The following is a 114,519-nucleotide window of genomic DNA, read 5'->3' as shown; positions in this document are numbered from 1 at the left end:
CACCCAGCGCCTGTCCCGCCTGGTCGGCCCGTCCAAGGCCAAGGACCTCATCTTCACCGGCCGCCACGTCAAGGCGGAGGAGGCGCTCACCATCGGCCTGGTGGACCGCGTCGTACCCGCCGCCGAGGTGTACGAGCAGGCGCACGCCTGGGCCGCGCGCCTCGCGCAGGGCCCGGCTATCGCACTGCGCGCCGCCAAGGAGTCCATCGACGCGGGCCTGCAGACCGACATCGACACCGGCCTGGCCATCGAACGCACCTGGTTCGCGGCGCTGTTCGCCACCGAGGACCGCGAGCGGGGGATGCGGAGCTTCGTCGAGGAGGGCCCGGGCAAGGCCAAGTTCGTCTGAACTCGGCCCCGAATGCGTTCCGTTGAACGTACGTCAGTGCCGGGGTCCCTCGAAGGAGCGGATTATGGAAGGCTTAACAGAGCCTTAAGCGCAGACCCCTCGAAACCGTAAATGATCATGCATAAGCGGGAAGTCATCGCAGGTCACAGCGGATTCGCAGCCACTTAACTGCCACTGGCATATGTCAATCGATCCCCCCGGAATGGTTGGTTCCGGGGGGCTTATTCCGCCGGAACGGCCCCGGAAAGCGTTCTGGGCGGCCATGATGGGGGGCATGGCGGGGCTGGAGGGTGACGAACGGCCGCGGCGGCAGGGCAGTGCGACCGCGGCCCGCTGGTCGCCGGCGGTAGAGGACGAACACGCGCTGAAAGCGCTCGAGTTGTTCGGTAATCCGACGGACGCGGAGGTGCCGCTGCCGTCGCGCCCGGAGTCCGCCGCGATCGCGCGCCGCCTCGCCCAGGTCGTCGTCCTGCGTCACTGGGGGCTCTCCCCGAAGCTCACCGAGGACGTCGTCCTGCTCGTCTCGGAACTCGTCGGGAACGCCGTGCGGCACACCGGCGCCCGCGTCTTCGGCCTCCGCATGCAGCGGCGACGGGGCTGGATCCGCGTCGAGGTCCGCGACCCCTCGCGCGGCCTGCCCTGTCTGCTGCCCGTGCACGAGATGGACCTGAGCGGTCGCGGCCTCTTCCTCGTCGACAAGCTCTCCGACCGGTGGGGCGTGGATCTGCTGCCGCGCGGCAAGACGACATGGTTCGAGATGCGGGCCGCCGACCGCTGACAGCTGATACGCGAAAGCCCCCGGCGGCCGTGGTCGGCGTGATGGGGGCCTTCGTGAAGGGCCGTGGATGTTTGGGGTGTGATCCACGGCCGCTGATGACGACCTGAGCCCGGGTCAATGGGGGTCGTGTCTCCGACTATGGCAGACAGGCGCCGGTGAGCCAAAAGCCCCTACCGCCTCTTAGGCGGGCAAATCGTGACAGTTTAGAGGTGAATCCTTGGTGAGATGGGACACCTGCCTGGTAAACGCTGGTTAAGCGGACGCTGTGACAGGCGATACGCAAGGACTGGGGGAGCGCGGCCGGGCAGTGGAACCCCGACCCGTAACACCCCAAAGCTGCCAATCAGCATCTTTTCCCCGCTTTCCCCATTAAATGGTCGCGTGATCGAGACCGACCGCCGCAGTGTCCTGCGCGCGGGCACCCGCCTTGCCGCCGCGGGCGCGCTCACCGCCGGGGCGCTCGCCGGGTGCGCCGCGCCCGCAGCCGACACCTCCCGCCCGGCCCGCCCCGCCCCGGCCGCCGCCCCCGCACCCCGCCGCTTCCCCGGCCTGCCCGCCCAGCTCACCCACGGCCCCCGCACCCGCCCCGAGGTGGCCCTCACCTTCCACGGTCAGGGCGACCCCGCCACCGCGAAGGCGCTGCTCGGCCAGGCGGAGCAGGCCGGTGCCAAGGTCACCGTGCTCGCCGTCGGCAGCTGGCTCGACGCCCACCCGGGCCTGGCCCGCCGCATCCTCGACGGCGGCCACGACCTGGGCAACCACACCCTCCGCCACCTCGACATCAACGACATGTCCGAGGCCGACGCCTACGCCGAGATCACCGGCTGCGCGGAGCGCCTGCGCCGCCTCACCGGCTCCATCGGCACCTGGTTCCGCCCCTCGCGCGCCCGCACGGCGACCCCCCTCGTCGAACGCCTCGCCCGCCGCGCGGGCTACCCGCACGTCCTCTCGTACGACGTCGACTCCCTCGACTTCACGTCGCCGGGCGCCCCGGCGGTCACCCGTGCGATCGCCGGGGAGGTCCGCGCGGGATCCGTCGTGAGCCTGCACTTCGGGTACGCGGACACGGTCGCCGCGCTGCCCGCCGTCCTGAAAGAACTGGAACGCCGCGGCCTGCGCGCGGTCACGACCACGGAGCTGCTGACCTGATGCCCCACAAGAAACTGAACCTGACCAAGCGCACCGCGGCCGTGCTCGCCGCCGGCGCGGTGTTGGCCGCCCTCGCGGGCTGCGGCAGCGACAAGCGGTCGGACGAAGCCATCGGCACCGACGGCGTCCGCAAGCCCGCGAAGCCCAAGGCCGCCCCCGGGCTGCCCGGCATGCCGCCGGTCCTCGACCCCAAGGACGCCTACGCCGCCGACCGGCCGAACGCCCTCCAGCCCGTCGCCAAGAAGTTCCTGGACCGCGTCTACGTCCCGAACACCGAGTCCAATACGGTGTCGGTCATCGACCCCAAGAAGTACGAGGTCATCGAGACCATCGAGGTCGGCAACCAGCCGCAGCACGTCGTCCCCTCCTGGGACATGAAGACGCTGTGGGTCAACAACGACCTCGGCGACACCCTCACCGCCATCGACCCGGTGACGGGCAAGACGGGCCGCACGGTCGAGGTCTCGGACCCCTACAACCTCTATTTCACGCCGAACGGCAAGCACGCCGTCGTCATGGCCTCCATGGACCGCGAACTCGTCTTCCGCGACCCCGAGACCATGAAGCGCGTCAAGACCGTCCCCGTCACCTGCGCCGGCGTCAACCACGCCGACTTCTCCATGGACGGCCGCTACTTCATCGTGTCCTGCGAGTTCTCCGGCGAACTCCTCAAGGTCGACACGGAGAAGATGAAGATCGTCGGCCAGCAGAAGATCCCCTTCAAGGGCGCCATGCCGCAGGACGTGAAGATGTCCCCCGACGGCAAGACCTTCTACATCGCCGACATGATGGCGCACGGCATGTGGGTCCTCGACGGCAAGAAGTTCACGACACCGAAGCTGCTGCGCACCGGCAAGGGCTGCCACGGTCTGTACGTCAGCCGCGACTCCAAGGAGATGTACATCTCCAACCGGGGCGAGGGCACGGTCTCCGTCTTCGACTTCCCGAAGAACAGGCTCACCAAGAAGTGGAAGCTCCCGGACGGCGGCAGCCCCGACATGGGCGGCGTCTCCGCGGACGGCAACACCCTCTGGCTGTCCGGGCGTTACGACTCCGAGGTGTACGCCATCGACACCCGCACCGGGGTCCAGGTGGCCCGCATCCCGGTCGGCGACGGCCCGCACGGACTCGCGGTCTACCCGCAGCCCGGCCGCTATTCGCTCGGGCACACCGGCATCTTCCGTTGAACAATTGAAGGTTGACGGTTGGCCGTAGCTGACAACGGGCACCAAACGGGCAGTTCAGAAACCCGCCTTCCCCCCACTTGGAGGCGCCCGTGATCCATGGCATCGATGTCAGCTCGCACCAGACGACCTTCGATACGGACGGCCTCTCCTTCGTCATCATAAAGGCGACAGAGGGCCGTTCGTACGTCAACCCGAGGCTCTCCGCCCAGACGAAGCGCGCCCGCGACGCCGGCTGCGTGGTCGGCTACTACCACTTCCTGTGGCCGGGGAACATCACGGCCCAGGCGGAGCACTTCGTGAGCAAGGCCCCTGAGCAGGCAGGGGAGTTGCTGGCGGCGGACTGGGAGTGGACGAGCGACCGCACACGTGCGACCAACGGGGAGAAGGACCGCTTCATCCGCGAGGTGAAGCGGCTCCGCCCGCACCACCGGGTGCTTCTCTACTGCAACCGCGACTTCTGGCTGAACCACGACTCCACGTCCTACGCGGGCGACGGCCTGTGGATCGCCGACTATGTCAGGGCGGGCAAGCCCCGTATCCAGGCGAAGTGGAAGTTCCACCAGTACACGTCGTCGCCGATAGACAAGAACGTGGCCGCCTTCGACACCGAGGACGAGCTGCGCGAGTGGGCCACGCCCCAGTAGGGGCGGGCCACGACTCCCGAACAGAGGCAGGCCCTAGGCGCGCCAGTCCGCCCCGCGCTCCGGCGACGCCGCGTCCAGGGCCTTGCGGATCTCGTCCACGCCACCCGTGTTGCCGTACACGGGAGTTCCGGGCTGCTGGCGCCACGACTCGTCCTGGCCGCCGTTGTCGACGGTGTCGAAGCCGAGTTCGTCGATGAGGTCGCGTACGACCCTCTTGGCGGCCTCGTCGTCGCCGGACACCGGCAGCGCGACCCGGCCGGGCGCGCCCTTCGGCAGGGGCTTGTCGAGGATGTCCTGGGCGTACGTGCCGTTGAACGCCTTGATGACGGGGTGGCCGATCTGCCGCTCCGTCCAGCGGCTCTCGGTGAGGCCGTCCTCGATCTCGGCGATCTTCCCGTCGCGCTGCTGCGGGTAGTAGTTGCCGGTGTCGATGACGGCCACGTTCTCGGCCGCGCCGTCGAGGAAGCCGGCGGGCAGGCCGGGCACGGCCTTCAGCGGGATCGTCACGACGACGACCTCCGCGCCGAGCGCGGCCTCCTCGACGGCGACGGGCTTCGCCCCGGTCTCGTCGGCGAGGGCGGTCAGGGTGTGCGGGCCGCGGGAGTTCGCGACGGAGACGTCGTGGCCGAGGGCGGTGAGGCGGCGGGTGAGGTTGCCGCCGATGTTGCCCGCGCCGATGATGCCGATCTTCATGATTGCGCCTTCCGGAGATCCACTGTCGTAGCGGAGGTAACCTCCGGATAGGCCGGGGTATTCCGCCCGCGGCCACGACTTCCCGACCGCGCCCCCCGCTGCTACCTGCCGAGCGCCCGGAGCACGTCCTGGGTCTGCTTCTCGACGACGGGGACGAGGCCGGCGACGACGTCGGCCCCGTCGTTGGTCACGTCGCCCACCGGGACGGGGGAGGCCGGGTTGGACTCCTGTGCCTGGGCGGCGCCGGAGAAGGACAGGGCGGCGCCGGTGAGGGCGACCGCGGCGAGTACGCGCTTGGTGTTGGTCATGGCCTGCCAACGATCTCCGTGGTCGCGGGTCACGCAGGCGGATCACTTTCCGTAAGCACGCAGGAAGACGTCCACGGCGGGGTCCGCCACGGTGTCCGGGGCGGCGGCGGGGCGGTACTCCAGGGGGCCGGTGATCAGGGAGAGGAAGTGCTCGGCGGCGAGCTCGGGGTCGCAGCTGCCCAGGCGGCCGTCGAGGACCAGGCGGGCCAGGCGGTCGGCGAGGGCCGAGCGCACCCGCAGGGCCGTGCGCTCGCGGACACCCGCCGCCAGGACGGGGAACTGCGCCGGCTGCGCGCAGGCCAACTGCCGTACGGCGACGGCCTCTTGGGCGCCGAACTCCCGCAGCAGGCCGCGGGCCACGGCCGTGAGTGCGGCACGCGGATCGGCGTCTGCGTCGGTGGCGGGATCGCGCAGTTGCTCGACGACGGCGAGGCCGCGCGCGCCGATCCGGTCGGCGGCGGCCTCGACGGCCTCTCGGTAGAGGCTCTCCTTGTCGTGCAGATGGTTGTAGACGGTCGGCTTGGCCACGCCGGCCTCCTGCGCGATCTCCTTCACGCACGCCTGTGCGTATCCACGCCGCGCGAACACCGTGAACGCGCCGTCCAGGATCGCCTGCCGCCGCTCGGTCGCCCCACGAGCCGTACGCCTGCTCCCAGTTGACACTTCTGAACCCATGGGTTCAGTGTAGCTGTTGAACTAGTCAGGACAGATTCTTGAACCAGTTGGTTCATTTCGTGCGAAGGGATGGGTGCCGGCGTGATCGTTCACATGCTGCGTTTTGCGTTCAAGGAGACCGCGACCGAGGAGGAGCGCGAGCAGGTGCTCGCGGTGATACGGCGGACCGCTTCTGTCGAGTCGGTGTCGTTCTCGACGGTGGGTCAGATACTCAGTGACGCCGACGGCTTCACCCATGCCTGCTGCGTCGGCATCGCCGACCTGCCGGCCCTGCGGCGGTACATGCACGATCCGGTCCACCTGGCAGGCGACCCGCTGATCATGCCCTACCTGGCCAGGATCGCCATCGGTCCGGACCTGTCCGACGACATGACGTCCACGCTGGCCAGGGACATCCTCGCCCTGCACGAGGAGAAGGTCGCGCTCCACCCGGAGTGGGCCGCCGAACTCGGACCCCTGCTCACGTCGGCGTGACGTGATTCGGCGGACGGACTAGTGGGCGTGCAGCAGGTCGAGTGTCGACTGGAGTTCCTGCTGCGTCACCAGGGCCGCCGTGTCCGCGTCCCCCGACTCCACCGCGCGGACGAGCGCCGTGTGCGCGGCCTCTCCGTGGTTCTGCTCCTCGGCTCGTACGTCGGTGAGTTCGAGCAGGTCGATCAGGCCCTGGCGGAGTGCGGGGGTGAACTCCGCGAAGAGGTCGGTCAGGACGGGGTTGTGCGCCGCCGCCACGACCGCCGCGTGCAGGGCGATGTCGGCGTCCACGAACTCCGGGTCGGCCGCGGCGGCCGACGCCCTGCGGGCCGCGAGCGCGGCCTCCATCGCCGCGATGTCCTCGTCGGTGCGGCGCAGCGCCGCGAGCCGGGCCGCCTGCACCTCCACCAGCATCCGCACCTCGTACAGGTCTGTGACCGTCGCCCGCCGCAGCCGGGTGGACCAGTCCGCGGCCGGTTCCGTCGCGATCACGAAGACTCCGGCGCCCTGGCGCGGCTGCACGAGGCCGGCGCCGGCCAGGGCGCGCAGGGCCTCGCGGAGGGTGGAGCGGCCCACGCCGAGCTCCTTCGCGAGGGTCGTCTCGCCGGGGAGCCTGGTGCCGACGGGCCAGGCGCCGCCGGTGATCTGTGCGCGCAGCCGGGCGGCGGCCTGCTCCACGAGGGGGCTGGGGCGTACGGAGTCGAGCGGCATGGGGGTGACGAAGGCCTTTCTGCGGGCCGGGAGGCCGGGACAGGTACTTGTCTACCGAGTACTTGTCTGAGGAGTACTTGTCTGAGGAGCTGAGGTGTGGCTAGTGTAGCGCCGTGATCTTCTGCGGGCTCCTTCTTCTCGGCTGCCGCGGCGGGGCCTGAAGCGACCGGCACCCCGCCGCGGGGTGCCGTGCTGCCGGTCTTCCCACGACCGAGCTCAGGAGCAGACTCCGTGACCACTCCCTCGTACGGCATGCATCCCACGTACGACTGGAATCCGCAGCGGCCCAGTCCCATGCCGCACCACCGCTACCGGCCCCACCAGCGGCGCGTCGACGTCCCCGCCCTGGAGCGGAGCTGGCCGAGTGCCCGGATCGAGCGGGCGCCGCTGTGGGTGCCCGTCGACCTGCGGGACGGGAACCAGGCGCTCGCCGAGCCCATGGACACCGACCGCAAGCGGCGCTTCTTCGATCTGCTGGTGTCGATGGGGTTCAAGGAGATCGAGGTCGGCTATCCGTCGGCCAGCAGAACGGACTTCGAGTTCGTCCGGCACCTCGCGGAGCTGAGCGCGCGCGGCGGTGGCGAGCTGCCCGACGACGTGACCGTCGTCGTCTTCACGCCCGCAAGGCCCGAGCTGATCGACCGCACCTTCGAGTCCATCGAGGGGCTGCCGCGTGCCGTCGTGCATCTGTACATCCCCACCTCGCCCGTCTGGCGCGACGTCGTCCTCGGGCGGTCGCGGGACGAGGTGTACGGCGTCGTGAAGGAGGCCGCCGCGCACATGGCGCGGCTCGCCGACGCGCGGCCGCACGCCGACATCCGCTTCCAGTTCGCGCCGGAGACCTTCAACCTCACCGAGCCCGATTTCGTGCTCGAGGTCTGCGACGGCCTCACCGAGCTGTGGGACGCGAGCCCCGACCGGCCCGTCACGCACAACCTGCCGGCGACCGTGGAGATCGCCACGCCGAACGTGTACGCCGACCAGATCGAGTACATGCACCGGCACCTGGCGCGCCGCGACTCCGTCATCCTCTCCGTCCACCCGCACAACGACCGCGGCACCGGCGTCGCCTGCGCCGAGCTCGCCGTCCTCGCCGGGGCCCAGCGCGTCGAGGGCTGCCTCTTCGGCAACGGGGAGCGGACCGGCAACGTCGACCTGGTCACCCTCGCCCTGAACCTCTACGCCCAGGGCGTCGACCCCATGGTCGACTTCTCCGACATCGACGCCGTCCGCGAGGTCGTCGAGCACTGCAACCGGCTGCCCGTGCACCCCCGCCATCCCTACGCGGGCGACCTCGTGCACACCGCGTTCTCCGGCACCCACCAGGACGCCATCAGCAAGGGGTTCGCCGAACACGCCCGGCGGGCGGCCGAGTTGGGCGTCCCGGAGAGCGAGGCGCCGTGGGACGTCCCGTATCTGCCCATCGATCCCGCCGACATCGGCCGCACCTACGAGGCCGTCATCCGCGTCAACTCCCAGTCGGGGAAGGGCGGCATGGCGTACCTGCTGCAGACCCGGCACGGCCTCGACCTGCCGCAGGCCATGCGGCCCGACTTCTCGCGCGTCGTGCAGGAGGCCACCGACGACAGCGGGCAGGAGGCGACGGCGAAGGAGCTGTACGAGCTGTTCCGCGCGACCTATGTCGCGCCGGGGCTCGACGGCGATGTGGTGCTGAGCTCGTGGACCACCGACCGGGCGCCGGACGGCGCGCACCGGTTCGTCTGCACGCTCCAGGTGGGGGAGCGGGCCGGTGACTTCGAGGGCGCGGGCAACGGACCGCTGTCCGCCTTCGTCGACGCGCTGGCCGCCGCCGGGATCACCGTCGGCATCCTCGACTACGCCGAGCACGCCGTCACGGAGGGCGGGGGCAGCGAGGCCGTCGCGTATGTGCGGTGCCGGGTCGGGGGCGTCGAGTGCTGGGGCGCGGGCCTGGACACGTCGGTCCTGACCGCTTCCGTGCAGGCCGTGCTCGCGGCCGTGAACCGGGCGGGGGCGGCGGGGTGACCGCACCGGTTCCTGTCCTGTGCGCGGACCACGTCACCGTGGTCCGCGACGGGCGGCCCATCCTCGACGAGGTCGGCCTGACCGTCCGTCCCGGGGAGCACTGGGCGCTGCTCGGTCCGAACGGAGCGGGCAAGTCGACCCTGCTCGGCCTCTGCGGCGCAGTCACCCACCCCACGCACGGCACGGTCGAGGTGCTCGGCCGCCGCCTCGGCAGCGTCGACCTGCGCGAGCTGCGGGCGTACGTCGGGCATGTGAACCCGCGCCATCCGCTGCGCTCGCCGCTGCCGGTGCGCGACGTCGTCCTGACCGGGCTCACCAACAGCGTCGAGCCCGTGCCCCGCCGGCACCCCACACCGGAGCAGGAGGAACGGGCCGACCACCTGATCGAGCTGCTGGGTCTCGCCCACCGTGCGGACGCGCGCTGGCCCACGCTGTCCCAGGGGGAGCGCGGTCGCACGCTGATCGCGCGCTCCATGATGCCGAGGCCCCGCCTCGTCCTGCTCGACGAGCCGGCCACGGGCCTCGACCTCGCCGGGCGCGAGCGCCTCCTCGACAGCCTGGACACGCTGCGGGAGGCTCACCCGGAACTCGCCACCGTGCTGGTCACGCACCACCTGGAGGAGCTGCCCGCCGGGACGACGCACGCGCTGCTCCTCCGCGACGGACGCGTGCTCGCCTCCGGCGCCGTCGACGACGTCCTCACGAGCGACCAGGTCGGCAAGTGCTTCGACCATCCGGTGCGGCTGGAGCGCACGGACGGGCGGTGGAGCGTGCGCACGCGCCGCTGAGGACGCGAGGCGCGAGGACGCGAGGACGTGGGAGGGGCCCGGCGCACTGGTGTGCCGCCGGGCCCCTCTCCTGCCTGCTTCTTCCGGCTCGACTACTTGTTCAGGCTCGCCCAGAACTCGTCGAACGAGAGACGCTTGTCCGCGTTGGTGTCCTTCGTGCCGATCACGGCCTCGGCCACCGTCTCGGTCACGTAGAAGTCGCCCATCTTGGCCATGGCGCTCTTCCACTCGGCCGCCGTTATGAAGCCGTCGCCGTCCGCGTCGAACTGCTCGAACGTCTTGCGCGCTTCCTCGATGTCCGCCACCGGATCCACCCCTTCTTGGTGCACTACTGACGGGGGTCAGGGTAACGGCCGCCCCGGGACCGGATGACGCCACCGGGGGCTCGGCCGTGCCCTCGCGGGAGCGGAGGCGCTGTTCTTCGCGGGGTGAGGTGCCGTCGTTCTCGAAATGAGACCTTTGATCGTTTCTTGTTCACGAACTGAGATCCGGGTCCGCGTCCTGCGCGGGACGGGTGAGGTAGAACGTCACCGAGGGGGCCGTGTGTCCCCGTGAGGGGGACGTGGTGGAGAAGTTCGTGGGCAGGGCCCCTGACCTGGGCCGCCTCGAAGCGCTTCTGGAGAGCGAGGGGGCGGTCGTCGATGTCGTGGGGGAGCCGGGGATCGGCAAGAGCAGGCTGCTGATCGAGTTCGCGGCGCGGGCCCGCGCCCGGGGCGTGACCGTGCTGCGCGGGCGGGCGTCGGAGCGGACGCGGACTCGCCCGCTGCGGCCGTTCACCGATGCCTTCGCCGAGCTCGACCCGCGCGCCCGGCGGGCGTTCCCCTCGCTGGCGGCGCTGCCCGCGGCCGTCCGGGGCGACGAGCCCCTCGACGCGGACGGCGGGGACCTCTTCGGCCTGTGCCGGGCCACCGCCGATGCCCTCGGCGCACTGACCGGACCCGGGCTCGTCGTCGTCCTCGACGACATGCACTGGGCGGACGAGGCGTCCATCGAACTCCTCGACCATCTCGTACGCCACCCCGTCCGCGCCCCCTTCCTGCTCGCCGTCGCCCGGCGCGAACGGCAGTCGCCCGCCGCGCTCGGCGCCGCGCTCTCCCATGGGCTCGACACCGGCGCCGTGCTGCGGACCGCCCTCGGCCCGCTCGTCAAGCGCGAGTTGACCGAGGGACTCACCGCCACGTCCGGTCTGCCGCGCGAGCGGGTCCAGGAGATGTACGCGGCGAGCGAAGGCAACCCCCTGTACTTCCTCGCCCTCCTCCAAGGGCGCCCCGCCCCCCTGCCGCTCGACGAACTGGCCGCGCTGACCCCGCTCGAACATGCCGTCGCCGAAGCCGTCGCGGTGCTCGGCGAGCACGCGGCCACGGACCTCATCGGCGCCGTCGCAGGCGTCGACCGGACCGAACTCATAGCGTCTCTCGGTCAGTTGTTACGACGTGACCTGATCAGGCCGCACTCCGACGGATGCCGCCTCGTGTTCCGCCACCCGCTCCTGCGGGACCGGATGCGTGAGGCCGTCGACCCCTGGCGGCGCCACGAGCTGCACCGCGCGGCCGCCGCCGAGCTCACCCGGGTCGGCGCACCCCTCGACGCCCGCGCCCACCACATCGAACAGTCCCTGACCGGCTGGGACCCCGAGGCGGCCGCGGTCCTGACGGAGGCCGCGGGGAAGGTGGCCGCCACCGCCCCCGCCGTCTGCGCACGGCTCCTCGGAGCCGTCCTGCGCGTGCTGCCTGATGACATCGAACACCTCGACATGCGCCGGGAGTTGACGCTCCGGAGCGCGACCGCGCTCGGCATGACCGGCGCGGTGAAGGAGAGCAGGGACCTGCTGCACCGGCTGGTCGGCATGTGCGGCCCGGACCCTTCGGCCGGAGACCCGCTGCGTACGACCGCGACGATTGACACGCGGCGCACGTCCGAGGCCACGGACACGCGGCGCACGTCCGAGGCCACGGACACGCGGCGCGTGTCCGAAGCCACGGACGCGCTGCGCACGGCCGCCGTCGTGCAGTGCGCCTTCATGGAGCGCCACCTGGGGCGGTACGCGGCGGCGGGCGCGCTCCTCCGGCGCGAACTCGACCGGCGCCCCGGACCCCCGCCGGCCCAGCGCACCGGCCTCGTCGTCGAGTGGGGCAACAGCGCCCTGTTCGCCACCCGCTACCCCGAAGTGCGCGACGAGCTCACGAGGACCCTCGCCGACGCCCGGGCCCGCGGCGACGAACTCGGCGCCGCCGAGGCCCTGACGGTCGCCGCGCTCGGGGAGGTGTACGAGGGCGACACCGCGACGGCCCGCCGCCACGCCGCCGAGGCCGCCGCGCTCACCGACGTGACCACCGACGCCGACCTCGCGGGGCGGTGCGAGTCGCTGGTGCGTCTCGCGTGGAGCGAGGTGTTCCTCGACGACTGCGCCGCCGCGCTGCGCCACGCGGAACGCGGCGTCGACATCGCCCGGCGCACCGGGCTCCCCTTCGCGCTGGCGCAGCTGCTGCTCTGCGGCGCGTACGTCCGCTGCACGGCGGGCCGGGTGGCCGAGGCGCTGGAGTGGGCCGACGAGTCCGTGGCGGTCGCACGGGCCCTCGGCGGCGCCGAACTCCTCGGCTTCGGCCGCGCCCTGCGCGCCATGATCCTCATGCAGACGCGCCCGGCGGGCGACCCGGAGGTGCTGGCCGCGGCCGAGGAGGCGGCCGCCACGGCGGGCACGGTGGACGGCTGGTCGTCGACGCTGTCGCGGTGCCTGCTCGCGTACGCCGCACTGGGCGCGGGCGACCCGTACCGCGTACGGGACGTCCTGCTGGACGCGGGCGGCGGCCGTGACCTGCCCCGCGTACAGCCGTCCATCCGCCCCGCCTTCCTCGAACTGCTCGTCACTTCGGCTCTGGACACGGGAGACGTCGCCGACGCGGAGCGCTGGGCGGAACGCGCGCTCCAGGAGGCGGACCGCCTCGACCTGCCCGTCCAGCGGGGCGCCGCGCTGCGGAGCGCGGGCCTTGTCGCGGCCCGGCGCGGCGAACAGGACGCGGCGGCCCGGGCGTTCACCGAGGCGGCGCGGGAGAGCGCGCGGGCCGGGGCGGCGCTGGCCGAGGCGCGGAGCCTGCTACTCGGCGCCCCCTTCGTGGCGGCGGCGGGCGAAGGCGCCCGGGCCGCGGCGATGGCACGTCGCGGGCGGCGCATTGCGGAGGAGGGCGGCGCGCTTCTGCTCCTGGATGCGGAGGGGCCCGCGGGCCGGCGGCCCGTTTGTGTCCGTCCCGCCTGCGCGCGGGTCACCGGCACGTCGGGCGCACCCCAGCCGCCGAAGAACTCACCGTCACCGGAGGCGCCCCAGGCGCTGAAGACGTCACAGTCGCCGAAAACGCCCCAGTCGCCGTCGGCCCGCCCGTCGCACCCCGCACCACACCCCGCGCCGTCCGAGCCGTTCGCGGCCCTGACGCCGCGCGAGCGGGAGATCTCCGCGCTGGTCGCCGAGGGGCTCACCAACCAGGCCGTCGCCGCCAGGCTCTGCCTCAGCACGCGCACCGTCGAGAGCCACGTCGGCCGCATCTACCGCAAGACGGGCGTGGCCTCACGGGCGGCCCTGGCCTCCCTGGTGGCGCGCGGCTCCGGCGGCCGCGCTCAGTTCTCGCGCGGGTAGGGGACCGGGCCGCCGCCCGCACCGGCGAGCAGGTCGCACTCCTCGGCGAGGGACGCCAGCGTGCCGTCGGGGTCGGGGCGTTCGCGTACGGCGGCGCCCACGCGCCCTGCGCGGTCCGCCGCCGCTTCGTGTCTGCCGAGCACGAACTCAAGGCGGGCGGCGAGGAGTTCGGTGAGGTGCAGGTCGGCAAGGCCGGGCCCGCCGCAGGCACGCAGCGCCTCGATCGCCTGTTCCGCGTGGCCGAGGGCCGTTTCGAAGGCGCGTACGTTGGCGGCGTACCGTTCGGGAGTTCCCCGGTCGGCGAGCGGCGGGCCGTCCGCGTGCTCCAGGGCCAGGCGGCCCAACTGGGCGTAGGTGCGCCCGAGTTCGACGAACAGCTCGGTGCGCTCCGGGTCCTGTTCCGCCCGCTCCGCGCAGTGCCGGTTGGTCTCCAGGGCCTCGGTCATGACGGCCTCGGCCGCGGTGGGGCCCTGGGCGGCCAGCGTCTCCCAGGCGCGGGCCCGTATCGCGCGCACCAGGGCGCCGTGCTCACCGAGGGAACGCCACAGCTCCTCGGCGCGCCGGTAGGCCCGCCCGGCCTCCGCGGGCAGACCGGCCCGGCCCAGCGCCTGTGCGGCCTGCTGGGCCAGGGACGCCTCGTGGTATCCGTCGGACCCTTCCCGCGCGGAGTCGGCGGCGAGCGTGAACTGCTCGCCGGCCAGGCGGTGTTCGCCGGTGCCGAGATAGCTGAGGGCGAGCCAGGTGTGGGCCTGTGTACGGTCGTGCGGGGCGTGATCGTCGTGACTGTCGTCGAGGTCGGGCACCACCGCTTCCAGGACGGCCGCCGCCTCCTCGTGGCGGCCCGCCTCGCAGTAGAGCCCGCCGAGCCGCAGCCGGGCCTGGGCGCCGATGCGGGTGCTCTCGCCGGCCAGGTCGGCGAAGTGCGCGGCGTCGATCAGGAGGCGTTCCGCCTGAGCGCCGAGTCCGGCTCCGTCGTCGGGGTGCGGCAGGTTCTGCGCGAGGGTGAGGCAGAGGCGGGCCCGGTCGCGCGGGGCCAGGTGACCGGAGTGCGGAGGCTCGGCAAGAGCGCTCTCAGAACCCGCGAGCGGAAGCCCGCTCGGGGAGTCCTTCGGCCCCAGCGGCAGAGGGGTGTCGAGCAGGGGGCGGGCCGCCATACGCGCCCGGACACGCTCGGAGACCGCTGTGGTGCCGTTGCGCCGGTCGAAGCGGCCCGCGAGGTCCAGGGCCGCGTCCCGGGCGTGGTCGAGGAGGGACGCCGCCGTCCACGCGCCGCCGAGCGGCCCGGGCACGGGCCGGTCGCCCTGGCCGAGCTCCACCAGGCGGCGCAGCAACAGGGCGGCGCCCACCAGCCACTCCACTTGGGCCGCGGGGTTGTCCGTCTCCGCCCAGCGCCGGCTCTGCTCGGTGAGGATGCGCAGGCCGTGCGGTTCGTTGCCGGTGAGAGCGCAGAACTCCACGTGCAGGGCGACGACGGGGCCGGACGTCTCGTCGGAGCGCACCATCCGGTAGCCGCGCAGATGGTGGGCGCGTGCCTGGTCCGTGCGGCCGACGCGCACCAGGGGGAGCAGCGACCTGGCGAGGGTCTCGTGCGGCTCGCGGTGGCAGCTGTGTGTGCCGCGCAGGACGGGCTCCCAGCACTCCAGAGCCGCACGGTCGTCGCCGCGGTCCAGCTGCCGGAGGCCCTCAGTGGCGTACTCGCAGGCGAGGCAGTCGGCCATGGCGTCGCGTGCGGCCGCGGTCCATGCCGCGTACGCGCGGCTGGCACGCGCCGTGTCGCCCAAGTCCCGGGCGAGCCTGAACTCGGCGCCATGCACGGGCCTTTCGGAGTAGCCGGCGGCGCGGTAGCGGTGCCGCATCCGGTCCAGCCACTCCTCGACCTCGGCGAGCGGCACGTCGGGCCGCTGCCGTGCGTCGGTCACCACCCACTTGAACATCCAATGCAGCCGGCGGACGTCGTCGTCGCCGAAGTCCGCCGGGTCCTCGTCGTACATGCGCAGCAGCCGCGTGAACGGCGCGGCCGTCCTGGCACACGCGCCGCCGAAGCTGTACGAGTGGACGAGCAGCGACAGCGCCGCCACGAGCAGCGGCCGGTCGCCGGTGGCTTCCGCTTCCTCGACGAGCGCCTCGGCGCGGGCGTCGCGCGCCCTGCCGTACGGCTCGGTGTCGAGCCGGCGGATGTCGGCCAGGATCTCGCGGCGGGGGCGGGCGGGTGCCGGGCCTCCCCGAGAGACGGAGCGGTTCCTGGTCGCGTCCAGCGGGCCCATGTGTGTTCCTAGGTCGGGGTGCGGTTCGGCGGAAGGGCGAAAGCGGCGTGGCGGCCCGGGGCCGGTGCCGACGCCGGTGCTTCATGGATACGCGTACATCGTGACCGAGCCTGCCAAAACACCCCGGCCCCCGGCATCCGTAGAACTACGCAATCCGCTACGCAAACCACCGCACGAGCCCCGCTCGACCCGCCACCCACACCCCCCGCCACCCGCCGCCCGAACCCCGCGCGTGAGTCGCCGTACCGACCGGGCAAGCTGGTGGGAGCCGATTTGGGGAGTATCCCGTTGCACCGCGCCGACCTGCACCGACGCCAGTCCGTCCGCCTCGCCCTCGCGGTTCTTGCTGCGGTCTCGCTCGCCGGGTGTACGGCGGCGGGCGGGGCGAGTGGTGACAAGCCCGGCGGCGACGAGCCTGGCGGCCGGGCCGGGCTTGAGCGGTTCTATGCGCAGGAGCTGAAGTGGAAGGCGTGCGGTGAGCTTCGCTGTGCGCGGCTCACCGTTCCCATGGACTACGCGCGGCCGGGGAACGGCAAGACGTTCGTCCTGCCGGTGGCCAAGGCGGCGACCGCCGAGCCGGACCGGCGCGTCGGCTCGCTCGTCTACAACCCCGGCGGTCCTGGCGCCTCCGGCGTGAGCGACATGAAGGCGGACGGCAGCGACTCCTTCAGCACCGGGGTGCGGGCCCGCTTCGACATCGTCTCCTTCGACCCGAGGGGCGTCGGGGGCAGCGATCCCGCGGTGAAGTGCGCGGCCACGGACGAAATGGATGACGAAGCCGAGGAGGACCACCCTGAGCCGGTTGCCCCGCGCAGCGGCTCCGAACGGGCCCGGGTCCTCGCGGGCGCCGACGAGCAGGCCGCCGCGTGCGCGAAGGGCAGCCGCGGCATCCTGCCCCGCGTCGGCACCGCGGACGCGGCCCGCGACCTCGACGTCCTGCGGGCCGCCCTGGGCGACCGGAAACTGACCTACCTCGGCTGGTCGTACGGCACGAGCCTCGGCACGTCGTACGCCGAACAGTTCCCGGACCGCGTGCGCGCCCTCGCGCTCGACGGCGCCGTGGACCCGGCGCTGGACTGGCGGCAGCGCGCGCTCAGCCAGGGGAAGGGGTTCCGCAGGGCCGTCGACGACTACGCCGAGTACTGCGCCGACATCGTGGGCGACAGCTGCCCCGGCTCGACACCGGAGGAGATAAGGGAGCTGATCGACGGGCTGTACGAGCGGGCGGCACGCGAGCCGTTGCCGGTCACCGACGAGGACGCGTACGAAGTGGACGCCAGGACGCTGCTCGATGTCGTCACGGCCGCGATGTACAGCCCGGAGGACGACTGGGAGGGCCTGTCGGACGCACTGAGCGCGGCAGGGGAAGGGGACGCGACCGCGCTCGCCGAGCTGGCCGAGGCCGAGGAGCCGGCCACCGGGAGCCACCGTGCGCGGGGCCCGGAGAACGACGACGAGGCCATCGTCGCCGTCAGCTGCCTCGACGTGCCGCACCCGCACACCCCCGGCCCCTACTGGAGCGCCCTCGACGCCGCCGAGAAGGCCGCGGGCATCTACGGCACGTCCAGCGTCGTCGACGAACTCACCTGCAAGGACTGGCCCGCGGGCACCCAGCGCCCCCACCGCGTCGACGCCGACGGCGTCCCCCCGGTCCTGGTGGTCGGCACGACGGGCGACCCCGCCACGCCGTACGAGGAGGCCGAGAGCCTCGCCGGACAGTTCCCCGGCGGCATGCTCCTGACGTACGAGGGCGTGGGCCACACCGCGTACGGCCGCAGCAACTCCTGCGTCACGGACGCCGTCGACGCCTACCTCATCGACCTCGAACCGGTCCGCCCGGGCACCACCTGCTGACCGCCGCCGACCCGCGTACGCAGTCCACCGTGCGCCGGCCCATCGAGGCGATGGGCCGCGCGGCACCGCGTCAGCACTCGATGATGTTGACCGCCAGACCGCCCCGCGCCGTCTCCTTGTACTTGACGCTCATGTCGGCGCCCGTCTCCTTCATGGTCTTGATGACCTTGTCGAGGGAGACCTTGTGGGAGCCGTCTCCGCGCATCGCCATCTTCGCGGCGGTGACGGCCTTGACCGCCGCCATGCCGTTGCGCTCGATGCACGGGATCTGGACGAGGCCGCCGACCGGGTCGCAGGTCAGGCCGAGGTTGTGCTCCATGCCGATCTCGGCCGCGTTCTCGACCTTCTCCGGGGAGCCGCCGAGGACCTCGGCGAGCGCGCCCGCCGCCATCGAGCAGGCGGAGCCGACCTCGCCCTGGCAGCCGACCTCGGCGCCGGAGATCGAGGCGTTCTCCTTGAAGAGCATGCCGATCGCGCCCGCGGCGAGCAGGAAGCGGACCACGCCGTCCTCGTCCGCCCCCGGGATGAAGTTCATGTAGTAGTGCAGGACGGCAGGGATGATGCCCGCGGCGCCGTTGGTGGGGGCGGTGACCACGCGGCCGCCCGCGGCGTTCTCCTCGTTCACCGCCATCGCGTAGAGCGTGATCCACTCCATGGCGCGGGCCTGCGGGTCGCCCTCGGCACGCAGCTGACGGGCGGAGTTCGCGGCCCGGCGGCGGACCTTGAGGCCGCCCGGCAGGATGCCCTCGCGGGACATGCCGCGGGAGACGCAGGCCTGCATGACGCGCCAGATGTCGAGGAGCCCCTCGCGGATCTCCTCCTCCGTGCGCCAGGCCTTCTCGTTCTCCAGCATCATCGCGGAGATGGACAGGCCGGTCTCCTCGGCGAGCCGGAGCAGCTCGTCACCGGTGCGGAAGGGGTACTTCAGGACGGTGTCGTCCGGCACGATCGGGTTCTCGCCCTCGGCGCCCTCTTGATTGAGCACGGTCTCGTCGACGACGAAGCCGCCGCCCACCGAGTAGTACGTCTTCTCCAGGACGAGGGCGCCCTCACGGTCGTACGCGAAGATCGTCATGCCGTTGGCGTGGTACGGCAGCGCCTTGCGGCGGTGCAGGATCAGGTCGTCGTCGAAGGCGAAGTCGATCTCGTGCATGCCGAGCAGGTTGAGGCGGCCGCTGCTCTTGATCTTCTCCACGCGGTCGTCGGCCGTCTCCACGTCCACCGTGCGGGGCGACTCGCCCTCCAGGCCGAGCAGGACGGCCTTGGGCGTGCCGTGCCCGTGGCCGGTGGCGCCGAGCGAGCCGTACAGCTCCGCCCGTATCGCGGTGGTGTGGGCCATCAGGCCCTCGTTCTTGAGGCGGCTCGCGAACATGCGGGCGGCGCGCATCGGACCGACCGTGTGGGAGCTGGACGGGCCGATGCCGATCGAGAACAGGTCGAAGACCGAGATGGCCACGAGAACTCCAAAGGGTGGTTGGTAGACGCCGTTGTCTGCCGGGGTGGTGCAGAGAGCGGGGCGTGCGCCGGGCATGAGCCGGGGCACCGCACTCACTGTGTTCACTTCCAGTGTGCGCGGTGCCCCGTCGTTTCGTACGAAGGAAAGCGTACGAAAATGCTACAGGTTGGGGTACAGCGGGTGCTTGTCGGCCAGAGCGGTCACCCGGGCCTTGAGGGCCTCCGCGTCGAAGCCCGGCTTGAGGGCCTCGGCGATGATGTCGGCGACCTCGCGGAAGTCGTCCTCCTGGAAGCCGCGCGTGGCGAGCGCCGGGGTGCCGATCCGCAGGCCCGAGGTGACCATCGGGGGCCGCGGGTCGTTCGGGATCGCGTTGCGGTTGACCGTGATGCCGACCGCGTGGAGGCGGTCCTCGGCCTGCTGGCCATCCAGCTCGCTGTTGCGCAGGTCGACGAGGACCAGGTGCACGTCAGTGCCGCCGGACAGGACGGAGACGCCGTACTCGGTGACGTCGTCCTGGACCAGGCGCTCGGCCAGGATGCGGGCGCCGTCCAGGGTGCGCTGCTGGCGCTCCTTGAACTCCTCCGAGGCGGCGACCTTGAAGGAGACCGCCTTGGCGGCGATCACGTGCTCAAGGGGGCCGCCCTGGAAGCCGGGGAAGACCGCGGAGTTCAGCTTCTTCGCGAAGTCCTTGCTGCGGGCCAGGATGATGCCGCCGCGCGGGCCGCCGAGCGTCTTGTGCGTGGTGGAGGTCACCACGTCCGCGTACGGCACCGGGTTCGGGTGCAGACCGGCGGCGACGAGCCCGGCGAAGTGCGCCATGTCGACCCACAGCTTCGCGCCGACCTCGTCGGCGATCCGGCGGAACTCGGCGAAGTCCAGGTGGCGCGGGTAGGCCGACCAGCCCGCGATGATCACCTTCGGGTTGTTCTCCTTGGCCAGCCGCTCGACCTCGGCCATGTCGACCAGACCGGCCTCGTCGACGTGGTAGGGGACCACGTTGAATTGCTTGCCGGAGAAGTTCAGGCGCATGCCGTGGGTGAGGTGGCCGCCGTGCGCCAGGTCGAGGCCGAGGATCGTGTCGCCGGGCTGGGCGATCGCGAAGAGGGCTGCCTGGTTCGCGGAGGCGCCGGAGTGCGGCTGGACGTTGGCGTACTCGGCGCCGAACAGCTCCTTGAGCCGGTCGATCGCGATCTGCTCGGTCACGTCCACGTGCTCACAGCCGCCGTAGTAGCGGCGGCCGGGGTAGCCCTCGGCGTACTTGTTGGTGAGGACGGTGCCCTGGGCCTCCATGACGGCGACCGGAGCGAAGTTCTCCGAGGCGATCATTTCCAGGGTGGACTGCTGGCGGTGGAGCTCGGCGTCGACGGCGGCGGCGACGTCCGGGTCCAGCTCGTGGAGAGGGGTGTTCAGAAGCGACATCACACGATCCCTATCGGTATGGGTCAGCCGGCGGTGAAGGCGGTGTACTCATCGGCGGAGAGCAGGTCGTCCGGCTCGTCCGTGATGCGCACCTTGAACAGCCAACCGCCCTCGAAGGGGGCGGAGTTGACCAGCGAGGGGTCGTCGACGACGTCCTGGTTGGCGGCGACGACCTCGCCGTTGACCGGGGAGTAGAGGTCGCTGACCGACTTGGTCGACTCCAGCTCGCCGCAGGACTCGCCCGCGATCAGTGTGTCGCCGACCGCGGGGAGCTGGGCGAAGACGACGTCACCGAGCGCGTTGGCCGCGTGCTCCGTGATGCCGACCGTCGCCACGCCGTCCTCGGTGGCCGACAGCCACTCGTGCTCCTTGCTGTAACGCAGCTGCTGGGGGTTGCTCATGAGTCGAATTCTCCTGTACGCGGGTGGGTGCTGCGGAACGGGGACGATGTGCGGGGGGTCACTTCTGGCGCTTGTAGAACGGCAGGGCGACGACCTCGTAGGGCTCATGCGTACCGCGGATGTCGACGCCGACACCCTGCGTGCCCGGGGCCGCGTGCTCGGCGTCGACGTACGCCATCGCGATCGGCTTGCCCAGCGTCGGGGACGGGGCGCCGGAGGTGACCTCGCCGATGACCTTGCTGTCGGCGACCACGGAGAAGCCCGCGCGCGGGACCCGGCGGCCCTCGGCGACCAGACCGACCAGCTTGCGCGGCGGGGCGGTCTCGGCGCGCTCGGCGGCCGCGGTCAGGGCCGCGCGGCCCACGAAGGAGTCCGACTGCGACGTCTTCTCGAACTTGACCACCCGGCCGAGCCCGGCGTCGAACGGCGTCAGCCCGGCGGTCAGCTCGTGCCCGTACAGCGGCATGCCCGCCTCCAGGCGCAGCGTGTCGCGGCAGGAGAGACCGGCAGGGACCATGCCGACGGGCGTGCCCGCCTCCATGAGCGCGTTCCACAGCTGCTCGGCGTCAGCGGGGGAGACGAAGAGCTCGAAGCCGTCCTCGCCGGTGTAGCCCGTGCGGGCGATCAGCGCGGAGACGCCCGCGACGGTGCCGGGCAGGCCCGCGTAGTACTTCAGGTTGTCCAGGTCCGCATCCGTGACTGACTTCAGGATGCCGGGGGACTCGGGACCCTGGACGGCGAGGAGGGCGTACGCCTCGCGGTCGTCGCGGACCTCGGCGTCGAAGCCGTCGGCGCGGGCGGTCAGCGCGTCGAGCACGGTCTGCGCGTTCGAGGCGTTGGCGACGACCATGTACTCGGGGGCCTCGGCCTCGCCGAGGCGGTAGACGATCAGGTCGTCCAGGATGCCGCCGTCCTCGGCGACGATCATCGTGTAGCGGGCGCGGCCGACACCGATGGAGCCGATGTTGCCGACCAGCGCGAAGTTCAGGAAGTCCACGGCCTCGGGGCCGGTGACGGTGATCTCGCCCATGTGGGAGAGGTCGAAGAGACCGGCCTTGGTGCGCACGGCGTTGTGCTCGTCGCGCTCGCTGGCGTACCGCAGCGGCATGTCCCAGCCTGCGAAATCGGTCATGGTCGCGCCGAGCGACCGATGGACGGCATCGAGGGCGGTCAGACGGGGGGCAGTGCTCATGAAGGGAACTCCCAGGGCATGACGGGCGAGGTCGATCCTCCCCATCTGTCATCGGAACCTGAGAGGTTCGCCGAGCGTGTCCCGATATGTGAGACGCCCGGCTTGCACCTTGGGTGGGGCCACCGGGGCGGCCCGCTTTTCAGATGTGCCTCGCCCGCGCGGTACGGGGCCTGAGAGATTCAAGGGAGGGACTTGCTCCTTCGGCGCCCCGGGCACGCGTGCGTGCTGGCTCCGGGAACTCTCCCGCGCGGATTCAAACGGCCGGTATGGAGTTGGCGGGCACATCATTGCACGCGACCCTGTCCACGGGGAGCCGTGACCGGACACGGATCGTGTCACCCCGGAATGCTCTTGTGCCGCATTACCTTCTCTTTACACTTGCTGGGGAAAGCAGTACGTGACCGCTACGGGGAGGCCGATCACGGTGCGCAGCAGGACCAGTGTCTTTGCCACTACCACGGGAGTGGCGCTGCCCAAGCAGGCCGCCACCCCTGCCGCGGAGAGCTGCGGCCCGCTCCCCGTGGCCGTCGTCCGGGACCTGCGGCAGCGGGCCGGCCACAGCCCCCGCCGCCTCACCTTCGGCGCGGGCGACCTCGTCGTCGTCTCCGGCCTGCCCGGTGGCGGAAAGTCGACGCTGATGCGGCAGGCCGCCACGGGCCCGCGCATCGACTCCCAGGACACCCGCGACCGCTGGGCCCGCCGCATGCCCCGCCTGCTGCCGTACGCGGTCTACCGCCCCCTGGTCCGCCTCGCGCACTACGCCGGACTGCGCCGCACCCTGCGTACCGGCGTCGGCGTCGTCGTGCACGACTGCGGGACCCAGGCCTGGGTGCGCCGCTGGCTCGCCCGCGAGGCCGCCCGCCGCGGCTCCGCCCTGCACCTGCTGCTGCTCGACGTCCCGGTGGACACGGCGCTCCAGGGCCAGCGCGAGCGCGGCAGAGGCGTCTCGAGGTACGCGTTCACGCGGCACCGCAGGACGGTCGGCCGCCTCGTCGGCGCCACCGAGCGCGGCGACCTGCCGCGCGGCTGCCACTCCGCGGTGCTGCTCGACCGGGCGGCGGCGCAGGCGCTGCGGACGATCGCCTTCGACCGGTGAGGCCACCGGCGCTAGGGTTCGAGCCGCAGGCAGAGCGGTCGCGAGCAGGGGTTGGACAGATGGACTTTCCGGCGCAGGCACATGCCCATCCGTACGGCGGATGGCCGGTCAATGAACTGGAGGAGGTCCTCGCCGCCTCCCTCGGCGCCGACGCGTCGGCGGGCGGCAGGATCGTCGAGGTGCTCGGCCGCAGCCAGATCTGGATCCCGCTGCCGAACGGCGGGGGCCCCGACAGCGGCACCCTGGACCTGCCGACCCTGGAGATCGACGGCCAGGCGTACGTCCCCGTCTTCAGCTCCGAACAGCAGTTCCGGCAGGCCCTGGGTGACGCGGCCGACCGGATGGGCCGCACCGTGGCCCCCGCCGTGGAGTTCGCCCGCGGCCTGCCCCCGCAGCTGGGCATCGCGCTGAACCCGGACGGCACCGTCGGCGTCCCGCTGCCGCCGCCCGCCGTCGCCGAGCTCAGCCGGGCCGGCCGCACCCCGCTGGACGGGCCCGCCACCGGCGGCCGGGTGCGGCTCTACGAACCGGACTGGCAGCACGATCCGGTGGACTTCCTCGCCGCCGCGAGCCAGGAGTTCGAGGCGGCCGGCGTGGTGCTCACCGCCCGCCGCTGCCTGGCCGACGTCGAGACGGACGACCCGGTCCTCTTCGTCGGCGTCGAGCTGTCCACCTGGGACGGCAACGCCCGCGAGCTCCCCATGGAGGCCCTCGGCCGCGCCCTCGGCCGGGTACCGGCCCCGTGGCCGGTGAACCTCGTGCTGCTCGACGTGGCACAGGACCCGGTGGGCGACTGGCTGCGTGCGCAGGTGCGGCCGTTCTACCACCGGATCGCCGCTTAAGCTGGTTGCATTCTCTGGGTCTTCCCGGCTCTTCCTGGGGGCCACCGAGTTCGTCACGAAGGAGCGGTTACGGGTGAGTGCGTCGGGCACGGCCGGGCAGTTGGAGCAGTTGCTGCGCCAGGTGACGCCGGGGCGTTACGACGCGTACGAGGCACTGCTGCGCGCCCTCGCCGCCGACCGGGTGTGGATGCTGCTCTGGCACGGTCAGGCCGGCTCCCCCGACGCCCAGTACGGGAACATGGAGGTCGACGGGATCGGCTACGCCCCCTGTGTGACCTCCGCCCAGGAGCTCTCCGCCAGTGGCTGGAACCGCAGCTATGAAGTGGTGCGCGGCACCGACATCGCCCGCACCCTCTACCCCGACCACTACGGCCTCTGGCTCAACCCGCACGCGCCCGGCGGCGGCGTCGGCATCCCCTGGCTGGACCTGCGCCGCATCGCCACCGGTCTCGACCTGCTGCCCGCCGGGCCGCTCCGGCTCACCGAGCCGAGCATCGAAATCCCCCAGTTCTACGCTTTGTTGACGCAGAACGCGCACCGCACCCCCGCGGTGCGCTCGCTGCGCCGGGCCTGGGTGCAGCCCGCGCTGGGCGCGCCTTATCTGGCCATCGGCCTCGATGTGTACGACACGTCGCCGCCGTCGGTCGACGCGGTGCGGGCGATGATGCAGCAGTCCATCCCCGCCGTCCCCGAGGGCCTGCCCGTCTCGACGGTCGCGATGTCCGACGACTACGACCCGGTCGCGATGTGGCTGCGTGGCAACGCCCGTCCGTTCTACGACCGCGAGGCGCAGGCGGCCCCGGCCCAGGCCGGCGGTTACGGCTACCCCGCGCAGTACTGAGCGGCGCGAACCGGCCACCGAGCGGCGACTGAGCGGCCACCGAGCAGCCACGACCGGTGCGATGTCCGTTCTGGTGTCGGTGGGGCCCTATGGGCTCCCGTGGTGCCTTGCACCCCAACTGCCCCGTGTTCGCCCCTCGTTCACCCGCGTCCGGATAACGGAACACCCCGATCAGCATCACGGTTGCGCATCCTTTCCCCGTCAAGTCTGGTAACAGATCGCGACGTGGATGAAGACTCCCGCTCCAGGGGCCTTCGCCCCCTGTGTACGACGGACTGATCACGTCGCTACAGCGGCAAGTGCGGGCCGGTCACCACCGGTTGAGAGGGGTCCCTGCCACGATGACGGCACCATTGCATGACACACCTGCGGACGCGGACCCGACCGAGGACGTCGCCCCCGCAGTTGATGCAGGGGTGAAAAAGGTCGAGGGTCGGTCCCTCAAGCAGATCGCCTGGAACCGCCTGAAGCGGGACAAGGTCGCCCTGGCCGGCGGCATCACGGTGCTGTTCCTGGTGCTGGTCGCCGTCTTCGCGCCCCTGATCGTGAGCCTGCTGGGCCATCCGCCCAACGACTTCCACCAGGAGGAGCTCGACGAGCTGACCAACCTCCCCAAGGGCGCGCTCGGCGGTGTCAGCGGCGACTTCCTCTTCGGTGTCGAGCCCAACAAGGGCCGCGACATCTTCAGCCGGATCGTCTACGGAGCACGCATCTCGCTGCTCGTGGCCTTCCTGGCGGCCGTGGTCGCCGTCGCCCTCGGCACGCTCTTCGGCATCATCGCCGGCTACTTCGGCGGCTGGGTCGACGCCCTCATCAGCCGCGTGATGGACGTGCTGCTCTCGTTCCCGCAGCTGCTCTTCATCATCTCGCTGGTCTCGGTCCTGCCGGACGACCTGCTCGGTCTCACCGGCAGCGGGGTGCGGGTCGGCATCCTCGTGCTGGTCATCGGCTTCTTCGGCTGGCCCTACGTCGGCCGGATCGTGCGCGGTCAGACGCTCTCGCTCCGTGAGCGCGAGTACGTGGAGGCGGCCCGCAGCCTCGGCGGCGGGCGGCGCCACATCCTGTTCCGCGAGCTGCTGCCCAACCTGGTCGCCCCCATCACCGTCTACGCGACGCTGATGATCCCGACCAACATCCTCACGGAGGCGGCCCTGAGCTTCCTCGGCGCCGGTGTGAAGCCGCCGACGGCCTCCTGGGGCGGCATGCTGCGGGACGCGCTCGAGACGTACGAGCACGACCCGATGTTCATGGTCTTCCCGGGCGTCACGATCTTCATCACCGTGCTGGCCTTCAACCTCTTCGGCGACGGGCTGCGGGACGCGCTCGACCCGAAGGGGACGCGCTAGAAGCGCCCAACCTGCTTGCCCCTGCCGCATGTCAGGTGGCTCTCACCATGGTTCTCCGGCAGCACATGGCCAGGGACCGCGAATCTCGGAGGTTACGAGAAAATGCCCACAGTTTCCTCGAAACGACGGCTCACCAGCGGTGCGGCCCTCGTCGTCGCGGCGCTGGTGACCACCACGGCGTGCGGCGGCGGTGACGGTGGCGACGGCGACTCGAAGGGTGCCGGCTACAACGCCGCGCTCGACAAGGTCGCCAACCCGTCCAAGAAGAAGGGGGGGACGCTGAAGATGGTCGGCAAGCAGGACCTCGACTCGGCCGACCCCCAGCGCGCCTACTACGGCATGTCCTGGGACTTCATGCGCTTCTACACCCGGCAGCTGGTGTCCTACGACACCAAGCCGGGCAAGGCGGGCACGAAGCTGGTCCCGGACCTCGCCACCTCCACCGCGAAGATCTCGGACGACGGCAAGACCTACACGTACAAGCTGCGTGACGGGGTCACCTGGGAGGACGGCTCCAAGCTGACCTCCAAGGACGTCAAGTACGGCATCGAGCGCTCCTGGGCGACGGACACCATCACCGGTGGCCCGGGGTACATCCGGCACGCGCTGGACCCCGACAAGAAGTACAAGGGCCCCTACAAGGACAAGGGCGGTCTGAAGGCGATCGAGACGCCCGACGACCAGACCATCGTCTTCAAGCTCCCCAAGCGCAACGGTGACTTCGAGCAGTTCCTCGCCATGCCCACCGGTTCGCCGGTGAAGGAGGCCAAGGACACCAAGGCGAAGTACACCGCGCGTCCGTTCTCCTCGGGCCCGTACAAGTTCGATACGTACAAGTCCGGCAAGAAGATCGTCCTGGTCCGCAACAAGGCCTGGAAGAAGTCCTCGGACCCGATCCGCGCCGCGCTGCCCGACAAGATCGACGTGACGATCTCCGCCAACCTGGAGGAGAACGACAAGAAGCTGATGGAGGGCGACTACGACGTCGACCTCAACGGCACGGGCATGACCCAGTCGGGCCGCGTCTCAGCCGTCTCGGACCACCGCGACAACGTCGACAACATGCACACGTCCTTCGTGCGCTACGTCGCCCTGATCCACACGGCCGAGCCCTTCAACAACGTCCACTGCCGCAAGGCCGTCTTCTACGGCACGGACTTCGCGAGCCTGCAGCAGACCCGCGGCGGCAAGGTCGCGGCCGGTGACATCGCCAACAGCACGTTCCCCAAGGCGATCCCCGGTCACAGCGACTACGACCCGTACGGCGTCCTCGCGCGCAAGGGCAAGCCGGACGCGGCCAAGGCCAAGGACGAGCTGAAGAAGTGCGGCAAGCCGAGCGGCTTCAAGGCCAAGCTGACCGCCCGCAACAACAACCCGGGTGAGGTCGACGCCGCCGAGGCGCTCCAGGCCCAGCTGAAGAAGGTCGGCATCGACGTCAGCGTCGAGTCCCTCGACGGCGCCGACTCCGCCAGCATCACCGGCTCGCCCTCCGTCGTGAAGAAGCGCGGCTACAGCATGCAGATGAGCGGCTGGGGCCCGGACTTCCCGTCCGGCCAGGGCTACGCGCAGCCGCTGTTCGACAGCCGTTTCCTGATCGACAACGGCAACTACAACGAGTCGCAGATCAAGGACAAGAAGATCGACGCGCTCTTCGACAAGGCGATCGCGGAGACCGACCCGGCCAAGGCCGGTGAGATCTACAAGCAGCTCGACAAGCGCATCCTCGACAACGCGGACTGGATGCCCTTCCTCTACGAGAAGAACATCACCTGGCGCGGGTCGCGGCTGACCAACGCCTACATGTCCGACGCCTACAACGGCCGGTACGACTACGTCTCGCTCGGCGTCGTCAAGTAACAGGCGCCGCATGACCAGTAGTTGACCGTCCCACCGCCGCCGAATCCCGCCAGTCCGAAGGGCAGGTGATGGCCCCGGGCGGTGGCCGGGGCCCCTCACGAGGGGGTCCCGGCCACCGCCGGGCCGCGCACAGTGCTTGCTTATCTCATCCGGCGCCTGATCGCCGTCATCATCATGGTGCTGGTCGTACTGCTCGCGACCTTCACCATCTTCTTCATGCTGCCCAAGTGGGCGGGACAGGACATCGCCGTCCTCTTCGCCGGCAAGGCGTCGGGTGCCGAGCAGCTCGAAGGCATCCGCGTCAAACTGGGCCTCAACGATCCCTTGCTGGTCCAGTTCTGGGACTTCATCAAGGGCATCCCGATGGGCCGCGACTACGTCAACGGCAGTGACGTCACGCACTGCCCGGCCCCCTGCTTCGGCTACTCCTTCCGCACCGAGGCGCCGGTGTGGGAGACCCTCAAGGACGCCCTGCCCGTCACCGGCGCGCTCGCCGCGGGCGCCTGTGTCCTGTGGCTGGCCGGCGGCGTCATCACCGGCGTGATCTCCGCGCTGCGCCGGGGCACCATCTGGGACCGCGCCGCCATGACCACCGCGCTCGCCGGTGTCTCCCTGCCCGTCTTCTTCACCGGCATGATCGCGATGGGCATCTTCGTCCACGAACTCGGCTGGGTGAAGATCGCGGACAGCCTCAGCACCGACGACTCGATCGACGTCTGGCTCCAGACGATGATCCTGCCGTGGATCGTGCTCGCCTTCCTCAACGCCGCGATGTACGCCCGCCTCACCCGCGCCACGATGCTCGAAGTGCTCGGCGAGGACTACATCCGCACCGCCCGCGCCAAGGGCCTCGGTGAACCCACCGTCATCCGCAAGCACGCCCTGCGCTCCGCGATGACCCCGATCCTCACCGTCTTCGGACTCGACCTCGGCGTCCTGATGGGCGGCGCGGTGCTCACCGAGTCCACGTTCAACCTGCCGGGGCTCGGCCTCGAAGCGGTCAAGGCCATCAGCAGCAAGGACCTGCCCGTCATCCTGGGCGTCACCCTGTGCGCGGCGCTCGCGATCGCCGTGGCCAACCTCGTCGTCGACCTTCTGTACGCCGTCATCGACCCGCGAGTGAGGCTGGGATGACCGAACTGTCCAAGAGCGGAGCCGCGGTGGGTGAGCCCGTCACCGGCTCGCCCGCTCCCTCCGCCTTCCTCGAGGTGCGCGACCTCAAGGTGCACTTCCCGACCGACGACGGCCTCGTCAGGTCCGTCGACGGGCTCAGCTTCCAGCTGGAGAAGGGCAAGACCCTCGGCATCGTGGGCGAGTCCGGCTCCGGCAAGTCGGTCACCTCGCTGGGCATCCTCGGCCTGCACACCGCCGGCCAGTACGGCGCCCGCAAGGCCCGGATCTCCGGCGAGATCTGGCTGGACGGCAAGGAGCTGCTGTCGGCCCCGCCGGACGAGGTGCGCAAGCTGCGCGGCCGCGAGATGGCGATGATCTTCCAGGACCCGCTCTCCGCGCTGCACCCGTACTACTCCATCGGCAAGCAGATCACCGAGGCGTACCGGGTCCACAACGACGTCGACAAGAAGGCCGCCCGCAAGCGGGCGATCGAGATGCTCGACCGGGTCGGGATCCCGCAGCCGGACAAGCGCGTCGACTCCTACCCGCACGAGTTCTCCGGCGGCATGCGCCAGCGCGCGATGATCGCGATGGCGCTGGTCAACAACCCCGAGCTGCTCATCGCCGACGAGCCGACGACCGCCCTCGACGTGACCGTCCAGGCGCAGATCCTCGACCTCATCCGGGATCTGCAGAAGGAGTTCGGCTCCGCCGTCATCATGATCACGCACGACCTGGGCGTGGTCGCCGAGATGGCGGACGAGCTCCTGGTCATGTACGGCGGCCGGTGCGTCGAGCGCGGCACCGCCGAGAAGGTCTTCTACGAACCCCAGCACCCCTACACCTGGGGCCTGCTGGGCTCGATGCCCCGCATCGACCGCGAGCAGACCGAGCGGCTCATCCCAGTCAAGGGCTCCCCGCCCAGCCTGATCAACCTGCCGGGCGGCTGCGCCTTCAACCCGCGCTGCCCCTACGCGGACATCCCCAAGGATCAGATCACCCGCCGTGAGCGCCCCGAACTGCGCGAGGTGGCCGCCGGACACTACTCCGCCTGCCACATGTCGCAGGACGAGCGCACCCGGATCTGGACCGAAGAGATTGCGCCGAAGCTGTGAACGATGACGCGAAGAGCCAGGACGCGAAGGGCCAGGAGATGACGATCCCGGCGCAGACCCCGGCGCAGACGAAGGGCTCGACCGAGCCGCTGCTCAAGGTCGACGGCCTGGTGAAGCACTTCCCGATCAAGAAGGGGCTGCTCCAGCGCCAGGTGGCGGCGGTGCAGGCGGTCGACGGTCTCTCCTTCGACGTACGCCCCGGTGAAACGCTCGGCGTGGTCGGCGAGTCCGGCTGCGGCAAGTCGACGATGGGCCGGCTGATCACCCGGCTCCTCGAACCGTCCGGCGGCCGCGTCGAGTTCGAGGGCACGGACATCACGCATCTGAACACCGCGCGGATGCGTCCGCTCCGCCGCGACGTCCAGATGATCTTCCAGGACCCTTACTCGTCGCTGAACCCGCGGCACACCATCGGCACGATCGTCGGCGCGCCCTTCAAGCTCCAGGGCGTCAAGCCCGAGGGCGGCGTGAAGAAGACCGTGCAGGAGATGCTGGAGCGCGTCGGGCTCAGCCCGGAGCACTACAACCGCTATCCGCACGAGTTCTCCGGCGGCCAGCGCCAGCGCATCGGCATCGCGCGGGCCCTCGCCCTGCGGCCCAAGCTGGTCGTGGCGGACGAGCCGGTCTCCGCCCTGGACGTCTCCATCCAGGCCCAGGTGGTCAACCTCCTGGACGACCTCCAGGAAGAGCTCGGCCTCACGTACGTGATCATCGCGCACGACCTGTCGGTCATCCGGCACGTCTCGGACCGCATCGCGGTGATGTACCTCGGCAAGATCGTGGAGCTGGCGGACCGCAACGACCTCTACTCCACGCCGATGCACCCGTACACGAAGGCGCTGCTCTCCGCGGTGCCGGTGCCCGACCCCAAGCGGCGCGGCGTCAAGAGCGAGCGGATCCTGCTCCGCGGCGACGTCCCCTCGCCGATCGACCCGCCGAGCGGCTGCCGCTTCCACACGCGGTGCTGGAAGGCGACGGAGATCTGCAAGACGAAGGAGCCGCCGCTGACCGCGCTCGCCACCGGGCACCAGGTGGCGTGCCACCACCCGGAGAACGCGGCGGACCAGGCGCCGCAGGACACCGTGCTCCTCTCGGCGGCCAAGGAGGCCATCGAGGTGGTCTCGGTGGCGACCAAGGCGGAAGAGACGGCGGCGGCCGAGAAGGCTCCAGAGGAGCCCTCGAAGTAGTGGCCACGGGAGGGAGGGCGTGCGACTGATCGCGCGCCCTCCCTCCCTTGTGTGTCACTCCGTGACGGTCCAGCGCCCCACTTCCCGGTACGCGGAGTCGTAGACGCTCTCGCCGTCGCCCGGCGTCAGGGCGTAGTGGCCGAGGTTGCCGCCCCAGTACCGCAGGATCCGGCCCAGCTCCTCGGCGGCCCTGCCGTCGAACGCGGTCTCACCCATGTCGATCTCCAACTGGAATCTCATGGGTTCAACCCTGTCATTGAACTCCTTTGTGAGACTTTCCCGGACAAGGTCTGTGGGTGGCCATGGCTGCCGGCCCGACAACCCTCAAACCTGGGGGAAGGCGGTGGGGAGGCCGCTCGGGCCACGGGTAAGAATGGCGCGTGCTCCAGGATCTGTTCACGCCCTCCGTCCAGCACGCGCTCGACATCGTGGGGATCTTCGTCTTCGCGATCTCCGGCGCGCTGCTCGCCGTGCGCAAGAACTTCGACGTCTTCGGCATCGCCGTGCTCGCCGAGGTCACCGCGCTGGGCGGAGGTCTCTTCCGGGATCTGGTCATCGGGGCGGTCCCGCCGGCCGCCTTCACCGACCTCGGCTACTTCATCACCCCCCTCTTCGCGGCCGCGCTGGTCTTCTTCCTGCACCCCGAGGTCGAGCGCACCCAGCTCGCGGTGAACGTCTTCGACGCGGCGGGCCTCGGCCTGTTCTGCGTGGCGGGCACGACCAAGGCGTACGACTACGGCCTCGGGCTCACCGCGTCGGCGACCCTCGGCCTGATGACCGCGGTGGGCGGCGGCGTGCTCCGCGACATCGTCGCCAACGAAGTGCCCTCGCTGGTCCGCTGGGACCGCGACCTGTACGCGGTCCCCGCGATCGTGGGCGCCACGATGGTCGCCCTGTGCATCCACTTCGAGCAGCTGACGGGGTTCACCAGCGGCCTCGCCGCCGTCACGGCGTTCACGCTGCGGCTGCTCGCGATCCGCTACCACTGGAGGGCACCGCGCGCCTGGAACCGCCGCTCGACCGCGGTGGAGGCGGAGGTACGGGAGACGCCGTGAAGCGCCGTGAGGCGCCGTGAGGCTGTCGGGTGCCCGAGGCTGTGGAGCGTCCGGGAAAAGCTACCGCTCAGTAATTAGATGTTGTACGTTGCTGCCATGGCAACGGCAGCATCAATTCCCGCAGCGGTGCCCGCGCGCATCGGCGACAGCGAGTTCGACCGCGACACGGCGGTCACCCGCCGGGAGCCCGGCGTCTACGACACGGAGCTCTCCGCGGGCTGGACGATCATCAGTGCCGTCAACGGCGGCTATCTCCTCGCCGTCATCGGCCGCGCGCTCGCGGACGCCCTGCCGCACGCCGATCCCTTCACGATCTCGGCGCACTACCTCACCGCGTCCAGCCCCGGCCCCGCCGTGATCCGCACGGACGTGGTGCGCGGCGGCCGGTCCCTCTCCACCGGTCAGGCCTCGCTCTTCCAGTACGACGAGGAGGGGCGCGAGGTCGAACGGATCCGCGTGCTCGCCTCGTACGGCGACCTGGACGCGCTCCCCGACGACGTCCGCACGACGGCGGAGCCGCCCGCCATTCCGCCGCTCGACCAGTGCTTCGGCGCGCAGGACGCACCCGACCACCGGCCCGTGCCCGGCAGTTCGGCCATCGCCGACCGCCTCTTCCTCAAGCTCGACCCGGCCACCCTCGGCTGGGCGCTCGGTCAGCCGTCCGGCAAGGGCGAGATGCGGGCCTGGTTCGGGCTCGCGGACGGCCGCGACGCGGACCCGCTCTCGCTGCTGCTCGCCGTCGACGCGCTGCCGCCGACCGCTTTCGAGATGGGCCTCACCGGCTGGGTGCCGACCGTGGAGCTGACGGTCCACGTCCGCCACCGCCCGGCCCCGGGCCCGCTGCGCGTCTCGATCACCACGCGGAACCTCGCGGGCGGCTTCCTGGAGGAGGACGCCGAGGTCTGGGACAGCGAGGACCGCCTGGTGGCCCAGTCGCGGCAGCTGGCGCGGGCGCGGCTCAGCAAGTAGTCAGGCCTGGCGGAGGAAGCCGATCAGCTCTCCGGTGAGCTCGGCGGGCGCGTCCTCCTGGACTAGGTGCCCCGCGCCCTCGATGAGGCGCAGCTCGGCGCCGGCGACGAGCTGCGCGAGCTCCTCGCCCTTGGCCGCGGGGATCCAGGTGTCCTGGGCACCCCAGCAGATCAGGACGGGCAGCCGCAGCTCGCCGTACCGGCCCTGGATCTCGTCGGTGAACCGCTGGTCGTTCTGCTCGATCTGCCGGTAGAAGGCGGCCTGCCCCTCGGTCGTGCACCAGGGCGCCACGAGCCGCTCGAGCACGGCCGGATGCAGTCCGCGCCGGCTGGCCGAGCCGACGTACTCGCGGACCAGGGCCCGGTGCAGCTCGGGTGGCAGCTGGCTGAACACGTCGGCGTTCGCGCCAAGGAGCCGGTACGTGGGGGAGCCCCAGGGGGCGAGCGCCACCGGGTCGACGAGGGCGAGCCGTTCGTAGCGGACGCCGTGCAGCAGGTGTGCGCGCAGCGCGACGCACCCGCCGAAGTCGTGTGCCACGACGGCGGGCCGGTCCAGGCCCCAGTGGTCGAGGAGTTCGGCGAAGACCCGGCCCTGCGCGGCGAGCGACACGTCCTGCCCGTCCCGCATCTCCGAGGCGCCGTACCCGGGCAGGTCCCACACGTACACGCGGTGGCCGCCGGCCAGCGCGCGGGCGACGCCACGCCACACGTACGACGAGAAGGGCGTGCCGTGGACGAGGACGACGGGCGGGGCGCCGGCGGGGCCGAGGGCCGCCCAGCGGACGGCGCCGGTGGAGCTGTCGAAGGTCTGGTCGAGGACCCAGTCGGGGGCCGGGAGGTCACGGTCCGAGGCAGCTGACATGACCGTAAGGCTAGTTGCTCCTTACACGTCGTGCCAGTGCCTGCGGCCGAGGCCCACCAGGCGCAGCTGCCTGCGGGCGACGTCCGCCACCCGGGTCTCCGCCGCCGTCCCCGGCCCCGCGTCCAGGAACGCGGACGCGGTCATCACCATGTGGTCGACGTACATTCCGGCCAGCATCAGCAGATCGTCCTCGGTCCACCCCGCCGTCGGCTCCTCCCGGGCGAACTGCTGCGCCACTTCCTTGGCGAACAGGGCGAGTTGGGCGCCGATCGCGTCCCGCACCGCCCGCACGCCGCCGTGCCGCTCGCGGGCGATGAAGCGGACGTGCGCGGGGTGCGTGTGGACGTATCCCGCTATCAACTCGACCGTGCCCGCGATGCGTTCCTCGCCGTCGCCGGTCGCCGCCAGCATCGCGGTCAGCGTGGTGTGCAGACTGCCGAGCGCCTCCTCGACCAGCGCCACGCCGAGGTCGGCGGTGTCGCGGAAGTGCCGGTAGAAGGCGGTGGGGGCGACGCCCACGGCGCGGGTGACCTCGCGCAGGCCCAGGCTGCTGAGGCTCTGCTCGTCCAACAGCTGGAGCGCCGCGTCGAGGAGTGCCTGCCGGGTCTTCTGCTTCTGGGCCTGCCGGACGCCGAGGGTGTGACTCATGCCATGCAGTTAACAACTGTTCTCCGAGTTTTGAAAGCCGGAGACGGAGTAACTCTCTAAGTCAGTGAACAACTGTAACCACAAGCGTTCACCGAACGAGAGAGGGATCTCCGTGCTCTTCATCGTCGCCGCCCTGATGCTGCTGGGTGTCGCCATGGGTTCCGTGGCGCACGCCCCGCTTCCGGTCACCCTCGTCGCCGCCGCCGTCATCGGCGTGTGGCTCGCGGTCTTCGCCCTGCGCGAGCGCCACGCGCGCCACCGCTGAGCCCGCCTCTCCGTACGACACCTCCGTCTGTCAGGTCCGTCTGTCAGGTCCATCTGTCAGGAGTCGCACCATGGAAAGCACCGCAACCCGCACTCGCACCCGTTCGGAGAGCACGACTCCGACCCCTCCCGAGAGCGCGGCCCCGGCCCGCACCGAGGAGCCCCGCCCCGTCGGACGGCGGGACACCGATGGCATGGCCGTCGCCTCCTTCGTCCTCGGCCTGCTCGGACTGCTCGTCCTGAACCTCTTCCTCGGACCCATCGCGATCGTCCTCGCGAGCATCGCCCTGTGGCGCGGCACCGCCCGCAGGGGCCGCGCGCTGCTCGGCCTCGGGCTGGGTGTGGCCGACCTCGTCGTGCTCGCCGCGCTCGTCGCGGCGGACGACACCGTGTCCTGGGGTCTCGCAGGCTGATACCGCCGGGGCGGAGGGCGGCGCACGGCTCGTAGAATCGTGCCCACCATGGCCTACCTCGACCACGCAGCGACCACTCCGATGCTCCCGGAGGCGATCGCGGCGATGACCGCGCAGATCGCCGTCACCGGCAACGCCTCCTCGCTGCACGCGGCGGGGCGCCGAGCGCGACGCACCGTCGAGGAGGCCCGCGAGACGCTCGCCGAGTCACTCGGCGCCCGGCCCAGCGAGACCGTCTTCACCTCCGGCGGCACCGAGGCCGACAACCTCGCCGTGAAGGGCCTGTACTGGGCCCGCCGCGACGCGGAACCGGCCCGCACCCGCGTCCTGTCCAGCCCCGTCGAGCACCACGCCGTCCTCGACGCCGTGCACTGGCTCGGCGAGCACGAGGGCGCCACCGTCGAGTACCTCCCCGTCGACCGGCACGGCCGCGTGCACCCCGACGCGCTGCGCGAAGCCATCGAGCGCAACCCCGACGACGTCGCCCTGGCCACCGTCATGTGGGCCAACAACGAGATCGGCACCGTCCAGCCGATCCGCGAACTGGCCGACGTCGCCCACGAGTTCGACATCCCGCTGCACGCCGACGCCGTCCAGGCCTACGGCCAGCTCCCCCTCGACTTCGCCGCCTCCGGCCTCGCCGCGATGACTGTGTCCAGCCACAAGATCGGCGGGCCCTACGGCATCGGCGCGCTGCTGCTCGGCCGTGAGTACACCCCCGTGCCCGTCCTGCACGGCGGCGGTCAGGAGCGGCATGTGCGCTCCGGGACGCTGGACGTGCCCGCCATCGCCGCGTTCGCCGTCGCGGGCGAGCGCGCGGCGGCCCACCGCGAGCGGTTCGCCGCCGAGATCGGCGCGCTCCGCGACGACCTGGTGGCCGCGGTCCGCTCGGCGGTCCCCGAGGCGATCCTCGGCGGCGACCCGGCCCCCGGCGGCCGGCTGCCCGCCAACGCGCACTTCACCTTCCCCGGCTGCGAGGGCGACTCCCTCCTGCTGCTCCTGGACGCGCAGGGCATCGAGTGCTCCACCGGCTCCGCGTGCACGGCGGGCATCGCGCAGCCCAGCCACGTCCTGCTCGCCACCGGCACGGACCCCGACCTGGCCCGCGGCACCCTCCGCTTCTCACTCGGCCATACGTCCACGAAGGCGGACGTCGACGCGGTGGCGGCGGCGATCGGCCCGGCGGTGGAGCGGGCGCGGACGGCGGGCCTCAGCTAGGGCTTCTTCTCTGCCTTCGGTCTCTCCGGTCTGTCCCGCTCCACCCGCACCAGGCGCAGATACCGGTCCCAGTCCCAGTGCGGCCCCGGGTCCGTGTGGTCCGTGCCCGGCACCTCCACGTGGCCCATGATGTGCTCGCGGTCCACCGGGATGTCGTACCGCCGGCAGATCCCGGCGGTGAGCCGTGCCGAAGCCGCGTACATCGCGTCCGTGAACGAGGACTTCTTGTCGACGAAGCCCTCGTGCTCGATGCCGATGCTCCGCTCGTTGTAGCTCTTGTTGCCCGCGTGGAACGCCACGTCCAGCTCGCGGATCATCTGCGCGATGTGCCCGTCCTTGCGCACCACGTAGTGCGCGGCGGCGCCGTGGCCCGGGTCCTTGAAGACCCGCAGCGCCGTCTGGTACCCGCCTTGGACGACGTGGATGATGACGCGGTCGATCTCGTAGTCGTCGGGGCGGTCCGCGCGGCGCCAGTTGTAGTCCGAGGCGGCTATCCACTGGGCGCCCGGGGCGTCGACCTCGCCCTCCTTGCGCTTCTTGACCACGCCGGGCAGCCGCCACCACAGCCGCCCGAGCTCGTCCCCGGCGAGCACGGCGGTGCCGACGGCCGCCGCGGCGCCGCCGATCAGCAGAGTGCGCCGGTCGATGCCCCGGCGCCCCGGCTTCTCCTGCTCTGCATCCCCCATATGATCGTCAACGCTTACTCACGGGCATCCGGTTCCCGCGGCCCCGTACCCTATGAGGGCTATGACTTTGACCGAGACCCCGCAGCCTCAAGCCTCCCAGCGTTCCCAGCGTCCCCTCCGCGTCCTGGCCGCCATGTCCGGAGGAGTGGACTCCGCCGTCGCCGCCGCCCGCGCCGCCGAAGCGGGGCACGACGTGACCGGAGTGCACCTCGCGCTCTCGGCGAACCCCCAGTCGTTCCGCACGGGCGCGCGGGGCTGCTGCACCATCGAGGACTCGCGCGACGCCCGCCGCGCCGCGGACGTCATCGGCATCCCGTTCTACGTGTGGGACCTCGCCGAGCGGTTCCGCGAGGACGTGGTCGAGGACTTCATCGCGGAGTACGAGGCGGGCCGCACCCCGAACCCGTGCCTGCGCTGCAACGAAAAGATCAAGTTCGCCGCGCTCCTCGACAAGGCCCTCGCCCTCGGCTTCGACGCGGTCGTCACCGGCCACTACGCCAAGGTGATCGTCCGCGAGGACGGCACGCGCGAGCTGCACCGGGCCTCGGACATGGCCAAGGACCAGAGTTACGTCCTCGGTGTCCTGGACGACAAGCAGCTCGCCCACGCGATGTTCCCCCTGGGCGACACGGTCACCACCAAGGAAGAGATCCGCGCGGAGGCCGAGGAGCGCGGTCTGGCCGTCGCCAAGAAGCCCGACAGCCACGACATCTGCTTCATCGCCGACGGCGACACCCAGGGCTTCCTCGCCTCCCGCCTCGGCAAGGCGGAGGGCGACATCGTGGACGAGTCCGGTGAGGTCCTCGGCACCCACGAAGGGGCGTTCGGCTACACCATCGGCCAGCGCAAGGGCCTGCGCATCGGCACCCCCGCCCCCGACGGCAAGCCGCGCTACGTCCTGGACATCTCCCCGGTGAACAACACGGTGACGGTCGGCCCGGCCGCCGCCCTGGACGTCACGGCCCTGACGGCCATCAAGCCCCGCTGGTGCGGCGTGGCCCCCACCGGCCCCGGCACCTACACGGCGCAGCTGCGGGCCCACGGAGACGAGGCCCCCGTCACCGCGGAACTGGTGGAAGGGGAGCTTCGCGTCTCCTTCGACGAGCCTGTCCGCGGCGTCGCCCCCGGCCAGGCCGTCGTGCTCTACGACGGCACACGCGTGGTCGGCTCGGCGACGATCGCGACGACGGAGCGGGCGACGGCGGCAGCCTGAGCGGTTCGCCGCCGCCTGCTCTCGTGGCCTGACCGACCCGGGTTCTAGGCCGCCGTGAACACCGCGCTGGTGAGCGGGGCTCGGTAGGTCCATCCCAGCGACCCGTACAGCGCGCGTCCCTCCGGAGTGCCCGCGAGGACGGCCGTGCGGGCACCCTGTGCCGCGGCCGCGTGCTGGAGGGTGCGCATCACCAGGCCGCCCAGGCCCCTGCGCCGGTGTGCGGGGGCGGTCTCGACCTGGTCGACGACCGCGGTCGCCCCGGTCGGCGCGATCTGGCCGCGAGCCGCGAGGGCGCCGTCGGGCGCGGTGACCAGCACCCGGATGACCCCGCCGCGGGGCCAGACGCGCAGCCGGTATCCAGCGGGCACCGGCGCGGGCTCCGGGGCGTCCGGCGTCAGCGGCAGCGACATCAGGCACCCCGGCTCCGGGTCGATCCGCCAACGAGGGCCCAGCCACGCGCGTACCACCTCCGGGTCCGCGAAGGCCTTGAACCAGACGCCGGCCCCGGTCACCTGGTCGGCCACCTTCCGGACGGTGGTCTCGTCGACCTCGTCGCCCACCGCCCCGAGGACGTGCCGGGTGACGTGGTCGAGATGGCCCACGTCGATGGTCCAGCCCCACGGCTCGGCGAGCGGCGGCGCGGCCCCGCGCGACACCACCCAGCCCTGCACCCAGGCCTGCACGAGGTCGTTCATGCCATCCCCCTGTAATAACCAGAAGTCGGAAGAGACTATTACAGAGCCGACATTATGCGGCATGTGACAGGGAGTGGGAGCCGTAATCGCTCAGAGCGAACGGCCGGGGAATCGTGTGCGGAGGCCTGACCTCTGGCGACCGTGCGCCCGGCTGTCCGGCCGGGACTGGCCCCGGGCGAGCCGCCGTCATAGTCTGCCCTAGCGGATCGTCCGCAATGGTTCGAATACGACGGGGCCACCTCCCCGTCCCCCAGGAGGTCGAGGGTGCTCCTCCGTTTTCGGGTGGCCAATCACCGCTCGATTCGTGATGAGTGCGAGCTGTCGTTGATCGGTGCGGAACCGGGCGACGGCATGGCGCGCGCCACGGGGCTGCGCGACCGGGACCGAGAGGTGTCCGTCCTTCCCGTGGTCGGAGTCTTCGGCGCCAACGCCTCCGGAAAGTCGAACCTGCTCCGGGCTCTCTTCGATATGCGTGACGCCGTACGCACGTCGTTCGCGGAGTGGGCAACGAAGCCCGGAGTGCCACGTCAGCCGTTCAAGCTGGACCAGGCCGCCGCGGAGGAGACGACTCTCTACGAGGTCGACCTGATGCTGGGCGTGAACCCGGTCCGCTTTACCTACGGCTTCGAGCTCTCGGACGACAGGGTGGAGGCCGAGTGGCTGCACGCCTACCCCGAGGGCGAGCGAGTCGTCTGGTTCGACCGCGAGGCCGACCGCCCCGAGGATGAGGGCGGGGAGTTCCTCTTCCCCGGCGTCGACTCCGGCATCGGCTTCCAGGGGCAGCGGGACACACTCGTCCCCGTCACGCGCCCCAACGCGCTGTTCCTCTCCACGGGCGCCACGCTGAACGACCCGCAGCTCGCCGCCGTGCACCGGTGGTTCCTCGACAACCTGTGGCTCATGACTCCCGGCAAGGACGTAAAGGCTCGTAGCGCGTGGACCCAACGCCTGCTGGCCAACCCGAAGCGCGGCAAGAACTACCGCGACTGGCTCGTCGAACTGCTGGCTATCGCCGATCTGGGCATCAGTGGCATCGATGTCGACCGCAAGACCGGCGAGATCGCCCTGCGCCATCGCAGGTCGGACGGCAGTGACATTGCCCTCGACTTCGTCGGTGAAGAGTCGCTCGGCACACATTCGTGGTTCGCGTTTCTGGGCCCGATGCTCGCGGTCCTGGACGCCGGGACAGTGCTCTTGGTGGACGAACTCGACTCCAGCCTTCACCCGACGCTCGCCGCAGAGGTCGTACGTCTGTTCCAGGACCCCAAGTCCAACCCGCGCAATGCGCAGCTGCTCTTCACCACGCACGACGCGACATTGCTCGGCAGTGCGGTTCTCGACCGCCCGCTCGCCCGTGAGCAAGTGTGGATCACGTCGAAGAAGACCTCCGGCGAGACCGAGCTGTATCCGCTCGCGGCGGCCGGACCGGGCCAGGACGAGGACTTGGAACGCGGATATCTGCGCGGCCGGTACGGCGGATCGCCACGGGTCAGCGTGGGCGAGATCGCCCGCGCGCTGTCATGGCGGGAGAAGGAACGGGAACGCGAGCGGGAGGCGAAGGCGTCAGCGTGAGCAGTGGGGGCGGGCAGCAGCAGACGTCGGGCGGTCACGGGCCGGGGACGGTGCCGAAGAAGCGTAAGAGGCGCAGTGGAAGCGGGGAAGCAGCGCGCCCGCTCGCACCGGTCCAGGTCGCCGAGACCAAGAAGGAGAGAGTTCTCTACGTCGGCTGTGAGGGCGAGTCGACCGAGCCCGACTACCTGGACTACCTGGTCAAGCGGTTCGGGAACGGGGAGCGTACGGGGCAGCCTTTCCGGATCGTTCCGGTGTGCAAGACGAACGGCTACCTGCCCGAGCAGGTGGTGGAAGCCGTACGGGAGCATGCCGCCACGGATGAGACCTGGGCCCTGTTCGACCGGGACGAGCACACGGGGATCGTGCAGGCCGTGGAGGATGCCGCAGCCGACGCCACGGAGATCTGTTTCTCCCACCCGTCCTTCGACCTGTGGCTGCTTCTGCACTTCCAGGCGTACGGCGGACGGCAGAGCGGCAAGAGCGGTGACATCGTCGACAAGCTCCGGAAGGCCGATCCGGCCTTCAAGCGGTTCGACAAGAGGAACGACAAGAGCATTCAGGGGCTCCGCCGGAAGGCTCTGGAGGGCAAGGTCAAGGATGCCATCGCGCACGCCAAGGGGCTCGTCTCCGGGTGCGAGCACGGGGGCTGCAAGGCGAGCCAGCACAAAGCCGCCCCGGTCGACCGCATGAGCCCCGAGAACCCCGACCACCTGCCCCAGTCTCCTCGCAAGTGGGCGGCCCGCTCCGGCCACGCCCTGGACTGCAAGGTCTTGGACCGGGACCCGTCCACCGACGTGTGGCGGCTCCTGGTCAGTTTGGGTATCGAGGCGGACGACGGCTGACGCGACTCGTCGAAAGTAAACGCTTCGGGCGGTTTACGCCGGACGCCGCAAGGCGTCTACGCTGCCATGGCAGCACCCCACTCACTCCCCACGAAGGACCGGCGCGTGGCCCGAATCACCCTTCCTCAGCTGGAGCGGCATCTCTTCGCCGCCGCTGACATCCTGCGCGGACGCATGGAGCCCTCCGACTACCGGGACTACATCTTCGGGATGCTGTTCCTGAAGCGGGCGTCGGACGAGTTCCAGCCCGAATGGGAGCGCGTCTACCAGCAGCGACTGGCGGAGACGGGCAGCGAGACGAAGGCCTTGCAGAGGGCGGACAACCCCGACTTCTACCGCCGTGTCTTCTACGTTCCGCCGCGTGCCCGCTGGTGGACCGGGCCGCACGTGCTCGACCCCGAGCACCCGGAGCAGACCGTTCCGGGTATCGAGGCGCTCACCGCGGAGACGCTGGGCCCGGACGGCAAACCGATGAAGGTGGGGGAGTACCTGGACAAGGCGCTGGTCGCCCTCCAGGAGGGCAACAGCAGACTCTCCGGCGTCGCCTCGCACATCGAGTTCAACGCGATGGCCGGCAACAGGTCGGTCTTCACTCCCAGTGAACTCCTCTCTCTGATCCGCCACTTCAGCCTCTACCGGCTCCGCAATGAGGACTTCGAGTTCCCCGACATGCTGGGCGCGGCGTACGAGTATCTGCTCGGCCGGTTCGCGGACAGTGCCGGACAGAGCGGTGGTGAGTTCTACACTCCGCGTTCCGTCGTGCGCATGCTGGTGCGGTTGCTGGACCCCCAGCCGCAGGAGAGCGTCTACGACCCGTGTATGGGCTCCGGCGGCATGCTCATCGCGGCGCGCGAGTACGTCGAGGAGCACGGCGGAGACCCCGACCTGCTCGGTATCAACGGCCAGGACCGCAACCCCGCGTCTTGGTCGATGGCGAGCATGAACATGGTGCTGCACGGCATCCGCAAGTTCGACCTCCAGCACGGCGACACCCTCACCGAGCCACTGCACCTCGACGCGAACAGACGCCTGCGCACCTTCACCAAAGTCCTCTCCAATCCACCGTTCTCCCAGCCGTACGACCAGGTGGCGGTGGCCAAGGCCGACGAGGACCACGGCACCCGTATGAAGTGGGGCTGGGCGCCCGAGAAGGGCAAGAAGGCAGACCTGATGTTCGTCCAGCACATGGTGTCCGTGCTGGAGGAGAAGGGCATGGTCGCTGTCGTCATGCCGCACGGCGTGCTCTTCCGGGGCGGCAAGGAGAAGGAGATCCGGGAGGAGCTGCTGCGCGACGACTGCGTGGAGGCGGTGATCGGTCTCGGCCCGAACCTCTTCTACGGAGTCGGCATCCCGGCCTGTGTCCTCATCCTGCGCCGCCCGCACCGCAAGGACGCCGAGCGGCGCAAGAAGGTCCTCTTCATCAATGCCGACCGTGACTTCACGGTGGGGCGCAACCAGAACGAGCTGGGCCCGGAACACGTCGAGAAGATCGTTACGCTGTTCCACGAGGCCGAGGTGCGGGACCGCCCGGGGTACTCTCGGTGGGTCGAGGTCAAGGAGCTCCTCGCAGAGGGCGCGAACCTCAACATCCGCCGTTGGGTGGACAATTCGCCGCCCGCCGAGCCGCAGGACGTACGGGCGCACCTGTACGGCGGCGTGCCGGTCACGGAAGTGGAGGCGCGGGCTGAGCTGTTCGACGCGTACGGGGTCGACGCGTCGACGCTGTTCGCCACGAGGGACGGGGACCCGGACTACTACGACTTCCTGCCCGAGAGCCCCGAGATCACGGTCGCCCGGATCGCGGAGCAGGCAGCCACGAAGGAGGCGTCGCTGCGGGCGGCGTATGAGGAGTGGTGGAAGTCGGGTTCGGAGCTCTTCGGAAAGCTGGCTGAGGACGGCCGTCTGATGGATCTCCGGGCAGGGCTTCTGGCGGGTTTCACCAAGGCGATCGACGGCGTGGGCGTACTGGACGAGTACCGCACGGCGGGCATCGTCGCCGACTGGTGGACGCATGCTCGTTACGACATGAAGGCGCTGGCTGCGGGGGGCTTCGCGCGGGTGCTCGAGGGCTGGGTCGACTCCACGGAGGCGATCGTGAGGCCGGCGGAGGGCGCGGTCAGCAGTACGGGTACCGGGGGTGCTGCCCGGAAGGCGAAGCTGACGGTGACGGCAGCCGACCGGCGCCGCGCGATGGACCAGCCGGTCGTACGTCACCTCGTCCCCGACTTCCTCAAGCAGTACGCGGTCGTGGAGGCGGAGGTCGCGGCGGCCGACGCGGCGTTCAAGGAGGCGGCGGACGCGGTGACCGCGGCGAAGCCGGCGGAGGGGGACGGTGAGGAGGAGGCTTCCGCTGCGGAGGAAGCGGCGGTGTCCGTCGAGCCGGTCGCGCCCGAGGAACTCGCCCGCCTGGAAGCCGAGTTGGTGCGCTGCCGGAAGGCCCGGACGGCCGCCACGAAGAAGCGCAAGGCACTGGACGACCGTTTCCTGACCGAGCTGACGGCCTCGGCGGATGTTGTCCTCGCGGACGAGGCAAGGACCCAGGAGGTCGTCTTGGCGGTGCTGGACGAAAGCCTGTCGGGACGGCTCGACGCGGCGGTCGCGGTGGGGCGGCGGGAGCTGGTGGCGGTATTCCGCCGGTGGGCCGAGAAGTACGCGGTGTCGCTGAGCGAGCTGGAGGGGGAGAGTGACTCGGCTCAGGGGGAGCTGCGGGGTTGGTTGGAGGAGTTGGGTTATGGGCGGTGACGGCAAGACCGTGGCCGGTGGCGAGGTCACTCTGGGTTCTCTTCTGACGCGCATAGAGGCGGGGAAGAGCCCTTCTGCCGAGGACACACCTGCCGGTGAGGGCGAGTGGGGGGTGCTGAAGGTCAGTGCAGTGCAGGAAGGCCGTTTCGCATCGCAGGAGAACAAAGTCATCCGCGATGCGGCACTGATTCACCCCCGCTACGAGGTCAGGCATGGCGACTTGCTCATGACGCGAGCGAACACGGAGGAGTTGGTAGGGCTGGCCTGTGTAGCCGAGAATCCGCCTCCCCGGCTGTTGCTCAGCGACAAAACGCTCCGGCTCCATGCGGATGAGTCGGTCGCCGATCCCAGGTTTCTGCAGCTCGCCTTGGCGCAACCGTCTCTTCGGCAGCGCGTCAAGGCCCTGGCCACCGGTACGAGCGCTGGGATGAAAAATATCGGGCAGGAGCAGATCCGACAGCTCACAGTGCCTGGTGTGCCGCTGGACGAACAGCGCCGGATCGTCGCCGCGCATGCTGCGTTCGAGCGGCGGATTGCAGCATTGGCAGGTGTGCTGGACAAGCTGCGTGCTGCTCGTAAGGGTTTGCTGGACGCGCTGATTGCGGGCCCCGGAGTTGCCTTGGGGAAAGTGCTTGCCGAGAAGCCGAAGAATGGGTACTCGCCTTCAGAGGTGCCTGAGTGGACTGGGCTCTATGCACTTGGTCTTGGCTGCCTCACCACCGGCGGGTTCGCGCCCAGGCAGTTGAAGCGTGTCCCGAACACTGCTCTGGGAAGGCGATACCTGCTTGAGGGTGGAGATTTGCTGATGAGCCGGGCCAATACTCGGGAACTCGTTGGCCTCGCCGGGCGGTACCGAGACATCGGACACCCGTGCATCTACCCCGACCTCATGATGCGGTTGCGGCCGGACGAGACGCAATGCCTGACTGCCTATCTTGAACTTGCTCTCCAAACCGGACCCGTACGCAGTGCGGTGCAGGGTGCTGCACGTGGCACCAGCGAGAGCATGGTGAAGATCAGCTCTACGGTGGTCGAAGCTCTGCGAGTTCCCCTACCCGATGTGAGGCGGCAGGGTGAGATTGTCGCGGCGGTCGCTTCGGTAGACCGGAGGATCGAGCGACAGTCTGCAGTGATTGCCAAACTGCGTACTACTCAGCAAGCAGCGGTCGAAGGCTTGCTCAGCGGTCACTCGAAGGCGTCCGCTGCCTGAGCGGTCCCGCCTTCACGTCCCGTATCAGAGCCCCCAGCGCAGCCCGGCCCGTTGTCAGTACGTTGGCCGGGCTTTCGCTTTCGCGTAGTACCACTGAGCCGACGCCTGTGACAGCGATCTCGACGCAGTTGTTGCCCCCGCCACCGCAGAAGGAAGAACGCTGCCAGTTACTCTCGGCCATGTTTCGGTTCCCCTCATGGTTTGCGTGCGATGGAACGAATGAGCTCCAGTGAATGGTCCGGAGACAATGCTGACTGTTCCATCAGGTCCAGTAGGGAACGATAGTTCGCCAATGGGATCGGGGCATCTACGAAGTGTGCGCCCAGTGCCGTATCCAACTGCACAGTGTCCAACTGAGGCAGAGGCCCCTCCGCGTACAGGACCGACTGTCCAGCTCCGTGAAACGCTCCAGCGCTGAACGGGATGATCAGCAGCGTCACGTTGTCACGTTCGGCCGCTTCGGCGAGGTGCTCCAGCTGCTTGCGGGCTACGTCACGACCGCCGAACTCCAGGCGCAAGGCAGCTTCATGGATGATGCCAACGTACGGAGTTGCGTGGTCTCCCATGAGGATCTCCTGGCGCCGAAGCCGGTGAGCAACTCGAAGCTCGACGTCGAGCCGCGACAGTTTGGGAACCGTCAGCTCGAAGATGGCACGTGCGTGTTCCTCTGTCTGGAACAGACCAGGTAGGTGCACCGTTTGGGCTGTACGGATCCGCGTGGCGTAGTGCTCCACCTCTGAGACCTCCAAGTGGCCTTCAGGGAGCTTGCCCCGGTACTCGTCCCACCAGTGGCTGGTCCGACGTGGGCCCGTCAGCGCCGCCAGTGCGTCGACCAGAGCGGGGTCGGGACATCTGTAGTGGCAGGCCAGTTGACGCACCCGCTCCTCACTGAGACCGGTCCTGCACGCTTCGATGTTGGAGACCATCGTCCGGTCCACGCCCAGAAGTGAGGCGGCCTCCTGTACGGAAATGCCTGCTTGTTCGCGCATGCGGCGCATTTCGGTGGCCAGGCGGCGGTGGCGGCCTGTCGGGGCGTTTCGTTGAGCCATGAGTCCTCTCTCGTACGCGCGAACAGTCTGGCAGTGCGGGTGAGGAGCGTCTAGTGAGCCAATCAATCGTGCACTCGTTAGTGGAAGTTGGCTCACATGTGATGCGCGACTGCTCTACGGTGTGAGCCAACCCACCGTTCGGCCCCGCGCCCAGCGGAAGCGCACCGACGCGAGCGTCGGCAGGCACACCGCGCAACCACGAGGCCCGACCGTGGCTGACATTCACGTCCACGCGCTCCAGAGCGCCCTCGCACCAACGGAGGTGTCACGTGAGTTCGCCCCGCAATATCCGTGTCGACGGACCACGCTCGGAACCCACTCCACCCCTCATCCAGGCCCACGACACCCACCCCATCCCCCTCCCCTTCACCGCCCCCTGGACCTACGAGCTGCACTTCCCCTGCGACCCCCGCAGCCCCGGAATCGCCCGCCTCACCGTCCGCGCGGTCCTCACCGCCCACCACCTCACTGAACTGGCCGACCGTGCCGAGCTGTTGACCACAGAGCTTGCGACTAACCACGTTCAGCACACGAAGGGCCCGGCCTCCGTACGCCTCCACTGGCTCTGCCCCGTGCTGCGCGTCAGCGTGTGGGACATGAGCCCCGACCTGCCACCACTCGCCCCGCCCCCACACGTGAGCGTTCACGCGGACAGCGGCCGGGGCCTGGTGATCCTCGACACCGTGGCCGACCGGTGGGGTGGATGCGCGATAGGGGAGGGGCAGTACGGGCCCGGCGGCAAGACCATGTGGGTCGAGCTGACTCTCCACCAAGCTCCACCACCCCTTATCGCGGCTTGATCAAAGGCCGAAACACCTCTGGCCGACTCCCTGCCCGGACGTAGGGTTGCCCGTACACCCCAGGGCGGCACTGGGGAGCGCGGTGAGGCAGGGAGTTCAGGGGTGGGCGGGCGGCAGGGGCAAGCGGAAACCGAGTACGCCAACTCGGAGTACGCGGGGCCGGAGTACACGAAGACCGAAAAGCCGCTGATCGAGCACCTCGTCCGGCTCGGGTGGGAGCACCTCCAGGGCGCGCCGCCCGGTCAGCCCGTCCGGAGCCCTCAGCCCTCCGGGCGGACCACGTACACCCAAGTCGTCTACGAGGAGCGCTTCCGCGATGCCATCGCGAGGATCAACCCCGGTTCCGGCGCGGGCGGCACCTGGCTGACTCCGGCCCAGCTCGACCGGCTCCTCGCCCTCGTGCTCGGCACCGCTCCGGGCCAGGGGCCGGCCGGGCGGGGCGTGGCCGCCAACCTGGAGGTGACCAAGCTCCTGCGCGATGGCGTCAACGCCCGCAACCTGCCCGGCTGGAAGAAGGGCGACCCCGAGCACGTACAGCTCGTCGACTGGGACGGGGAGAACGGCGGGCGTAACGACTTCCTCGCGGTGAGCCAGTTCCGTGTGGACCGTAAGGAAACCGGCCACGTCACCCCGGACCTCGTCCTGTTCGTCAACGGACTGCCCTGGGTCGTCATCGAGTGCAAGGCCCCGCTCACCTCCGGAAGCGACAGCCGGGCGGCGTTGGATGACGCCGTGGGACAGGTGTGCCGCTATGCGAGCCTCGAATCGCTCGCCCCCGTGGCCGAGTTCACCCGCTTCGCGCAGGTCCTCGTCGGCACCGACCGTACGTATGCCGAACTGGGCACGGTCACCTCAAGTCCCGAGTACTTCACTCCGTGGCGCACGACCGAACCCGCGTCCGTCGAGGGCTGCGACACGGACATGGCCGTCCTCGCCACCGGAGTGCTCACGCCGGGCCATCTCCTCACCCTCGTACGGAACTTCACCACTGAGCGCGGACAGGGCAGCCGTACGATCAAGGTAATCGGTCGTTACCAGCAGTTCCGGGCAGTGCACAGGCTGGCGCGCTCCCTGCGAAAGCGTAAAGCGGCGATAGCGGCCCAGCGCGACGCCGACCAGCGGGGCGGCGTCATCTGGCACACCCAAGGCTCCGGCAAGAGCCTCACCATGGCGTTCCTCGTACGCCACCTCAGAAGCAGCCCCGAGCTCCGGGGACACAAGGTCGTCGTCGTCACCGACCGCATCGACCTGGAGAAGCAGATCCTGGAGTCCATGGCAGCGGCCGAGGAAACCGTGCACCGGGCCGAAGGGGTCACGGACGCCCGCGCGCACCTCGCCGTGCGTGTGCCGGACGTCGTCCTGGTGATGCTCCAGAAGGCCCAGCGCGACGACACCGCCTACGACGGCCGCGAGGAGAGCCTCGGGACGGCGGACGGCGCCGAGAAGACCCATGTCCAGGTCCGGCCGGCGAATCTAAGTTCGGACATCGTCGTCCTCGTCGACGAGGCGCACCGCGGCCAGGACAGCTGGCTGCACGCCCGGCTGCGTGCCCTGCTGCCGAACGCGGTCCTCGTCGGTTTCACCGGCACCCCCATCATCAGCGACGCCCGGAAGAAGACCGAGGAGATCTTCGGCCCGCTCGTCGACACGTACACCCTGCGTGACGCCGAACAGGACGGGTCTGTTGTCCCGGTCCGCTACGAGGCGTACGACGTGCCCCTCGAAGTGGTGGAGAAGGCCGCTCTGGACGCCGAGTTCGACGCGCGGGTGCCCGCTGACCCGCAGCAGCGTGAGCGTGTTCTGCGGAAGTTCGCGCGACGCAAGGAGGTCCTCGAAGCCCCTTCCGTGATCGCGGACAAGGCCGACTACATGCTGCGGCACTGGGCGGTCAACGCTCTGCCGGACCGCTTCGGCGCCCAGTTGGTTGCGGTGTCCCGTCGCGCGGCCGTCCGCTACCACGGCGCGCTGTTCGCCGCCCGGAACCGACTGCTCGCGGAGCTCGACGGGCTCGACCCCGCCCTGCGCTCGGATCCGCTGGCGGCTGTCGGTGCCGACGCCGAGACGCGCAAACTCCTGGCGATGCTGCCGCACCGTGACGTACTCGCCTCCATCAGCGCCGCCGTGGTCATCCACGGCGACCGGCAGAAGGACTGCAAGGAGTGGCGGGACTGGACACTGAAGTCGCGGCAGGACGCGCACATCAAGCGCTTCAAAGAAGGACTCGGTGATCCGCTCGCCGCCGCCGTCGACCCCTCCTGGATCGTCGATCCGCACGGCATGCCCGGGCAGGGGCTGTACTCACCCGCGACACCAGTGAGTGACGTATGGCAGGCGGAGGAAGAGGAAGAGGGGGCGGTCCGCGAGGAGGAGCGCGACGACCGGGAGAACGCCGAGCCACTGGCCTTCCTCGTTGTTCAGTCGATGCTGCTCACCGGCTTCGACGCGCCTGTCGAACAGGTCCTCTACCTGGACTGTGCGCTCTCCGGAGTCGGACTCCTGCAAGCCGTGGCCCGCACCAACCGGCCCTACCCCCGCAAGAGGTGGGGCACGGTCGTCGACTTCATCGGCATCGGCCCTGAGCTGGCCCGGTCCCTGCACGCGTACGAGCAACACCACCTGCGTGAGGTGTACGGCTACCAGAACGTGTCCGTCGATCACCTCAGCCGCGACTTCGCAGGCGACCAGCCCACCGGTGACGGGCTGCTCCTCCAGGCGGACGCCGCCGCCGACCGGCTCCTGGAAGACCTGCACGGCTCCGTCGCCCGGTTCCTCGAAGGGCGGAATCTCGCGGTGTACGACGCCCACGGCGTCATCTCCCTGGCCGACGAGGCGCGCCGTGAAACACTGCTCGAAGCGCTTGCCGACCCGCTCGCGCGTGGTGAGTTCGACGAACGGGTCCGGGACTTCCTCACCGCCCTCGGCGCCGTCCTGCCGAGGCCCTACGCCCTCACCTATGAGCAGCTGGCCGGTCACCTCGGCGAGGTGCAGTACCTGGCGCGCCAGGCCTATCTGGACGGCCGCGACGAGTTCAGCCCGCGACGGTACGGGGCGAAGGTGCGCAGACTCATCGCCGACCACATCCGGGTCACCGGTGTCGAGCTGCGGATCCCGCCCGTGGAACTGACCGCACCCGACTTCATGGAACGGGTGGACGCCAACCCCGACGCACGGGCCCGGACCCGCTACCTGGTCAGCCGACTGCGTACGCACATCACGGCGAAGATCGGTACGGACAGGGCCCGCTACGAACGCTTCAGCGCCCGCCTGGAGGAGATCATCCAGCGGATGCACCAGGACTTCGAACAGGCCGCCGCCGACCTGGCGCGGCTCGTAGGCGACGTCAGTGAGGACGCGGAGGACTCAGGACCGCGCCTCGACCCGCTGACCGAAGGGCCGGTGTACCGAGCGCTGGTCAGGGAACTGGAGCGGGCCGAGGCGACCTTCGTGCCCCCGGAACTCGACCTTCACACTGCGGCGCGCCTCATCACCGTGGACATAGCCGCCCTGGTGAGGCAGCCGCACTTCCCGGCTCAGGCCGAGGCGCGGATCGACGTGCGCAAAGAGTTGCGCTTCAAGGTCGCCGACCGCCTGCACGTGGAATGGGAGGAGACCGCGGACATGGCGGCGGGACTTCTGGAACTCGCTGTTGAGCGCCACGGAGATTTCCTCCGCCATGGGACACGGCCACCTCGACAGTGAGGACGACGGCGGGCTGCCGGACCTCTGTCGGTGGCGGATGGTACGAATGCTGAGTGAACCAAACCGTCCAGACCGCCCTCGCTTCCATCCCTCTGCCGGGGGAGTGGACGTGGCAGGTCGTCGTGCGGCCTCGCCGCCGGACGCTGGGGATCGAGATCCAGGAAGACGGTGACGTGCTCTTCGCGGTGCCGCAGGACGCAGATCCGCACGCTGTCGCGGAGGCTGTGCGTTCCAGGCTGCCCCGCCTTGCCGACGAGGTCGCGAGGCGCACGCGCAGTGGAGGCGAGCCGGTCAAGGAGTTGGTCGGCGGAGCGAGCTTCGCGTACCTCGGACGCCGCCACCGGCTGAAGGTGGTGCCCGCCGGTCCGGGCAGGCGGGTGCGGCTGCATCAGGGCTGGCTGGAGCTGCCGGACAGCGGGTCACCAGGGCACCGCGCGCGGCTGATCGCCGAGTGGTACGCCGCGCGAGGCACCCGGTGGGTGGTGACCCGCACGGCGCCACTGGCGGAGCGGACGGGAGTCACCCCCCGGGATGTGACCGTTCAAGATCTCGGCGGACGCTGGGGAGCCTGTGAGCCGGACGGTTCCATCGCCCTGCACTGGGCGGTCATGCAGTTGCCGCCGGACCTTGTGGATCTGGTCCTCGTACATGAGCTGACCCACCTGAAGGTCCCGGCGCACGGCGCGGCCTTCCGGCACAGGATGCGAAGGGTGCTCGGTGATCTGGAGGACCTGGAGCGCCGCTTCGCAGAAGCAGAGGGCAATCTGTGGCGAGGGGCTGTCTGACCGCACCCCGGCTGGAACGTGAAAGCGGGTCACCGCCAGGCGGGGCGCATCGAGCGGACATTCCGAATCAGGCGACGCGGAGGACGATCTTGCCCTGGGTGCGGCCCTGTTCGCCGCGCGCGTGGGCCTTTGCCGCCTCCTCCAGAGGGATGACCGTGTCGATCTCCACGCGGAGCTTCCCCTCGTCGACCAGGCGGGAGATCTCCAGCAGGCCGAGGCGGTCCGGCTCGACGATGGTCCAGCCCGTGTGCACGCCGAGCTCCGCGGCCCGCGCCGGGTCGGGGAGGCCGCCCGGGTCGGGCAGCGTGACCAGGTGGCCGCCGGGGCGGATGATCTCCAGGGAGCGTGCCCCGTACGCGCCGCCCACGCCGTCGAGGACCACGTCCACGTCGCTCACCGCCTCGGTGAAGTCAACGCGCGTGTAGTCGACGACCTCGTCCGCGCCGAGGCCGCGCAGGAAGTCGTGCTTCTCCTCGCGCGCGGTGCCGATCACGTACGCGCCGTGCGCCTTGGCGATCTGCACGGCGAGGTGGCCCACGCCGCCGGCGGCCGCGTGGATCAGCACCCGCTGCCCGGCGCGCAGCCCGGCCGTCTCGATCAGGCCCTGCCAGGCGGTGAGCGCGGCGAGGGGCAGCGCGGCCGCCTCTATGTGGCTGATCCCGGTGGGCTTGGGCGCGAAGCGCCGGGCGGGGGCCGCCACGAACTCGGCGTACGCACCGGTCTGTTCGGGGAAGCGGGGCATGCCGAAGACCTCGTCGCCGGGCTGGTAGAGGGTCACTCCGGGGCCCACTTCCTCGACGACGCCCGACACGTCGTAGCCGAGGATCGGGGTGTCGCCCCAGGTGCCGAAGGCGCCCTCCGCGCGGGTCTTCCAGTCGACGGGGTTGACGCCCGCCGCGTGCACCCGGACCAGGATCTCGGTCAGGCCAGGATCGGGGCGGTCGACCTCCACGGGGACGAGGTTCTCGGGGGCGCCCCAGGCGCGGGGGCTGACGGCACGCATCTTCATGGTCTTCCGCTTTCGTCAGGAATTTCCTCAGGAACGGCTTGCGGGACCAAGCGTGCGGCGGTGCGCCCGAGAGCAGTGCTGGCAGTTTGGTCATCATGTGACAGGATTCGGCCATGGAGTGCAGTGGAGCAAGTGGCGCAAAGGGTGCACATCGCGTGGCCGTCCTCGCCCTGGACGGCGTGTACGCCTTCGAGCTGGGCATTCCGTCCCGGCTCTTCGGCAGCGCGCAGGACGAGCGCCGCGAGCCGCTCTACGACGTCGTGGTCTGCACGGTGGACGGGCGCCCCGTGCGCACGGACTCCGGGTTCACAGTGGCCGCCGAACACGGTCCCGAGGCCCTGGCGGACGCGGACACCGTGGTGATCCCGCCGACCCGCCGCTTCGGCAGGGGCATGGCGGGCGGCGAGCTGCCGGAGGGCGTGGCCGCCGCCCTGGAGCGGATCAGGCCCGGCACCCGGATCGTGTCCTTCTGCAACGCCTCGTACGTCCTCGCCGCCACCGGCGTCCTCGACGGGCGCCCCGCGACGACGCACTGGCACGTCGCCGACGACTTCCAGCGGTCCTTCCCCAGGATCAAGGTCGACGCGGACGTGCTCTTCGTGGACGACGGCGACGTGCTGACCGCGGCGGGCGTCGCGGCCGGCATCGACCTCTGCCTGCACGTGATCCGCCGCGACCACGGCGCCGCCGTCGCCAACCACGTCGCCCGCGTCTGCGTCGTACCGCCCTGGCGCGACGGCGGGCAGGCGCAGTACATCGAGCGGCCCGTCCCGGAGCCCACGCTCGCCACGACGGCCGCCACGCGCGCGTGGGCCCTCGAAAGGCTCGACGAGCCCCTCTCCCTGGGCGAGCTCGCCGCCCACGCGCGCATGAGCCTGCGGACGTTCACGCGCCGCTTCCAGGAGGAGACCGGTATGCCGCCGGGCCGCTGGCTGACCGCCCAGCGCATCGAACTCGCCCGGCAGCTCCTGGAGTCCAGCGACCTGCCCGTGGACGTCGTGGCCCACCGGGCGGGGTTCGGCACCGGCAACTCGCTGCGCCAGCACATGCGTTCCGTGCTCGGTGTTTCCCCGGCCGCCTACCGGCGGACGTTCACGGCTGCTTCGTGACCTCTGCTTCGTAGAAGCAGAAGTGGTCCTTGATCTGCGTCACGGCCGGCTTCGGCTCCGGGTACGCCCACACCGTGTCCGGCGCGCCCGGCAGCGACCAGTAGGCGGCCGTGCCCTTGAACGGGCAGTACGTGTGGGTCTCCGACGGAGTCAGCAGGTCCGTGCGCACGTCCTCCGGGGGGAGGTAGTGGCGTACGGGGTAGCCCGTCTCGTGCAGCAGCAGGGGGCGGCGGCTCTCCGCCACGACCTGCCCGTCACTCACCACGCGCACGTGGTCCGTGCCCTGCTCGACGGTGATCCGGTGTCCGTTGGTCACGACGTGCCTCCTCGACGGATGCTCTGCGGATGCCTTAAGGAACGGAACGTACCGTGGGCGCATGAACATCTGCGTCTTCCTCTCCGCCGCCGATCTCGACGACCGCTACACCCGGCCGGCCCGTGAATTCGCCGAACTGCTCGGCAAGGGCGGCCACACGCTGGTGTGGGGCGGCTCCGAGAGCGGCCTCATGAAGGTCGTGGCTGACGGCGTGCACGAGGCGGGCGGACGGCTCGTCGGCGTCTCCGTGGACTTCCTCGCCGCCAAGGCCAGGCAGGTCGTCGAGCCGCACGAGATGGTGATCGCGCGCGACCTCGCCGAGCGCAAGGCGCTCCTCCTGGAGAAGGCCGACGCGGTCGTGATCATGGTGGGCGGCACCGGCACGCTCGACGAGGCCACCGAGATCCTGGAGCTGAAGAAGCACGGCAAGCACACCAAGCCGGTGGTCCTGCTGAACTCCGCGGGGTTCTACGACGGCCTCAAGGAGCAGTTCCGCCGCATGGAGGACGAGGGTTTCCTGCCCCTTCCGCTGACCGACCTGGTCTTCTTCGCGGAGGAGCCCGTCGGTGCCCTGGCCTACCTGGAGGAATCCTTCGGCACCCGGTGATGCGAGCATGGCGGGTATGGCTACACATGTGATCACCGGGGCGGGCTCCGGCATCGGCGCGGCCGTCGCCCGCCGCCTCCACGCACGCGGCGACGACCTCGTCCTGCACGCGCGCGACGCGGGCCGCGCCAAGGAGCTCGCCGCCGAGTTCCCCGGCGCGAGCACGCTCGTCGGAGACCTCTCCGACCCCGACAAGCTGTCCTGGGCCTTCGGCCACCAGTCGCTGCCCTCCCGGGTCGACTCCCTGCTGCACATCGCGGGCGTCGTCGACCTCGGCCCGGTCGGCGAGCTCACCCCCAAGGCGTGGCGCCACCAGCTCAACGTCAACCTCATCGCCCCCGCCGAACTGACCCGCCACCTCCTGCCCCAGCTCCGGGTCGCGCAGGGACACGTGGTCTTCGTCAACTCGGGCGCCGGCCTCAACGCCCACGCCGACTGGTCCGCGTACGCGGCGTCCAAGCACGGCCTGAAGGCGCTGGCCGACTCGCTGCGCCAGGAGGAGCACGGCAACGGCGTGCGCGTCACCTCCGTCTACCCCGGCCGCACGGCGAGCGCCATGCAGGTCAAGGTCCACCAGCAGGAGGGCAAGGAGTACGACCCGTCGCGCTTCATCGACCCCGAGTCGGTCGCCACGACGATCGTCATGGCCCTGGACCTGCCGCGCGACGCGGAGGTCAACGACCTGACGGTGCGGCCGGGACGATGAGCGAGACCTTCACCTGGGGCCCCGCCACCGGCATCGGGTCGATGCCCGGCGGGGACGCCCGCGAGGCCGCGAAGACCGTGACCGGCAGCTTCGACGGGCCCGAACAGGGCATCCCGCACCTTCCCGAGCTGCCCGCGCGCGGACCCGGCGCCGACATGATCGGCCGCACCGCCGGGCTCCTCGTCGACCTGTACGCGCGCGTGGAGCCCAGCGGCTGGCGCGTCGGCGACCGTCCGGGCCGGGACACCCGGCGCGCGAGGGCCTGGCTCGGCGAGGACCTCGACGCCCTGGAGGAGTTCACCCAGGGGTACGAGGGCCCGCTGAAGGTCCAGGCCGTCGGCCCCTGGACGCTCGCCGCCGCCCTGGAGCTCAGGAACGGCGAGGCCGCGCTCTCCGACCCCGGCGCCTGCCGCGACCTCGCCGGCTCCCTCGCCGAAGGCCTGCGCGAACACCTCGCGGACGTGCGCCGCAGGGTGCCCGGCGCCCAGGTGGTCCTCCAGCTCGACGAGCCCTCGCTCATCGCCGTGCTGCGCGGGCAGGTCAAGACCGCGAGCGAGTACCGCACGCACCGCGCCGTGGACCGGCAGGTCGTCGAGAGCACCCTGCGGGACGTCCTCGCCGTCCGGGGCGAGGGCGCCGCGGTCGTCCACTCCTGCGCGCCCGACGTGCCCTTCGCGCTGCTTCGCCGCGCCGGGGCCGACGCGATTTCGTTCGATTTCTCGTTGCTCACCGAGCGTGACGACGAGGCGATCGGTGAGGCGGTCGAGGGCGGCACGAAGCTCTTCGCCGGTGTGGTGCCGGGTGTGGACGGCCGATTGTCAGACCCTGCCGGTAGCGTCATGGGTGTCAGGACGTTCTGGCGCAGGCTGGGGCTGAATCCGGGATCGCTCGCGGAGTCGGTCGTGGTCACTCCGTCGTGCGGTCTCGCGGGCTCTTCTCCCGCGTACGCACGCGAGGTGCTCAGCCATTGCGTCAAAGCGGCGCGATCGCTCGCGGACAACCCTGAGTAATTGGGTATGACGTAACGGGAGGACGAAACGGTGGCTGTCGAACAGCAAGGCTCTGTGCCCGCCGAGGCACGGGATCAGCATGCCCAGCTGGCCGAACAGATCGAGGAGCACCGCTTCCGGTACTACGTGAAGGACCAACCGGTCGTCAGCGACGCCGAGTTCGACAAGCTCCTGCGTTCTCTCGAAGCCCTGGAAGAGGAGTATCCGGAGCTCAGGACCCCGGACTCGCCCACCCAGAAGGTCTCCGGTTCGTACGAGACGGAGTTCACCGCGGTAGAGCACCGCGAGCGCATGCTCTCCCTGGACAACGCCTTCGACGACGAGGAGCTGGCCACCTGGGCCGACCGCGTCGCCAAGGAGGTCGGCTCCCCGGACCACCACTTCCTGTGCGAGCTGAAGATCGACGGCCTCGCCGTCAACCTCACGTACGAGCACGGCAAGCTGACCCGCGCCGCCACCAGGGGCGACGGCCGCACCGGCGAGGACATCACACCGAACGTCCGCACGATCGCCGACATCCCCCAGCGCCTCAAGGGCGACCGAGTCCCCGCCCTGGTGGAGATCCGCGGCGAGGTCTTCTTCCCCATGGAGAAGTTCGAGGAGCTGAACGCCCGCCTGGTCGAGGCGGGCGACAAGCCCTTCGCCAACCCGCGCAACGCGGCGGCGGGTTCGCTGCGCCAGAAGGACCCGCGCGTCACCGCCACCCGCCCGCTGCACATGGTGGTGCACGGCATCGGCGCCCGCGAGGGCTTCGACATCGACTGCCTCAGCCACGCCTATGAACTGCTCAAGGAGTGGGGCCTGCCCACCGCCAAGCACAACAAGGTGGTGGACGGCCTCGACGGCGTCCGGGACTTCATCGCGTACTTCGGAGAGCACCGCCACTCCGTGGAGCACGAGATCGACGGCGTCGTCGTCAAGCTCGACGAGATCCCGCTCCAGGGCCGCCTCGGCTCCACCTCACGCGCCCCGCGCTGGGCCATCGCCTGGAAGTACGCGCCGGAGGAGGTCAACACCAAGCTCATCAACATCCGCGTCGGCGTCGGCCGCACCGGCCGCGTCACGCCGTACGCCCAGGTGGAGCCCGTCACCGTCGCGGGCTCCGAGGTCGAGTTCGCCACCCTGCACAACCAGGACGTGGTGAAGAAGAAGGGCGTCTTCATCGGCGACACCGTCGTGATCCGCAAGGCCGGAGACGTCATTCCGGAGATCCTCGGCCCCGTCGTGGACCTGCGGGACGGCAGCGAGCGGGAGTTCGTGATGCCCGCCGAGTGCCCCGAGTGCGGCACGGCGCTGCGGCCCATGAAGGAGGGCGACATCGACCTCCGCTGCCCCAACGCCCAGTCGTGCCCCGCCCAGTTGCGCGAGCGCCTCTTCTACCTGGCGGGCCGCAAGAGCCTGGACATCGAGAACTTCGGATATGTGGCCGCCGCCGCCCTCACCCGGCCCCTGGAGCCTGCCGAACCGCCGATCCTCGACGAGGGCGACATCTTCGACCTGAAGGTCGAGGAGCTGCTGCCCATCAAGTCGTACGTCCTCGACCAGGACTCCGGCCTGCCCAAGCGCGACCCCAAGACGGGTGAGGAGAAGGTCGTCACCTTCTTCGCCAACCAGAAGGGCGAGGCGAAGAAGAACACCCTCGCCATGCTGGAGAACATCGCGGCGGCCAAGGAGCGCCCGCTCGCCCGCGTCCTCACCGGCCTCTCGATCCGGCACGTGGGACCGGTGGCCGCCGAGGCGCTGGCCCGCGAGTTCCGCTCCATCGACCGCATCGAACAGGCCACCGAGGAGGAGCTGGCCACGACGGAGGGCGTCGGCCCGACCATCGCGGCCTCCCTCAAACAGTGGTTCGCCGAGGAGTGGCACCGGGAGATCCTGCGCAAGTGGCGGGCCGCCGGTGTGCGCATGGAGGAGGAGTCCAGCGGCGAGGACGAGGGACCGCGCCCGCTCGAAGGCCTCACCGTGGTCGTCACCGGGACCCTCGAGCACCACACCCGGGATGGCGCGAAAGAGGCGCTGCAGAGCCGGGGAGCAAAGGTGACCGGTTCCGTTTCGAAGAAGACCTCCTTCGTCGTCGTCGGCGACAACCCCGGCTCGAAGTACGACAAGGCCATGCAGGTGAAGGTTCCGGTTCTCAACGAGGAAGGCTTCGCTGTGCTGCTCGAACAAGGACCGGACGCGGCGCGGGAAGTCGCGCTTCCGACCGAGGAGTAGCGGTTGAAGGCCACCCGTTCGGCGCATACCAGAGGCATACGGGTGGCCGGGTCGCATTCGGGCAACCGTAGCCGACCGCTGCCCGTGGAAGCCTTCTGCGGCCTACTGTTGAGGTGTGCGCCTGCCGTGCCCCGCTGCGAACGGGGTATCACCTGCTCATCAAGAGCTCGGAAGGGGGCATCCCCTGTTCGGCAAGGGTCCGGGAGGGCTGCGTCTCCCTGCTCGTGCGGAGCATGGGGACGGTTGTTCGGGCGCGGCCGACTCGTGGGCCGAGTCCGCGTGGCGTGGGCACCGCCGGCTGTGAGAGGGACGGGAATGGAACCGACCGAGAGCGCCGCCCCGGACTCACGGCTGCGCGCGCGCCTGTGGCGCGCGCCGGGAGCCTGGTTGCGGGGCCGCCGGGCAGTGCCGGCCACCGACCCGGGAGCCGCGGTCGGCGCGGCCGCCCGCTCCGGATCCGCAGCGCTGAGCACCGCGGTGGAACCACGCGAACGGGCCTGGACCGCCGCACCCGACCGCACCGAGACCACCGTCACCTGCACGGCCGACCCGGCCGCTCAGGAGTGCCGCGAGGCCTGGCCCCTGCTGCCCGTCCTGGTCGTCGCCGCGGCCGCCGTGTTCCTCGGCACCGGCTTCTTCCAGGCCGTCACGGGCCGGCACGCGCTGTTCCCCACCGGCGCGGCCGGCTGGTCCCTCGCCGTCCTCACCGGCCTCATCGTCGCCCACCTCGTCGCCCTCGGCCGCGACCGCTGGTGGGGCGGCACCGGATCCGGCGGCGCGCTCACCGTCGCCGTCCTCCTGCTCTACGGCTGGCTGCCCGCCGGCATGGTCAGCATCACCGTCGTCGTCCTGGTCGGCGTCGCCCGCAGACACCGCTGGCGGCAGGGCCTGCTGCACGGCGCGGTCGACATCCTCGGCATCGGCGCGGGCGCGCTCGCCCTGGCCGCCTTCGGCACGGCGCCGAGCGCCGAATCCCCCTGGCTGCCCGACACCTGGGACCTGTACACCGCACCCCAGGTGGCCCTGGTCGCCGTCGCGTACCTCGTCGTCACCCGTGTCCTGCTCTGGTACGTCCACGCGCCCCGCACCGGCGCCCTGCCCACCGTCACCCGCACCGCCCTCGTCAGGCAGGGCCTCCTCAGCGTCGCGCTGCTCGGCATCGCCCCGCTGATCTGCGTGGTGGCGATCTCCCTGCCCATCCTGCTGCCCCTCTTCGCCATCCCGCTGGTCGCGCTCGACTCCACCCTCTGGATCGCCCGCGCCCGGGCGGAGGAGCAGCTGCGCGACCCGCTCACCGGACTGCCCAACCGGCAGTGGCTGCTCGAACGGACCTGGACGGCCCTCGACGACGCCGAGCGGCTCGGCGCACGGGCCGCGTTAATGCTGATCGACATGGACCGCTTCCGGTCGGTCAACGACACCCTCGGTCACCTCGCCGGTGACCGGCTGCTGCTCCAGATAGCGGACAGGCTGCGGCTCGCGCTGCCGCGCGGCGCGGAGGCCGCACGGCTCGGCGGCGACGAGTTCGCCGTCCTGCTGCCGGTCGCCGACTCCACGACCTCGGCCACGCGCGTGGCGCGCCAGCTGGTCGCCGCGCTCGGCTCGCCCCTCGACCTGGACGGCCTGACCCTCGTCCTGGAGGCCAGCGCCGGCCTCGCCGTCTTCCCCGACCACGCGCTCGACGCGGAGGGCCTGCTGCGCCGCGCCGACGTCGCGATGTACCAGGCGAAGCGCGACCGCACCGGCGTCGAGGTGTACGAGTCCAAGCGGGACTCCAACACCCCGGACCGCCTCGGCCTGTTGGGCGACCTGCGCCGCGCGCTCGACGCGGGCGACGTCGAACTGCACTATCAGCCGAAGGTCCGCTTCGACGGCAAGGTCGCGGGCCTGGAGGCGCTGGTCCGATGGGTGCACCCCGAGCGCGGCCGGGTGCCGCCCGACGAGTTCATCGCCATCGCCGAGTCGTCCGGCCTCATGCCGCACCTGACGGAGTACGTCCTGGAGACGGCGCTCGGCCAGGTCGCGAAGTGGCAGGCCATGGGCCTCAAAGTCCCCGTCGCGGTGAACGTGTCGCCGCGCGACGTCCACACCCCCGGCTTCGCGGGCGCGGTCGCGGCGCGCCTCGCCCGGCACGGGGTCCCGCCGGGCGCGCTCCAGCTGGAGATAACCGAGCACGTCCTCCTGGAGGACCCGCAGCGCGCCGCGGACACCCTGGCCGGACTCACCGGCCACGGCGTCAAGATGTCCCTCGACGACTTCGGCACGGGGTACTCCTCGCTGGTCCACCTGCGCCGCCTCCCGGTGAGCGAACTGAAGATCGACCGCTCCTTCGTGGCCCGCCTCGCCATCGACAACGAAGACGCGGAGATCGTCCGCTGCACCGTGGACCTCGCCCACTCGCTCGGCCTGCTCGTCGTCGCGGAGGGCGTCGAGGACGACGAGACGTGGGAGCGGCTGCGGGACCTCGGGTGCGACGCGGTCCAGGGCTGGCTCGTCGCCGCGGCGATGCCCGCGGAGGAGGCGACGGCGTGGCTCCGCGCGCGCGGCTCCCGCGGCTGGCGCCGCCCGGCGGACGTCGCCGCGGAGGCGGCCTCCGCGGCGGAACAGTCCTCGGGGCACGTGGTCCAGTAGCCGCCGGGGAGCGGTGCGGAGGAAACCGTTTAACGGGCACCCCGGAGCGACCCATAGGATTGGGGCCACAACCCGCACACTCACCCCTGAGGACCGCCGCATGCCTGGCATCACGCGCGAGGAGGTCGCCCACCTCGCCCGCCTTGCACGTCTGGAGCTGAAGGCCGAGGAGCTCGACCACTTCGCCGGACAGCTCGACGACATCATCGGCGCGGTCGCCCGCGTCTCCGAGGTCGCCGACCAAGACGTACCGCCGACCTCGCACCCGCTGCCGCTGACGAACGTCATGCGCGCGGACGAGGTCCGTCCGTCGCTCACCACCGAGCAGGCGCTCTCTGGCGCCCCGGCCCAGGAGCAGCAGCGTTTCAAGGTGCCGCAGATCCTGGGGGAGGACTGAAGATCATGACGGACATCATCAAGCTCACCGCCGCCGAGATCGCGTCGAGGATCGCCTCCGGCGAGCTCACCGCGGTCGAGGTCACCGAGGCCCACCTGGCCCGCATCGAAGCCGTCGACGAGAAGGTGAACGCCTTCCTGCACGTCGACCGCGAGGGCGCTCTCGCGCAGGCCCGCGCCGTCGACGAGAAGCGCGCCAGGGGCGAGCAGCTCGGCCCGCTGGCCGGCGTCCCGATCGCGCTCAAGGACATCTTCACCACCGAGGGCGTGCCGACCACGGTCGGCTCGAAGATCCTCGAAGGCTGGATCCCGCCGTACGACGCGACCGTCACCAAGCGCCTGAAGGCCGCCGACGTCGTCATCCTCGGCAAGACCAACATGGACGAGTTCGCCATGGGGTCCTCCACCGAGAACAGCGCGTACGGCCCCACCGGCAACCCCTGGGACCTCACCCGCATCCCCGGTGGCTCCGGCGGCGGCTCCTCCGCGGCCCTCGCCGCGTACGAGAGCCCGCTCGCCATGGGCACCGACACCGGCGGTTCGATCCGCCAGCCCGCGGCCGTCACCGGCACGGTCGGCGTCAAGCCGACCTACGGCGGCGTCTCCCGCTACGGCATGGTCGCCTTCAGCTCCAGCCTCGACCAGGGCGGCCCCTGCGCCCGCACCGTCCTCGACGCCGCCCTGCTGCACGAGGTCATCGCCGGGCACGACGAGCTCGACTCGACGTCCATCGACGCCCCGGTCCCGCCGGTCGTCGAGGCCGCGCGCAACGGCTCCGTCCAGGGCATGCGGGTCGGCGTCGTCAAGCAGTTCCGCGGCGAGGGCTACCAGGCCGGTGTCGTCCAGCGCTTCGACGAGTCCGTCGAGCTGCTGAAGGAGCTCGGTGCCGAGATCGTCGAGCTGGACTGCCCGACGTTCGACCTGGCGCTCTCCGCGTACTACCTGATCGCGCCCTCCGAGTGCTCCTCGAACCTCGCCCGCTTCGACGCCATGCGCTACGGCCTGCGCGTCGGCGACGACGGCACGAAGTCCGCCGAGGACGTCACCGCGCTGACCCGCGAGGCCGGCTTCGGCGACGAGGTCAAGCGCCGCATCATCCTCGGTACGTACGCGCTCAGCTCCGGCTACTACGACGCGTACTACGGCAGCGCCCAGAAGGTCCGCACGCTCATCACCCGCGAGTTCGAGGCGGCCTTCGAGCAGGTCGACGTGATCGTCTCGCCGACGACGCCGACCACCGCCTTCCCGATCGGCGAGCGCGCCGACGACCCGATGGCGATGTACCTCGCGGACCTGTGCACCATCCCGACCAACCTGGCGGGCAACGCCGCCATGTCGCTGCCCTGCGGCCTCGCGCCGGAGGACGGCCTGCCCGTCGGACTGCAGATCATCGCCCCCGCCATGAAGGACGACCGGCTGTACAAGGTCGGTGCTGCCGTCGAGGCCGCCTTCGTGGAAAAGTGGGGACACCCGCTGCTTGAGGAGGCACCGTCGCTGTGAGTGCACTGAACAAGGCCAAGGGCTTCAAGAAGTCCAAGACCGGCACGTACCTGTCGATCGGCACCACCGCCTTCGGCGCGGTGAGCGTGATCAAGCAGGCCAAGAAGGCCCGCTACGACCACGACACGCTCCGCCTCGTGGACGCGATCGTCTCCGCTGCCGCCATCGCCACCGGCGTCGCCCTGCTCGTGCGCGAGCTGAAGCGCCTCGGCGACGACGACGTCCTGCTGGGCTGAGAGGGAAAGTTTCACCGTGACTGTCACTTCTGACCTGGTGTCGTACGAGGAAGCCCTCGCGACGTACGACCCCGTCATGGGCCTCGAGGTCCATGTCGAGCTCGGCACCAAGACCAAGATGTTCTGCGGCTGCTCGACCGCGCTCAAGCAGGACGCGAACAGCCAGACCTGCCCCACCTGTCTCGGCCTGCCCGGCGCGCTGCCGGTCGTCAACGAGATCGGTGTCGAGTCCGCCATCAAGATCGGTCTCGCGCTGAACTGCGAGATCGCCGAGTGGTGCCGCTTCGCCCGGAAGAACTACTTCTATCCGGACATGCCGAAGAACTTCCAGACCTCGCAGTACGACGAGCCGATCGCCTTCAACGGCTATCTGGACGTCCAGCTGGAGGACGGGGAGATCTTCCGCGTGGAGATCGAGCGCGCCCACATGGAGGAGGACACCGGCAAGTCCACGCACGTCGGTGGCGCGACGGGCCGTATCCACGGCGCCTCGCACTCCCTCCTGGACTACAACCGCGCCGGCATCCCGCTCATCGAGATCGTCACCAAGCCGATCGAGGGCGCCGGTGAGCGCGCTCCCGAGGTCGCCAAGGCGTACGTCGCCGAGCTGCGCGAGCTCATCAAGGCGCTCGGCGTCTCCGAGGCCCGCATGGACAAGGGCCAGATGCGCTGCGACGTGAACCTCTCGCTGCGCCCCCACGGGCAGCAGGAGTTCGGCACCCGCAGCGAGACGAAGAACGTCAACTCGCTGCGGTCCGTGGAGCGCGCGGCGCGCTTCGAGATCCAGCGGCACGCGGCGGTCCTGAGCTCCGGCGGCACCATCGTGCAGGAGACCCGTCACTTCCACGAGGACGACGGCTCCACCACCTCCGGCCGCATCAAGGACAACGCCGAGGACTACCGGTACTTCCCGGAGCCCGACCTCGTCCCCGTCGCCCCGTCCCGCGAGTGGGTCGAGAAGCTGCGGGCCGGTCTGCCCGAGATGCCGCGCGTGCGCCGCAACCGGCTCCGCGAGGAGTGGGGCATCACCGAGCACGACATGCAGTCGATCCTCAACGCGGGCGCGGTCGAGCCGATCGTCGCCACCATCGAGGCGGGCGCCGACGCGGCGTCGGCCCGCAAGTGGTGGATGGGCGAACTGGCCCGCAACGCCAACGAATCGGGTGTGGCTCTCGAAGAGCTCCCCATCACTCCGGCGCACGTCGCCCGGGTGACCGCGCTCGTCGCCGCCGGTGACCTGAACGACAAGCTGGCCCGCCAGGTCATCGAGGGTGTCCTGAAGGGCGAGGGCACCCCGGACGAGGTCGTCGAGAAGCGTGGCCTGAAGGTCGTCTCGGACGAGGGCGCGCTGACGGCCGCCGTCGACGAGGCCATCGCCGGCAACCCCGGTGTCGCGGACAAGATCCGCGGCGGCAAGGTCGCGGCTGCCGGTGCGCTGGTCGGCGCGGTCATGAAGGCCACCCGTGGCCAGGCCGACGCGGCCCGCGTCAAGGAGCTCATCCTGGAGAAGCTGGGCGTCAGCGAGGGCTGAGGTTCTCTCCGTTCTGCCGGGTGAGGGCGGCGCTCCCGTCGGGGGCGCCGCCCTCAGTCGTACCCGGAGGTATCGGGAACGACCCCGGAGACATCGGGGACGGCCCCGGAGGTATCGGGAACGGCTCGAAGAACATGTGCTCCAGCGGGTCCTGGTCCTTGCGCAGACCGTGGAAGCCGGCGCTGCCGGGGCCGCCGCGCAGCCAGTTCAGCAGCGTCTCCGTGAAGTTCCCCGCCAGGGGCGGGCCCTGGTCCGAGTGGCGGGGGTTGACGGCGACGCGCCACTTGTCGGGCTCGCCCTCGGTGCACCAGCCGATCACGTCCCCGTCGACGGTCGAGGCGCACGGCAGGAAGCCGCCCGGCTCGGGCCATGCGGGCATCGGGTAGTACTGGGGGTGCGCCGCGCGCAGGCTGCCGTACCCCTCCAGCAGCTCCTCGATGTCCGCCACGAGTCCGAAGCGCCCGGTCAGGTCGAGGGGAGCGGACATGTCGAGCCACCAGCTCCAGTTCCCCGCGCCGTACGCCTCCGTGAGTGCCACGAAGTCGGCGGGCAGCCGGGTGCCGAGGCGGTCGAAGACCTGCTCCCAACTCCCCGTCCCCAGACGGGGCGTCAGCGGCGGTGGTATCAGCGCGGTGATCGCCGCCAGGCCCTCGCCCCCGGTGAGCGCGGCGTGCTGGCGGGCGTCGGCATAGGTGCCCCGGGGCGGCGGGGTCCAGGGCGCGGCTCCGGCGAGCGGCGCCCATGTGCGCAGGACCGCGCCGGGGCGCACGACCGCGGCGGTGCGGACGGCCGCCTCCAGCAGGTCGAGCAGCGGGACGTCGCACGCCACCCAGGGCTCTCCCACGCCGACCGCGACGGACGTGGTCAGGCGCACCACGGGCCATGCGTCCGGGTCCTTCGACACCGAGGTGTCCCAGAAGAGGTGGTCGCCGTCCGACGTGGTGCCGAAGGCGAGCAGGCCGCCCTCGTCGGGCAGGAAGCGCCGCTTCTCCCGGGTGAACATGCGCGGTCTGATCGCGGAGTGCCGGTGGGTCTCGACCACCCACGCCCCGTACTCGAACCGGCCGTCGGCGCTGACGCACGGGGTATGCAGGCGGATGGCCCCGGCGCCCTCACCGACCTCCACCGGGCCGAACGCCGACACCAGCGACTTGTAGTCCCCCGGGAGCGGGACTTCGAGCCAGGCCTCCACCGCGGCCCAGTCGACGGCGGGCACGGTGGCGGGCGGCGGCCCGGCCCGGTCCGTGAAGGCGGCGATGCGCTCGGTGAGATCCATGAGTCCGAGGATGACACCGGCCACTGACAACGCCGTCCGCCATGGACCCCCGGGGTGAACACTTGGACGTTCACGCCGACTTCGTCCCGCGGTCTTCACAAGGAAACCGGACGTCACTAGCGTCCCCGCCGAACAGGTCAATGGATCAGCAGAGAACCATTGAATGTTGGCCAGGACTACTGGGAGGTCCCACGTGACTCCGGAGATTTCGCGCAGACGCCTGATGGCGATCGGCGGCGGCGCGCTCGGCGCCGCCACCGTCGGCTCCTTCCTGCCGCCTTCGCTGCAGGAGGCGCTCGCGCAGGAGCCGCCGAGGGACGGCGGTCTCGACAAGATCGAGCACGTGGTGATCCTCATGCAGGAGAACCGGTCCTTCGACCACTACTTCGGATCCCTGCGGGGCGTCCGCGGCTTCGGTGACCGCAACGCCATCCGGCTGCCCGGCGGCAAGACGGTGTTCGAGCAGCCCGGCGCCCTGCGCACGATCCTGCCCTTCCCCGTCCGCCAGGCCGCGGAGACGCAGAAGAAGGACCTCCAATACATCGGCGACCTGGACCACTCCTGGAGCGGCGGCGCCAAGGCCTGGCACGACGGCTGGATGGACGGCTGGATCACCGCCAAGACGGCGGCCACGATGGCGTACTACACGCGCGAGGACATCCCGCTGCACTACGAACTCGCCGACACCTTCACCGTCTGCGACGCCTACCACTCGTCCATCCACACCTCCACCAGCCCCAACCGCAACCACCTGTGGAGCGGCAAGACGGGCTACGAGGCGAACGGCAAGCGGGCCGTCGGCAACGACGCCTACGCCGAGGGAACGCACCCCGGCTACGGCTGGGGGACGTACGCCGAGCGCCTGGAGAAGGCCGGCGTGAGCTGGCGGACGTACACCGAGTGGGAGAACTTCACCGACAACCAGATCGAGTTCTTCACCACCTTCAAGGCGATCGCCCGCAAGGCCCTGGCCGCTGCGGGCACCGGCCTGACCTACATGGAGGCCTTCTACGCCAAGGTGCGCGACACCAAGGACGAGGCGGAGCGCGCGAGGCTCCTCGCCGCCCTGGACAAGGGCGTCGCCACCCTCACCAAGAGCGAGCGGTCGCTGTTCGAGCGCGGTCTGCGGCGCGTGCCGACCGGCAAGCTCGCCGAGGAGTTCGCGAAGGACGTCGCGGACGGCAAGCTCGCGAAAGTCACCTATCTGGTGCCTTCCGCGGTGGACTCCGAGCACCCCAGCGTCTCCTCGCCCATCCACAGCGCGACCATCGTCTACAAGGTGCTCGACGCCCTCGCCTCCCACCCCGAGGTCTGGCGGCGCACCGCCGTGTTCATCAACTACGACGAGAACGACGGCTTCTTCGACCACGTCCCGCCGCCCGTGCCCGGCGGTGACTCCGCCGAGGAGAAGGAAGAGCGCTGGGACGGGAAGCCGACCGGTCTCGGCGCGCGCGTGCCCATGCTCGTGATCTCGCCGTGGACCGTCGGCGGATACGTCTGCTCCGAAGTCTTCGACCACACCTCCGTCGTGCGCTTCCTGGAGAAGTGGACCGGCGTGCGGGAACCCAACATCAGCGCCTGGCGCCGCAAGGTCACCGGCGACCTCACCGGCGCCTTCGACTTCCGGCGCGGCCACCGCAGGCCCGACATCGACCGGCCCGGCGCCATCCCCGCGTTCAGCGGCCGCTGGGCGCCCCAGCCGCCCCTGAAGCAGTCGATGCCGGTCCAGGAGCCCGGCACCCGCCGCGCCCGCCCGCTGCCCTACCAGCCGGACGCCGACGTGACGCCCGGCGAGGACGGCACGCTCACGGTGCGGCTGCGCAACGGCGGCAGCTCCAGCGCGCACTTCGCGCTCTACCCGTACGCCGGTGAGTTCACGATTCCGCAGCACCAGGACGTCGTGCGCAAGGGCTCCTGGACCGTGCCGGTGCCGGGGGACGCGTACGCCTTCACCGTCACCGGGCCGAACGGCTTCCGCCGCGAGTTCGCGGGGGCCAAGGGGACCAAGGGGGCCGAGGGCGGCGGCGCGCGGCTCGCCTCCGCGATCACCCGCCGCGAGATACACCTCACCCTGGCCAACCGCGGCCGTCACGACCTCGTCTTCACGGTCAAGCCGCTCGGCTATGTGGACGAGGACGACATCAGGCGCCGCACACGGACCGTCCGGGTGAAGGCGCGCAGCAGCCGCACCGTCGCCTGGCACACCGCCGGCGAGCACGGCTGGTACGACGTCGAGGTGACGACCGACCGCGACACCGCCTTCCGCCGCCGCCTCATGGGCCACATCGAGAACGGCCGTGTCAGCGTCTCGGGATGACCTGCGGCACAGCGGGTGCGCGGGGGTGCCCCTGGTACCCCCGCGCACCCCTTGTGCTCTTGTGAGTGAGGCCACAAAACGGACCAACGATCACCAAGGGCTGTCAAAGTGACCGTGGCGCTCATGTCGCCACTCATGCGTTCTTTGCGGGCTGCGGGCTGTCCAGTTGCTTGACTGTTGCTCCCGATGAAGATCCACGAACCATTCAGGGAGCCAGTCCGTGGCAGCACTCGCCCGGTGGTGCGTCAGGCACCGACTCGTCGTCGTCCTGCTGTGGCTCCTCGCTCTCGGCGGAACCGCCTCGGCCGCCGCGGTCGCCGGAGCCGCGTATTCGAACGACTACGAGGTGCCGGGCACCGAGTCCGGCCGGGCGACCCAGCTCCTGAACGAGAACTTCCACGGCCTCGGCGGCGACAGCGACACCGTCGTCTGGCACACCGTCCCCGGCACCTCCGTGCGCGCCGCCGACGTCGAGCAGACGATGTCCCGCGCCCTCGACAAGATCGCCGAGCTGCCCGCGGTGGCCTCCGTGACGGGGCCGTACGAGGGCGGCGGGGGAGAGGGCGCGAGCGCGGGCCGGGTCAGCGCGGACGGCCGCACGGCGTACGCCACCGTCACCTTCCGCGAGCAGGCCGACGACATGGACAAGGCCGACGCGCAGGCCGTCGTCGACACCGCGAAGGCCGCCGCGTCCGACCGCCTGCAGGTGGAGCTCGGCGGCACCGCCATCGGCCTCACCGAATCCAAGAGCGCCAAGGTCGCCGAGATCGTCGGCGTTGCCGTCGCCGCCGTCGTGCTCTTCGTCGCCTTCGGCTCGCTCGCCGCGTCCGCGCTGCCCATCGCCACCGCACTGGTGTCCGTCGGCACCGCGTACGCGGGCATAGTGCTGCTCGGCCATGTGATGACCGTCGCGGACTTCGCGCCGATGCTCGGCACCCTGATCGGGCTCGGCGTCGGCATCGACTACGCCCTCTTCATCGTCACCAGGCACCGCAAGGGCCTCAAACGCGGCCTGCCCGTGGCCGTCGCCGCCGAACGCGCGGTCGCCACCACAGGACGCGCCGTCGTCTTCGCGGGCGCCACTGTCTGCATCGCCCTGCTCGGCATGCTCATCCTGCGGCTCGGCTTCCTCAACGGTGTCGCGATCGCCGCCTCGCTCACCGTCGTCCTCACCGTCGCCGCGTCCGTGACCCTGTTGCCCGCGCTCCTCGCCTTGATCGGCCCGCGCGCCCTCAGCCGCCGCGAACGCCGCCGCCTGGCCGAGCACGGTCCCGAACCGGAGCTGCCGACCGGGCTCGCCGCCCGCTGGGCCGTCTTCGTGGAGCGCCATCCCCGGCTGCTCGGCGCCGTCGCGGTCCTCGTCATGGCCGTGCTCGCGCTGCCCGCCCTGGGCCTGCACCTCGGCACATCCGACCAGGGCAACAATCCGGCGAAGGCCACCACCCGGCAGGCGTACGACCTCCTTGCCGACGGCTTCGGCCCCGGAGTGAACGGCCCCCTGACGCTCGTGAGCGAGGTCTACGGAGCAGGCGACCGGGTCGCCGTCGACGACCTCGCCACGACGCTGAGGTCGACCGAAGGCGTCGCCTCCGTGAGCCCGGTGACGTACGGGGACAACGGCCGCGCCGCCTTCCTCACCGTCGTCCCCGACTCCGCGCCCCAGTCCGAGAAGACCAGCGCACTCGTCGACCGGCTGCGCGAAGACGTCCTCCCTGAGGCGGAGGCGGAGAGCTCCCTGGAGGTGTCCGTCGGCGGCGTCACCGCGAGCTACGACGACTTCGCGGAGGTCATCGTCGGCAAGCTGCCGCTCTTCGTGGGCGTCGTCATCGGGCTCGGCTGCGTCCTGCTCCTGCTGGCCTTCCGGTCCATCGGCATCCCCCTCAAGGCCGCCGTGATGAACGTCGCCGCGGTCGCCTCCGCGTTCGGCGTCGTCGTCGCGATCTTCCAGTGGGGCTGGGGGAGCGAGCTGCTCGGACTCGGCAGGGCCGGGCCGATCGAGCCCTTCCTGCCGGTGATCATGGTGTCCGTCCTCTTCGGGCTCTCCATGGACTACCAGGTCTTCCTGGTCAGCCGGATGTACGAGGAGTGGCTGGAGACCGGCGACAACCGGCGGGCCGTCCGCGTGGGCCTCGCCGAGACCAGCCGCGTGATCAACTCCGCGGCAGTGATCATGATTTCGGTCTTCCTCGCCTTCGTCCTCAGCGGCGACCGGGTCATCGCGATGTTCGGCATCGCGCTCGCGGCGGCCGTCGCCCTCGACGCCTTCGTGCTGCGGACGCTGCTCGTGCCCGCCCTGATGCACATGCTCGGCGGCGCCAACTGGTGGCTGCCGCGCGGCCTCGACCGCCTCCTGCCGCGCATCAGCATCGAGCCGCCCGAAAGTCGCTCGAACACGCTCGGCGCACGTGCGAAGATCCCCGGACACCGGGACGTCACCGACGACGTGAGTGGGCCGAAGGAGCAGGATGTTCGCGATATCGCTGGCCGAGGGCGCTGAGCTGCGGCCGCTGGAGCCGTGGCAGGCACAGGAGTTCCTCGAGCACGTCGAGCGGGCGCGGGAGTACGCGGGGGCGTGGGTGCCCTTCACCGTGACCGTGACGGACCTCGACACCGCACGGAAGCACCTCCAGACGTACGCCGACAAGAAGGCCTCCGACACCGGACGCTTCTACGGCATCTGGCTGGACGGCACCCTCGTCGGCGGTGTCTTCTTCCGGATCTTCGACACCGGCTTCGACAGCTGTGAGATCGGTGTGTGGCTGGAGCCGTCGGCCGCCGGGCGCGGCCTGGTCAACAAGGCCTCGCGGGTGCTCATCGACTGGGCCGTGGACCAGCGCGGGATGCACCGCGTGGAGTGGCTGGTCTCCTCGCTCAACGACCGCAGCAAGGCGGCCGCGGAGCGGCTCGGTTTCACCAGGGACGGCGTGCTGCGGGAGAGCTTCCCCTGGCAGGGTGTGCGGCACGACATGGAGGTCTGGTCCGTCCTCGCCCCGGAGTGGCGGGCGGCGCGGGACGCGCGTTAAGGGAGCTCTCAGACTCCGTCCGTACGGTGCGGGGCATGGGTACTAAGACTGATGACGCGGCCGGTGCCAAAGGTGCGGCCGGGACCGAGGCCGAGGCCGACGAAGTGACCGGGGCCGGGAAGCCGGAGACGGTCGACGTCACGAAGTCCGACGCGGCCGACGCCGCCGGGCCCGAGGGCGCCACCCCCGAGGCGGCGGAGGCCGCCGACGCGGACGCCGAGAACGATGAGAACGCCGCCGCGGACTCCGACGCGGATGACGACGTGGAGGCCGACGTGACCGTCCGGCCCGCCGGGTCCGCCGGTGTCGGCCAGGGCGCCGCGGCCGTCGTGTCCGCCGCGCTCGGCGTGATCGGCCTCTCCGGAGGCTGGCTCGGCACGATCGCCGGGGCGCGCTCGAACATCATGGGGCAGCTGGAGACCAAGCAGTCCGCGAGCGTCTCCGACCAGCTCCAGGCGATGTACGGCGACTCCTGGCAGGCCACCGCGCTGGTCGCCGGCTTCTTCGCGGCCGCCGCGCTGGTCGTCGGCTTCCTGGTGCTGGTCAGGCCCGCGTTCGGCGCCCCCGGCAGGGAGCAGGCGCCGTGGATCAAGTCCGTGGCGTGGGCGGGTGTCGCGCTCGGCGTGATCGGGCTGATTCTCGCCGTCGCCAAGTACTCCGACCTGCTGCTCGGAATTCCGTCCGCACCTTCCTGAGTCGCCGGTCCCACGTATGTAAGGCACGTAAGGCAGGGGCGGGGCAGGGGCTAAGGCCCCCGCCCCGCCCCTCGTCGTACCTAAGGCCCCGCGCCACCGGGAGATGCGGCATCCGCCCGATGTGGGCGACCCCCCTGGGAGACGAAAGTGGAGACATCGCAGAGCACGACACCGGCGATACCACCGACAACCCGAGGGGTACGAGATGTTCGAGTACGAGATGCACCAGATGCGCGCCGCCGAGCTGGCCCGCGAGGCCGACCGCCTCCGGCTGCTCGGCGAGGCCCGCAAGCTCCGTGCCGCCGCCCGCCGTTCGGCCCGCGACGAAGCGGAGGGGCGGGTGAGTACGACGCTCTGGAGGAACCGCCTCATGCGGGGCAGGGCGCGCTTCACACGGGCCGCCTGAGATGACGGGGCCCGTGCCGGTGACCGCTCCGCGGACATCGGGTGCCGCGCCGGCCGCCCTCTGTGCGATGCTCGCGGCTGTGGAGACCAGGTCCGTGAGCCCGGTGTTCGTCGGTCGAACCGATGAACTCGGCGTACTGAACGAAGCGCTCGCCCGCGCCACGGGCACCCCGCTCGAAGGAGCCGGGGGCCCGGGCCCGGGCGAGCCGCAGGCGTTGCTGCTCGGCGGCGAGGCGGGGGTCGGCAAGACCCGCCTCGTCGAGGAGTTCGCCGCGGCCGCCGAGAGCCGGGGCGCCGTCGTCGCGCTCGGCGGCTGCGTGGAGATCGGCGCCGACGGCCTGCCGTTCGCCCCCTTCTCCACCGCGCTGCGCTCACTGCGCCGCCAGCTCCCCGACGAACTGGCCGCCGCAGCCGAGGGACAGGAGGAGGAGCTCGCCAGGCTGCTCCCCGAACTGGCGGCGCCCGCCGCCCACGGCCGCACCGCGCAAGGCCACGCCCCCGGAGGCAGATCCGACGAGGGAACGGCCCGCCTCTTCGAACTCACCGCACGCCTCCTGGAGCGCCTCTCCCGCGACCGCACCGTCGTCGTCGCCCTGGAGGACCTGCACTGGGCCGACACCTCCACCCGCCACCTCCTCGCCTATCTCTTCCGCACCCTGCGCGGCGGCCGCCTCGTCCTCCTCGCCACGTACCGCGCCGACGACATCCACCGCCGCCACCCCCTGCGCCCCCTCCTCGCCGAACTGGACCGGCTGCGCACGGTGCGCCGCGTCGAGCTGTGCCGCTTCAGCAAGGACGAAGTCGCCCGCCAGATGGCCGGGATACTCGCCGCCGAACCCGAACAGACCCTGGTCGACGACATATTCGACCGCTCCGACGGCAACGCCTTCTTCGTCGAGGAACTCGCCGTCGCCTCCCACGGCGGCAGCTGCGCGAGCCTCACGGACTCCCTGCGCGACCTCCTCCTCGTCCGCGTCGAGGAACTGCCCGAGGACACCCAGCGGGTGGCGCGGATCGTCGCCGAGGGCGGCTCCACCGTCGAGTACGCCCTGCTCGCCGAAGTCGCCGGACTCGACGAGGACGACCTCATCGAGGCACTGCGAGCGGCCGTCGGCGCCAACATCCTGCTCGCCTCGCCGGACGGCGACGGCTACCGCTTCCGCCACTCCCTGGTCCGCGAGGCCGTCAGCGACGACCTGCTCCCCGGCGAGCGCTCCCGCATCAACCGCCGCTTCGCCCAGGCCCTGGAGGCCGACCCCACGCTCGTCTCCGCCGACCAGCGCGCCGCCCGCCTCGCCACCTACTGGTACCACGCGCACGACGCGGCCAAGGCCCTGCCCGCCGTCCTCGTCGCCTCCGTCGAGGCCCGCCGCCGGTACGCCTACGCCGAGCAACTCCGCCTGCTCGAACGGGCGATGGAGCTGTGGGACGACGCCCCCGAGACCGTCCGCGAAGAACTCCGCCCCGCCGACTACGTCGAGGGCTACCCCGCCTGCGGCTGCGACCCCACCACCGCCCCCCTGCGCTATCTGGACCTGATGGCCGAGGCCACGGTCGCCGGCCGCCTCTCCGGCGAACGCGACCGCGCCCTCAAAATCACCAAGCGCGCCCTCCGATTCCTCGACGGCGAGAACGACCCCCACCGCTCCGCATGGTTCTGGGTGGCCCGCTCCCGGCTCGTCTCCACCCTCGGCCGCGGCGACGGCTGGGCGGAGATCGCCAAGGCCGAGGAGCTGATGCGCGGCCTGCCGCCCTCCGAGGTGCACGCCGACGTCCTCGTCTACCGCGCCTCCTGGGGCATGCTGCACGACCCGGGCCCCGAGACCCTGGCCGCCGCCGAACGCGCCGTCGAGTACGCCCGCATGGTCAAGGCCGACACCATCGAGCTCAACGCCCGCCTCACCCGCGGCGCCCTCCTCGTCGAGGCCGGCGACCCCGAGGCGGGCCTCGCCGAGATGTACGAGGTCAGGGACCGCGTCGTCCGCGACGCCCTGGTCACCGACCTCAGCCGCGTCCACATCAACCTCCCCTCATCCCTCGAAGGCGTCGGCCGCTCCGCCGAAGCCGTCGAGGTCGCGATGGAGGGCATCGACTTCTGCCGGAAATACGGCCTGGTGGACTCCGAGGGCTGGGTCTGGGCCAATGTCGCCGAGTCCCTCATCTCCCTCGGCCGCTGGGAGGAGGCGGCCCACGCCGTCGCGGAGACCCAGCGCTGCGTTCAGAGTTCGAAACCCCGGGCCTCCGCCTCCGAACGATCCGCGCGCATGGCGCTCTACCGCGGTGAGTACACCGCGGCCGCCCGCCACATGCACACCGCCCACCAGCACCTCGGCACCCACGACCCACAGCCCCAGTACATCCTCGTCCTCGTCCGCATCGCCCTCGGCCTCGCCGCCGCCGAGGGCCGGATCCTCGACGGCCGCGCCGAGTTCGAACGCGGCCTCGCCACCGGCCTCCCCCTCGGCACCTACAAATACGGCTGGCCCCTGCTCCTCGCCGCCGCCACGATGGAGGCCGACGCCCGCGGCCTGCCCACCGCCGAACCCGGCCGCCCCGCCGCCCTCGAACGCATCCGCGGCGTCACCAAGTCCCTCGCCACCCCCACCCCGCTCTCCCTCGCCCTCGACGAGTGGACCCGCACCGAACTCCTGCGCGCCGAGGGCCGCGACCGCCCCGCCGACTGGGACGCCGTCGTCACCGCCCTCGAACCCCTCGACCGCCCCTACGACCTCGCCCAGGCCCGCCTGCGCCTGGCCGAATCCCTCCTCGCCCCGGACACCACCGACCGCGACCGCGCCGCCCACCTGCTGCGCCAGGCCGGCGAGGTGGCCGACCGGCTCGGCGCCCGGCCGCTCTCCGACTCCATCACCGGACTCGCCCGGCGCGCCCGCCTCTCCCTGCACCCCACCGAGGCCGCCCCCGCCACCCCGGCCCACCCCGCCGAGGCGCTGGGCCTGACCAGCCGGGAACGGGACGTCCTGCGGCTCGTCGCGGCGGGCCGCAGCAACCGCCAGATCGCCGAGGAGCTCTTCATCTCCCCGAAGACGGCGAGCGTCCACGTCTCCAACATCCTCGCCAAGCTGTCCGTCACCGGCCGCGGTGAGGCCGCCGCGCTCGCCCACCGGCTCCGGTTGTTCCCCACCGCCGAGGAGCAGCCTGCCCGGGGCTGACCTGCGCTTTTCCGTCTCGAGCCGGTTTCCGGGCACCTCGCTTACGCTTGACGGCAGGATCTCGGCTCCTGGGAGGCGCAGTGTTCAACGCGATCGAGGCTCTGTTCGCGCCGGGGCGCAAACACACCGACGACGAACAGAAGCGCCTGGAGATGACCCGCGTCGACCTCGCCGACGGCGACCCCGGGCGCGGGCCGATCGACCTGACCTCGGGCAAGGTGGTCGTACGCCCACCCGTCCCGGCACCACGCTCCGACGAGACACCGAGCGCCGACGAGAACGAGACGCCGAGCGCCGAGGAGAACAGCTGACCTACTTCACCTGCACCTCCAAAATCTTGTCGTCCCCCTTCTCCGGTGTGCCCCGCGAGTCCGTCTCGTTCGTCACGAGCCACAGCTTGTCGCCGCCCGCCGCGACCACCGTGCGCAGGCGGCCGTGCTCGCCCTCCAGGAACGCCTGCGGCTCCGGCTCGCCCTCCACACCCCGCACCGGGACCCGCCACAGCCGCTCACCGCGCAGGCCCGCCATCCACACCGAGCCCTCGGCATAGGCGACACCGCTCGGCGAGGCCTCCGACGTCTTCCACTGGGCCACCGGGTCCCGGAACCCCTCCTTGCCCTCCTTGCCCTCGACCTCGGGCCAGCCGTAGTTCCCGCCGGCCTCGATGTCGTTCAGCTCGTCCCAGGTGTCCTGGCCGAACTCCGAGGCCCACAGCCGCTTCTGCTCGTCCCAGGCCAGGCCCTGCACATTCCGGTGCCCGAACGAATAGACGGCCGAGTCGTCGAAGGGATTGCCGGGGGCAGGATCGCCCTCCGGGGTGAGGCGGAGGATCTTGCCGCCCAGGGACTTCTTGTCCTGCGCGAGGTCCGTCTCACCCGTTTCCCCCGCGCCCGCGTACAGCATCTTGTCCGGGCCGAAGGCGATCCGGCCGCCGTTGTGGATCATGCCCTTCGGGATGCCCTTGAAGACCGTGTCGGGTGCGCCCAGCTGCTCGCCCGAGGGCTTCTTCTCGTCGTACAGCATGCGGGCGATGCGGTTGTCGGACTCCGTCGTGAAGTACGCGTACACCAAGTGGTCCGAGGCGTACGAAGGGGAGAGCGCGAGGCCCATCAGGCCGCCCTCGCCGCCGGGGGAGACGCCCGGCACCGAGCCGAGCTCCGTCTTCTTGCCCGTCTTCCCGTCTACCCGGGTGATCGTCCCCTCGTCGCGGGAGGACACCAGCAGGTCACCGCCGGGCAGCGGCGCGAGGCCCCAGGGGGACTTGAGGCCCGTGGTGACCGTGCGGACGACCTTCGCGGAGCCCTTCTCCGGCGGGGCCTCGGCGCCCGCCTTCCCGGTGGGGGACCGGCTCGACGTGTCCCGCTGCGGCGGGCTCTCGCGTCGGTCCGGTCCGTCGTCACCGGACGAGCACCCCGCCGCGAACACGAGGGAGGCAGCGGCCAGCATGGCCGTAACAGCAGGTCGTCGCACGATCAGGTCCCTTCGACGCAGCGCTTCTACTGTTCATACACCGCTCGCGCACCTCAGGTTCCCGAACTCGGCCCGACAACAGGTCCCGAACTCGGCCCGACAACAGGCTCCTGAACCCGTCCGACGACAGTTCCCGGACTCAGTCCCACGACAAACCGCCGAACTCAGTCCCACGACCCCAGCGCGGCCGGCAGCGCCTCGATCTCCGCCAGGTCCTTCTCCGTCAGCCGCACCGAGGCCGCCCCCGCGTTCTCCACCGCCCAGCGCTCCCGCTTGGCCCCGGGGATCGGCACCACGTGCCTGCCCTGCGCGAGCACCCACGCCAGCGCGACCTGCGCGGGCGTCGCCCCGTGCCGCTCCGCCACCCGGCGCAGCCCCACCACCAGCGGCTGATTGGCCGCCATCATCTCGGCGGTGAAGCGCGGGTGCCTGGCCCGCAGATCGTCCGGCTCGAAGCCCTGGCCCGGCTTGAGCGTGCCCGTGAGGAAACCATTCCCCAGCGGCATCGCGGCGAGCAGCCCTATCCCGCGGTCCACACACCACGGCAACAGCGCGTCCAGCGCCTCCGGCGACCACACCGAGAGCTCGGCCTGCACCGCGCTCACCGGAAAGACCTGCTGCACCCGCTCCAACTGCCGGATCGTCGCGTCGTGCAGCCCCGGCCCCGGCCGCCCCGGCGCCGCACGCCGCTGGGCGCGCGCCCCCACCGCGCACAGGCCCAGCGCCCGCACCTTCCCCGCGGCGACGAGCTCGGCCATCGCGCCCCAGGTCTCCTCGATGGGCACCTCGGGGTCGGCGCGGTGCAGTTGATAGAGGTCGATGGTCTCCGTCTGCAGCCGCCGCAGCGACGCGTCGCAGGCCCGTTTCACATAGCCGGGGCGGCCGTTGGCGACGATGTGCTGTTCACCGACGAGCAGCCCGCACTTCGTGGACACGAAGGCCTCCGCGCGCCGCTCCTTCAGCACCCTGCCGAGCAACAGCTCATTGGTGAACGGCCCGTACATGTCCGCCGTGTCCAGCAGCAGCCCCCCGCCGCCACCGGCCGCGCCGACGGCGTCCAGCGCCGCGTGCACAGTGCGCAACGACGCGTCGCCGCGCTGCCGCGAGCCGGTGTACGCCCAGCTCATCGGCATGCAGCCGAGTCCGACGGCGCCCACTTCGAGCGCCCCCGCGCCGATCGTCCTGCGCTCCACCTGGACGTACCCTCCCACTCCTCGTTCGGAGATCATCAAAACTAACCGCTGCCACCGCGGCCCCGACCGCTGCCCTCCCAGGGGCGGCGCGCACCGGCGCGCACTAGCCTCCTGGCCATGACGACAGATGTATGGCTTCCGTTTGCGCCGCACGAGATAGAGGGGCTGCCCGAGGCCTCGGCGGCGGGTCTCGCATACCGCTTCTGGGACGGCGGCCCGGAGTTCCCCGCGGACCCGGCCGACTGCGCCTTCTATGTGGTGCCCTATATGAAGAGCACCGAGATCGCCGTACGCCCCCTGTCCGCGATGACGTCCGTACGCGTCGTACAGACACTGACCGCGGGCATCGACCACGTGGAGCCGGGCATCCCGTCCCTCGCACCAGGCGTTCGGTTGTGCAACGCCCGCGGCGTGCACGAGGCCAGCACCGCCGAGCTCGCGCTCGCTCTGACCCTCGCCTCTCTGCGGGGCATCCCGCGCTTCGTGGAGGGGCAGCGGCAGGAGGAGTGGCGGTCCGGGTTCTATCCGGCGCTCGCCGACAGGTCCGTCCTCATCGTGGGCTACGGAGCGATCGGTTCCGCCATCGAGGACAGGCTCGCCCCCTTCGAATGCGCGCGGGTGGCGCGCGTCGCGCGCTCTGCCCGTGCCACGGAGCGCGGTCCCGTGCATCCGCTCGCCGACCTGCCGACTCTGCTGCCCGAAGCGGACGTCGTCATCCTCTCGACGCCGCTCTCCGAGACCACGCGAGGGCTGGTCGGCGCCGACTTCCTGGCCCGCATGAAGGACGGCGCGCTGCTCGTGAACGTCGCCCGCGGACCCGTGGTCGACACCAAGGCGCTCCTCGCGGAACTGGAGTCCGGGCGCATCACCGCCGCCCTCGACGTGACCGATCCGGAACCCCTGCCCGCAGGTCACCCCCTGTGGCACGCTCGAGGAGCACTGATCAGCCCGCACGTGGGCGGCTCCACCTCCGCGTTCGGGCCCCGCGCCCGGCGGCTGCTGGCCGCACAACTGACCAAGTACGCCGCCGGAAAGCCCCTCGACAACGTGGTGCTGACAACGGGCAGTTGATCGTCCGGGAGCGTTTTGCGCACGCTCCGCGCCCGTCTGCGTGCGCCCCGTGTTCGCTTCTCCGCCGATAGTCACGGAGCGTAGAGGAGCTATGTCCCTGAGTGACGAGTCTGGTGTATCGTCCCGACAGGGGATGCGCCGTGGACCGTTCGGCGCCGGGGACGAGACATCAGACTGCGAGGGGGGCGACGGGCGATGCACTGCCTATGGGTGAACGATCCGACGCGGCGGGACCGCAGCCGGCGACTCTGCCGCACACCGGCCCGCAGACGCAGGCGAGCCGGGAATCGCACGAGCGGCCGTCGCCGCACGCATCAGCGCCCCTGTCGGCCCGGCCGACGCGCGCGCCGGGCGGGCACGGGGGCGGCGCGGACGAGGGCGGCCCGGTGAGTGCCCGCCCGACCTCGACCCCCGTCCTCGACGGGGGCGTGGCGGCACTGCCGCACCGGGTGCCGCTGGTCAGGCGCCCGCTGCCCGGAGGGCGCGGACTCTTCTCCCAGCTGGTGCTCCTGCTGCTCTGCGGGGCGTATGCCGCGGGCTCGGCGCTCGGCTGGGGATCGGAGCGGCTCGCCCTGATCATGGGCGACTTCGGGCTGAGCATCGCGGCCGCGGCCGCCGCGATCTCCTGCTTCCGCTACTCCCGCACGCGCCGCAGCCGCTTTCGACCCGCATGGCTGCTCTTCGCGCTCTCCTCCGCGATGGCAGCCCTCGGCAACGGCGTCTGGGGCTGGTACGAGGTCGTGCTGGAGCGGCCCGTGCCCACTCGGGGTCTCGCCGACCTGTTCTTCCTCTGCTTCGCCCCGCCCGCCATCATCGGACTGCTCGTGCTCGCCAAGCGTCCGGTGACCAAGGCGGGTTGGGGCTGTCTGGCCCTCGACTCCTGGCTGATCGGGGGCTCGCTCCTCACGCTCTCCTGGAGTCTGGCACTCGCGCACACCGCCCAGTTCGAGGGCCGCAGCGTCGCGTACGCCGCGCTCTCCCTCGCCTATCCACTCCTCGACATCGCGCTGGTCAGCATGGTGCTGGCCCTGCACTTCAGACGGTCGTCGGCCAACCGCACCGCGGTGAACACCGCCATCGGCGCGCTCGCCCTGACCGTCATGTGCGACGCGCTCTTCACCTCGCCGCTGCTGCACGCCAGTTACCGCTCCGGCCAGATGCTGGACGCCGGATGGTTCGCGGGCTCGCTCCTCCTCGCGTACGCCCCATGGGCCGCCCCTTGGCACGTGTACGGCGCGCGGGAAACAGGCCACACACGCGTGCCATACGACAGCGCCCCCGAGGAGCCGCGGGCCGCCGCGACCCGTCCGATCGCCGGATCGCTGGCCGCCCTCACGCCCTACCTGGCCGCCGCCGTCTGCACGTTGGGGATTCTCTACAACGCACTGAACGGCCGCAGCGTCGACCGCGTCGTGCTCTTCACCGCCAGCACCGTGGTGCTCGCACTCGTGGTCCGCCAGGGCATCATGCTCCTCGACAACATCACGCTCACCCAGGAACTGGCCCAGAAGGAGAACCACTTCAGGTCCCTGGTCCAGGGCTCCAGCGACGTCATCATGATCGCCGCGCCAAACGGCATCCTGCGGTACGTCAGCCCGGCCGCCGCCGGGGTCTACGGCCGCGACGCCGAAGAGCTCGTCGGCTCCGAGCTGGCCTCGCTCATGCACCCCGAGGACCTGGGCCGGGTCGTCCACGAAGTCCGCAGATTCCTCGCCGCCAACCCCGTCGAGGAGCCCACCACCCGCATCGAGTGCCGCTTCAAGTCCGGCGACGGCGACTGGCTGAACGTGGAGTCCACCGTCAACCGCCACCAGGGCGGCCTCATCTTCAACAGCAGAGATGTCACCGAACGGGTCCGCCTCCAGGCGCAGTTGCAGCACAACGCCGAGCACGACCCGCTCACCGACCTGCCCAACCGCGCCCTGTTCACCCGCCGCGTCGGCCAGGCACTGGCCGGCCGCAGAGTGACCGACCGCGGCACGGCCGTGCTCTTCATCGACCTCGACGGCTTCAAGGCCGTCAACGACACCATCGGACACCAGGCCGGGGACGAGCTCCTCATCCAGGCCGCGCGCAGACTCCAGGAGGCGGTGCGTTCGGGCGACACCGCCTCCCGGCTCGGCGGCGATGAGTTCGCGGCCCTCATCGTCGGCGACGGGACCAGGGACCAGGCCGCCAGAGAACGGCACATCTACGAACTCGCCGACCGGCTGAGAATCACCCTCTCCCAGCCCTACGCCATCGACGGAAACGACGTGCGCGTGGCGGCCTCCATCGGCGTGGCCTTCGCCGAGCCCGGCATCGGCGCGGGCGAGCTCCTGCGCAACGCCGACCTCGCGATGTACCGCGCCAAGGCCGGCGGCAAGAACCGCGTCGAGCTGTACGCACCCCAGATGCAGGCCGACGTCGTCCGCAAGGCACAGCTCGCCACACGGCTGCGCGCCGCGCTGCACGAGGGTGAGTTCGCGCTGCTGCACCAGCCCGTGGTCCGGCTCGACGACGGCCGGATCACGTCGGTCGCCGCGCAGGCCCGCTGGCGCTCGGCACAGGGCATCCTCTTCACGCCCGCCGAGTTCCTGCGCGTGTCCGAGAAGAAGGGCGAGGACGGCGGCCGGGCGGCCGAGCTGGGCCGCTGGCTGCTCGAAGAAGCCGTCGAGCAGGCCGCCGAGCGCGGCCGGAGCGGGCACGCGGTGCCCGTCGCCGTCCGGATGAGCGCGCGCCGCCTGCTGGACCGGTCCATGCCCATGGGCTCCATCGAGGCGCTCCTGACCCGGCACGGCCTGCCCTCCGGCGCGCTCGTCATCGAGCTCGCCGACAGCGACCCCCGGGTCTCGCTCGACGACCTGGAGCGCCGCCTCGCTGCCCTGCGCAGACTCGGCGTACGGATCGCACTCGACGGCTTCGGCAGCGGGTACGCGGCGATCACCGCACTGCGGCGGCTCCCCATCGACGTACTGAAGCTGGACCGCGGCCTGATCGAGGGCGTCGTCGAGTCCGCGCGGCTGCACAAGATCACCTCCGGTCTGCTGCGCATCGCGAACGACCTGGGGCTGGTCTCCGTGGCCGACGGCGTCGACCTGCCCGAGCAGGTGGTCGCCCTGCGCGCGATGGGCTGCACGCACGGCCAGGGGATGGCGTTCTCCGGGCCCCTCGACGAGTACCGGCTGCGCCGCGCGCTCACCATCGGCGAGTATCCGGTGCCGCACGGCCCGGCCGAGCCGGTGCTCGCGGGCGGCCGTCCGGTGACGTACGGCGGCGTGCCCTCGGCGAGCTACGCGGGCGGACCCGCGGGCGCCTATGCGGGCGGCTCCTCCGGGCCGTTCGCGAGCGGGCCCGCGGGGACGTACGCGGGCGGCTCCCCGGGGGCGTACGCGAGCGGCCCCTCGCCCTACGCCCGTTCACATAATGAGACCCCCGTCCCACCTACTTGACACACCATGCGTGCCGGGGGGAGGGTCAATGCCATGCGCACCCGAATTCTCGTACTTGGAAAGCGCGTCGGCTGAAGCTGGGACCGACCGGTCCGAACACCGGATCCCAGCGACCGCACCCGGCGCGCTCCCCTCGCTTGCCTCACGGCACGAGGGGTTTTTTGTTGCACTGGCACCCGCCAAACCCCCACAAACACCCCGCAAAAACCCTCAGCTTCGAGAAGAGAATGCCGATGACCGAGCAGGCCACCGGGGCCCACCATCCGCAGCCGCGGCCCCGATCCTCAGGACAGCAGTCCGCCACCGTCGAGCACGTCACGGGTGCGCAGTCCCTGATTCGTTCTCTCGAGGAAGTCGGGGCCGACACGGTGTTCGGCATCCCCGGCGGAGCCATCCTCCCGGCCTACGACCCGATGATGGACTCCACCCGGGTGCGGCACGTCCTGGTGCGGCACGAGCAGGGCGCGGGCCACGCGGCCACCGGATACGCGCAGGCCACCGGCAAGGTCGGCGTCTGCATGGCGACGAGCGGCCCCGGCGCCACCAACCTGGTCACCCCGATCGCCGACGCCCACATGGACTCCGTCCCGATGGTCGCGATCACCGGCCAGGTGGCCTCCAAGGCCATCGGCACGGACGCCTTCCAAGAGGCGGACATCGTCGGCATCACGATGCCGATCACCAAGCACAACTTCCTGGTCACCAAGGCCGAGGACATCCCGCGCACCATCGCCGAGGCGTTCCACATCGCCTCCACCGGCCGCCCGGGTCCGGTCCTCGTGGACATCGCCAAGGACGCCCTCCAGGCGCAGACGACGTTCTCCTGGCCGCCGCAGCAGGACCTGCCCGGCTACCGCCCGGTGACCAAGCCGCACGCCAAGCAGATCCGCGAGGCCGCCAAGCTCATCACCGCGGCCAGGCGCCCGGTCCTGTACGTCGGCGGCGGCGTCCTGAAGGCCGAGGCCACCGCAGAGCTGAAGGTCCTGGCAGAGCTCACCGGAGCGCCCGTCACCACCACCCTGATGGCGCTCGGCGCATTCCCCGACAGCCACCCGCTGCACGTGGGAATGCCGGGCATGCACGGTGCGGTCACCGCCGTCACCGCGCTGCAGAAGGCCGACCTGATCGTCGCCCTCGGAGCCCGCTTCGACGACCGCGTCACCGGCAAGCTGGACAGCTTCGCCCCGTTCGCGAAGATCGTCCACGCCGACATCGACCCGGCCGAGATCGGCAAGAACCGCGCCGCCGACGTGCCGATCGTCGGCGACGCCCGTGAGGTCATCGCCGACCTCGTCCAGGCCGTCCAGGCCGAGCACACCGAGGGCCACACGGGTGACTACACCGCCTGGTGGAGCGACCTCAACCGCTGGCGCGACACCTACCCCCTCGGCTACACCCAGCCCGAGGACGGCTCGCTCTCCCCGCAGCACGTCATCGAGCGCGTCGGCCAACTCGCCCCCGAGGACACGATCTTCGCGGCGGGCGTCGGCCAGCACCAGATGTGGGCCGCGCACTTCATCCAGTACGAGAAGCCCGCCACCTGGCTCAACTCCGGCGGCGCCGGGACGATGGGCTACGCGGTCCCGGCCGCGATGGGTGCCAAGGCCGGACAGCCCGACCGCACGGTCTGGGCGATCGACGGCGACGGCTGCTTCCAGATGACCAATCAGGAGCTCACCACCTGCGCCCTGAACAACATCCCGATCAAGGTCGCGATCATCAACAACGGCGCCCTCGGGATGGTCCGCCAGTGGCAGACCCTGTTCTACAACCAGCGTTACTCCAACACCGTCCTGCACAGCGGTCCCGAGGACATCGGCCCCAACAAGGGCACCCGCGTCCCGGACTTCGTGAAGCTGGCGGAGGCCATGGGCTGCGTGGCGCTGCGCTGCGAGCGCCCCGAGGACCTGGACAAGGTCATCGCGGAGGCCAACGCCATCAACGACCGCCCCGTCGTCGTCGACTTCATCGTCCACGAGGACGCCCAGGTCTGGCCGATGGTCGCCGCCGGCACCTCGAACGACGAGGTCATGGCCGCCCTCGGGGTCCGCCCCGACTTCGGCGACAACGAAGACGACTGAGACCGAGAGCGAAAGAGAGACCACGCGTCATGTCCACCAAGCACACGCTCTCCGTCCTGGTCGAGAACAAGCCCGGTGTCCTCGCCCGGATCACCGCCCTGTTCTCGCGCCGCGGCTTCAACATCGACTCGCTCGCCGTGGGCGTCACCGAGCACCCCGACATCTCCCGCATCACCATCGTGGTGAACGTCGAGGACCTGCCGCTCGAACAGGTCACGAAGCAGCTCAACAAGCTCGTCAACGTCCTGAAGATCGTCGAACTGGAGCCGGGCGCCGCCGTGGCCCGCGAGCTCGTCCTGGTGAAGGTCCGCGCCGACAACGAGACCCGCTCCCAGATCGTCGAGATCGTCCAGCTGTTCCGCGCCAAGACCGTGGACGTCTCCCCGGAGGCCGTCACCATCGAGGCCACCGGCAGCAGCGACAAGCTGGAGGCCATGCTCAAGATGCTGGAGCCCTTCGGCATCAAGGAGCTCGTCCAGTCCGGCACCATCGCGATCGGCCGCGGCTCCCGCTCCATCACGGACCGCAGTCTGCGGGCGCTCGACCGCAGCGCCTGACCCGGGCCGCCCGGTACCCCTCTCGGATACCGAGACCCGAGAACTTCCCTCACTGAACCCGCCGTACGGTGGGACGCAACACCAGCACACATAGGAGATTCCCAGTGGCCGAGCTGTTCTACGACGACGACGCCGACCTGTCCATCATCCAGGGCCGCAAGGTCGCGGTCATCGGTTACGGCAGCCAGGGCCACGCCCACGCGCTGTCGCTCCGTGACTCGGGTGTCGACGTCCGCGTCGGTCTGCACGAGGGCTCCAAGTCCAAGGCCAAGGCCGAGGAGCAGGGCCTGCGGGTCGTCACCCCGTCCGAGGCGGCGGCCGAGGCCGACGTCATCATGATCCTGGTGCCGGACCCGATCCAGGCCCAGGTCTACGAGGAGTCCATCAAGGACAACCTCAAGGACGGCGACGCGCTGTTCTTCGGCCACGGCCTGAACATCCGCTTCGGCTTCATCAAGGCCCCCGAGGGCGTCGACGTCTGCATGGTCGCCCCCAAGGGCCCGGGCCACCTGGTCCGCCGTCAGTACGAGGAGGGCCGCGGCGTTCCGTGTATCGCGGCTGTCGAGCAGGACGCCACGGGCAACGGCTTCCAGCTGGCGCTGTCGTACGCCAAGGGCATCGGCGGCACGCGTGCAGGCGTCATCAAGACGACCTTCACCGAGGAGACCGAGACCGACCTGTTCGGCGAGCAGGCCGTGCTCTGCGGCGGCACCGCCGCGCTGGTCAAGGCGGGCTTCGAGACCCTGACCGAGGCGGGCTACCAGCCGGAGATCGCGTACTTCGAGTGCCTCCACGAGCTGAAGCTGATCGTGGACCTCATGTACGAGGGCGGCCTGGAGAAGATGCGCTGGTCCGTCTCCGAGACCGCCGAGTGGGGCGACTACATCACCGGCCCGCGGATCATCACCGACGCCACCAAGGCCGAGATGAAGAAGGTCCTCACGGAGATCCAGGACGGCACCTTCGCCAAGCAGTGGATGGACGAGTACCACGGCGGCCTGAAGAAGTACAACGAGTACAAGACCCAGGACGAGAACCACCTCCTGGAGACCACCGGCAAGGAGCTGCGCAAGCTCATGTCGTGGGTCAACGACGAGGACTGACGAGACCGGGGTCCGGGGCACCGCCCCGGACCCCGTGTCGTTGTCCACCCCGTCCAGCCACGGACGGGTGATCCTTCCGTAGAGGCGCATGCTGATCCGTTCCGCGCCACTATGCTTCTGTTCAACATTCGCGTCGGGCCCACAGCGTCGTGCGTCTTCCACGCGGCAAGCACCCTCCACCGCCTGCGGCCGTCGGGACGGCCGTCCGCAATGGACCTGTGAGGACTCACGTGAGCACTGCTGCCACCGGCAAACCCGTCGTACTCATCGCTGAAGAGCTGTCGCCCGCCACCGTCGACGCACTGGGCCCGGACTTCGAGATCCGCCAGTGCAACGGCGCGGACCGCGCCGAGCTGCTGCCCGCCATCGCCGACGTCGACGCCATCCTGGTCCGCTCCGCGACCAAGGTCGACGCCGAGGCGATCGCCGCGGCCAGGAAGCTGAAGGTCGTCGCCCGCGCCGGCGTCGGCCTGGACAACGTGGACGTGTCCGCCGCCACCAAGGCCGGCGTGATGGTCGTCAACGCCCCCACTTCGAACATCGTCACGGCCGCCGAGCTCGCCTGCGGCCTGCTCCTGGCCACCGCGCGCAACATCCCCCAGGCCAACGCCGCCCTCAAGAACGGCGAGTGGAAGCGCTCCAAGTACACCGGCGTCGAGCTCGCCGAGAAGACCCTCGGCGTCGTCGGCCTCGGCCGCATCGGTGCCCTCGTCGCCCAGCGCATGAGCGCCTTCGGCATGAAGGTCGTCGCCTACGACCCTTACGTGCAGCCCGCGCGCGCCGCCCAGATGGGCGTGAAGGTGCTGTCCCTCGACGAGCTGCTCGAGGTCTCCGACTTCATCACCGTGCACCTCCCCAAGACGCCCGAGACCCTCGGTCTCATCGGTGACGAGGCGCTGCACAAGGTCAAGCCGACCGTCCGCATCGTCAACGCCGCGCGCGGCGGCATCGTCGACGAGGAGGCGCTGCACTCCGCCCTCAAGGAGGGCCGCGTCGCCGGCGCCGGCCTGGATGTGTACGCGAAGGAGCCCTGCACGGATTCCCCGCTCTTCCAGTTCGACCAGGTCGTCTGCACCCCGCACCTCGGCGCCTCCACGGACGAGGCGCAGGAGAAGGCCGGCATCGCCGTCGCCAAGTCGGTGCGCCTCGCCCTCGCCGGTGAGCTCGTGCCCGACGCGGTGAACGTGCAGGGCGGTGTCATCGCCGAGGACGTGCGCCCCGGTCTGCCGCTCGCCGAGAAGCTCGGCCGGATCTTCACCGCCCTCGCGGGCGAGGTCGCGGCCCGTCTCGACGTCGAGGTGTACGGCGAGATCACCCAGCACGACGTGAAGGTGCTCGAACTCTCCGCGCTGAAGGGCGTCTTCGAGGACGTCGTCGACGAGACCGTCTCCTATGTGAACGCGCCGCTGTTCGCCCAGGAGCGCGGCGTCGAGGTCCGCCTCACCACCAGCTCCGAGTCGCCCGACCACCGGAACGTGGTCACGGTGCGCGGCACGCTCTCCGGCGGCGAGGAGATCGCGGTCTCCGGCACGCTGGCCGGCCCCAAGCACCTCCAGAAGATCGTCGCCATCGGTGAGTACGACGTGGACCTGGCGCTCGCCGACCACATGGTCGTCCTGCGGTACGCCGACCGTCCCGGCGTCGTCGGCACCGTCGGCCGCGTCCTCGGCGAGGCGGGCATCAACATCGCGGGCATGCAGGTCGCCCGCGCCGACGTCGGGGGCGAGGCCCTCGCCGTCCTCACCGTCGACGACACGGTGCCGCAGCCGGTGCTGAACGAGCTGGCGGAGGAGATCGGCGCGGAGTCCGCCCGCGCGGTGAACCTCACGGACTAGGAAAACGCGAAACGCCGGGCGGGCCGGAGAGATCCGGCCCGCCCGGCGTTTCGTCGTTCACCAGTCGATGCAGGTGGCCGGAACGTAACCCTTGATGTTGTAGTTGTTCGGCATGACGTACAGCCACTTGTTGCTGCTCTTGCCGCAGAGGCGGTACGACTGGCCGGTGAAGGACTGGCCGTCGTTACAGAGGAACGCCTTGCGGCCCTTGTTCAGCTGACCGACCGCGTGGCCGTTCACCTTCGGTGTGGTGCGGACCTTCACCGTCTCCTTGGCGGGGACGTTGGTGAGGCCGCGGGTGCAGTCCGGCCTCGTGGCGGCCGCGGCGGTGCCCGTGGTGAGCACGGTGCCGGAGAGCGCGACGGCGGAGACGGCGACGACGGAGGCCAACAGCCTGAGCTTCATGGGGTGTTCGTTCTCCCGAGTGGAGGGTGATTTTCGGACGGGGGAAACCGTACCCCTCCAAGATCACGGAATCGGGCGTTCGTTACCTGCCGCTTACAGCCGTGACGACTTCAGGACCATGTGCAGCAGCAGACGGTCCTCGCCGTCGTCCAGGTCCAGGCCGGTGAGCTGCTCCACGCGCGACAGGCGGTAGTAGAGCGTCTGGCGGTGGATGCCCAACTCGGCGGCCGCGCGGCCCGCCTGGCCCGCGCAGTCGAGGAACACCTCGGCGGTACGGGCCAGTTCGCGGTGGGTGGGGGAGAGCAGCTGACGGCCCACGGGGTCGTACGCCGCCTCCGGGGGCAGGGCGGTCAGCAGACGGTACGGGCCTACGTCCGACCACTGGGCGACCGGGCCGAAGCGCCGCTCGGCCAGCGCCGCCCTGGCCGCCCCCGACGCCTCCCACCAGGCGGCCCCAAGCTCCTCCAGACCGTGCCGGGCCCCCGCGATGCCGGCCGCCGCACCCGGCGCCGCGTCCAGCAGCCGCGACGCCGCCGTGTGCGCGGGCGACAGCGCGTCGGCCGAGCGCAGCCGCACCAGCGCCGCCAGGGACTGCGCGGTCGTGCCCCACGGCACCGTGCACACCGCGGCCGCGCCCGGCACCGTACGGGAGGCGGGGGCGTCGTCCGGGTCCGCGGAGCGCCACGGCGCCACGCACACCACCGCGTGCAGTCCCTCGCCGCGCGGGCCGAGCGCCGTGCGCAGCGAGGCCACCGCCATGTCGCGCTGCCAGCCCCGCTCGGCCGTCAGGACCGCCCGGAACTCCCGGGTGAGGTCGGCGCCCGCCTGCGCCTCGTCGGCGAGCAGCGCACCGATCCTGGCGGCCACCTCCATGGCGGCGGCCAGCTGCTGCTCACCGGGGCCCGGCTCGTCGTCGAGCAGCCAGACGTATCCGAGAGCGAAGCCCCGGTGTCGTACGGGAAGGCAGATCCGGCCCCGGTGGACGCCCGCCTCCGGGGTGGGCGGGATGCGGACCGGGGCCGTGGCGCGGGCGATGCCGAAGCCCTCGAACCAGGAGCGGACCTCGGCCGTGGACCGGCGGGTCAGGATCGACCGGGTCCTGACCGGGTCGAGGACGGACGCGTCGAAGCCGCTGTCACCGTCGCCGTCGTGCGCGCCGAAGGCGATCAGCTCGAAATCCCGGTTCTCGAGGGTCGCGGGGGCGCCGAGCAGCGCCGAGATCTCGTCGACCAGTTCTTGGTAGTCGCCCTTCACGAGGTCCATTCTCGCGCAGATCGCCGCGTTCTTCAGACATCTGTCTGAGATCCAGGGCACGGATGCGTGACAGCTGTCGATGGTTCACGATCCGGTGTATCCCTAAATTTCACGGTGGTTCTCCGTGCCGTACCGCCGCATTCCCCTTATGGAGGGGTTTGTCGGTATGGCCCTCGATTTCGTACACCCGTGGAGGTGCCCCGTGCTGGGTCCCGTGATCCTCGCCGCGTCGCGCAGCGACAAGATGCGCCGTTTCGTATCGGCGGCCCCCGGCACCAAGCAGGTCGTCTCCCGGTTCATCGCCGGTGAGACCGTCGACCAGGTGGTCCCGATCATCGTCGACGCCGCCGACAAGGGCCTGGAGGTGACCCTCGACGTGGTGGGCGAGGACATCACCACCGTCGAGCAGTCGCACGCCGCCCGCGACGCCTATCTGGAGCTCATCGGCCGCCTGAAGGACCTGGGCCTCGGCACCAAGGCCGAGATGTCCGTGAAGCTGTCGATGTTCGGCCAGGCCCTTGAGGGCGGCCACGAGCTCGCCCTCGCCAATGTGCGCCCCGTCGTCGAGGCCGCCGCCGCCATCGGCACCACGGTCACCCTGGACGCCGAGGACCACACCACCCTCGACTCGATGTTCGCCATCCACGACGAGCTGCGCAAGGACTTCCCGCAGACCGGCTGCGTCATCCAGGCCTACCTCTTCCGCACCGAGGCCGACGCCCGGCGCCTCGCCGAGAACGGCAGCCGCGTCCGCATCGTGAAGGGCGCCTACAAGGAGCCCGCCGAGGTCGCCTACCAGGACAAGGCGGAGACCGACAAGGCCTACGTCCGCATCCTGCGTACCCTGATGGAGGGCGAGGGGTACCCGATGATCGGGTCCCACGACCCGCGACTGATCTCGATCGCGCAGGAGCTCGCGCGGCGCGCAGGGCGCAAACTGGATGAGTACGAATTCCAGATGCTGTACGGCATCCGCAGCGACGAGCACCTGCGGCTCGCCGCCGAAGGCCACCGGATGCGTGTGTACACCGCATACGGCACCGACTGGTACGGCTACTTCATGCGCCGTCTTGCGGAGAAGCCGGCGAACCTCCTCTTCTTCGGCCGCTCCATCCTCACCAAGGGCTGAGCGCCCGCCCAGTACAGAGCCCTCGCAGAGCCCTCGCACAAAGGAGCTAAGGAACTCATGGACGCTGTGACCCAGGTCCCCGCCCCGGTCAACGAGCCGGTACACGGCTACGCGCCCGGCTCCCCGGAGCGCGCCCGTCTGGAGGCCAAGCTCAAGGAGCTGGCCGACAACCCGATCGAGCTGCCGATGACCATCGGCGGCGTCAAGCGCCTCGGCGGCGGCGAGCCCTTCCAGGTCGTGCAGCCGCACAACCACCAGGCCGTCATCGGCCACGGCCGCGGCGCCACCCAGCAGGACGCCCAGGACGCGATCGACGCCGCCCTCGCCGCTGCCCCGGCGTGGCGCGCGATGTCCTTCGACGACCGCGCCGCGATCATCCTGCGCGCCGCCGAGCTGCTCTCCACGACGTGGCGCGAGACGCTGGCCGCCTCCACGATGCTCGGCCAGTCGAAGACCGCGCAGCAGGCCGAGATCGACACCCCGTGCGAGCTCGTCGACTTCTGGCGCTTCAACGTGAAGTACGCCCGTGACCTGCTCGCCGAGCAGCCCCCGGCGAACGCGACCGGTGTCTGGAACCGCCTGGACCACCGCCCGCTCGAGGGCTTCGTCTACGCGATCACGCCGTTCAACTTCACGGCCATCGCGGGCAACCTGCCGACCGCCCCGGCCCTGATGGGCAACGTGGTCGTGTGGAAGCCGTCCCCGACGCAGACGCACGCCGCCGTGCTGCTCATGCAGCTCCTGGAGGAGGCGGGCCTGCCCAAGGGCGTCATCAACCTCGTCACCGGTGACGGCATCGCGGTCTCCGAGGTCGCCCTGCACCACCGCGACCTGGCCGGCATCCACTTCACCGGCTCCACCCCGACCTTCCAGCACCTGTGGAAGACGGTCGGCGAGAACATCGCCAAGTACCGCACCTACCCGCGTCTCGTCGGCGAGACCGGCGGCAAGGACTTCGTCGTCGCGCACCCGAGCGCCGACCGCGCGATCCTGAAGACCGCGCTGACCCGCGGCTCCTTCGAGTTCCAGGGCCAGAAGTGCTCCGCCACCTCGCGCGCCTACATCCCGGCCTCGATCTGGAACTCCGGCTTCAAGGAGGAGTTCGCTGCCGAGGTCGACGGCATCAAGATGGGTGACGTCACCGACCTGTCGAACTTCATCGGCGCGGTCATCGACGAGCGCGCGTTCGCCAAGAACAAGGCGGCCATCGACCGCGCCAAGGCGGACGACTCCTGCACGATCGTCGCCGGCGGCACCTACGACGACTCCGTCGGCTACTTCGTGCGCCCGACCGTCGTCGAGTGCTCGGACCCGGCCAACGAGGTCTTCACGACCGAGTACTTCGGCCCGTTCCTCGCGGTGCACGTCTACGAGGACGACAAGTTCGACGAGATGCTGACCCAGATGGAGTCGGTCTCGGACTACGCGCTCACCGGCTCGGTCATCGCGAACGACCGCGCGGCCGCCGCGTACACGATGGAGAAGCTCCGCTACGCCGCGGGCAACTTCTACATCAACGACAAGTCGACCGGCGCCGTCGTCGGCCAGCAGCCCTTCGGCGGCGGCCGTGCCTCCGGCACCAACGACAAGGCCGGTGCCCCGCAGAACCTCCAGCGGTGGACGCTGACCCGCGCCATCAAGGAGACGCTGGTCCCGCCGACCGAGTACGGCTACCCGCACATGGGCTGACGCCCACCGCGGGCCTTTGCGGCCCGCCCCTGAACCCCGCCTCCGACCTGGGCCCCACCCCGGTCGGAGGCGGTGTGTTTTTCCGGCTTCTTCCGGCCGGGTCAGGTTCAGGTGAGGGCGTCGACGGCGATACGGGTCATGTCGGCGGCGATGCGGTCCTCGCCGGGGGTGTCCGGGTCCAGGCGGGTCGTGTAGACGGAGATGACCAGCGGGGCGCCGCCCTTCGGGGGCCAGGCCACGGCGACGTCGTTGACCCCGCCGTACGCAGGGGATCCCGTCTTGTCGCCGACCCGCCAGCCCTCGGGGAGCCCGGCGCGGATCCGCTTGTCGCCGGTGGTGTTCTCCACGAGCCACCGGACGAGCTGGTCGCGGTCGAGCGGGGCGAGGGCGTCGCCGAGGACGAGCTTGCGCAGGTTCGCGGTCATGGCCGCCGGGGTCGTCGTGTCGCGCGGGTCGCCCGGGATGTTGGTGTTGAGGTCGGTCTCCCAGCGGTCGAGGCGGGTGCGGGAGTCGCCGAGGGAGCGGGCGAAGCGGGTGATGCCGGAGGGGCCGCCGAGCCGCCGCAGCAGGAAGTTGCCCGCCGCGTTGTCGCTGTACGTGACGGTCGCGTCGCACAGCTCCCGGACCGTCATGCCCGTCGCGAGGTGCATCTCGCAGCGCGGCGAGTAGGTGACCAGGTCGTCGCGGTCGTACCGGATCACGGTGTCGAGCAGCCCGGGCTCCTCCTCGCGCGCCTTGCGCAGGATCGCCGCGGCGGCCAGGACCTTGAACGTCGAGGCGATCGCGAAGCGCTCGTCGGCGCGGTAGCCGAGGGTGGCGCCGGTGCCGGTGTTCAGGGCGTGCAGACCTATGCGGCCGGGGTAGCCCTTCTCCAGCTCGCGCAGGCGCCGGCGAGCCTCCGCGGAGGGCGCCGCGTGCGCGGTGCCGGGGACGGAGAGGAAGACGGGGGCCGCGGCGGCGGTGCCGAGGACGGTCCTGCGGGAGGGAGTCACGTTCATGATCCAGAAGGTACCGGCCGGGCGCGGCACCGGGCCAGGGGCTCCGGCCCGGCCCGCCCATCCGTGTCCGGTGGACCTCCGAGCCGGCCCGCCCATCCGTGTCCGGTGGACCTCCGGACCGGCCCGCCCACCCGTGTCCGGCGGACCCCCGCGCTTGAACTTCACACCTGTGTCAACTCCTACCGTTCCGGCATGACGAACACCACGCTCCTCGCGCCCCACTCCGCCGGCTCCCTCGGCCTCCTCCCCAACCGCATGGTCATGGCCCCCATGACACGCCTCCGGGCGACGGCCGACGGCACCCCGCTCCCGGTCGTCGCCGACTACTACGCCCAGCGCGCGAGCGCCAGCCTCATCGTCACCGAGGGCATCTGGCCCAGCAGCCGGGGCCAGAGCGGCTGGCGCTACCCGGGGATCGAGACCGCCGAGCACATCGCGGGCTGGCGGCGCGTCACCGACGCCGTACACGCCGAAGGGGGCCGGATCTACGCGCAGTTGATGCACGGCGGCCGCCACGGACACCCCCTGTCCCGCGTCGACGGGGACGCCCCCGCCGCGCCGTCCGCCGTGCTGGTGGACCCGGAGCGCGTGCACGTGCCCGGCGGCAAGGCCGACCCGGTCACGCCCCGCGAGATGACCCGGGACGACATCCGCACCGCCGTCCAGGACTTCGCGGACGCCGCCCGCAACGCCATCGCGGCGGGCTTCGACGGGGTCGAACTGCACGGCGCCAACAGCTACTTGATCCACCAGTTCCTCGCGGACAACAGCAACCTCCGCGACGACGAGTACGGCCGGGGCTCGGTCGCGGACCGCATCCGCTTCGCCGTCGAGGTCGTCCGCGCCGTCGCCGCCGCCATCGGCGCCGAGCGGCTCGGGCTCCGCCTCTCGCCGGGCAACCCGCAGTTCGGCATGGTGGAGGCCGACCCCGGGCCCGTCTACCGCGCGCTCCTCGACGAGCTCGACGGCCTGGGCCTCGCCTACCTCCACCTCACCGACAACGACCGCTACCCGGCCCTCGCCGACCTGCGCCCCCGCTGGCACGGCACGCTGATCGCCAACGTCGGCGAGAACGGCGACCCGACCACCAAGGAGGCGGGCGAGGCCCTCCTCGCGTCGGGCCTCGCCGACCTCGTGTCGTACGGGCGCGGGTTCATCTCCAACCCCGACCTGCCGGAGCGCTTCGCCGTCGGCGCGCCCCTCCAGGAGATGGACGGGACCCACCTGTACGGAGAGGGCGCCGAGGGCTACACCGACTACCCCGCCCTGGCGGACGTGCCGGTGTCCGCTCAGACCTCCACGAGCACCTGATCCAGCGACTTGCGCACGAGATCGGGGACCCGGCAGTCCGGCGCCGGATAGCCCACGGGGATCACCGCGAACGCCTTCTCGTTCTCGGGGCGGCCGAGCACCTGGGACAGGAACCGCATCGGGCTCGGCGTGTGGATCAGCGCGGCGAGGCCCGACAGGTGCAGCGCGGACAGCAGCATCCCGACCGCGATGCCGACCGATTCGTCGACGTAGTAGTGCTTGTGCTTGGTGCCGTCCTCGCCCAGCCAGTACCGCTGCTGGAAGACGACGATCAGGGCGGGCGCGTCCGTCAGGTGCGGCTTCACCTCGTCGGTGCCGAGGGGGCGGAGGGCCGCGAGCCACTCCTCGCCGAGGCGGCCGTCGTACGAGATCTGCTCCTCGCGCTCGGCGGCCTCGCGGATGCGGCGGCGGATCTCCGGGTCCTGGACGAGGACGAACGTCCACGGCTGCTGGTGCGCGCCGGACGGTGCCGTCGCCGCGCACGCGATGGCGTCCCGCACGACCTGCGGGGGCACGGGGTCCGGAGCGAACTGCCGCACCGTCCGCCGCTCCCGCATCCGCGCCCGCAACTCCGCCGCGTGCGCCAGGGATTCAGACTCGGGCATGCGCTCGGGCCGATAGGGCACGGAGCGGTAGGGCTCACCGTGGATCGGGGTCCACGCTTGCTGCTGCTCGGTCTCAGACATGGTCCGATTCTGGGGCGGGGGACGGCCTCCGCGCCATGGTGCGGAGAGCCATGGTGCAGACCAATTTCGATCAGCTCGCGCGGACGATCATCTTTCCCCGGTTCTCGCCCCGCAGCATCCCCAGGAACGCGTCCGTGCCGATCCGTACGATCCGGCCGCGCGGGCGCAGCGAGGAGATCGCCGCCTCCAGGTGGTCGCCGCCCACGTGGTCTAGGTACAGCTCGATGCCCTCGGGCGCCGCCTTCGCGAGGAGGTCGGCGGGCGGCCCCGCGTGGTGCGTGAGCTGGGTGCGGGCACGGCGGGGGAGGTCGCCGAGGGGCGTGCGGACGTGGGGATCGCGACGTTCGGGGGTGCACGGTGCGGATCACTGATCTCGGAGTGGAGCGCCCGACGCGCTCGGTCGGCTGTGTCACCACTCCTGAGCTGGCCTCTTCCCTCGCCGTACGGGCCCTGATCCGCGAGCTGAGAGCGGTACGCGGGTGAAGCCGTCTCAGATAGTAGGAAGCCCGAGTAACTGTGGAGACAGACGCTCCGTTCTCCCTTAGCTTTGTAGGAGCCGAACGTCTCGCTCGATCAAGCGAATGCGGTAGCGAGCCGGAGCCGCACGCAGGCGAACCCTGCCGCTCCAGCGCTCCCCGCCCCCGGCGTCTCGTAATGAATGCACCCTTCCCTCAAGGAGTGGATCCCCCATGGCCGAGACGACCGCCCGCCGAGTCCGTCACACCTCCCGTACCAGCGACGCCGAGCGCAGGAACGCCGCCGCCGCCCTCCAGCGAGCCCTCGACCGCAGGGACAACGGCGGCGAGACGGGCCACTGAGCCCGGCAGGTCACCGAGTCCCCCGCCCTTCTCCCCGCACCACCTCGAAGTGGTCGACGCGCTCGCCGCTCTCGGCGAGCGCGGAGACCGAAAGCTTCGGGCGCGCCCCCGCCGTCACCTCCACCGCGAGGAACGAGAAGCCGGTGTAGCGCACCCGGGACCACTCCACGGTGTCCGGGTTCTGCACACGTGACTTCGTCCAGTGGAAGCTCTCGATGCTGTCGCGGTCGTGGACGTTGCCCTCATAGCTGTCCTCGACCCCGGGGCCGAAGCCGTAGAGGTCCTTGCCCGCGCCGCCCGCTGTGACGTACACGATGCCGTCGCGCGTCGGATCGGTCGACGCGCCGACCGGCACGGCCCTGCCGACCTCGCCGCCCTTGATGGCGTCGGTGCGTTCGTAGACGTGGTTGTGGCCGTTGACGACCAGGTCCACCTGGTGCCTGGTGAACAGCTCCAGCCACGCGTCGCGCACCCCGCCGTCGGAGGCGTGCGTCGACGTCGAGTACATGCAGTGGTGGAAGAAGACCACCACGAAGTCGACGGACTCGTCGGCGCGCAGCTCGCGCAGGCGCCTGTCGAGCCAGGCGGTCTGGCGGCCTTCGGTGTAGCCCTTGTTGGCGGGTATCTCGTACGAGACGTCGTTGGCGTCCAGGGCGACGACGCCGACGTTCCCGTACGTGAAGGAGTAGACGCCCGGCGCGTTCCGCGGGTCGAAGCCGTTCTCCGGGAGCGACCAGCGGGCCCACTGGCCGCCGTAGCCGTTCGGCGAGTACCACGCCTCCATGTCGTGGTTGCCGGTGGTCACCATCCACGGCACGGACTTCGCGACGGACTCCGTCTGGGCGAGAAAGGTGTCCCACACGCGCGCGTCGTAGGTGTCGGACTCCTTGCCGTGGCCGGTGCTGTCCGCGTAGCAGATGTCGCCCGCGTGCAGATGGAACGACGGGTTCTGGCCCAGGATCACCTGGTCGTTGGCGAGGGCGTGGTAGCTGACGCCCTGGTCGCCGAAGGCCGTGAAGACGAACTTCTCCGGTTCGGCGGGCGCGGTCCTGAAGGAGCCGACGGTCGCCATCCGCTCGGGCGACGCCGGGTCGAAACCGTCGTGGCCGACGCCGTAGTAGTACGTCGTGCCGGGGGTCAGGCCGTCGAGCGCCGCGTGCAGGTAGTACTGCTCGACCGCGGGCAGCTTCTTCGTGAGCGACGGGGTGTGCAGGTCGCGCACCTCCGCCTCGATCTTCCGGCTCAGCTCCCAGGGCCGCGTACCCACGCGCAGGAAAGGGGACTTGACCGCGAACGGCACCTGCCAGGAGACCCGCATCTGCGTCTTCGGGTCGGCGCCGAAGGCGAGGTGCCGGCCGAAGGGCGCCACCAGTCTGCCGTCGACCCGCACCGGAGCGGAGGGCGCGGCGAGGGGGCGGGCCGCCGACGCGCTCTCGCCGTCGGCGGTGCCGGAATTGCCGACGAGCAGACCCGCGCCGCCCACCGCCCCGGCCGTCGCGAACGAACTGGCGAGCACCCTGCGGCGGGAGAACTTCCCGCGCAGGTACTCGTGCTGTTCGGGCATGCTCATCCGGGCCGCGAGCCGCTCCGGAATGCCGACGTGGGGAGTGTCCATGCCTGGGAACTTCCCAGCGGGGGCCAACTCCCGCCAGACGTCGGGATGAACAGAATCCGACCACGAGGTGCCGCGTCTGGTGCCTGTCCGCATGCCGGACATGGCATGTCATCCCCTGGGACGAAGAGTACGGTGCTCCTATGTCGGCCAGTTCTCGCAGCATCAATCTCGCAGTCATCCCCGGAGACGGCATCGGCCAAGAGGTCGTGGCCCAGGGGCTCAAGGTCCTCAACGCCGTGCTTCCGCAGGATGTGAAGCTCGAGACGGTGGAATTCGACTTCGGTGCGAGGCGGTACCACGCCACCGGTGAGACCCTCACCGACGCCGATGTGGAAGCCCTCAAGCAGCACGACGCGATCCTCCTCGGCGCGATCGGCGACCCCTCGGTCCCGTCCGGCGTCCTGGAGCGCGGCTTCCTGCTGAAGCTCCGGTTCCTCTTCGACCACCACGTCAACCTGCGGCCCTCGAAGCTGCTGCCCGGCGTCGCCACCCCGCTCGCCGGCCAGCCCGAGATCGACTTCATCGTCGTCCGCGAGGGCACCGAGGGCCCGTACACGGGCAACGGCGGCTCGATCCGCACCGGCACGCCGCACGAGGTCGCCACCGAGGTCTCCGTCAACACGGCGTTCGGCGTGGAGCGCGTGGTCCGTGACGCCTTCGCCCGCGCGCAGGCCCGCCCGCGCAAGAAGCTGACGCTGGTCCACAAGAACAACGTCCTCGCGTACGCCGGTCACCTCTGGACGAACGTCTTCAACCAGGTGGCGAAGGAGTTCCCCGACGTCACCACCGACTACATCCACGTCGACGCCGCGACGATCTACCTCGTCACCGACCCCGGCCGCTTCGACGTGATCGTCACCGACAACCTCTTCGGCGACATCATCACCGACCTCGCCGCGGCCGTCTCCGGCGGCATCGGCGTCGCCGCCTCCGGCAACATCAACCCGAGCCGCGAGTTCCCGTCCATGTTCGAGCCGGTGCACGGCTCGGCGCCGGACATCGCGGGCCAGGGCAAGGCCGACCCGTCGGCCACGGTCCTCTCCGTCGCGCTGCTCCTGCGCCACCTCGGGTACGAGGCCGAGGCCGCCCGCATCGAGACCGCGGTCTCCGCCGACCTCGCGGAGCGCGGGGACACCGTCCGCACCACCGAGCAGATCGGCGACGCGCTCGCCGTACGAGTAGCGGGCTGACCCGGTAGCTCGTAGATCGCGCGGAAGATCACGCGGAAGCCGCCGGGCCCCAGAGGCACCCGGCGGCTTCTCGTATCCGGCCCCCGGGTGTCACCATCGACCCCCGGGCCGCCATCATGCCGTTTCTCCCTGGGGACCCCGCGAGCGATAATCGAACGTGGGGCCGTGAAAGCAGCAGGGAAACTCGGACGTCCTAGTACTGGGCGTTCGGATGTGAGCGCGGTCCGTCACCATCACACGTGAAGGACGAAGTACTCATGACGACGACGCCGACCATCGAGCTCAAGCCCTCCTCGACGCCGCTGGCCACCGCGGAGCGCGAGGCGATCCTGGCCAACCCCGGGTTCGGCCGCCACTTCACCGACCACATGGTGACGATCAAGTGGACGGAAGGGCGCGGCTGGCACGACGGTCAGCTCGTGCCGTACGGCCCGCTCGCCCTCGACCCCGCGACGAACGTCCTGCACTACGCCCAGGAGATCTTCGAGGGCCTGAAGGCCTACCGGCAGCCCGACGGCTCGGTGGCCTCGTTCCGCCCCGACGCCAACGCCCGCCGCTTCCAGGCCTCCGCGCGCCGCCTCGCGATGCCGGAGCTGCCGGTCGAGACGTTCATCGAGGCGTGCGACGCGCTGGTCCGGCAGGACAAGGCGTGGGTTCCGGCGCACGGCGGCGAGGAGTCCCTCTACCTGCGCCCCTTCATGATCGCCACCGAGGTCGGCCTGGGCGTGAAGCCCGCCAACGAATACCTCTTCGTCGTCATCGCCTCGCCCGCCGGCGCCTACTTCCCCGGCGGTGTGCAGCCCGTCTCGATCTGGCTCTCCGAGGACCGCGTGCGCGCCGTCCCCGGCGGCATGGGCGACGCCAAGACCGGCGGCAACTACGCCGCGTCGCTGCTCGCGCAGGCCGAGGCCGCGGCGAAGGGCTGCGACCAGGTGGCCTACCTCGACGCCGTCGAGCACAAGTGGGTCGAGGAACTGGGCGGCATGAACCTGTACTTCGTGTACGGCGACAAGATCGTCACCCCCGCCCTGACGGGCTCCCTCCTCGCCGGCATCACCCGCGACTCGCTCCTCTCGGTCGCCCGCGACCTCGGCTACACCTCGGAGGAGGGCCGCATCTCCATCGACCAGTGGAAGACCGACACGGAGAACGGCACCCTGACCGAGGTCTTCGCCTGCGGCACGGCGGCCGTCATCACGCCCGTCGGCACGGTGAAGTGCAACTCGGGCGAGTGGCAGCAGAGCGGCGGCGAGCCGGGCGAGGTCACGATGAAGCTCCGCGAGGCGCTGCTGGACGTGCAGCGCGGCACGGTGAAGGACCAGCACGGCTGGATGCACGACCTCGGCTGATGGCTTGACCGTCGCCACGTGGGTGGGCCCGTGCCGGGGACGGGGGGATCTCGTCCTCTTCGCCTCCGGCTGCGGGCTGTATGGGGCTGGTCGCGCAGTTCCCCGCGCCCCTCAACGGCTTCGCCGTCCGGGGGCGGTGCCCGGAGGTGTGGTCAGGGGCGCGGGGAACTGCGCGGCCGGCCACCACCGGGCCGCAGATGGCCAGGCCCGCGAGTCGAAGTGGCAGGGCAACGGCCCGTCAGCGGGCGGGGAGGGCGAAGGCGGCCGGGAGCGCGGCGCAGGCGTCGCGGAGGAGTGACGCGAGACGGTCCCGCGTCGGCTCGGGCCCCTCGGTCCACGTCTCCAGTGCCCGGTGGAACGCCGACACCAGCAGGTCGATCGCCAGCCGGGGGCGCAGGTCGTCCGCCTCCGGGAGGTCGAAGCGGCGCCGGGCCACGACCAGGGCCGCTCGGCTCGTGCGGTCGCAGAAGGCGAGGCCGTGTGCGTCCATGGACGGAGTGCGCGCCGCCAGTCGGCGGCTGAGCAGCACCCGGTGGGGCCAGCCTTCGGCGGGCATACGGCCGAGCGCGGCCAGCAGTGCGTCCCGCAGGACGTCGAAGAGCGGCTGTCCCTGTGCCGGTTCGATCCGCTCCAGTTCTTCCAGGAACGCCGCCCACAGGTCCTGGGTCGGCGCCATCGCCACGTCTTCCTTGCTGGTGAAGGTGCGGAAGAAGGTGCGTTTGGAGATTTCCACGGCATCGCACAGGGCGTCGAGCGTGACGCCGTCGAAGCCGTGGTCCGTGAAGAGTTCCAGGGCCGTGTCGACCAGGGCCTGGCGCGTCCGCAGCTTCTTGCGCTCCCGGAGGGGGAGGCGGTCGAGGTCCGTGGAGTCCATGGCGGAAGTGTAGCCGGGCGCGATTGCCCCTTGATGGCTTCTGCCACTCAGTGGCACTATGGCGATCAGTCAGCGAGCTCGTGACCCCTGAGAGAGGCACAACTTTCCATGCGCGCACTACTGGTCGACCGTTCCGCCCCCGGGGGCCTGCGCCTCGGCGATGCCCCCGCTCCCGACCCCGCGCCGCATCAGGCCCTGGTCAGAGTGACCGCCACCTCCCTCAATTACGGCGAGGTCCGCTTCGGCCTGGAGAGCGCACCGGAAGGTGCGGTGCTCGGCTGGGACGCCGCCGGCGTGGTCGAGCGCGCTGCCGCCGACGGCTCGGGCCCGGCGGCCGGCACCCCCGTGGTCACCCTGGGCGGTGACGGAGGGTGGGCCGAACTCCGCGCCGTCGACACGGACTTGATGGGTGTCGTGCCCGAGGGCGCGGATCTGGGGGCCATCAGTACGCTGCCGGTCGCCGGTGCCAGCGCTCTCCGCGCCCTCGACCGGATCGGGCCGACCCTCGGTAGGCGCGTCATGGTCACGGGCGCCACCGGCGGCGTCGGCCGGTACGCGGTGCAGCTCGCCCGGCGCGGCGGCGCCGAGGTCGTCGCGGTGACCGGCGACCCCGAAGGGCGCGGCGACGCGCTCAGGGCTCTTGGCGCGCACGAGGTGATCGCCACGCCCGCGGCGGCCGCAGCACCCGTGGACGGCGTGGTCGACCTGGTCGGGGGGCGGCAACTCGTCGAGGCGTACGAGCAGTTGGGTCAGCACGGCACGCTCGTGTCCGTGGGGCACTCAGGCGGTGACGCCGAGCACTTCCCGTACGGGACCCTCTTTGGAGACATCGGGCGGCACGATCGCTCCGTCGTCAGCTTCTACTTGCTCGGCTGCACCGGTCTCGCCAGGGATCTGACCTGGCTGGCAGGGGAGGTGGCGTCCGGTGCGCTCGACCCCGGCACGTCCTGGCGGGGTTCGTGGGAGAGGTTCCCGGAGGCGGCCGAGGAGCTGCTCGGCCGCCGTCTCCACGGCAAGGCGGTCCTGGACATCGCCTGAGGTATGGGGTGTGCCCGGGCTACTTGTCCTTGCCGTCCTCGTTCTTGCCCTCGTTCGCGTTCTCGTCGTCCGTCTTCGGGGCGTTCGAACCCACGGGGGTGAGCGGGCCGCTGGTGAGGGCGTCGACGACGCCGAGAACCGCTGCTCCGGCGCCCTTGGCCGCGCGGACGCCGAGACCTATGAGTTCTTCCATCGTCGCACTCCCCGTACTGCTGTGATCCCCTGACGGTCACGTTCCGCCTCAGGCTACGTGATCGACGGAGGCGGCGGCCGGGGCGGCCTCCGGAGTGGTGGGGGCGGCGGCCCGGCCCTCCCGTGCCGACAGCGTCAGATACGCCGCGCCGCCCACCACGCCCGACAGCAGGAAGCTGCAGTCGACACCGCCCGTCAGGGAGAGCAGCGGGCCCTCGTACGACGGCAGCGAGACCGCGAGTACGCCGACCGCCGCGCCCAGCGCCCAGGCCGTCGTGGCCTGCACGTTCCAGCCGGCGCGGTACCAGTAGACGCCGCCCCTGGAGCGGCGGTTGAAGACCTGGAGGGCCTCCGCGTCGTACTCCCCGCGACAGCGCGCGAAGCCGATCAGGGTGATCACGGCCCACGGGGTGCCGATGGCCGTGAGAAGGAGCACGAAGGACGTCATCGCGTCCTGCGCCTCCCACGCGTAGTGGCCGGCGAAGACGCAGGCCGTGGCGACGACGGCGACCGTGTAGGTGGCGCGGGCGCGCGAGGCGCGGGGCAGGATCGCGTCCAGGTCGAGGCCCATGGAGTAGAGCATCAGGCCCGCGTTGCCGACCGAGCCCGCGGAGGCGGCGAGCAGCAGCGGCACCAGGTACCAGGTGGGCGACGCGTCGACGAGCCCGCCCGCGTAGTCGAGGGCGGCACGCGCCGCGTACGCCGTGAACGTGCCGAAGAGCTGGGGGATCAGGAGCCCCGCGAGCAGGCCGAGCCAGGCCGCGCCGAGGACCGCGCGGGAGCTGTGCCGGGCCGGGGAGACATAGCGGGTGTAGTCGCCGAGGAGCGTGATGAAGGCGATCGGGCCGGAGAGGCCCGCGGCGACCAGGGCGAGCAGCCACGTCGGCCAGAACGAGCCGAGGAGGTAGCCGCCCGCCCCCGGCAGCGCCGACGTCGTGAAGTCGGGGGCGTACGCGACGACGCCGAGGATCAGGAGGGCCGTCATGCCGAAGGCGAGGACCCGGGAGAGCCGCAGCAGCACGCGGTAGCCGAAGACGGCGCCGATCACGGTGGCGGCGGCGAGCAGGGTGTAGACGACGGCGTACGAGAAGCCGCCGGCCGGCAGGCCGAGCAGGCGGTGCAGGGTGCCGACCATCACGTCGCCGCCGATCCAGATGGTCAGCGCGGTGTAGCCGAGGGAGAGCAGCAGCCCCACGACGGAGCCGACCAGGCGGCCGCGGACCCCGAACTGGGCGCCGGAGGACGTGGAGAGGTTCGTGCCGGTGCGCAGCGACACCAGGGCGAGCGGCGCGGTCAGTGCCGTGCCGAGCACCGTGCCCGCCACCACCGCGCTCACCGACTGCCACCAGCCGAGGCCGAACGACACCGGCAGCCAGCCGAAGACGATCACCCCCAGGCAGAGGTTGGAGCCGATGAGGATCGACACGAGATCGCGGGGGCCGCTGGTGCGCTCCCCGTCCGGGATGGTGTCGACTCCGCGCTGTTCTATCGGCATGAGGGTGCCCCTGACGCTCGCTGGTCCGGAATGGTTGCCCCATTTTTGAGCAGCGCTCAATGTGACGCGTTCACCACCCATTCGTCAATGCCCCCGGCCCCGCTTCCCGTGTGCGGATTTCGTAGTTAGAGTGGCGCTCTAAACGTGGAACAGGGAGGTACGGCGCGTGCGACTCACGCCCCCCGAACGCGACCGGCTGCTGCTCTTCGGGGCCGCCGAGCTCGCGAGGTCCCGCAAGGCGCGCGGCCTCAGACTCAACGTCCCGGAGGCGACCGCGCTGATCGCCGACACGGTCTGCGAGGCCGCCCGCGACGGCGCCCGGCTCGCCGAGGCCGTCGAGCGGGCCCGCTCGGTGCTCGGCCCGGACGACGTGCTGCCCGGCGTCGCGGACGTGGTGACCGAGGTGCACGTGGAGGCCGTCTTCGACGACGGGTCCCGGCTCGCGGTCGTCTCCGACCCGATCGGGGAGGGACTCGGCGACGAGGCGCCCGGCGCACTGCTGCCCGGGCCGCTGCACGAGGACGCGGCCCCGGCCGTGACGCTGACCGTGACCAACACCGCCACCGTGCCGGTCTCCGTGACCTCGCACTTCCACTTCTTCGAGGCCAACCCCCGGCTCGACTTCGACCGTGCCGCCGCGTACGGCATGCGGCTCGCCGTGCCCGCCGGGTCCTCCGTCCGCTTCGGGCCCGGCGAGAGCGTCGACGTCGGGCTGCTGCCCATCGGCGGCGAGCGGATCGCCATCGGCTTCGCGGGCCTGGTGGACGGGCCGCTGGACGCGCCGGGCGCCCGCGAAGAGGCGCTGCGCCGCGCCGCCGCCTGCGGCTACCTCGGCGTACCGGAAACCACTGAGCAGGAGGTCGAGCGATGAGCCGCCCCGGAGGACACGCCGCCGAACCGCGCCGCCTCACCCCGTACGAGTACGCCTCCACACACGGCCCCCGCGCCGGCGACCACGTCCGCCTCGGCGACTCCGGCCTGACGATCCGCGTGGAGTCCGACGCCCAGAAGTACGGCGACGAGTTCCTCGCGGGCTTCGGCAAGACCGCCCGCGACGGCCTGCACCTGAAGGCTGCCGCGGTCCGCGACACCTGTGACGTCGTCATCAGCAACGTCGTCGTCATCGACGCCGTGCAGGGCATCCGCAAGGTGTCCATCGGCATCAGGGAAGGCCGCATCCACGCCATCGGGCGCGCGGGCAACCCCGACACCCTCGACGGCGTCGACGTCGTGGTGGGCACGGGGACGTCCATCGTCTCCGGCGAGGGGCTCATCGCCACCGCCGGGTCCGTGGACACCCACGTCCACCTGCTCTCGCCCCGCATCATGGAGGCCTCCCTCGCGTCCGGCGTGACCACGATCATCGGCCAGGAGTTCGGGCCTGTGTGGGGCGTCGGCGTCAACTCGCCGTGGGCGCTGCGCCACGCGTTCAACGCCTTCGACGCCTGGCCGGTGAACATCGGCTTCCTCGGCCGCGGCTCGTCCTCGCACGACGCCCCGCTCATCGAGGCGCTCGCCGAGGGCGGCGCGTCCGGCTTCAAGGTGCACGAGGACATGGGCGCGCACACCCGCGCCCTGGACACCGCGCTGCGCGTCGCAGAGGAGCACGACGTCCAAGTCGCCCTGCACAGCGACGGGTTGAACGAATGCCTCTCCGTCGAGGACACCCTGAAGGTGCTCGAAGGACGCACCATCCACGCCTTCCACATCGAGGGGTGCGGCGGCGGTCACGTACCGAACGTCCTGAAGATGGCGGGCGTGCCGAACGTCATCGGCTCCTCCACCAACCCCACCCTGCCCTTCGGGCGCGACGCCGTCGCCGAGCACTACGGCATGATCGTCTCGGTCCACGACCTCAAGACCGACCTGCCGGGCGACGCGGCCATGGCCCGCGACCGCATCCGCGCCGGGACGATGGGCGCCGAGGACGTGCTGCACGACCTGGGCGCCATCGGTATCACCTCGTCCGACGCGCAGGGCATGGGCCGCGCCGGCGAGACCGTCCGCCGCACCTTCGCGATGGCCGGGAAGATGAAGGCCGAGCTCGGCCCCATGGAGGGCGACGGCCCGCACGACGACAACGCGCGCGTCCTGCGCTACATGGCCAAGCTGACCATCAACCCCGCCCTCGCCCACGGCCTCGCCCACGAGGTCGGCTCCATCGAGGTCGGCAAGCTCGCCGACATCGTGCTGTGGCGCCCGGAGTACTTCGGCGCCAAGCCGCAGCTCGTCCTCAAGTCCGGCTTCCCCGCGTACGGCGTCGTGGGCGACCCGAACGCCGCGACCGACACCTGCGAACCCCTCGTCCTCGGCCCGCAGTTCGGGTCGTACGGGGCGACGCCCGCCGACATCTCCGTGGCGTTCGTCGCGCAGGCCGCCGTCGACCAGGGCAACGACCTGATGCCCACGCGCCGCCGCCGGGTCGCCGTGCGCGGCACGCGTGGCATCGGCCCCGCCGACCTGCGCCTGAACTCCCGCACCGGAGCGGTCGACGTGGACCAGCGCTCCGGCCTCGTCACGCTCGACGGCGACCCGGTCCGCTCCGAGCCCGCCGACTCCGTCTCCCTCAACCGCCTCTACTTCCTTTAAGGGTTTACGTCATGTCTGCTGCCGCCGACGGCTTCCGCATGCCCGCCGAGTGGGCCCCGCACGAACGCACCTGGATGGCGTGGCCGTGCCCCAACCCCACCTTCGACGACCCCGAGGGCCTCGACGAGTCCCGCATCGCCTGGGCGAACGTCGCCCGCGCCGTACGCCGCTTCGAGCCGGTCACCGTGGTCTGCGGGCCCGGCCAGACCCCGTACGCCGAGGAACTCCTCGGCCCGGACATCGACGTCACCGAGCGCGAGCTCGACGACGCCTGGATGCGGGACATCGGCCCCACCTTCCTGACCGACGGCAAGGGCCGACTGGCCGCCGTCGACTGGACGTTCAACGGCTGGGGCGCCCAGGAGTGGGCCCGCTGGGACCACGACTCCAAGATCGGTGCGCACGTCGCCGACCTCGTGGGAGCCCGTACGTACACCTCGAAGCTCGTGAACGAGGGCGGTGGCATCCACGTCGACGGCGAGGGCACCGTCCTGCTCACCGAGACCGTCCAGCTCGGCCCCGAGCGCAACCCCGGCTGGACCAGGGAGCAGGTGGAGGCGGAGATCCACGCCCACCTCGGCACCACCAAGGCGATCTGGCTGCCGCGCGGCCTCACCGCCGACTACCCCGGCCACGGCTACGGCACCCTCGGCCACGTCGACATCGTCGCCGCCTTCGCCGCGCCCGGCGTCGTCCTCGTCCACTCCCAGCGCGACCCCGCCCACCCGGACTTCGAGGTCAGCAAGGAGGTCATCGCGACGCTCCAGGGCCAGACGGACGCCCGCGGCCGCACCCTGCGGATCGTCGAGGTGCCCGCCCCGACCGTCCTCGAGGACGACGAGGGCTGGGTCGACTACTCCTACATCAACCACTACCTCTGCAACGGCGGCGTCGTCCTGTGCGCCTTCGGCGACCCGAACGACGAGCTCGCGGCGGGCATCTTCCGCGGTCTCTTCCCGGACCGGACCGTGACGCTCGTGGACGCCCGTACGATCTTTGCCGGGGGTGGTGGCATCCACTGCATCACCCAGCAGCAGCCGAAGGTGTGATCAAGGAGTACGGGATGGCCGGTCGGACCCGCGCGCGGAAGAACGCCCCACCGCGCGAGGACGTCATGGCGGCCGCCATGGAGATGATCGCCGAGCGCGGCCTGGAGAAGCTGACCATGGCCGCGCTCGGCCACGAGGTCGGCATGAGCTCCGGCCATCTCCTCTACTACTTCCGCACCAAGGACGAGCTGCTCCTGCGCACCCTGGAGTGGAGCGAGGGCCGCCTCGGCGCCGAGCGCGGCCGCCTCCTCGCCCGGCAGGGCACGGCCCGCGAGCGCCTCGACGCGTACGTCGACCTGTACGTCCCCGACGCCGTCGGGGACCCCCACTGGACGCTCTGGCTGGAGGTCTGGAACCGCTCGCTCAACGCCGACGAGGAGGGCCGCGACCGGCAGGCCGCCATCGAGGGCGCCTGGCACCGCGACCTGGTGGCGCTGCTCGCCGAGGGCGTCTCGCGCGGCGAGTTCGGCCCGGTCGACCCCGACCGCTTCGCGTCCCGCCTCCGTGCGCTGCTCGACGGGTTCTCCATCCATGTGGCCATCGGGCTGCGGGGGACGGGGCGGGCCCAGGTCCTCGCGCACGTGAGGGAGTTCCTGGACGACGCGCTCGCCCCGGGCCCCCGGCCGTCCCACGCGTCCCAGGCGCCGCCCGCATCGTGAGACGGGGCAGCGCGCTGTGTGCGGGCTGTGGCAGGCTGCCACCGTGCTCTCGTTCGCCATGATTATTGGCAGCAGGCGCGCCGGTCCGCAGTGACCGTCTCGTACCCATCACGTACGGGCGGACACCGTCGCCTCGACCCGCGCGCAGACCTCTCGCACCCGCGAGGGGTTTTTTCGTTTCCCGGCCCAACTGCAGCCGGACACGGAGCGCGCGGGATCATTGGGGGTGGTGGAGCCGGTCATTCCGGTAGACCGAGATCCGACACAGGAGCCAGATCAGCATGACGGAAACCAGCGCACCCGACGATTCCTTCCATGTCTTCGACACGACGCTGCGCGACGGCGCGCAGCGCGAAGGCATCAACCTCACCGTCGCGGACAAGCTGACCATCGCCCGGCACCTGGACGACTTCGGCGTGGGCTTCATCGAGGGCGGCTGGCCCGGCGCCAACCCGCGCGACACCGAGTTCTTCGCGCGGGCCCAGCAGGAGATCACCTTCCGGCACGCCAAGCTCGTCGCCTTCGGCGCCACCCGCCGCCCGAACGCCAGAGCGGCCGACGACCCGCAGGTCAACGCCCTCCTCGGCTCCGGCGCCCCCGTCATCACCCTCGTCGCCAAGTCCCACGACCGGCACGTCGAACTGGCCCTGCGCACCACCCTCGACGAGAACCTGGAGATGGTCCGCGACACCGTCTCCTACCTCGTCGCCGAAGGCCGCCGCGTCTTCGTCGACTGCGAGCACTTCTTCGACGGCTACCGCGCCAACCCCGAGTACGCCAAGGCGGTCGTGCGGACCGCCGCCGAGGCCGGCGCCGACGTCGTCATCCTGTGCGACACCAACGGCGGCATGCTGCCCGCCCAGGTGCAGGCCGTCGTCTCCACCGTCGTCGCCGACACCGGCGCCCGGCTCGGCATCCACGCCCAGGACGACACCGGCTGCGCCGTCGCCAACACCCTCGCCGCCGTCGACGCCGGCGCCACCCACGTGCAGTGCACCGCCAACGGCTACGGCGAGCGCGTCGGCAACGCCAACCTCTTCCCCGTCGTCGCCGCCCTGGAACTGAAGTACGGCAAGCAGGTCCTGCCCGAGGGCTCGCTCCGCGAGATGACCCGCGTCTCGCACGCCATCGCCGAGGTCGTCAACCTCACGCCCTCCACCCATCAGCCGTACGTGGGTGTCTCCGCCTTCGCCCACAAGGCGGGGCTGCACGCCTCCGCGATCAAGGTCGACCCGGACCTCTACCAGCACATCGACCCGGACCTCGTCGGCAACCGCATCCGCATGCTCGTCTCCGACATGGCGGGCCGCGCCTCCATCGAGCTCAAGGGCAAGGAGCTCGGCGTCGACCTCGGCGACGACCGCGCGCTGATCGGCCGCGTCGTCGACCGGGTCAAGGAGCGCGAACTCCAGGGCTACACGTACGAGGCCGCCGACGCCTCCTTCGAGCTGCTGCTCCGCGAGGAGGCCGAGGGCCGGGCCCGCCGCTACTTCCGCGTCGAGTCCTGGCGGGCCATCGTCGAGGACCGCCCCGACGGCACCCACGCCAACGAAGCGACCGTGAAGCTGTGGGCTAAGGGCGAGCGCATCGTCGCCACCGCCGAGGGCAACGGCCCGGTCAACGCACTCGACCGGGCGCTGCGGGTCGGCCTGGAGCGGATCTATCCGCAGCTCGCCAAGCTGGAGCTCGTCGACTACAAGGTCCGCATCCTGGAGGGCAAGCACGGCACGTCCTCCACCACGCGCGTCCTGATCTCCACCACCGACGGTGTCGGCGAGTGGTCGACCGTCGGCGTCGCGGAGAACGTCATCGCCGCGTCGTGGGGCGCGCTGGAGGACGCGTACACCTACGGGCTGCTGCGGGCCGGGGTCGAACCGGTGGAGTAGCCCCGGTACGCAGCGGGGCCGACTGGGTTACGTTCGAAGTATGAAGAATCGGACGAAGCGGATCACTGTCGGACTATCCGGGCTGCTGCTCGCCCTGGGTGCCGTGTCCTTCACCGCGGCGCCCGGGGCTCCGGACCCCTCCGCCGTGTCGGTGGTGGCCGACGCCTGGGAGAAGAGTCCGGTGTACGTCGATCCCGCGGCGTCGGACCAGCTGTCGGGCGAGCAGGCCGACGCCCTGGCCCAGCGGATCGAGCGGGCCGACAAGCCGGTCTTCGTGGCCGTCCTGCCGGACGACTTCCCGCGGCAGAACCTCTTCCAGCGGCTGCGCGCCGAGACCGGCGTGACCGGGGTGTACGCCGTCCGGCTCGGCGACGGGTTCGACGCGAAGGCCGACCGGTCCGTGCTGACGGGCAACGCCGTCGGCAACCTCGTATCCCTCGTCCAGGGCGAGGACACCGCGGCCCAGCTCGACCACTTCGTCGACCAGGCCCTCGCGCAGGCGGGCGGCAGGGCCCCGGAGTCGTGGGGCGGCGGCACGGACCACTCGGTCTCGGTGGGCGCCCTGGTCGGGGTCGGCGTGGTCGTCGTGGCGGGCGCAGGCGGGGCCTACGCGATCGTGCGGCGCAAGAAGCGGCGCCACGAGGAAGCGCAGCGCGAGGCGCTGCACAAGCTGTCCGTCGTCGTCGACGAGGACATCACCGCGTTCGGCGAGGAGCTGGACCGGCTCGACTTCCACCCCGCGGAGCCGGGGGCGGACGACGCGATGCGCGCGGACTACGAGCACGCGCTGGACGCGTACGAGAAGGCGAAGTCGTCCATGGCGGCCGCCACCCGCCCCGAGGACGTCCGGGGCGTCACCCAGGCGCTGGAGGACGGACGCTTCTCCCTCGCCCTGCTCGCCGCGCGGCGGGAGGGGCGCGAGCTCCCGGAGCGGCGCGCCCCGTGCTTCTTCGACCCGCGGCACGGCCCTTCGGTCGAGGACGCGGCATGGGCGCCCGCGGGCGCGGCCGAACGCTCGGTCCCGGTGTGCGCGGCGGACGCGGCACGCCTCGCGGACGGCCGGGACCCGATGGTGCGCACGGTGGCCACGGAGGCCGGGGAGCGGCGGCCCTACTGGGAGGCCGGGCCCGCGTACGGGCCGTGGGCCGGCGGCTACTTCGGCGGGGGCATCCTGCCGGGTCTCCTCGTCGGCACGATGCTCGGCGGAATGATGATGACTCCCGCCTACGCGGCGGACTACGGGCCCGGGTACGGCGACTCCGGCGGCTTCGAGGGCGGCGACTTCTCGGGAGCGGACTTCGACCCGGGGGACTTCGGCGGCGGAGGCGACTTCGGAGGGGGCGGGGACTTCGGGGGCGGGGGCGACTTCGGGGGTGGGGGCAGCTTCTGAGGCGGGCGAGCTTCCGAGGTGGGCGAGCTTCTGGGGCTTCCGGGGCCTACTGAGGCTTCTGGTGGGGTGATGGGGGCTCAGTCTGCCTGCGGGGCGGTCGGCGGGAGCGTCACCGGCCAGCGTCCCGGATGGCCGGGCGGCAGCGCCAAGTCCCGTCGTACGGCCGCGTAATACGCCTCGCGTGCGGCACGCTGGCGCTCCAGCAACTCGGACCACGCCTCCGGGTCATGGGTGTCCTCCCGCAGGAACCGCTCCATCCGGATCACCAGGAGCACCCAGGCCCGCGCCTCCTCGACCACGTCCGGTGCGCCGAGCATGAGCAGCGCCTCACCGGCGGGGTCGCGGGCTTCCGCGGCCTGGGTGAAGTGGGGGACGGCCTCTTCGGGCGAGAGGGGGTGGGGGTGCGGGTCGTTGCCCAGGTGGGCGGCGACGCGGTAGGTGAGGCTGACGGTCTGCCGCAGGACCCGGGCGTACTCGGTGTAGACGCCGAGCCGCCGCTCCTCCCAGCGCGCCGCCTGCTCCCGCCGGAACCGGATGCGGTCCCCCCGGGTGATCGCCACGTAGGAACCGAGCGCACCGATGATCACGCCCATGAGGGCGGGGAGTTGTCGTATGAACTCATCCACGCCGAAACGTTAGCGCGGTCAGGAACCGGCCTTGATCGCCGAGATGTCGAAGTTCAGCTTGATCTTGTCGGAGACGAGCATGCCGCCGGTCTCCAGCGCGGCGTTCCACGTGAGGCCCCACTCCGAGCGCAGGATCTCGGCCTTGCCCTCGAAGCCGACGCGCTCGTTGCCGAAGGGGTCCTTGGCCGAGCCGTTGAACTCCAGGTCGATGGAGAGCGGCTTCGTGGTGCCCAGGATCGTCAGGTCACCGGTGACGCGGTAGCCGTCGCCGCCCAGCGCCTCCGTCTTCGTGGAGCGGAAGGTCATCTGCGGGAACTCGTCGGTCTTGAAGAAGTCCGCGCTCTTCAGGTGACCGTCGCGGTCGGCGTTGCCGGTGTCGATGCTGTCCATCGTGACGTCGAGGGAGGCCGTCGAGCGGGTCGGGTCCGTGCCGTCCAGGTGCAGGGCGCCCGTGAAGTCGAGGAAGGAGCCCTTGACGTTCGTGACCATGGCGTGGCGGGCGACGAAGCCGATCGTCGTGTGCGTCGGGTCGATGGTGTAGTCGCCGGTCAGTGCGGCGAGCTCCGGGCTGACCGGGGCCGGGGCGGCGGCAGCGGCGGGGGCGGTGGTGGTGGCGGTTTCGTTCTTGCGGCCGAAGATGCCCATGACGTGCTCCTTGAGATCGGGAGATCCGAAGATCTGTTGAATGTTCAACGAGAACGAAGGTAGCGCGATTCCGTTCAACATTCAACCTATCTGGCGAAGTCGGCGTGTTTTCGGTGCCTGGCGCCGGGTGGCGCCACTTGGGTTCGCTGTGGCGCCATCCTGTGCCAGATGCTGCGCCACCGTGTCTGACCTGCGGAAATGGCCACTCGCGCACCTGTGTGTCGCACTGGTGGCGTCGCGGCGGCTTGCAGTGGCGCCACTCTGATGCCATGATGGCGTCATGAACCTCACGCAGTACGTCGACCAGCTCCGCCAAGAGCTCGCGGTGGCCGCCGAAGCGGGCGGCGACGAGGCCCGCGCTCTGGCCGAGCGCCTCACCGCACCGCTGGAATCGGCCGCCCGGCTCACTCTGTTGAACGCGCTCTCCGCTGCCGCGGAAGAGATCACCGTCGATCTCGCGCCGGGCTCGGTCGACGTGCGGCTGCGTGGGGTCGACCCCGAATTCGTCGTGACACCGCCGCCCGCGGTGGAGGCCTTCGACGCCCGGGCGGAGTACGCGGCGCTCATGGCCACCCAGCCCACACCGCCCCCGCTCCCCGCCGCGCCCGACGCCGCGGACGACGGCGGCACCGCCCGGATCAACCTCCGGCT

Annotated in this window: 101 protein-coding genes, 1 pseudogene and 2 riboswitches (2 of these 104 only partly in view); of the genes and pseudogenes, 69 read left to right on the top strand and 33 right to left on the bottom strand. The window is 70.9% G+C overall.

Translation table 11 applies throughout. The features are described 5' to 3' along the window. The 5 genes from ACZ56E_RS29740 to ACZ56E_RS29720 all read left to right on the top strand — a co-directional run. Nucleotides 1-349: the 3' portion of an enoyl-CoA hydratase/isomerase family protein gene (locus tag ACZ56E_RS29740; protein ID WP_471218808.1), read on the top strand. Its footprint begins 419 nt before the window's first position; the window shows 349 of its 768 coding nt (coding positions 420-768); its start codon lies off the left edge, out of view; its stop codon occupies nt 347-349. Between the two features lie 274 nt (nt 350-623). Beyond that, nucleotides 624-1,127, top strand: a complete 504-nt coding sequence (locus ACZ56E_RS29735) for an ATP-binding protein (protein WP_398308964.1) — start codon at nt 624-626, stop codon at nt 1,125-1,127. 381 nt (nt 1,128-1,508) lie between these two features. Continuing rightward, nucleotides 1,509-2,276: a polysaccharide deacetylase family protein gene (locus tag ACZ56E_RS29730; protein ID WP_471218807.1), complete on the top strand. Its 768-nt coding sequence runs from the start codon at nt 1,509-1,511 to the stop codon at nt 2,274-2,276. Next, on the top strand, nt 2,276-3,463 hold the full coding sequence (locus tag ACZ56E_RS29725) for a YVTN family beta-propeller repeat protein (RefSeq protein ID WP_471218806.1): 1,188 nt from the start codon (nt 2,276-2,278) through the stop codon (nt 3,461-3,463). The genes ACZ56E_RS29730 and ACZ56E_RS29725 overlap by 1 nt, the downstream gene beginning before the upstream one ends. An 89-nt stretch (nt 3,464-3,552) precedes the next feature. After that, nucleotides 3,553-4,107: a glycoside hydrolase family 25 protein gene (locus tag ACZ56E_RS29720; protein WP_471218804.1), complete on the top strand. Its 555-nt coding sequence runs from the start codon at nt 3,553-3,555 to the stop codon at nt 4,105-4,107. 33 nt (nt 4,108-4,140) lie between these two features. Here the strand turns inward: ACZ56E_RS29720 and ACZ56E_RS29715 are convergent, their stop codons facing one another. The 3 genes from ACZ56E_RS29715 to ACZ56E_RS29705 form a co-directional block, all read right to left on the bottom strand. Further along, nucleotides 4,141-4,800 (bottom strand): NADPH-dependent F420 reductase, encoded by a 660-nt coding sequence (locus tag ACZ56E_RS29715; RefSeq protein WP_471218803.1) that lies wholly within the window; start codon nt 4,798-4,800, stop codon nt 4,141-4,143. 101 nt (nt 4,801-4,901) lie between these two features. Further along, on the bottom strand, nt 4,902-5,108 hold the full coding sequence (locus ACZ56E_RS29710) for a hypothetical protein (RefSeq protein WP_468608667.1): 207 nt from the start codon (nt 5,106-5,108) through the stop codon (nt 4,902-4,904). A gap of 42 nt (nt 5,109-5,150) precedes the next feature. Continuing rightward, nucleotides 5,151-5,783, bottom strand: a complete 633-nt coding sequence (locus ACZ56E_RS29705) for a TetR/AcrR family transcriptional regulator (protein WP_471218801.1) — start codon at nt 5,781-5,783, stop codon at nt 5,151-5,153. An 81-nt stretch (nt 5,784-5,864) separates the two neighbouring features. Here ACZ56E_RS29705 and ACZ56E_RS29700 point away from each other — a divergent pair, with 81 nt between their 5' ends. Continuing rightward, nucleotides 5,865-6,257, top strand: a complete 393-nt coding sequence (locus tag ACZ56E_RS29700) for a Dabb family protein (RefSeq protein WP_471218799.1) — start codon at nt 5,865-5,867, stop codon at nt 6,255-6,257. Between the two features lie 18 nt (nt 6,258-6,275). Here ACZ56E_RS29700 and ACZ56E_RS29695 read toward each other — a convergent pair whose 3' ends face one another. After that, nucleotides 6,276-6,965 (bottom strand): FadR/GntR family transcriptional regulator, encoded by a 690-nt coding sequence (locus ACZ56E_RS29695; protein WP_471218798.1) that lies wholly within the window; start codon nt 6,963-6,965, stop codon nt 6,276-6,278. A 252-nt stretch (nt 6,966-7,217) separates the two neighbouring features. On the opposite strand from ACZ56E_RS29695, the gene leuA reads away from it, so the two are divergent. Next, complete coding sequence (gene leuA / locus ACZ56E_RS29690; protein ID WP_471218849.1) at nt 7,218-8,969, top strand: 2-isopropylmalate synthase; 1,752 nt, start codon at nt 7,218-7,220, stop codon at nt 8,967-8,969. After that, nucleotides 8,966-9,757 (top strand): ABC transporter ATP-binding protein, encoded by a 792-nt coding sequence (locus ACZ56E_RS29685; RefSeq protein ID WP_471218796.1) that lies wholly within the window; start codon nt 8,966-8,968, stop codon nt 9,755-9,757. The genes leuA and ACZ56E_RS29685 overlap by 4 nt, the downstream gene beginning before the upstream one ends. A 92-nt stretch (nt 9,758-9,849) precedes the next feature. On the opposite strand, the gene ACZ56E_RS29680 is transcribed toward ACZ56E_RS29685, so the two are convergent. Further along, nucleotides 9,850-10,062: an EF-hand domain-containing protein gene (locus ACZ56E_RS29680; RefSeq protein WP_398308940.1), complete on the bottom strand. Its 213-nt coding sequence runs from the start codon at nt 10,060-10,062 to the stop codon at nt 9,850-9,852. 272 nt (nt 10,063-10,334) lie between these two features. On the opposite strand from ACZ56E_RS29680, the gene ACZ56E_RS29675 reads away from it, so the two are divergent. After that, nucleotides 10,335-13,385, top strand: coding sequence for a helix-turn-helix transcriptional regulator (locus ACZ56E_RS29675; RefSeq protein WP_471218795.1), 3,051 nt, complete (start codon nt 10,335-10,337; stop codon nt 13,383-13,385). On the opposite strand, the gene ACZ56E_RS29670 is transcribed toward ACZ56E_RS29675, so the two are convergent. After that, nucleotides 13,367-15,649: a tetratricopeptide repeat protein gene (locus ACZ56E_RS29670; protein ID WP_471218793.1), complete on the bottom strand. Its 2,283-nt coding sequence runs from the start codon at nt 15,647-15,649 to the stop codon at nt 13,367-13,369. The genes ACZ56E_RS29675 and ACZ56E_RS29670 overlap by 19 nt on opposite strands. Before the next feature lie 288 nt (nt 15,650-15,937). On the opposite strand from ACZ56E_RS29670, the gene ACZ56E_RS29665 reads away from it, so the two are divergent. Then, nucleotides 15,938-17,503 (top strand): alpha/beta hydrolase, encoded by a 1,566-nt coding sequence (locus ACZ56E_RS29665; RefSeq protein WP_471218792.1) that lies wholly within the window; start codon nt 15,938-15,940, stop codon nt 17,501-17,503. 70 nt (nt 17,504-17,573) lie between these two features. Here ACZ56E_RS29665 and ACZ56E_RS29660 read toward each other — a convergent pair whose 3' ends face one another. The 4 genes from ACZ56E_RS29660 to gcvT form a co-directional block, all read right to left on the bottom strand. Further along, on the bottom strand, nt 17,574-18,959 hold the full coding sequence (locus ACZ56E_RS29660) for an L-serine ammonia-lyase (protein WP_471218790.1): 1,386 nt from the start codon (nt 18,957-18,959) through the stop codon (nt 17,574-17,576). A 159-nt stretch (nt 18,960-19,118) separates the two neighbouring features. Beyond that, complete coding sequence (gene glyA, locus ACZ56E_RS29655; RefSeq protein WP_471218789.1) at nt 19,119-20,378, bottom strand: serine hydroxymethyltransferase; 1,260 nt, start codon at nt 20,376-20,378, stop codon at nt 19,119-19,121. A 23-nt stretch (nt 20,379-20,401) separates the two neighbouring features. Continuing rightward, nucleotides 20,402-20,779, bottom strand: coding sequence for a glycine cleavage system protein GcvH (gene gcvH, locus ACZ56E_RS29650; protein WP_468608647.1), 378 nt, complete (start codon nt 20,777-20,779; stop codon nt 20,402-20,404). Nucleotides 20,780-20,837: 58 nt separating this feature from the next. Next, nucleotides 20,838-21,971: a glycine cleavage system aminomethyltransferase GcvT gene (gene gcvT, locus ACZ56E_RS29645; protein ID WP_471218787.1), complete on the bottom strand. Its 1,134-nt coding sequence runs from the start codon at nt 21,969-21,971 to the stop codon at nt 20,838-20,840. Between the two features lie 35 nt (nt 21,972-22,006). Continuing rightward, nucleotides 22,007-22,120: riboswitch (glycine riboswitch) on the bottom strand. Further along, nucleotides 22,121-22,227: riboswitch (glycine riboswitch) on the bottom strand. 162 nt (nt 22,228-22,389) lie between these two features. On the opposite strand from gcvT, the gene ACZ56E_RS29640 reads away from it, so the two are divergent. The 8 genes from ACZ56E_RS29640 (at nt 22,390) to ACZ56E_RS29605 (ending at nt 31,368) form a co-directional block, all read left to right on the top strand. Further along, nucleotides 22,390-23,067: an AAA family ATPase gene (locus tag ACZ56E_RS29640; RefSeq protein ID WP_468609285.1), complete on the top strand. Its 678-nt coding sequence runs from the start codon at nt 22,390-22,392 to the stop codon at nt 23,065-23,067. 59 nt (nt 23,068-23,126) lie between these two features. Beyond that, entirely contained in the window at nt 23,127-23,909 is a 783-nt protein-coding gene (locus ACZ56E_RS29635; RefSeq protein WP_468608644.1) for an enhanced serine sensitivity protein SseB, read from the top strand. A 73-nt stretch (nt 23,910-23,982) separates the two neighbouring features. Next, nucleotides 23,983-24,750, top strand: coding sequence for an enhanced serine sensitivity protein SseB C-terminal domain-containing protein (locus tag ACZ56E_RS29630; RefSeq protein ID WP_471218785.1), 768 nt, complete (start codon nt 23,983-23,985; stop codon nt 24,748-24,750). A 341-nt stretch (nt 24,751-25,091) separates the two neighbouring features. Further along, entirely contained in the window at nt 25,092-26,096 is a 1,005-nt protein-coding gene (locus tag ACZ56E_RS29625; RefSeq protein WP_471218784.1) for an ABC transporter permease, read from the top strand. Nucleotides 26,097-26,198: 102 nt separating this feature from the next. After that, nucleotides 26,199-27,953: an ABC transporter substrate-binding protein gene (locus tag ACZ56E_RS29620; RefSeq protein WP_471218782.1), complete on the top strand. Its 1,755-nt coding sequence runs from the start codon at nt 26,199-26,201 to the stop codon at nt 27,951-27,953. Between the two features lie 132 nt (nt 27,954-28,085). Beyond that, nucleotides 28,086-29,087, top strand: coding sequence for an ABC transporter permease (locus ACZ56E_RS29615; protein WP_404754847.1), 1,002 nt, complete (start codon nt 28,086-28,088; stop codon nt 29,085-29,087). Then, entirely contained in the window at nt 29,084-30,181 is a 1,098-nt protein-coding gene (locus tag ACZ56E_RS29610) for an ABC transporter ATP-binding protein (protein WP_468611534.1), read from the top strand. Before ACZ56E_RS29615 ends, ACZ56E_RS29610 begins: the two co-directional genes overlap by 4 nt. A 38-nt stretch (nt 30,182-30,219) precedes the next feature. Continuing rightward, complete coding sequence (locus tag ACZ56E_RS29605; RefSeq protein WP_471218847.1) at nt 30,220-31,368, top strand: ABC transporter ATP-binding protein; 1,149 nt, start codon at nt 30,220-30,222, stop codon at nt 31,366-31,368. 54 nt (nt 31,369-31,422) lie between these two features. Here the strand turns inward: ACZ56E_RS29605 and ACZ56E_RS29600 are convergent, their stop codons facing one another. Next, entirely contained in the window at nt 31,423-31,608 is a 186-nt protein-coding gene (locus ACZ56E_RS29600; protein WP_398308891.1) for a hypothetical protein, read from the bottom strand. 140 nt (nt 31,609-31,748) lie between these two features. On the opposite strand from ACZ56E_RS29600, the gene ACZ56E_RS29595 reads away from it, so the two are divergent. Beyond that, nucleotides 31,749-32,423: a trimeric intracellular cation channel family protein gene (locus ACZ56E_RS29595; RefSeq protein ID WP_398308889.1), complete on the top strand. Its 675-nt coding sequence runs from the start codon at nt 31,749-31,751 to the stop codon at nt 32,421-32,423. Nucleotides 32,424-32,519: 96 nt separating this feature from the next. Next, a complete protein-coding gene (locus tag ACZ56E_RS29590) occupies nt 32,520-33,392 on the top strand; it encodes a thioesterase family protein (RefSeq protein WP_471218779.1) in 873 nt (290 codons plus the stop codon). Here the strand turns inward: ACZ56E_RS29590 and ACZ56E_RS29585 are convergent, their stop codons facing one another. Together ACZ56E_RS29585 and ACZ56E_RS29580 are read right to left on the bottom strand one after the other, a co-directional pair. Then, a complete protein-coding gene (locus tag ACZ56E_RS29585) occupies nt 33,393-34,253 on the bottom strand; it encodes an alpha/beta fold hydrolase (protein WP_471218778.1) in 861 nt (286 codons plus the stop codon). Between the two features lie 21 nt (nt 34,254-34,274). After that, the gene (locus tag ACZ56E_RS29580) at nt 34,275-34,901 is read right to left on the bottom strand and encodes a TetR family transcriptional regulator (RefSeq protein WP_471218777.1); all 627 of its coding nucleotides are present in this window, start codon (nt 34,899-34,901) and stop codon (nt 34,275-34,277) included. Nucleotides 34,902-35,013: 112 nt separating this feature from the next. Between ACZ56E_RS29580 and ACZ56E_RS29575 the strand changes: the two genes are divergently transcribed. The 3 genes from ACZ56E_RS29575 to ACZ56E_RS29565 all read left to right on the top strand — a co-directional run bounded on the left by ACZ56E_RS29575 (nt 35,014) and on the right by ACZ56E_RS29565 (nt 36,796). Continuing rightward, nucleotides 35,014-35,166 (top strand): hypothetical protein, encoded by a 153-nt coding sequence (locus tag ACZ56E_RS29575; RefSeq protein ID WP_468337865.1) that lies wholly within the window; start codon nt 35,014-35,016, stop codon nt 35,164-35,166. A gap of 70 nt (nt 35,167-35,236) precedes the next feature. Next, nucleotides 35,237-35,578 (top strand): hypothetical protein, encoded by a 342-nt coding sequence (locus tag ACZ56E_RS29570; RefSeq protein ID WP_471218775.1) that lies wholly within the window; start codon nt 35,237-35,239, stop codon nt 35,576-35,578. A 48-nt stretch (nt 35,579-35,626) separates the two neighbouring features. After that, entirely contained in the window at nt 35,627-36,796 is a 1,170-nt protein-coding gene (locus ACZ56E_RS29565; RefSeq protein WP_471218773.1) for a cysteine desulfurase family protein, read from the top strand. On the opposite strand, the gene ACZ56E_RS29560 is transcribed toward ACZ56E_RS29565, so the two are convergent. Further along, a complete protein-coding gene (locus tag ACZ56E_RS29560) occupies nt 36,793-37,482 on the bottom strand; it encodes an N-acetylmuramoyl-L-alanine amidase (RefSeq protein WP_471218772.1) in 690 nt (229 codons plus the stop codon). The two genes, ACZ56E_RS29565 and ACZ56E_RS29560, sit on opposite strands and share 4 nt — an antisense overlap. Nucleotides 37,483-37,549: 67 nt before the next feature. On the opposite strand from ACZ56E_RS29560, the gene mnmA reads away from it, so the two are divergent. Beyond that, on the top strand, nt 37,550-38,695 hold the full coding sequence (gene mnmA / locus ACZ56E_RS29555; RefSeq protein WP_471218845.1) for a tRNA 2-thiouridine(34) synthase MnmA: 1,146 nt from the start codon (nt 37,550-37,552) through the stop codon (nt 38,693-38,695). A 44-nt stretch (nt 38,696-38,739) separates the two neighbouring features. Here the strand turns inward: mnmA and ACZ56E_RS29550 are convergent, their stop codons facing one another. Next, a complete protein-coding gene (locus ACZ56E_RS29550; RefSeq protein WP_471218771.1) occupies nt 38,740-39,390 on the bottom strand; it encodes a GNAT family N-acetyltransferase in 651 nt (216 codons plus the stop codon). A 264-nt stretch (nt 39,391-39,654) separates the two neighbouring features. On the opposite strand from ACZ56E_RS29550, the gene ACZ56E_RS29545 reads away from it, so the two are divergent. The 4 genes from ACZ56E_RS29545 to ACZ56E_RS29530 all read left to right on the top strand — a co-directional run bounded on the left by ACZ56E_RS29545 (nt 39,655) and on the right by ACZ56E_RS29530 (nt 45,756). Beyond that, nucleotides 39,655-40,962, top strand: a complete 1,308-nt coding sequence (locus ACZ56E_RS29545) for an AAA family ATPase (RefSeq protein ID WP_471218770.1) — start codon at nt 39,655-39,657, stop codon at nt 40,960-40,962. Beyond that, nucleotides 40,959-41,804, top strand: a complete 846-nt coding sequence (locus ACZ56E_RS29540) for an RloB family protein (RefSeq protein WP_471218768.1) — start codon at nt 40,959-40,961, stop codon at nt 41,802-41,804. Before ACZ56E_RS29545 ends, ACZ56E_RS29540 begins: the two co-directional genes overlap by 4 nt. A gap of 105 nt (nt 41,805-41,909) precedes the next feature. After that, complete coding sequence (locus ACZ56E_RS29535; protein WP_471218766.1) at nt 41,910-44,546, top strand: type I restriction-modification system subunit M; 2,637 nt, start codon at nt 41,910-41,912, stop codon at nt 44,544-44,546. After that, on the top strand, nt 44,536-45,756 hold the full coding sequence (locus ACZ56E_RS29530; RefSeq protein WP_471218765.1) for a restriction endonuclease subunit S: 1,221 nt from the start codon (nt 44,536-44,538) through the stop codon (nt 45,754-45,756). Before ACZ56E_RS29535 ends, ACZ56E_RS29530 begins: the two co-directional genes overlap by 11 nt. Here the strand turns inward: ACZ56E_RS29530 and ACZ56E_RS29525 are convergent. Continuing rightward, nucleotides 45,725-45,937, bottom strand: coding sequence for a DUF397 domain-containing protein (locus tag ACZ56E_RS29525; protein WP_471218763.1), 213 nt, complete (start codon nt 45,935-45,937; stop codon nt 45,725-45,727). The two genes, ACZ56E_RS29530 and ACZ56E_RS29525, sit on opposite strands and share 32 nt — an antisense overlap. Nucleotides 45,938-45,950: 13 nt before the next feature. Next, the gene (locus ACZ56E_RS29520; RefSeq protein WP_471218761.1) at nt 45,951-46,805 is read right to left on the bottom strand and encodes a helix-turn-helix domain-containing protein; all 855 of its coding nucleotides are present in this window, start codon (nt 46,803-46,805) and stop codon (nt 45,951-45,953) included. A 269-nt stretch (nt 46,806-47,074) separates the two neighbouring features. Here ACZ56E_RS29520 and ACZ56E_RS29515 point away from each other — a divergent pair, with 269 nt between their 5' ends. From ACZ56E_RS29515 to ACZ56E_RS29505, 3 genes are all read left to right on the top strand, one after another. Continuing rightward, nucleotides 47,075-47,605 (top strand): ATP-binding protein, encoded by a 531-nt coding sequence (locus tag ACZ56E_RS29515; RefSeq protein ID WP_471218759.1) that lies wholly within the window; start codon nt 47,075-47,077, stop codon nt 47,603-47,605. A gap of 102 nt (nt 47,606-47,707) precedes the next feature. Continuing rightward, on the top strand, nt 47,708-51,304 hold the full coding sequence (locus ACZ56E_RS29510; RefSeq protein ID WP_471218757.1) for a type I restriction endonuclease subunit R: 3,597 nt from the start codon (nt 47,708-47,710) through the stop codon (nt 51,302-51,304). Between the two features lie 53 nt (nt 51,305-51,357). Beyond that, nucleotides 51,358-52,089 (top strand): M48 family metallopeptidase, encoded by a 732-nt coding sequence (locus ACZ56E_RS29505; protein ID WP_471218755.1) that lies wholly within the window; start codon nt 51,358-51,360, stop codon nt 52,087-52,089. Nucleotides 52,090-52,156: 67 nt separating this feature from the next. Here the strand turns inward: ACZ56E_RS29505 and ACZ56E_RS29500 are convergent, their stop codons facing one another. Beyond that, on the bottom strand, nt 52,157-53,092 hold the full coding sequence (locus ACZ56E_RS29500) for an NADP-dependent oxidoreductase (protein WP_471218843.1): 936 nt from the start codon (nt 53,090-53,092) through the stop codon (nt 52,157-52,159). A gap of 119 nt (nt 53,093-53,211) precedes the next feature. Between ACZ56E_RS29500 and ACZ56E_RS29495 the strand changes: the two genes are divergently transcribed. Next, nucleotides 53,212-54,207 (top strand): GlxA family transcriptional regulator, encoded by a 996-nt coding sequence (locus tag ACZ56E_RS29495; RefSeq protein WP_471218754.1) that lies wholly within the window; start codon nt 53,212-53,214, stop codon nt 54,205-54,207. On the opposite strand, the gene ACZ56E_RS29490 is transcribed toward ACZ56E_RS29495, so the two are convergent. Continuing rightward, nucleotides 54,191-54,523, bottom strand: coding sequence for a DUF427 domain-containing protein (locus ACZ56E_RS29490; RefSeq protein ID WP_471218753.1), 333 nt, complete (start codon nt 54,521-54,523; stop codon nt 54,191-54,193). The genes ACZ56E_RS29495 and ACZ56E_RS29490 overlap by 17 nt on opposite strands. A 61-nt stretch (nt 54,524-54,584) precedes the next feature. Here ACZ56E_RS29490 and ACZ56E_RS29485 point away from each other — a divergent pair, with 61 nt between their 5' ends. The 9 genes from ACZ56E_RS29485 (at nt 54,585) to gatB (ending at nt 65,354) form a co-directional block, all read left to right on the top strand. Continuing rightward, a complete protein-coding gene (locus tag ACZ56E_RS29485; protein ID WP_468611523.1) occupies nt 54,585-55,130 on the top strand; it encodes an LOG family protein in 546 nt (181 codons plus the stop codon). Between the two features lie 7 nt (nt 55,131-55,137). After that, nucleotides 55,138-55,836, top strand: a complete 699-nt coding sequence (locus ACZ56E_RS29480; protein WP_468611522.1) for an SDR family oxidoreductase — start codon at nt 55,138-55,140, stop codon at nt 55,834-55,836. Then, complete coding sequence (locus ACZ56E_RS29475) at nt 55,833-56,846, top strand: methionine synthase (protein ID WP_471218750.1); 1,014 nt, start codon at nt 55,833-55,835, stop codon at nt 56,844-56,846. Before ACZ56E_RS29480 ends, ACZ56E_RS29475 begins: the two co-directional genes overlap by 4 nt. A gap of 30 nt (nt 56,847-56,876) precedes the next feature. After that, nucleotides 56,877-59,060, top strand: coding sequence for an NAD-dependent DNA ligase LigA (gene ligA / locus ACZ56E_RS29470; protein WP_471218749.1), 2,184 nt, complete (start codon nt 56,877-56,879; stop codon nt 59,058-59,060). A gap of 315 nt (nt 59,061-59,375) precedes the next feature. After that, entirely contained in the window at nt 59,376-61,691 is a 2,316-nt protein-coding gene (locus tag ACZ56E_RS29465) for a putative bifunctional diguanylate cyclase/phosphodiesterase (RefSeq protein ID WP_471218748.1), read from the top strand. A 100-nt stretch (nt 61,692-61,791) separates the two neighbouring features. Further along, complete coding sequence (gatC, locus tag ACZ56E_RS29460) at nt 61,792-62,088, top strand: Asp-tRNA(Asn)/Glu-tRNA(Gln) amidotransferase subunit GatC (protein ID WP_362999093.1); 297 nt, start codon at nt 61,792-61,794, stop codon at nt 62,086-62,088. A 5-nt stretch (nt 62,089-62,093) separates the two neighbouring features. Next, on the top strand, nt 62,094-63,587 hold the full coding sequence (gene gatA / locus ACZ56E_RS29455) for an Asp-tRNA(Asn)/Glu-tRNA(Gln) amidotransferase subunit GatA (RefSeq protein ID WP_471218746.1): 1,494 nt from the start codon (nt 62,094-62,096) through the stop codon (nt 63,585-63,587). Next, nucleotides 63,584-63,823 (top strand): hypothetical protein, encoded by a 240-nt coding sequence (locus tag ACZ56E_RS29450; protein ID WP_362999095.1) that lies wholly within the window; start codon nt 63,584-63,586, stop codon nt 63,821-63,823. Before gatA ends, ACZ56E_RS29450 begins: the two co-directional genes overlap by 4 nt. A 16-nt stretch (nt 63,824-63,839) precedes the next feature. Continuing rightward, nucleotides 63,840-65,354, top strand: a complete 1,515-nt coding sequence (gene gatB, locus ACZ56E_RS29445; protein WP_468611517.1) for an Asp-tRNA(Asn)/Glu-tRNA(Gln) amidotransferase subunit GatB — start codon at nt 63,840-63,842, stop codon at nt 65,352-65,354. Here gatB and ACZ56E_RS29440 read toward each other — a convergent pair. Next, nucleotides 65,341-66,630, bottom strand: coding sequence for an SMI1/KNR4 family protein (locus ACZ56E_RS29440; protein ID WP_471218745.1), 1,290 nt, complete (start codon nt 66,628-66,630; stop codon nt 65,341-65,343). The genes gatB and ACZ56E_RS29440 overlap by 14 nt on opposite strands. Before the next feature lie 193 nt (nt 66,631-66,823). On the opposite strand from ACZ56E_RS29440, the gene ACZ56E_RS29435 reads away from it, so the two are divergent. The 7 genes from ACZ56E_RS29435 (at nt 66,824) to ACZ56E_RS29405 (ending at nt 76,551) form a co-directional block, all read left to right on the top strand. Further along, nucleotides 66,824-68,947 carry a phosphocholine-specific phospholipase C gene (locus ACZ56E_RS29435; protein WP_471218744.1) on the top strand — a complete coding sequence of 708 codons (2,124 nt, stop codon included), beginning with the start codon at nt 66,824-66,826 and terminating at the stop codon, nt 68,945-68,947. Between the two features lie 220 nt (nt 68,948-69,167). Next, the gene (locus ACZ56E_RS29430; RefSeq protein WP_471218742.1) at nt 69,168-71,444 is read left to right on the top strand and encodes an MMPL family transporter; all 2,277 of its coding nucleotides are present in this window, start codon (nt 69,168-69,170) and stop codon (nt 71,442-71,444) included. After that, on the top strand, nt 71,413-71,970 hold the full coding sequence (locus tag ACZ56E_RS29425; protein ID WP_471218741.1) for a GNAT family N-acetyltransferase: 558 nt from the start codon (nt 71,413-71,415) through the stop codon (nt 71,968-71,970). Before ACZ56E_RS29430 ends, ACZ56E_RS29425 begins: the two co-directional genes overlap by 32 nt. Before the next feature lie 35 nt (nt 71,971-72,005). After that, complete coding sequence (locus ACZ56E_RS29420) at nt 72,006-72,665, top strand: hypothetical protein (RefSeq protein ID WP_471218740.1); 660 nt, start codon at nt 72,006-72,008, stop codon at nt 72,663-72,665. 205 nt (nt 72,666-72,870) lie between these two features. Beyond that, nucleotides 72,871-73,071 carry a hypothetical protein gene (locus ACZ56E_RS29415; RefSeq protein WP_471218738.1) on the top strand — a complete coding sequence of 67 codons (201 nt, stop codon included), beginning with the start codon at nt 72,871-72,873 and terminating at the stop codon, nt 73,069-73,071. Between the two features lie 67 nt (nt 73,072-73,138). Beyond that, nucleotides 73,139-76,240, top strand: coding sequence for a helix-turn-helix transcriptional regulator (locus tag ACZ56E_RS29410; protein ID WP_471218737.1), 3,102 nt, complete (start codon nt 73,139-73,141; stop codon nt 76,238-76,240). Nucleotides 76,241-76,320: 80 nt separating this feature from the next. Beyond that, nucleotides 76,321-76,551, top strand: coding sequence for a DUF6191 domain-containing protein (locus tag ACZ56E_RS29405; protein ID WP_471218736.1), 231 nt, complete (start codon nt 76,321-76,323; stop codon nt 76,549-76,551). 1 nt (nt 76,552) lies between these two features. Here ACZ56E_RS29405 and ACZ56E_RS29400 read toward each other — a convergent pair whose 3' ends face one another. Together ACZ56E_RS29400 and ACZ56E_RS29395 are read right to left on the bottom strand one after the other, a co-directional pair. Then, nucleotides 76,553-77,686 (bottom strand): PQQ-dependent sugar dehydrogenase, encoded by a 1,134-nt coding sequence (locus tag ACZ56E_RS29400; protein WP_471218734.1) that lies wholly within the window; start codon nt 77,684-77,686, stop codon nt 76,553-76,555. Nucleotides 77,687-77,874: 188 nt separating this feature from the next. Then, complete coding sequence (locus tag ACZ56E_RS29395; protein WP_471218841.1) at nt 77,875-78,903, bottom strand: aldo/keto reductase; 1,029 nt, start codon at nt 78,901-78,903, stop codon at nt 77,875-77,877. Between the two features lie 117 nt (nt 78,904-79,020). Between ACZ56E_RS29395 and ACZ56E_RS29390 the strand changes: the two genes are divergently transcribed. The 6 genes from ACZ56E_RS29390 to serA all read left to right on the top strand — a co-directional run bounded on the left by ACZ56E_RS29390 (nt 79,021) and on the right by serA (nt 88,981). Further along, nucleotides 79,021-79,974, top strand: coding sequence for a 2-hydroxyacid dehydrogenase (locus ACZ56E_RS29390; RefSeq protein ID WP_471218732.1), 954 nt, complete (start codon nt 79,021-79,023; stop codon nt 79,972-79,974). Nucleotides 79,975-80,360: 386 nt separating this feature from the next. After that, on the top strand, nt 80,361-83,405 hold the full coding sequence (locus ACZ56E_RS29385; protein ID WP_471218839.1) for a putative bifunctional diguanylate cyclase/phosphodiesterase: 3,045 nt from the start codon (nt 80,361-80,363) through the stop codon (nt 83,403-83,405). A 233-nt stretch (nt 83,406-83,638) separates the two neighbouring features. Further along, nucleotides 83,639-85,486 (top strand): acetolactate synthase large subunit, encoded by a 1,848-nt coding sequence (locus ACZ56E_RS29380; RefSeq protein ID WP_471218731.1) that lies wholly within the window; start codon nt 83,639-83,641, stop codon nt 85,484-85,486. 29 nt (nt 85,487-85,515) lie between these two features. Further along, complete coding sequence (gene ilvN, locus ACZ56E_RS29375) at nt 85,516-86,043, top strand: acetolactate synthase small subunit (RefSeq protein WP_471218729.1); 528 nt, start codon at nt 85,516-85,518, stop codon at nt 86,041-86,043. A gap of 104 nt (nt 86,044-86,147) precedes the next feature. Then, nucleotides 86,148-87,146 carry a ketol-acid reductoisomerase gene (ilvC, locus tag ACZ56E_RS29370; protein WP_468611507.1) on the top strand — a complete coding sequence of 333 codons (999 nt, stop codon included), beginning with the start codon at nt 86,148-86,150 and terminating at the stop codon, nt 87,144-87,146. A gap of 230 nt (nt 87,147-87,376) precedes the next feature. Then, nucleotides 87,377-88,981, top strand: a complete 1,605-nt coding sequence (gene serA / locus ACZ56E_RS29365) for a phosphoglycerate dehydrogenase (protein WP_471218727.1) — start codon at nt 87,377-87,379, stop codon at nt 88,979-88,981. A gap of 57 nt (nt 88,982-89,038) precedes the next feature. On the opposite strand, the gene ACZ56E_RS29360 is transcribed toward serA, so the two are convergent. Then, complete coding sequence (locus ACZ56E_RS29360; protein ID WP_468611505.1) at nt 89,039-89,386, bottom strand: hypothetical protein; 348 nt, start codon at nt 89,384-89,386, stop codon at nt 89,039-89,041. A 93-nt stretch (nt 89,387-89,479) separates the two neighbouring features. Continuing rightward, a complete protein-coding gene (locus tag ACZ56E_RS29355; protein ID WP_471218725.1) occupies nt 89,480-90,649 on the bottom strand; it encodes a PucR family transcriptional regulator in 1,170 nt (389 codons plus the stop codon). A gap of 193 nt (nt 90,650-90,842) precedes the next feature. Between ACZ56E_RS29355 and ACZ56E_RS29350 the strand changes: the two genes are divergently transcribed. Continuing rightward, nucleotides 90,843-91,769, top strand: coding sequence for a proline dehydrogenase family protein (locus ACZ56E_RS29350; protein WP_471218723.1), 927 nt, complete (start codon nt 90,843-90,845; stop codon nt 91,767-91,769). 57 nt (nt 91,770-91,826) lie between these two features. Continuing rightward, complete coding sequence (gene pruA / locus ACZ56E_RS29345) at nt 91,827-93,458, top strand: L-glutamate gamma-semialdehyde dehydrogenase (protein ID WP_471218721.1); 1,632 nt, start codon at nt 91,827-91,829, stop codon at nt 93,456-93,458. Between the two features lie 107 nt (nt 93,459-93,565). On the opposite strand, the gene bla is transcribed toward pruA, so the two are convergent. Next, on the bottom strand, nt 93,566-94,456 hold the full coding sequence (gene bla / locus ACZ56E_RS29340) for a class A beta-lactamase (protein ID WP_471218719.1): 891 nt from the start codon (nt 94,454-94,456) through the stop codon (nt 93,566-93,568). Nucleotides 94,457-94,648: 192 nt separating this feature from the next. On the opposite strand from bla, the gene ACZ56E_RS29335 reads away from it, so the two are divergent. Next, entirely contained in the window at nt 94,649-95,767 is a 1,119-nt protein-coding gene (locus ACZ56E_RS29335) for an oxidoreductase (protein ID WP_471218717.1), read from the top strand. Here ACZ56E_RS29335 and ACZ56E_RS29330 read toward each other — a convergent pair. Together ACZ56E_RS29330 and ACZ56E_RS29325 are read right to left on the bottom strand one after the other, a co-directional pair. Further along, on the bottom strand, nt 95,746-96,453 hold the full coding sequence (locus ACZ56E_RS29330) for a nitroreductase family protein (protein ID WP_471218715.1): 708 nt from the start codon (nt 96,451-96,453) through the stop codon (nt 95,746-95,748). The two genes, ACZ56E_RS29335 and ACZ56E_RS29330, sit on opposite strands and share 22 nt — an antisense overlap. A gap of 70 nt (nt 96,454-96,523) precedes the next feature. Beyond that, on the bottom strand, nt 96,524-96,658 hold the full coding sequence (locus tag ACZ56E_RS29325; RefSeq protein WP_471218713.1) for a hypothetical protein: 135 nt from the start codon (nt 96,656-96,658) through the stop codon (nt 96,524-96,526). A gap of 149 nt (nt 96,659-96,807) precedes the next feature. Between ACZ56E_RS29325 and ACZ56E_RS29320 the strand changes: the two are divergent. Then, nucleotides 96,808-96,936: pseudogene (locus ACZ56E_RS29320) on the top strand (LysR family transcriptional regulator); the annotation flags it as partial. 206 nt (nt 96,937-97,142) lie between these two features. Continuing rightward, nucleotides 97,143-97,271, top strand: a complete 129-nt coding sequence (locus ACZ56E_RS29315; RefSeq protein ID WP_263398816.1) for a hypothetical protein — start codon at nt 97,143-97,145, stop codon at nt 97,269-97,271. 10 nt (nt 97,272-97,281) lie between these two features. Here ACZ56E_RS29315 and ACZ56E_RS29310 read toward each other — a convergent pair whose 3' ends face one another. After that, complete coding sequence (locus ACZ56E_RS29310; protein WP_471218711.1) at nt 97,282-98,886, bottom strand: purple acid phosphatase family protein; 1,605 nt, start codon at nt 98,884-98,886, stop codon at nt 97,282-97,284. A gap of 140 nt (nt 98,887-99,026) precedes the next feature. On the opposite strand from ACZ56E_RS29310, the gene ACZ56E_RS29305 reads away from it, so the two are divergent. Both ACZ56E_RS29305 and ACZ56E_RS29300 read left to right on the top strand, forming a co-directional pair. After that, nucleotides 99,027-100,076: a 3-isopropylmalate dehydrogenase gene (locus tag ACZ56E_RS29305; RefSeq protein WP_468611495.1), complete on the top strand. Its 1,050-nt coding sequence runs from the start codon at nt 99,027-99,029 to the stop codon at nt 100,074-100,076. A 257-nt stretch (nt 100,077-100,333) separates the two neighbouring features. Next, nucleotides 100,334-101,425, top strand: coding sequence for a branched-chain amino acid aminotransferase (locus tag ACZ56E_RS29300; RefSeq protein WP_468611494.1), 1,092 nt, complete (start codon nt 100,334-100,336; stop codon nt 101,423-101,425). A gap of 238 nt (nt 101,426-101,663) precedes the next feature. Here the strand turns inward: ACZ56E_RS29300 and ACZ56E_RS29295 are convergent, their stop codons facing one another. Then, nucleotides 101,664-102,299 carry a TetR family transcriptional regulator gene (locus ACZ56E_RS29295; RefSeq protein WP_471218709.1) on the bottom strand — a complete coding sequence of 212 codons (636 nt, stop codon included), beginning with the start codon at nt 102,297-102,299 and terminating at the stop codon, nt 101,664-101,666. A gap of 108 nt (nt 102,300-102,407) precedes the next feature. Here ACZ56E_RS29295 and ACZ56E_RS29290 point away from each other — a divergent pair, with 108 nt between their 5' ends. Continuing rightward, complete coding sequence (locus tag ACZ56E_RS29290; protein ID WP_471218707.1) at nt 102,408-103,337, top strand: zinc-binding dehydrogenase; 930 nt, start codon at nt 102,408-102,410, stop codon at nt 103,335-103,337. A gap of 19 nt (nt 103,338-103,356) precedes the next feature. Here the strand turns inward: ACZ56E_RS29290 and ACZ56E_RS29285 are convergent, their stop codons facing one another. Beyond that, nucleotides 103,357-103,530 carry a hypothetical protein gene (locus ACZ56E_RS29285; RefSeq protein ID WP_471218705.1) on the bottom strand — a complete coding sequence of 58 codons (174 nt, stop codon included), beginning with the start codon at nt 103,528-103,530 and terminating at the stop codon, nt 103,357-103,359. Nucleotides 103,531-103,578: 48 nt separating this feature from the next. Continuing rightward, nucleotides 103,579-105,024, bottom strand: a complete 1,446-nt coding sequence (locus ACZ56E_RS29280) for a cytosine permease (RefSeq protein WP_471218703.1) — start codon at nt 105,022-105,024, stop codon at nt 103,579-103,581. Between the two features lie 166 nt (nt 105,025-105,190). Here ACZ56E_RS29280 and ureA point away from each other — a divergent pair, with 166 nt between their 5' ends. From ureA to ACZ56E_RS29250, 6 genes are all read left to right on the top strand, one after another. Beyond that, a complete protein-coding gene (gene ureA / locus ACZ56E_RS29275) occupies nt 105,191-105,895 on the top strand; it encodes an urease subunit gamma (RefSeq protein WP_471218701.1) in 705 nt (234 codons plus the stop codon). After that, nucleotides 105,892-107,613 (top strand): urease subunit alpha, encoded by a 1,722-nt coding sequence (locus ACZ56E_RS29270; RefSeq protein WP_471218699.1) that lies wholly within the window; start codon nt 105,892-105,894, stop codon nt 107,611-107,613. The genes ureA and ACZ56E_RS29270 overlap by 4 nt, the downstream gene beginning before the upstream one ends. An 11-nt stretch (nt 107,614-107,624) precedes the next feature. Then, on the top strand, nt 107,625-108,662 hold the full coding sequence (locus ACZ56E_RS29265) for an agmatine deiminase family protein (RefSeq protein WP_468611487.1): 1,038 nt from the start codon (nt 107,625-107,627) through the stop codon (nt 108,660-108,662). Nucleotides 108,663-108,676: 14 nt separating this feature from the next. Continuing rightward, the gene (locus ACZ56E_RS29260; RefSeq protein ID WP_471218696.1) at nt 108,677-109,321 is read left to right on the top strand and encodes a TetR/AcrR family transcriptional regulator; all 645 of its coding nucleotides are present in this window, start codon (nt 108,677-108,679) and stop codon (nt 109,319-109,321) included. 281 nt (nt 109,322-109,602) lie between these two features. Continuing rightward, nucleotides 109,603-111,207 carry a citramalate synthase gene (cimA, locus tag ACZ56E_RS29255; RefSeq protein WP_471218694.1) on the top strand — a complete coding sequence of 535 codons (1,605 nt, stop codon included), beginning with the start codon at nt 109,603-109,605 and terminating at the stop codon, nt 111,205-111,207. A 40-nt stretch (nt 111,208-111,247) separates the two neighbouring features. Continuing rightward, nucleotides 111,248-112,597, top strand: a complete 1,350-nt coding sequence (locus tag ACZ56E_RS29250; RefSeq protein ID WP_471218692.1) for a hypothetical protein — start codon at nt 111,248-111,250, stop codon at nt 112,595-112,597. Between the two features lie 77 nt (nt 112,598-112,674). Here ACZ56E_RS29250 and ACZ56E_RS29245 read toward each other — a convergent pair whose 3' ends face one another. Continuing rightward, nucleotides 112,675-113,223, bottom strand: coding sequence for a hypothetical protein (locus ACZ56E_RS29245; protein WP_471218689.1), 549 nt, complete (start codon nt 113,221-113,223; stop codon nt 112,675-112,677). An 18-nt stretch (nt 113,224-113,241) separates the two neighbouring features. Further along, nucleotides 113,242-113,868, bottom strand: a complete 627-nt coding sequence (locus tag ACZ56E_RS29240; RefSeq protein ID WP_471218688.1) for a YceI family protein — start codon at nt 113,866-113,868, stop codon at nt 113,242-113,244. A 280-nt stretch (nt 113,869-114,148) separates the two neighbouring features. On the opposite strand from ACZ56E_RS29240, the gene ACZ56E_RS29235 reads away from it, so the two are divergent. Continuing rightward, nucleotides 114,149-114,519: the 5' portion of a hypothetical protein gene (locus ACZ56E_RS29235; RefSeq protein ID WP_471218686.1), read on the top strand. 178 nt of this gene lie beyond the right edge of the window; the window shows 371 of its 549 coding nt (coding positions 1-371); its start codon is at nt 114,149-114,151; the stop codon falls past the right edge of the window.

The sequence above is a fragment of the Streptomyces sp. NPDC039480 genome (assembly GCF_055597165.1).
The sequence above is the reverse complement of the archived record's forward strand: the minus strand, read 5'-3'. Positions and strand labels throughout refer to the sequence as shown.

Excerpts from the sequence above, each read along its gene's own strand:
- ACZ56E_RS29735 (WP_398308964.1), top strand. The coding sequence starts at position 624 with ATGGCGGGGCTGGAGGGTGACGAACGGCCGCGGCGGCAGGGCAGTGCG.
- ACZ56E_RS29725 (WP_471218806.1), top strand. The coding sequence starts at position 2,276 with ATGCCCCACAAGAAACTGAACCTGACCAAGCGCACCGCGGCCGTGCTC.
- ACZ56E_RS29715 (WP_471218803.1), bottom strand. The coding sequence starts at position 4,800 with ATGAAGATCGGCATCATCGGCGCGGGCAACATCGGCGGCAACCTCACC.
- ACZ56E_RS29710 (WP_468608667.1), bottom strand. The coding sequence starts at position 5,108 with ATGACCAACACCAAGCGCGTACTCGCCGCGGTCGCCCTCACCGGCGCC.
- ACZ56E_RS29705 (WP_471218801.1), bottom strand. The coding sequence starts at position 5,783 with ATGGGTTCAGAAGTGTCAACTGGGAGCAGGCGTACGGCTCGTGGGGCG.
- ACZ56E_RS29695 (WP_471218798.1), bottom strand. The coding sequence starts at position 6,965 with ATGCCGCTCGACTCCGTACGCCCCAGCCCCCTCGTGGAGCAGGCCGCC.
- leuA (WP_471218849.1), top strand. The coding sequence starts at position 7,218 with ATGCATCCCACGTACGACTGGAATCCGCAGCGGCCCAGTCCCATGCCG.
- ACZ56E_RS29670 (WP_471218793.1), bottom strand. The coding sequence starts at position 15,649 with ATGGGCCCGCTGGACGCGACCAGGAACCGCTCCGTCTCTCGGGGAGGC.
- glyA (WP_471218789.1), bottom strand. The coding sequence starts at position 20,378 with ATGTCGCTTCTGAACACCCCTCTCCACGAGCTGGACCCGGACGTCGCC.
- gcvH (WP_468608647.1), bottom strand. The coding sequence starts at position 20,779 with ATGAGCAACCCCCAGCAGCTGCGTTACAGCAAGGAGCACGAGTGGCTG.
- gcvT (WP_471218787.1), bottom strand. The coding sequence starts at position 21,971 with ATGAGCACTGCCCCCCGTCTGACCGCCCTCGATGCCGTCCATCGGTCG.
- ACZ56E_RS29635 (WP_468608644.1), top strand. The coding sequence starts at position 23,127 with ATGGACTTTCCGGCGCAGGCACATGCCCATCCGTACGGCGGATGGCCG.
- ACZ56E_RS29625 (WP_471218784.1), top strand. The coding sequence starts at position 25,092 with ATGACGGCACCATTGCATGACACACCTGCGGACGCGGACCCGACCGAG.
- ACZ56E_RS29620 (WP_471218782.1), top strand. The coding sequence starts at position 26,199 with ATGCCCACAGTTTCCTCGAAACGACGGCTCACCAGCGGTGCGGCCCTC.
- ACZ56E_RS29610 (WP_468611534.1), top strand. The coding sequence starts at position 29,084 with ATGACCGAACTGTCCAAGAGCGGAGCCGCGGTGGGTGAGCCCGTCACC.
- ACZ56E_RS29605 (WP_471218847.1), top strand. The coding sequence starts at position 30,220 with ATGACGATCCCGGCGCAGACCCCGGCGCAGACGAAGGGCTCGACCGAG.
- ACZ56E_RS29600 (WP_398308891.1), bottom strand. The coding sequence starts at position 31,608 with ATGAGATTCCAGTTGGAGATCGACATGGGTGAGACCGCGTTCGACGGC.
- ACZ56E_RS29590 (WP_471218779.1), top strand. The coding sequence starts at position 32,520 with ATGGCAACGGCAGCATCAATTCCCGCAGCGGTGCCCGCGCGCATCGGC.
- ACZ56E_RS29585 (WP_471218778.1), bottom strand. The coding sequence starts at position 34,253 with ATGTCAGCTGCCTCGGACCGTGACCTCCCGGCCCCCGACTGGGTCCTC.
- ACZ56E_RS29580 (WP_471218777.1), bottom strand. The coding sequence starts at position 34,901 with ATGAGTCACACCCTCGGCGTCCGGCAGGCCCAGAAGCAGAAGACCCGG.
- ACZ56E_RS29570 (WP_471218775.1), top strand. The coding sequence starts at position 35,237 with ATGGAAAGCACCGCAACCCGCACTCGCACCCGTTCGGAGAGCACGACT.
- ACZ56E_RS29565 (WP_471218773.1), top strand. The coding sequence starts at position 35,627 with ATGGCCTACCTCGACCACGCAGCGACCACTCCGATGCTCCCGGAGGCG.
- ACZ56E_RS29560 (WP_471218772.1), bottom strand. The coding sequence starts at position 37,482 with ATGGGGGATGCAGAGCAGGAGAAGCCGGGGCGCCGGGGCATCGACCGG.
- ACZ56E_RS29550 (WP_471218771.1), bottom strand. The coding sequence starts at position 39,390 with ATGAACGACCTCGTGCAGGCCTGGGTGCAGGGCTGGGTGGTGTCGCGC.
- ACZ56E_RS29530 (WP_471218765.1), top strand. The coding sequence starts at position 44,536 with ATGGGCGGTGACGGCAAGACCGTGGCCGGTGGCGAGGTCACTCTGGGT.
- ACZ56E_RS29525 (WP_471218763.1), bottom strand. The coding sequence starts at position 45,937 with ATGGCCGAGAGTAACTGGCAGCGTTCTTCCTTCTGCGGTGGCGGGGGC.
- ACZ56E_RS29520 (WP_471218761.1), bottom strand. The coding sequence starts at position 46,805 with ATGGCTCAACGAAACGCCCCGACAGGCCGCCACCGCCGCCTGGCCACC.
- ACZ56E_RS29500 (WP_471218843.1), bottom strand. The coding sequence starts at position 53,092 with ATGCGTGCCGTCAGCCCCCGCGCCTGGGGCGCCCCCGAGAACCTCGTC.
- ACZ56E_RS29495 (WP_471218754.1), top strand. The coding sequence starts at position 53,212 with ATGGAGTGCAGTGGAGCAAGTGGCGCAAAGGGTGCACATCGCGTGGCC.
- ACZ56E_RS29485 (WP_468611523.1), top strand. The coding sequence starts at position 54,585 with ATGAACATCTGCGTCTTCCTCTCCGCCGCCGATCTCGACGACCGCTAC.
- ACZ56E_RS29480 (WP_468611522.1), top strand. The coding sequence starts at position 55,138 with ATGGCGGGTATGGCTACACATGTGATCACCGGGGCGGGCTCCGGCATC.
- ACZ56E_RS29475 (WP_471218750.1), top strand. The coding sequence starts at position 55,833 with ATGAGCGAGACCTTCACCTGGGGCCCCGCCACCGGCATCGGGTCGATG.
- ACZ56E_RS29465 (WP_471218748.1), top strand. The coding sequence starts at position 59,376 with ATGGAACCGACCGAGAGCGCCGCCCCGGACTCACGGCTGCGCGCGCGC.
- gatC (WP_362999093.1), top strand. The coding sequence starts at position 61,792 with ATGCCTGGCATCACGCGCGAGGAGGTCGCCCACCTCGCCCGCCTTGCA.
- gatA (WP_471218746.1), top strand. The coding sequence starts at position 62,094 with ATGACGGACATCATCAAGCTCACCGCCGCCGAGATCGCGTCGAGGATC.
- ACZ56E_RS29440 (WP_471218745.1), bottom strand. The coding sequence starts at position 66,630 with ATGGATCTCACCGAGCGCATCGCCGCCTTCACGGACCGGGCCGGGCCG.
- ACZ56E_RS29425 (WP_471218741.1), top strand. The coding sequence starts at position 71,413 with ATGTTCGCGATATCGCTGGCCGAGGGCGCTGAGCTGCGGCCGCTGGAG.
- ACZ56E_RS29420 (WP_471218740.1), top strand. The coding sequence starts at position 72,006 with ATGGGTACTAAGACTGATGACGCGGCCGGTGCCAAAGGTGCGGCCGGG.
- ACZ56E_RS29415 (WP_471218738.1), top strand. The coding sequence starts at position 72,871 with ATGTTCGAGTACGAGATGCACCAGATGCGCGCCGCCGAGCTGGCCCGC.
- ACZ56E_RS29410 (WP_471218737.1), top strand. The coding sequence starts at position 73,139 with ATGCTCGCGGCTGTGGAGACCAGGTCCGTGAGCCCGGTGTTCGTCGGT.
- ACZ56E_RS29400 (WP_471218734.1), bottom strand. The coding sequence starts at position 77,686 with ATGCTGGCCGCTGCCTCCCTCGTGTTCGCGGCGGGGTGCTCGTCCGGT.
- ACZ56E_RS29390 (WP_471218732.1), top strand. The coding sequence starts at position 79,021 with ATGACGACAGATGTATGGCTTCCGTTTGCGCCGCACGAGATAGAGGGG.
- ACZ56E_RS29380 (WP_471218731.1), top strand. The coding sequence starts at position 83,639 with ATGACCGAGCAGGCCACCGGGGCCCACCATCCGCAGCCGCGGCCCCGA.
- ilvN (WP_471218729.1), top strand. The coding sequence starts at position 85,516 with ATGTCCACCAAGCACACGCTCTCCGTCCTGGTCGAGAACAAGCCCGGT.
- ACZ56E_RS29360 (WP_468611505.1), bottom strand. The coding sequence starts at position 89,386 with ATGAAGCTCAGGCTGTTGGCCTCCGTCGTCGCCGTCTCCGCCGTCGCG.
- ACZ56E_RS29355 (WP_471218725.1), bottom strand. The coding sequence starts at position 90,649 with ATGGACCTCGTGAAGGGCGACTACCAAGAACTGGTCGACGAGATCTCG.
- pruA (WP_471218721.1), top strand. The coding sequence starts at position 91,827 with ATGGACGCTGTGACCCAGGTCCCCGCCCCGGTCAACGAGCCGGTACAC.
- bla (WP_471218719.1), bottom strand. The coding sequence starts at position 94,456 with ATGAACGTGACTCCCTCCCGCAGGACCGTCCTCGGCACCGCCGCCGCG.
- ACZ56E_RS29335 (WP_471218717.1), top strand. The coding sequence starts at position 94,649 with ATGACGAACACCACGCTCCTCGCGCCCCACTCCGCCGGCTCCCTCGGC.
- ACZ56E_RS29330 (WP_471218715.1), bottom strand. The coding sequence starts at position 96,453 with ATGTCTGAGACCGAGCAGCAGCAAGCGTGGACCCCGATCCACGGTGAG.
- ACZ56E_RS29315 (WP_263398816.1), top strand. The coding sequence starts at position 97,143 with ATGGCCGAGACGACCGCCCGCCGAGTCCGTCACACCTCCCGTACCAGC.
- ACZ56E_RS29310 (WP_471218711.1), bottom strand. The coding sequence starts at position 98,886 with ATGGACACTCCCCACGTCGGCATTCCGGAGCGGCTCGCGGCCCGGATG.
- ACZ56E_RS29305 (WP_468611495.1), top strand. The coding sequence starts at position 99,027 with ATGTCGGCCAGTTCTCGCAGCATCAATCTCGCAGTCATCCCCGGAGAC.
- ACZ56E_RS29300 (WP_468611494.1), top strand. The coding sequence starts at position 100,334 with ATGACGACGACGCCGACCATCGAGCTCAAGCCCTCCTCGACGCCGCTG.
- ACZ56E_RS29295 (WP_471218709.1), bottom strand. The coding sequence starts at position 102,299 with ATGGACTCCACGGACCTCGACCGCCTCCCCCTCCGGGAGCGCAAGAAG.
- ACZ56E_RS29290 (WP_471218707.1), top strand. The coding sequence starts at position 102,408 with ATGCGCGCACTACTGGTCGACCGTTCCGCCCCCGGGGGCCTGCGCCTC.
- ACZ56E_RS29285 (WP_471218705.1), bottom strand. The coding sequence starts at position 103,530 with ATGGAAGAACTCATAGGTCTCGGCGTCCGCGCGGCCAAGGGCGCCGGA.
- ACZ56E_RS29280 (WP_471218703.1), bottom strand. The coding sequence starts at position 105,024 with ATGCCGATAGAACAGCGCGGAGTCGACACCATCCCGGACGGGGAGCGC.
- ACZ56E_RS29270 (WP_471218699.1), top strand. The coding sequence starts at position 105,892 with ATGAGCCGCCCCGGAGGACACGCCGCCGAACCGCGCCGCCTCACCCCG.
- ACZ56E_RS29265 (WP_468611487.1), top strand. The coding sequence starts at position 107,625 with ATGTCTGCTGCCGCCGACGGCTTCCGCATGCCCGCCGAGTGGGCCCCG.
- ACZ56E_RS29260 (WP_471218696.1), top strand. The coding sequence starts at position 108,677 with ATGGCCGGTCGGACCCGCGCGCGGAAGAACGCCCCACCGCGCGAGGAC.
- cimA (WP_471218694.1), top strand. The coding sequence starts at position 109,603 with ATGACGGAAACCAGCGCACCCGACGATTCCTTCCATGTCTTCGACACG.
- ACZ56E_RS29250 (WP_471218692.1), top strand. The coding sequence starts at position 111,248 with ATGAAGAATCGGACGAAGCGGATCACTGTCGGACTATCCGGGCTGCTG.
- ACZ56E_RS29240 (WP_471218688.1), bottom strand. The coding sequence starts at position 113,868 with ATGGGCATCTTCGGCCGCAAGAACGAAACCGCCACCACCACCGCCCCC.